Genomic DNA, 115,343 nt, shown 5'->3' on the forward strand with positions numbered 1-115,343 from the left:
CGAAGGCCCGTGCCTGCACGGACTGCACCGCATCGAGGTCGGTGCCCTCGAACGGCGAGAGCACCCGCACCAGCCACCCCGCATCCCGGTACGGCATCGCGTTCCCCGAGCCGCCCACAGGCTTCGCGAGCGCCCCGCCCAACTGGTTGATCTGGACGACGTGCATCGCATCGGCGGCCGGCCCTGTCAGTGTGAACAGCTCACTCGCCGCCGCGAGATCCAGCTCGCCCACCACCACGCTGTCCCCGTAGTAGGAGTGCGGGAAGTCAGGGTCGCTGTGGATCGTGTGGCTGTCGGTGTACGGCATCTCCCGCACCGAGTCCGACACCACGGGCCCGATCTCCCGCAGCGGCGCGACAAGCAGCTCGCCCGCCGCCTCCGAGCCCGTGTAGGCGACCCGGACCGTGACGAGATAGCGGCCCCGCAGATGCGGCGGCAGCTGAGGGATGTCCGGGTAGACGAGGGCCGCCACCGACGAGGTCACCTCGTCGGGCACCGTCCGCGTCCACTCCTCGTACGCCCGAAGGACCCGGCCGGGGTCGACCTCGTACCCGTCGAACTCGATCGCCCCGCCGTACAGCCGCGCCACCGGCACCAGGCCGATCTCCAGGGCCGTCACCACCCCCAGGTTCGCGCCCCCGCCGAGCAGCCCCCAGAACAGCTCGGGCTGGGTCCGCGCCGTCACGTGCCGCAGCTCGCCGTCCGCGGTGACCACGTCGAGCCACCGCACGTGGTCGGCCGCGTACCCGAACTCCCTGGCCAGGATGCCGAGGCCGCCGCCAAGTGTGTACGAGACGGCGCCCACGCCCGGCGCCGAACCGTTCAGCGGCGCGAGCCCGTGCGCCGCGGCGGCCTCGACGACCTGGGCCCAGCGGACACCCGCGCCCACGGTCACCGTGCGCGCGTCGGCGTCGATCCGGACGGAGTCCATCCGCCGCGTGCTGATCAGGACGCCGCCCTCCGAGGACCCCGGAAGCCCGTGCCCCGTGGCCTGCACGCCGATGGGAAGGCCCGCGTCAGCGGCGTACGACACGGCGGCGACGACGTCGTCCGCGCTCTCGGCCGCGAACACGATCGCGGGCCGCTGCGCGAAACCGGTCTGGAACCCGGCGGTCTCCTCGTCGTACCCGTCGTCGCCGGGCCGGAACACGAGTCGCTGATCGGTGAAGTCCACGGTGATCCTCCAGGAAGTCCTTGCTGACGCATCAGAGGTTCCCCGGAAAACCTGACATCCGCCGTCAAGTTTTCCGGGCTCTTTCCGGGCCATTCCAGGCCTTCGGCAAACCGCGTCGACTGTGCTGTCATGAGAGGAGGGTTGGGGGTGGACAGCCATGCCGGAGCTTCGCGTGGTCGCGGGCCGCTACCACCTGCTCGACGTCATCGGCCAGGGCGGCATGGGCCGCGTGTGGCGCGCGGCCGACGAGCTCCTCGACCGCACTGTCGCGGTCAAGGAGATGCGGATCGACGACGGTGGCTTCGAGGGGCCCGGTGCGCCCGGCACGGAGGACATCCGCGTCCGCAGAGAACGCGCGCTGCGCGAGGCGCGGGCCAGCGCGCGGATCGATCACCCCGGTGCCGTACGCGTCTATGACGTCGCCGAGGAGGACGGCCGGCTCTGGATCGTCATGGAACTGATCGTCGCGCGCTCTCTCGCCCGGTACGTCGACGAAGAGGGGCCGCTGGACGAGCACGAGGCGGCGCGCGTCGGCCTCGCCCTGGTGGTGGTGTTGCGCAGGGTGCACGCGGCGGGCGTCCTGCACCGCGACATCAAGCCGGAGAACGTCCTGCTGAGCCCGGGTGGACCTGCCGACCGGGTGGTCCTCACCGATTTCGGCATCGCCGCGCTTGAGGACACGGGCCGCCTCACGCAGGCGGGCACGCTGGTGGGCTCGCCCGAGTACATGGCGCCCGAGCGGATCTCCGGGGCGCCGCAAGGGCCGCCGTCGGACCTCTGGTCCCTGGGGGCGACGCTCTGCACCGCGGTGCGCGGCAGCTCGCCCTTCGCCCGCGATTCGACCCTGAACACACTGGTGGCGGTCCTGCACGAGGCACCTGAACTGCCGCCGGAACCAAGCCGGTTGCGTCCGGTGCTCGCCGCGCTCCTCATCAAGGAGCCGGAGCGGCGCCCGGGGCTCGACGAGACGGAGGCGGCCCTGCGGGCGGTGCTCGCGGCGCCACTGAGGCCAAGGGAATCACCGCGGACTCAGCCCGCCGCCGACCGGCGGACCCGGGTCCTGACCGCCCTTGTCCTGCTCGTCGCGGCCGCCGTGGCGGCCGTCATGTTCTTCACCGCGCGCGATCCGGGAGGCGGCGAGCCGCAGGGACCGAGCACGCGGCCGCCGACGGTGGCGGGTACGTCGACCGCGCCACCGTCGGACGGCACGGGCTAGGCGTCGACGCCGGTGTCGGCGGTCTTTGTGTCAGCGTCCGCGCGGGGCCGCACCTTGTCCCGTACGAGGGAGAACACCACCACGAAGGCCGCCGCGAGCAGCGAGAGCAGCACCTGCTTGCGTCCGGTCTCGTCGGTCAGCATGTAGACGAGCACGAACGAGATCATCGCGATCGTGACCCAGGTCAGGTACGGGAAGAGCCACATCTTCACGACCAGCTTCTCCGGCTCCTCGCGCAGGATGATGCCGCGCATCCGCAGCTGCGTGAACGCGATCATCAGCCAGACGAAGAGGGCCACCGCGCCCGAGGAGTTGAGCAGGAAGTCGAAGACGGTGTCCTGCCACTGGTAGTTGAACCAGACGGCGATGAAGCCGAACACGACGGACCCGAGGATCGCGGCCTGCGGCACACCGCGAGAGTTGGTGCGCGCGAAGGCCTTGGGCGCGTCACCGCGCGCCCCGAGCGAGAAGGCCATGCGGGAAGCGGTGTAGAGACCGGAGTTGAGACAGGAGAGTACGGCGGTGAGCACAATGACGTTCATGACCTGACCGGCGTGCGGAATGCCGATCGAGTTCAGCGCGGCGACGTACGAGCCGTCCTTGAGGATCGACTTGTCGTTCCAGGGGAGCAGCGTGATGACGACGAAGATCGAGCCCAGGTAGAAGACACCGATACGCCAGATGACGCTGTTCGTCGCCTTGGTGACGGCGCGCTGCGGGTCCTCGGACTCACCGGCGGCCAGCGTGACGATCTCGGAGCCCATGAACGAGAACACGACCATGAGTACGCCGGTGAGGATGGCGCCCGCGCCCTTGGGCATGAATCCGCCCGCGTCGGTGAGGTGCGCGAATCCCGCGCCGGGGTTGTCGGAGCCGGGCAGGACGCCGAAGACGGCGAGCAGGCCGATGATCACGAACCCGCCGATGGCGACGACCTTGATGCCGGCGAACCAGAACTCGAACTCACCGTAGGAGCCGACCGAGACGAGGTTCGTCGCGGTGAGCACCACCATCACGATGAGCGCCCAGCCCCACTGCGGGACGGACGGTATCCATCCGTTGAGGATGACGGCACCCGCGGTGGCCTCCACCGCGAGCACGACGACCCAGAAGAACCAGTAGAGCCAGCCGATCGAGAACCCGGCCCAGCGGCCGAGCGCCTGGTCGGCGTAGGTGGAGAAGGAGCCCGACGCGGGACGCGCGGCGGCCATCTCGCCGAGCATCCGCATGACGAGGACGACCATCGTGCCGACGAGGGCGTACGAGACGAGGATGGCGGGCCCGGCGGCGGCGATGCCGGAGCTCGATCCGACGAAAAGGCCCGCTCCGATGACGCCACCGATGGCGATCATGGAGAGGTGGCGGTTCTTCAGCCCGGCCTTGAGGCCGTCACCGGTGTCTCCAGACTGCGGATCCCCAGGTTCGTTGGGGCTGCGGTCTGCCTTCGCAAGGGAGGGTTGCGAGGTCATGGACGAATCCTTAAGTTCTCGGGTCACGAGCTCCCGCATTCAAACTCAGGGGTGTACGTGACGGAAGTCCCGACTCCGGATCGTGGTATTCGGGCCCAATGGCCCAGACCTTGGTGAACCGGCGAACAAGGGTGACCATGGTCTGGCCCCCGGTCGCCGCTACCCGCCCCGCGACGTGCCACACTCATTCGCATGCGCGTGTACCTCGGCTCGGATCATGCCGGCTACGAACTGAAGAACCACCTGGTCGAGTGGCTCAAGAGCCACGGCCACGAGCCCGTCGACTGCGGGCCCCACATCTATGACGCCCAGGACGACTACCCCCCCTTCTGCCTCCGCGCCGCGGAGAAGACGGCGGCGGACGCCTCGTCCCTCGGCATCGTGATCGGGGGCTCCGGCAACGGGGAGCAGATCGCCGCTAACAAAGTGAAGGGGGTGCGGGCCGCCCTCGCCTGGAGCGAGCAGACGGCCGCGCTCGGGCGTGAGCACAATGACGCCAACGTGATCTCGATCGGCGGCCGGATGCACACGCGGGAAGAGGCGACGAAGTTCGTCGAGATCTTCCTGTCGACGCCGTACTCGGGCGAGGAGCGTCATACGCGCCGCATCGAGATGCTGGCGGCTTACGAGAACACGGGCGAACTGCCCGAGATCCCGGCGCACCACCCGCAGCAGTAGCGTTCTGAACGCCGGACGGGCTGAATTTCAGCCCGTCCGGCGTTCGAGGACGAACTCGGCGAAGCCGGTGATCTTCCGGTGCGTCGAGGGGCGGCCACGATCAACCCGCATCTCCCGGGAGGGCTCCGTGCCGGAGGGGCACACGATTCACCGCCTCGCGGACGACCACCGCGCGCGCTTCGAAGGGCGCGGCCCCCTCCGCGTAACCAGCCCCCAGGGCAAGTTCTCCGACAGCGCGGCCCTGCTCGACCGGCAGGAGATGGACACCGCCGAGGCCCACGGCAAGCACCTCTTCCTCGGCTTCGCCGAGACCGGCTGGATCCACATCCACCTGGGTCTCTTCGGCAAGGTCAACTTCGGCGCCGCCGCCACCGCGAACCCGCCCACGGACACCGTCCGCCTCCGCCTTGCCACCAAGGACGCGTACGTGGACCTCCGGGGCCCCACCACCTGCGCCCTCATCACGGACGGGGAGAAGCAGGCGATACACGCCCGCCTCGGCCCGGACCCCCTGCGCGCGGAGGACGACCCGGCCGCCGCCTACGCCCGCATCGCCCGCAGCCGCACCACCATCGCCGCCCTCCTCATGGACCAGAAGGTCATCGCGGGCGTCGGCAACGTCTACCGCGCCGAAGTCCTCTTCCGGCACGGCATCGACCCGTACACCCAGGGCAAGGACATCGGGCCGGCCCAGTGGACGGCGATCTGGGACGACCTGGTCGCCCTGATGCGCGAGGGCGTGCGCCTCAACCGCATCGACACCGTCAGGCCCGAGCACACACCGGAGGCGATGGGCCGCCCGCCGCGTGTGGACGACCACGGCGGCGAGGTGTACGTGTACCGCAGGGCCGCGATGCCCTGCCTCATCTGTGGCGGCGAGATCCGCACCGCCGATCTCGCCGCCCGCAATCTCTTCTGGTGCCCCGGCTGCCAGCGCCCGGCGTCCTGAGCCCCCACGGGCGGCACCCCTAAGATCATTAACTGACCGCACCGTCAGTTCAATTTGGGGTACCCATGTTCAATTTCGACACCAGCTGGATAAACGGGCCGATCGCCATCGTGCTCATCGTCCTCTTCATCGCCGTCTTCCTGCTGCCGTCCCTCATCGCCTTCAACCGGGACGTCGAGCTCCGTTGGGTGATCCTCGTCATCAACCTCTTCCTCGGCGCCTCGTTCATCGGCTGGCTGGTCGCCCTCTACCTGGCGACCCGCAAGCCGAAGCCGTCGTTGGGAATGACGACCTAGAGACGCTCAGCGCTCAGAAACCGTGCGGCAGCCACGGCGCCATATCCGACCCGAAGGCCAGCGCCGCCTCGGCGAGCGCGCCCGGGCGCAGCTCGCGCACCCGGCCCGCCGCCGCCAGTGATGTCAGGGAGAAGCCGCCGAGGTAGGCCGAGCCCAAGTCCCTTACGGACAGGGCGAGATCGGCTTCATCCTCGGTGCGCTCGCAGATCGCGCCCTTCACGTCGCCCTTGAGCCGCCAACGTCCCTCGTTCCAGGGGCAGAAGGCGTCCTCGACGTCCAACACCAGGTTGACAGGGGCCCGGTACGCGCGCGCCTCGAGCGCGGCCCCCACCTCCACGAGCCGTACGTGGAGCGAGTCCCGCACCTGGATCCGGCAGCGCCGCATGTCCGAGACGAGGTGGAGCACCGCGTCGTCCATCGGGCGGCTGTGCGCCTCGACCGTCGACGTCAGGTCGATGCCGAAGAGGAAGCGCCACAGTGCCGCGTTCGCCGCCGGGTCGACGGCTTCGAGATCGCGGAGTTGGACCGTGCCCTTGGGGCCGCCCATGTCCCAGTCGGGCTTCACGCTGTAGCGCGCGTACCCGACCAGCTCCCCGTCGCGCTCGGCGACCACGCACTGCAGCGCAGACGCACCGTGCCGCTCGCTCTCGGGGTCGAGCAGACCGAGCCGCTCCCAGCCGGGCTGCCTGGCCAGCATCCCGGGGCGCTCGCTCACCCGTCGTGCGTACAGCGCCTCGCAGGCCTCGTGGACGTCGGCGGGCTTGGCGTACCGAAGGCGTACGTCATCGGTGCCGGCCGGGACTGTCAGCCGTACGCGTGAGGTGTCGATCTCGGCTTTCACCGTCTGCGTCGCCGCGCCGTACCCGAACCGTCCGTAGATGACGGGCTCGGAGGCGGTGAGCACGGCCAGACACTCGCCCTTCGCACGTACGTCGTCGAGCTGGCGCCGCATCATCGACGTCAGGATCCCCTGCCGTCGGTGCGTCGCCGCGACGCTGACCATCGTGACACCGGCCGCGTCGACCAGGGAGCCGCCCGGCACGGAGAGGCGGAAGCTGAACGCTCCGGTCGTGCCGACGCAGGCCTCGCCGTCCCAGGTGCCGAAGAAGCGGTCGAACTCGGTCAGCGAGTTCCAGAGCTCATGCTCCTCCTGTGCCTCGGCGACGCCGCCGAAGGCGACCTCCAGCGTGCCGTAGTACTCGTCCCAGTCCTGCTGGCGCAACTGTCGCAATTCCGTCGTCATATGCCATGCCTACCAGGGCGAAGCGGGCGGAGCGACAGGATTTCCGCCTGCCGGGACCTGCCACTGACGGGGGACAACCGGTACCTCCCGTGCGAAGTGCCTGGCCCGGTGGATAGGGTCCGGGAGCAATGGCAGGCAGCCGAGCGGAAGCCGAGACGTTCACAGCCCGGATGAAGAAGCGGATCCACCGGGCTCGCATAGGGCTGCGCAAATCCGGGGTCGACTACTTCCGAGGCGACGGTTCGGACTGGGTCGCGCTCGCGGGCCTGCTCGTCACCATCCCGGTGATCACCTTCTGCACCATCGTCAACAACGTCTGGTTCTCCCCCTCCGCACTCGTCCTGCCCATCGTGGCCGGTGGCCTGCTCCTGCGGCCCTCCAGCCTGCTCGGCCTGTACGCGACGGCCGCCGCCGCGCTCATCGTGGAGTCCGTCAAGCTCGGCCCGTACACGCAAGGGCCTTCGCGGGTCACGCCCGGAGTGGTCCTCGTCGTCGCGGCCTGCGGTTTCTTCGGCCTTGTCATCGCGCAGTTCCGCAGCCGGGTCGGCGTGCCGTGGCGCGGTGGCGGCACGATGCTCTTCGACCTGCGCGAACGTATCCGCGTACAGAGCAAGCTGCCGCAGCTGCCCGCGGGCTGGCACCGCGAGATGGCGCTGCGGCCCGCGGGCGGCCAGTCCTTCTCGGGCGACTTCGTGGTAGCGGCCCGCACGAACGGCGGTCGCACCCTGGAGGTCGTCCTCACGGACGTCTCGGGCAAGGGCATGGACGCGGGCTCCCGCGCCCTGCTCCTGTCCGGCGCCTTCGGCGGCCTGCTCGGCTCGCTGCCGCCGCACGCGTTCCTGACCGCCGCCAACGGCTACCTCCTGCGCCAGGACTGGGACGAGGGCTTCGCGACCTCGACCCATCTGGTCCTCGACCTGGAGACCGGCGACTACGAGCTCTTCACGGCGGGCCACCCGCCGGGCCTCCAGCTCAGCGCGGGCAGCGGCCGCTGGGAGGAGAAGGCCGCCGAGGGCCCCCTCCTCGGTGTCTACGACGGGGCGCAGTTCGACCCGGTGAAGGGCTCCCTGCGCCCCGGCGACGTACTGATGCTGTTCACCGACGGAATCGTAGAGACCTCCGACCGCGACATCAGCGAGGGCATCGACCGCCTCACCGGGGAAGCCGACCGCTATGTGGCGGGCGGCTTCCACGGCGCCGCGTGGCATCTGATCGAGGCTGTCGCGAAGGACGTCAACGACGACCGTGCGCTGCTTCTGATCTGCCGGGACCCCTCAGCGGGCGCCTGACAGTTCAGGCTCCGGCTCCGGTTCGGGGGCCGCGTCGCGTCCGCCCGGCAGTATCCGGGCCAGCCAGTGCGAGCGTCCCGCCGCGAGCGGGCCGAGCACGGCGAGCAGCAGCACGTACCCCGCGATGAAGGGGGACAGACGTTCGTCGAGTCCCGCGGTGGCCGCCATGGTCGCGAGGATCAGGGCGAACTCGCCGCGCGCGAGCAGGGTGGTGGAGATGTTCGCCGCGGGTCCTGCCCCGAAGCCGTAGATACGTGCCGCGCCGAGTCCGGCGAGGACGTTCATGAGCAGCGTCACGGCCACGGCGGCGAGCACCGGCCAGAGCACCACGGGCAGGTCGCCGGGGTCGATCGAGAGCCCGAAGGCGAAGAAGAAGATCGCCCCGAACGCGTCCCGCAAGGGGTGCACGAGGGTGCGGATGCGCTCACCGGACGCCGTACTGCCCAGCATCAGACCGACCATGAAGGCGCCGATCGCGTCCGCGACCCCGAACCACTCCGAGACCCCGGCGACGAAGACCGCGACCCCGAGGAAGGAGATGACGAGCAGTTCGTCGTCACGGGTGTCCATGAGGCGCCCGACGACCTTGGTGCCGAAGCGCGCCGCGAGGGCGAGAAGCAGCAGGAAGCCGAAGGCCTTGCCGCCGTCCATGACGGCCGCGCCGAGGCTGTCGGCACCGGACAGGATCGGCTGGAGAGCGGCGAGGTAGAGCGCGAGGAAGATGTCCTCGACGACGATGATGCCGAGGATCGGCTTCGTCTCCGGATTGCCGAGCCTGCCGGTGTCGACGAGCACCTTGGTGACGATCGCCGACGACGAGATGCCGAGCACCCCGGCGAGGACCAGAGCCTCGGAGGTGCCCCAGCCGAGGGCGAATCCGAAGCCGAGGCCCGCGCCGACGTTCAGCAGGAGATACGTCCCCCCGGCGAGGGCCATCTTGCGGCCGCCCGTCTTGAGGTCGTCCATGTGGAACTCGAGGCCCAGGTAGAAGAGCAGGAGCACCAGGCCGAGCGCCGAGAGCATCTCCAGGTCGTGGGGGTCGGAGAGCAGGACCACGCCGGGAGTGTGAGGGCCGAGAAGGATCCCGGCCAGGATGAAGAGCGGGATGGTGGGGAGGCCGATACGGCCGCCCAGTCTGGCGAGCACGGCGGCGGCGAGAAAGGCGCCGCCCATGGCTATCAGGGTGTCTGCGTGTCCGATGGGCCCGTTCCTCCTGGTAGTCGGCGACGCACCCACCGCGCACGTATGGCAAAGGGAGCGTCAAGAACGCGTCAATAGTTAGCTTACCAAACGATCTGCGTGGTACCCGGCCACCGCTTCCGGCCATGCGTTGCGGGGGCTGCCGGAGGCTCCCGGGGGCTAACCCCACCAACGATTCGCCGGGGGACCTCATGGTTCACGGCACCCCCGAATCCGTACGTTCGAGACATCGATCAGGGGCGTGAATACGGAAGGCGGGCGGGACGATGGGGCTGCGGCGCAAGAAGCGATCCGAAGCGGGCGAGGCGGGCGGACGGTTCGACGGGGGAGCGGTGCCCCCGATGCCCGCCGGTGCGCCGACCGGCGCCGCCTTGGCCGTCGAACTGCACGGCGTACGCCGCAGGTACGGCAGGGGCTCCGGCGCCGTGCACGCCCTGAGCGGCATCGACCTCGCCCTGGAGCGCGGCAGCTTCACCGCCGTCATGGGCCCGTCGGGCTCCGGCAAGTCCACCTTCCTGCAGTGTGCCGCCGGACTCGACCGGCCCAGCGAGGGCACGGTGCGCCTTGGCGGTACGGAGATCACCTCCATGAGCGAGAACAAGCTCACCGCGCTGCGCCGCACCCGCCTCGGCTTCGTCTTCCAGGCCTTCAACCTGCTGCCCTCGCTGACCGTCGAGCAGAACGTGGTCCTGCCGATGCGCCTCGCGGGCCGGCGCCCCGACCGCCGCAGGGCGGCCGACGTCCTCGCCCGCGTCGGACTCGGCAGCGACAAGCACAAGCGCCGACCCGGCGAGCTCTCCGGAGGCCAGCAGCAGCGCGTCGCGATCGCCCGCGCCCTGGTCACGAACCCGGACGTGATCTTCGCCGACGAGCCGACGGGCGCCCTGGACACCACGACGGCCGCCGAGATCCTCACCCTGCTCCGCTCGGCCGTCGACGGGATGGGCGCCACGGTCGTCATGGTCACCCACGACCCGGCCGCCGCTGCCTACGCGGACCGGGTGCTCTTCCTCGCGGACGGCGCGATCGTGGACCGCCTCGAACGCTCTTCGGCGGCACAGATCGCGGCACGGATGACGACACTCACGGCACCGGCGTACGCGACAGCGGCGGCCTAGCCCCCCAACCACCTCCACTCCGCCGCGCATCCTCCTTACCGACTCCGGAGAATCCCCGTGCAGTTCATGCCCAACGGCATCGCCCGCGCCGCCATCCGCTTCAAACCGGCCGCCTTCGTGGGCACGTTCGTCGCGTTGATGATGGCCGCGATGATCGTGTCCGCCTGCGGCATCCTCCTGGAGACGGGGGTACGGGCATCGGTGCCGCCCACTCGCTACGCCGACGCCCCCGTGGTGGCCGCGGCCCAGCAGACGGCCCACTTCGTCGCGGGCAGCGGAGACAGCAGGTCGGAGTCGGACACACCGCTGCCGGACAAGGCCCGTATCGACAACTCTCTGCTCCAGAAGGCCGGTTCGGTGCCCGGCGCCCGTACCGCCGTCGCGGACGTGACCTTCCCCGTGCAGTCGGGGGACAAGAGCGTCACCGCGCACGGCTGGGGCTCCACGGCCTTCACCGGCGAGAAGCTGACCGCGGGCCGCGCCCCGAAGGCCGGTGAGGTCGTCCTCGCGGCGCCCGGCGCGTCCGTCGGCGAACACACCACGCTCACCACGGCGGACGGCCCGCGCGACTTCCGCATCTCCGGCACCGTGAGCTCCCAACAGGGCGCACCCACAGCCTGGTTCACCGACTCGGACGCCGTACGCCTCTCCGGCCACCCCGACCGCGTCGACGCCATCGCGGTCCTGCCCAAGGACGGCGTCACGGACGACGCCCTCAAGTCCCAGGTGGCGGGGGCCATCAGCGGCAAGGCCGACGTCCTGACCGGCGACGACCGCAGCGCGGCCGAGGGCTCCGAACTCGCCTACGCCAAGGAGATGCTCACCGGGCTCGGCGGCTCCTTCGGCGGCATCGCCACCATGGTCGCCATGTTCACCGCCGCGGGCACCGTGGCGCTCTCCGTCGGCCAGCGGGCCCGCGAGTACGCACTCCTCCGGGCCATCGGTACGACGCCTCGCCAGATCCGCCGCACCATCGCCACGGAGGCCCTGCTCGTCGCACCCTTCGCGGGAGCGGTGGGCGTACTGCCCGGAATCGCCCTGGCCAGCTGGTGGTTCGGCCAACTGAAGGAGAAAGGGGCGATCCCCGAGGCCCTGGACCTCTCGGTCTCCTTCATCCCCCTGGTCTCGGCCGTCGGCGCAGCAGTGATCACCGCACTGCTCGCGGGCTACATGGCGGCCCGCCGCCCCTCCCGCATCAAACCGGGCCAGGCCCTTGCCGAGTCCTCGGTGGAACGCCTGCGCCCCGGCTGGATCCGTACGCCGCTTGGCATCGCGGCGGCCGTCGGCGGCTGCGTCCTCGCCAAGGTCGCCTCCTCCATGACGGGCGACGACGCGGCCAACATGGCGCTCGGCATCGTCATGCTGTTCATGCTGGCCGTGGCCCTGCTCGGCCCCTTGGTGGCCCGCGGCTGCGCGGCCCTGTTCGGACTTCCGCTGCGCGGAGCGTCCGCGTCCGCCTCGCTCGCGGCGGCCAACTCCCGTACGAACGCCCGCCGTCTCGCCTCGGCGATCACCCCGATCGTCCTCGCGATGGCCTTCTCGTCGACCCTCGTCTTCATGCACACCAGCGAGGACCGGGTCGCCGCCGACCAGCAGCGCGAGGGCATCACGGCGGACCACATCATTTCCGCCTCGGGAGCGGGAGCGACCGCCGACGGGGTCAGGAAGGCGGGGCGGGCCCAGGGCGTCACATCGGCCGTAGGCCTCCTGAAGACCTCGGTCCTCGTGCCGGTGGGCTCGGGCGGCGACCGCTGGCTGGAGTCGGCGTCGACGCAGGGCGTGACGGGTGCGTCCCGCGACCTGGCCAAGGTTCAGGACCTGGACGTCAGGACGGGCACGATGGCCTCGCTCGGCAGGGGCGAGATCGCCGTGGACGCGAAGCTCGCGGACTCCGCGCACGTGAAGACGGGCGAGCGCATGGCCCTGCGGCTGCCCGACGGCACGAAGGCGACACCGAAGGTGGTCGCCACGTACGGCAGAGGCCTGGGCCTCTCTCAAGTAACCCTCCCCTCAGCGGACTTGAAGAAGCACGTGACCTCGTCCTTCTCCTCGGAGATCTGGACGAAGGGCGACGCGCCGCGCTCCCTCACGGCCCTCGGCACGCTCCAGGACCGCGACGGCTACGCCACCGCGCAGTCCACGGACCGTGCGGTCAACGGCTGGGCGAACAAGATGATGGCGGCCGTACTCGGCGGCTTCGCGGCGGTCGCCGCGGCCAACACCCTGGTCATGACGGTCCTGGACCGCCGCCGCGAACTCGGCACGCTGCGTCTCATCGGCACCACGCGGCGCCAGGTGATGCGGATGGTGCGATGGGAGGCGCTGCTCGTCGCCTGCGCGGGCATCGTCATCGGCTCGGCGATCGCGCTGACGACCCTGGTCCCCATGATGAACGGCCTGACGGGGGAGTCGCCGTACATCCCCCCGCTCCTTTACGGCTCTTTCGCGGGCGGGGCGCTGGCGCTGGGCCTGGTGGCTACGGCGCTGCCGGCGAGGGCGGCGTTGCGGGAGAGGGGCTGAACCCCGGTCCTCAAACGCCGGACGGCTGAAAGATTCTCAGCCCGTCCGGCGATTGAGGACGAACTCGGCGAAGCCGGTGATGACGGCAAGTACAGGGCACAGGGCCCCCGCGCCGAGCGGGTTTTCGGGAAGGGGCGGGGTTGGGGAAAGATCCCCGCATGAACCGAAGCCCCCACCTCACCCTCACCCAAGTGGAAGCGGTAGCCCGCCAGGCCCACGCCACCCAGAAGGACAAAGCAGGCCGCCCCTACACAGAGCACCTGCAAGCCGTGGCAGAAGGAGTCAAGGCCAGAGGCGGCTCGCCAGAAGAAATCGCCGCCGCCTGGCTCCACGACGCCATAGAGGACAACGCCCTCACCGAGCAGTGGCTGCGGGACGCACATCTCACCCCACGTACGAAGGACATCGTGCGAGCCCTCACCAAGCGTGAGGGCGAATCCCCCGAGGCCTACGCGACCCGCATCCTCACCACCCCCGGCGCCCGCCTGGTGAAGCAGGCGGACCTGGCCCACAACGCACATCCGGCCCGCCTAGCAGAGCTAGACGGGCCGACCCGCACTCGCCTCACGGCGAAATACGCCAACATGCACGCCCTACTGGGCCTTGAACCACCGCGCTAGGAACGAGCTAGGAATAGGAAGAGGACTTCGCCCGCTCCCGAGCCAACGCCGCGGCATCCCGCTTGAACGCCCACTCCATCTTCGGCTCCATGGCGAAGCGGAACATCCGCTGGACAGGAGGCGTACAGAGGAGCGTCACCACCGTCCCGGCCACCAAGGACACACCCACCTGACCGACAGGCGTGTGTACCCAGTCGTGGTCGAACCAGCCCCAGAAGCGCGAGCCCTTGGCGAGGAAGCCGTGCAGCAGGTAGCCGTACAACGTGCCCGCACCCAGCACCGTGAACCACATCTTGCGACGCGGAACCCACGCGAAGAAGCACGCGGTGAGGACGACGGAGCAGCCGAACAGCGCCAGCGTCATCACGACACCGGCCCACCACGGAGCGCCCAACTCCTGCGCGCTGTCCCGGCGGTAGAACCACGCGGAGGTCATCCGCGGACCGGCCCAGTACGCGAGGAGCAGCGCGCTCGCGAAGATCGGGATGGAGAGCAGCCGCACCTCGCGGCGCCGCACCAGCTGGAAGTACTCGGGCTTCATGAACAGGCCGAGCACGAAGAAGGGCAGGAACTGCAGCACCCGCTGCAGATCGAGGTCGTCGCCGATGTCGGGCGAGACCGAGGCGAGCACGGCGATGGCGAGTGCGAGGGGCACCGGCCAGCGGACCAGCTTCCACAGCGGAGTCGTCAGACGCCAGACGAAGAGCGCGACCAGGAACCAGGTGAGGTACCAGGGGTCGAGCAGACTGATCGGCTGGGTCGGATCGTCGTCCGCGTAGCGCTTGAAGAAGGTGTACGCGACTTCGAAGATGACGTACGGCACAGCGATGCCGGTCACCAGGCGCTTGAGGCGGTCGGACCGCATGTCGAAGCTGCGCGAGAAGTAGCCGGAGATGAGGATGAACGCCGGCATGTGGAAGGTGTAGACGGTCATGTACAGCGCCTCAGCGGCGCGGCTGCCGTCCGTCAACGGCTCCCAGGCGTGCGCCATCGCGACCAGGACGATCGCCAGGTACTTGGCGTTGTCGAAGAAGGAATCGCGCTGTTTGGCGGACTGACCGGTGGAAACAGGTCTGTCTGAGGTGGAACCGGAGTGGCCCGTGGAGCTGGCGGGGCCGGTGGAGCCTGAGTGACCCGTGGAGCCGGGTCGAGCGGTGGTGCCGGCCGGGGCGTGGGGAACGGACGCGGCCATGGTGGACTGGGGGGCGCGGGGGCCAGGGACTCCCTCTGCCGGCACAAGTGCCGGGGGGAGCGGCGCCCGGTGGCGGCCGTGCGGTTGAACCGAGTTCGTCACAGGCCCTCCCACCAAGAACTAGGTGAGACGACCCGGGACCGCACTGCGCCTGCGGGGATGGTGGCAGCGTGGAACATCTGAGGCACCCTAGCGTCGCTTGCGTGTATTCGTAAAACCCTCAACTCGCCTGTCATACCAATCACAGGCGGTTCGGGACTATTGATGTCCGAGTACCCAGAAAACACGGAAGTCGACATGGAGATTCACCTCCTGTCACCCTCGATACAGGGGGCAAACACCGGACGTAATGTCCGTTACGTCACATCTAATACCCCTTAAACGGCGCATAACGCCCGCAGGCGACTCTGGCGAAATGTCCCCTTGATTGGCCCTTTGTGGCGCTGGTGGTGTGTGTCCGGCAACAATTCGAATTTCTGGCGAACGAGTTGTGTGGCAATGGAAACGATCAAGCCGAATTAGCGGTCACGCGCGGGCTTCGAATTGCCGTGCGGGGGTGCGATGATCAGACGCCCCAAGGGTGCCGCCGTGCGCGGGGGCCACGCGGGGCGCGTCAGGCCTTGGCCGACGATGTGTCACCGGCCGCATACGGGCGGCGCGTTGGTGGCACGATGGTCCTGGCGGGGGAGTGCGAGGTCGTGCCCCCCCGGGCCGGGGAGAGACCGACCTAGGGTGTGATCAGTGTGGCCATTTCACTGTCAGTGGTGTTGCTGTTGGCGGTCATCCTTGTGGTGCTGATCCGTGGGGGATCGATCAAAGCGGGACCCGCGATCGTCGCGATCCTGTTCGGGTTCTTCCTCGCCTCAACTGGAATGGCGCCTTCCATAAATCGCTTCCTCAATGAGGTGGCGGAGACCATCAACTCGATCAGCTTCTGAGCGGCGCGGCGGTCCGCCGCGATGCGAAACCGGCCAAGCTGCCCGCGCGGCCGGCGCTCTCGTCGGCGACCCCTGAGGCGCCCTCGATGGAGCCCGCGCGCCGCATGCCCCTCGGACGTGAACCTGAACGCAGACTCGAACGCGCGCTTGAACGCGGAAAAGCCTCCGGCCCGGTTCCGAGGAACCGGGCCGGAGGCCACAGAGCGGGTGACGGGAATCGAACCCGCGTAGCTAGTTTGGAAGACTAGGGCTCTACCATTGAGCTACACCCGCACAGCTCGCGCCGCAGACATCGCTGGTCAGCGACCGCCGCACGGCAAGCATCGTAGCGGGTCGGAGCCCCTCGCCGCACACCCCGTACGTACTCGCGATTTAGCGGGCGCCGCACAGCCTGCGGGCATGTACCCTACGTGTCGCACCGACGGGGTGTGGCGCAGCTTGGTAGCGCGTCCGCTTTGGGAGCGGAAGGCCGTGGGTTCAAATCCCGCCACCCCGACCAGCAAGATCTCCCTCACAAGATCGCATTGTGGGTCGGCTCCCGCTTGCCGTTACTATGCAAGCTGTGTGCCCGTGTGTCTCTGAGCCGGGCTCAATCCCAAGAAGTCAGCCCCAAGGAGACCGAACCGTGAAGAGCGCCGTGGAGACCCTGAACCCGACCCGGGTTCGGCTCACTGTTGAGGTGCCCTTCGAGGAGCTCAAGGAAAGCCTCGACGCGGCCTACAAGAAGATCAACCAGCAGGTCACGGTGAAGGGCTTCCGCAAGGGCAAGATCCCTGCCCGAGTCATCGACCAGCGGTTCGGCCGTGGCGCCGTCCTCGAAGAGGCCGTCAACGACGCGCTCCCGAAGTTCTACACCGAGGCCGTCAACGAGGCCGAGCTCAACGTCCTTGGCCAGCCCGAGGTGGACATCACCGAGCTGAAGGACAACGAGACCCTCAACTTCACCGCTGAGGTCGACATCCGTCCCGCGATCGAGATCCCGGACTACTCCGGCATCGAGGTCGAGGTCGACGCGGTCGAGGTCAGCGACGAGGACGTCGAGAAGGCCGTCGAGGAGCTCCGTGAGCGCTTCGCGTCCACCTCGCCGGTCGAGCGTGCCGCCGTGGACGGCGACGTCGTGACGATCGACCTGGAGGCCAAGGTCGACGGCGAGGTCCTGGAGGACGGCGTCGCGTCCGGCGTCTCCTACACGATCGGCTCCGGCGAGCTCCTCGACGGCATCGACGAAGCCGTGACGGGCCTGGAGGCCGGTGGCGAGGCCACCTTCACCTCCGAGCTCAAGGGCGGCTCGGCGACCGGCAAGGAGTCCGAGGTGACCGTCAAGGTCACCCAGGTCGCCGCCCGTGAACTGCCCGCCCTGGATGACGACTTCGCGCAGCTCGCGTCGGAGTTCGACACCCTGGACGAGGTCAAGGCGGACAGCCGCAAGCGCCTCGAGAACATGAAGCAGTACGACCAGGCGACCCAGGCGCAGGAGCGCGTCCTGGAGAAGCTGCTCGAGCTGGTCGAGGTCCCCGTCCCCGAGAAGCTCCTCGCGGACGAGATCGAGACCCGCAAGCACAACCTGGTGAACCACCAGCTCGGCCAGATGGGCCTCGACCTCGAGAAGTACCTGGAGATCCAGGGCAAGACCGAGGAAGAGTTCGACGCCGAGACCAAGGAGCAGGCCGAGAAGGGCATCAAGACGCAGTTCGTCCTTGACGAGCTCGTCAACAAGGAGAAGCTGAACGTGAACCAGGAGGAGCTCACCGAGCACCTCATGCGTCGCGCGCAGTCCTCCGGCATGTCCCCCGACCAGTTCGCCCAGGCCGTCGTCGAAGGCGGCCAGGTCCCGATGCTGGTCGGCGAGGTCGCCCGCGGCAAGGCCCTCGCGGTCGTCGTGGAGGCCGCGTCGGTCAAGGACACGAACGGCGAGGTCGTGGACCTCGACGACGAGGACGAGACGGCTGCCGCCGAGGGCGAGCAGACCGAGGCGTCCGACGCGTCCGACTCCGTCGAGGAGAAGGCCGAGAAGACCGAGGCCTGAGTCTCGCTCTGACGCTCGTACGACAGGGCCCCCGGGACTTCGGTCCCGGGGGCCCTGTCGTGCCCCGTAAGGGGCGCGGGGAACTGCGCGAGCAACCACGTACGAGCCGCACCCGCCGTACGGCGGCACAGGGCACACGCGCTTGCGGCCGTGTGGGGGCGGGCCGCGCAGTTCCCCGCGCCCCTTACGGGGCACAACCTGCGCTCACAGCGAACAGTTCCCTCTGCGGGATTCTCCGGAGGGGCCCGCGCGTTAGGGTCCATGAATACGAGGGCAGGGGAGTCCCCGAAGCCGTCCCGGAGCGGCGAGCACGCGGGGTCCCAAGCCTCAGAAGAAGACGTGAGACGGCCCGGCGCCGTCGTAAGACGAGCAGGTGGATACGTGACGAATCTGATGCCCTCCGCCGCCGGCGACCCCTCCATCGGTGGTGGCCTCGGCGACCAGGTCTACAACCGGCTGCTCGGCGAGCGGATCATCTTCCTCGGCCAGGCCGTGGACGACGACATCGCCAACAAGATCACCGCGCAGTTGCTGCTCCTTGCCGCAGAGCCGGACAAGGACATCTTCCTTTACATCAACAGCCCTGGTGGATCCATCACGGCCGGCATGGCGATCTACGACACCATGCAGTACATCCAGAACGACGTGGTGACGATCGCGATGGGCATGGCGGCCTCGATGGGCCAGTTCCTGCTCAGCGCCGGTACGCCCGGCAAGCGCTTCGCGCTGCCGAACGCCGAGATCCTCATCCACCAGCCCTCCGCAGGACTCGCGGGCTCCGCGTCGGACATCAAGATCCACGCCGAGCGTCTCCTTCTCACCAAGAAGAAGATGGCCGAGCTCACCGCGTTCCACACGGGTCAGACCGTCGAGCAGGTCACCCGCGACTCGGACCGCGACCGCTGGTTCGACCCGCTGGAGGCCAAGCAGTACGGCCTCATCGACGACATCATGCCCAACGCGGCCAGCATGCCGGGCGGCGGCGGCACCGGAGCCTGAGCCTCACCGCTCAGCCCTTCCCAAGCCGACCTCAGCCCACGCTCCTCAGGAGACCTACAGAGATGAAGAACTACCCCGGCAGCGGCCTCTACGAGCGCGCTCAGGCCGAATACACCGGCCCCACCGCCGAATCCCGCTACGTCATCCCGCGCTTCGTCGAGCGCACCTCGCAGGGCGTGCGTGAGTACGACCCGTACGCGAAGCTGTTCGAGGAGCGCGTGATCTTCCTCGGCGTGCAGATCGACGACGCGTCCGCCAACGACGTCATGGCGCAGCTCCTGTGCCTGGAGTCGATGGACCCCGACCGTGACATCTCGATCTACATCAACAGCCCCGGCGGCTCCTTCACGGCGCTCACGGCGATCTACGACACGATGCAGTTCGTGAAGCCCGACGTGTCGACCGTCTGCATGGGCCAGGCCGCCTCGGCCGCCGCCGTGCTCCTCTCGGCGGGTACGCCGGGCAAGCGCATGGCGCTCCCGAACGCGCGCGTCCTGATCCACCAGCCCTACAGCGAGACGGGCCGCGGTCAGGTCTCCGACCTGGAGATCGCCGCGAACGAGATCCTCCGGATGCGCGCGCAGCTGGAAGACATGCTGGCCAAGCACTCCACGACGCCGATCGAGAAGATCCGCGACGACATCGAGCGCGACAAGATCCTCACTGCCGAGGACGCGCTGGCGTACGGCCTGGTCGACCAGATCATCTCCACCCGGAAGATGAACAACGCCTCGGTCGTCTGACGCAGCGATGTAGCATCTGCCGTTCCTTGGCACGGTCCACGTCAAAGTGAACCGTGCCAAGGGGGGCCCGAACGGGGGGCCAGGCAAGGTACCGTCGGATATGAGGCACCAGGAGTCGCTGAACGTGGCGTCTCCCAGGCGAAGGGGAAGCACCTCGTGGCACGCATCGGTGACGGCGGCGATCTGCTCAAGTGCTCGTTCTGCGGGAAGAGTCAGAAGCAGGTCAAGAAGCTCATCGCAGGTCCCGGTGTGTACATCTGCGATGAGTGCATCGACCTCTGTAACGAGATCATCGAGGAAGAGCTCGCGGAGACGAGCGAGGTCCGGTGGGAGGAACTCCCCAAGCCTCGTGAGATCTACGAATTCCTCGAGGGGTATGTCGTGGGCCAGGAGCCCGCGAAGAAAGCCCTCTCGGTGGCGGTCTACAACCACTACAAGCGGGTCCAGGCCGGTGAGACCGGCGGCGCACAGGGCCGTGACGACGCGATCGAACTCGCCAAGTCCAACATCCTGCTGCTCGGCCCGACCGGCTCCGGCAAGACGCTGCTCGCGCAGACGCTCGCGCGCATGCTGAACGTCCCGTTCGCCATCGCGGACGCGACGGCGCTCACGGAGGCGGGCTATGTCGGCGAGGACGTCGAGAACATCCTCCTGAAGCTCATCCAGGCCGCTGACTACGACGTCAAGAAGGCCGAGACGGGCATCATCTACATCGACGAGATCGACAAGGTCGCTCGCAAGAGCGAGAACCCCTCGATCACGCGCGATGTATCGGGTGAAGGCGTCCAGCAGGCACTGCTCAAGATCCTGGAAGGCACGACGGCCTCAGTCCCCCCGCAGGGCGGCCGCAAGCATCCGCACCAGGAATTCATCCAGATCGACACGACGAACGTGCTCTTCATCGTGGGCGGCGCCTTCGCCGGCCTCGAGAAGATCATCGAGTCGCGGGCGGGCGCGAAGGGCATCGGCTTCGGCGCCACGATCCACTCCAAGCGCGAGCTTCAGGAGAAGGACCGGTTCGAGGACATCATGCCGGAGGACCTGGTGAAGTTCGGGATGATCCCCGAGTTCATCGGCCGCCTCCCCGTGATCACCTCGGTCCACAACCTGGACCGCGAGGCTCTGCTCCAGATCCTGGTGGAGCCGCGCAACGCGCTGGTCAAGCAGTACCAGCGCCTCTTCGAACTCGACGGTGTAGAGCTGGAGTTCGAGCGCGAGGCCCTTGAGGCAATCGCCGACCAGGCGATCCTGCGCCAGACCGGCGCGCGAGGCCTGCGCGCCATCATGGAGGAAGTCCTCCAGTCGGTGATGTACGAGGTCCCGTCCCGCAAGGACGTGGCCCGTGTCGTCATCACGGCGGACGTCGTCCACTCGAACGTGAACCCGACGCTGGTGCCGCGCGATGCGCGGGGTCCGGGGCCGGGCGAGCAGAAGTCCGCATAGGCGGCAGCCCGTCGCGTACGACGAAGGGGGCGCCCCGCGAGTGATCGCGGGGCGCCCCCTTCAACGTATCGCCGTGCGGAGCTACTTGGCCTCGACGCGGACGTCGGCGCGGAGCTTGGCGGTCAGGCCCGCGGCCGTGTCGAGCGAGATGTCCTTGCCGCTGGCGACGGCGCTCGCGTCGGAGTGCCCGACGGAGACGGCCGTGCTGTGGTCGCCCCAGACGCACATCGGCGTCTGGAAGGTGTTGGGGATGCCGTCCTCCTCCTCGGCCTTGTCGGGGGCACCGAGGCGGAACTCGGCCTTCTGGCACTTCATCACGCCGTTGTCGAAGCCGTCCGGGGTGAACTCCTCGGGGCTGCCGATGAGCTTCACGCTCCCGGGCTCATCCGTGGACTTCTTCTTCATCTCGGCGAACATGGCGTCCACGACCTTCTCGGGGTCGTCGATCTCGCCGTACACACCGGAGAAGTTGAGGCTCTTCATGCTCGCGCCCGAACCGGAGTTGTACGCGCCGTGGGCGTCCTTCGGGTTGTTGACGCCCTGCTTCTCCAGGTCCTTCAGGTCGCTCGGCGACATACCGCCACCACCGGCGCCCGAGTTGTCCTGCTTGTACTCGCCGCCGATGATGCTCGCGGGCGTCGTCAGCTTGTACGTCTTGCCGTCGTCGGCGACGGATCCGCCGTCCTTGCCCGCGGTGAACCACCACACACCGGCCCCGACCGCCGCGATCGCGACGACGGCACCGATGATGATCCCGACCTTCTTGCCGCCACCACCGCTCGGCGGGGCCTGTCCGTAGGGGGCCTGTCCGTACGGGGCTTGCCCGTACGGTCCCTGAGGCTGCTGGGGGTAGCCGTAGCCGGGCTGTGGCTGCGGGGGCTGCGGAGGCTGTTGAGGGGCACCGTAGGGCCCCTGCTGGCCGTAGGGTCCTGGCTGCTGGGGCTGCTGGGGCTGCTGGGGCTGCTGGGGCTGCTGGGGCTGCTGCGGCGGCTGGCCGCCGTACGGGCCAGGCTGGTTGTAACTCATGACGTGGATTCCCCTCCAGACGCGTTCGGTCGGATCAGAGCTTGACGCGGACTTCCTTGCGGAACTTGGCCGTCGTCTCCGAGGCCTCGTCGAGGTCGGCGCTCTTGCCTGCCATCGCGTTCGCCACGTCCGTGGTGATCGCTATGCCCAGCGTGCTGTTGTCGCCCCAGATGCAGGTCGCCATCGACATCTCGCTCGGGCCCTGGCTGCTGCCGGCGGTCGACGACGAACTGAGGTCGAGCTTCATCTCCTGGCACTTGAGGACCGCGCCGTCGAGCCCGGCGGGGCTGTACGACTTGGGGCTGCCGACCAGCGTCATCTTGCCGCCGGCGGTGGCGCCGCCGCCGCCCTCCTCGGCGTTCTTCGCCGCCTCGCCGAACATCGCGTCGACGACCTTCTCGGGGTCCGTGATGTCGCCGTAGACGCCGTTGAACTGCAGCAGCTTCTGCGACAGCGGGTTGTTCTCGTCCCCCGCCTGGTACTGGGCAGCGACGTCCTTGGCGTTCTTCACGCCCTGCTCCTCGGCCTTCTTGACGTCGTCGGAGCTCATGCCGCCTTCGCTGCCGGCTTCCTTGTTCTGCTTGTACTCGGAGAGGACCGTCGCCGGAGTGATCAGCTTGTGCGGGCCGTCGTCCTTGATGCCGGAGCCGCCGCCCGCCACGGACGAGGAGCCGCCCTTCTTGCCGCCGTTCTCGTCGTCACCGCCCGCGAGGACGAAGTAGCCGCCGACGGCCACCGCGACGACCGCGACCACGGCGGCGATGATGATGCCGGTCTTCTTGCCGCCGCCCTGCGGGGGCGGAGGCGGCGGGACCTGCCCGTAGGGGGCCTGCGGCTGTTGCCCGTACGGGGCCTGCTGCTGGGGCGCCTGCGGAGGGTAGCCGTAGCCGGGCTGCTGCGGGGGGACACCCTGCGGAGCCTGCGGGGGGTAGCCGTAGCCGGGCTGCGGGGCCTGCGGCGGCTGGCCGTAGGGGCCGGGCTGCGGAGGCTGCCCTCCTCCGTATGGACCGGGCTGCTGGGGCGGCTGACCACCGTATGGACCGGGCTGGTTGTAGCTCATGAGTGGGTTCCCCCGTGAGTGCGCTTATGTGTAGTCAACATCCTGACGGAAGCAGCCCCGGCCGAAGCGACCGGGGCTGCTGTGTGCGAGGTGACGCCGTCAGGACATCGGGCGAGAAATCAGGCCCTGTCCCAGGCCTTGGCTCAGGCCTTGACGCGGACTTCCTTGCGGAGCTTCGTCGCCGTGTCGGCGGCGTCCTCCAGCGAGGCGCCCTTGCCGGTCATGGCGCTCGCCATGTCGACCGGGATCACGATGCCGAGGGTGCTGTGATCGCCCCAGATGCAGACCGGCATGCGGATCTCCTTCGGGCCGGAGCCGCCGCCCTTGACCTTCGTCTCCTGGCACTTGACGACCGCGCCGTCCGCGTCGAAGCTCTTCGGGCTGCCGACCAGTTCGCCCGTGGAGGTGGAAGCGTCCTCCTTCTCGGACTCCGTCTTCATCTTGTCGAACATTCCGTCGACGACCTTGGACGGGTCGTCGATGTCGCCGTAGACGCCCATGAACTTGATCATCTTCTGCGCCAACGGGTTGCTCTTGTCGCCCGACTGGTAGTCGGCGGACACAGGCTCGCCGTTCTTGACGCCGTCCTTCTCGGCCCTCTTCATGTCGTCGTCGTTGAAGCCGCCCTCGCTGTTGGCCTGCTTCTTGTACTCCGAGAGAACCGTCTCCGGCGTGACGAGCTTGTGCTTCCCGTCGTCCGCCACGGCGGAGTTGCCTGCCGACGAGCTGCCGTCCTTGCCCGCCGTGAACCACCAGATGCCGCCGCCTATGGCGACGAGTGCGACGACCGCGCCGATGATGAGGCCGGTCTTCTTGCCGCTGCCGCCACCCGCGGGCGGGGGCGGCGGGACCTGCCCGTAAGGGCCCTGCTGCTGGCCGTGATCGTAGGGGCCCGGCTGCTGCGGCTGGCTGTAGCCGCCCTGCTGCGGAGGGACGCCCTGCGGGGGCTGCTGGGGGTAGCCGTAGCCGGGCTGGGGCGCCTGCGGCTGCTGTCCGTAAGGGCCGGGCTGCTGCGGCTGCTGTCCGTAGGGCCCAGGCTGGCCCGGCTGCTGCCCGTAAGGACCGGGCTGCTGGGGCTGCTGCCCGCCGTACGGGCCAGGCTGGTTGTAGCTCATCGCGTGAGTTCCCCCTGAGTGCGCTTATGTGATTCCGACATCCTGACCGACACCCGAGCCCTGTGGGGCGTCGGGCCGCAACCGTTACTCAAGAATCCAGTTTCGGGACGGGCCCGTGACACCTCTAAACTGGGCGCGTGACCGAGAATCCTCAGCAGCAGACTCCAGCGCCCATCACCGAACTGCCGACCCAGTACGCGCCGGCCGAGGTAGAGGGGACGCTGTACGAGCGCTGGGTAGAACGCGGCTACTTCTCCGCCGACGAGGCGAGCGAGAAGCCTCCGTACACGGTCGTCATCCCGCCGCCGAACGTCACGGGCTCCCTGCACCTGGGCCACGCCTTCGAGCACACGCTCATCGACGCTCTCACCCGCCGCAAGCGCATGCAGGGCTTCGAGACGCTGTGGCAGCCGGGCATGGACCACGCCGGTATCGCCACGCAGAACGTCGTGGAGCGCGAGCTCGCCAAGGAGGGCAAGTCCCGCCACGACCTGGGGCGCGAGGAGTTCATCGACCGCGTCTGGCAGTGGAAGGACGAGTCCGGCGGGCAGATCTCCGGGCAGATGCGCCGCCTCGGCGACGGCGTCGACTGGTCGCGTGAGCGGTTCACGATGGACGAGGGTCTGTCCCAGTCCGTCCAGACCATCTTCAAGAAGCTCTACGACGACGAGCTGATCTACCGCGCCGAGCGCATCATCAACTGGTGCCCGCGCTGTCTGACCGCGATCTCCGACATCGAGGTCGAGTACCAGGACGACGAAGGCGAGCTCGTCTCGCTGAAGTACGGGGACGGGGACGAGACCCTCGTCGTCGCCACCACCCGCGCCGAGACGATGCTCGGTGACACGGCCATCGCCGTCCACCCCGACGACGAGCGGTACAAGCACCTCGTCGGCAAGCTGATCAAGCTGCCGCTGACCGACCGCTCGATCCCGGTCGTCGCGGACGAGCACGTCGACCCCGAGTTCGGCACGGGCTGCGTCAAGGTGACCCCGGCGCACGACCCGAACGACTTCGAGATCGGCCAGCGCCACGACCTGCCGAACATCGCGGTCATGGACGAGCACGCCGTGATCACCGTCCCTGGCCCCTTCCAGGGCCTCGACCGGCTCGAAGCCCGCAGCGCCATCGTCGGCGCCCTGCGCGCCGAGGGCCGCATCGTCGCCGAGAAGCGTCCGTACACGCACTCGGTCGGCCACTGCTCGCGCTGCAAGACCACGATCGAGCCGCGTCTGTCGATGCAGTGGTGGGTCAAGGTCGGCCCGCTCGCGAAGGCCGCCGGTGACGCGGTCCGCGACGGCAAGGTCGCGATCCACCCGCAGGAGATGGAGAAGCGCTACTTCGACTGGGTCGACAACCTCCACGACTGGTGCATCTCGCGCCAGCTGTGGTGGGGCCACCGGATCCCGGTCTGGTACGGGCCGAACGGCGAGGTCGTCTGCGTCGGACCCGACGACGAGGCGCCCACCGGCGAGGGCTGGACCCAGGACCTCGACGTCCTGGACACCTGGTTCTCCTCCGGCCTGTGGCCGTTCTCCACGCTCGGCTGGCCCGAGCGGACCGACAGCCTGGCGAAGTTCTATCCGAACTCCGTCCTGGTCACCGGCTACGACATCCTCTTCTTCTGGGTCGCCCGGATGATGATGTTCGGCCTGTACGCGATGGACGGCACCCCGCCGTTCCACACGATCGTGCTGCACGGCATGGTCCGCGACCAGTTCGGCAAGAAGATGTCGAAGTCCTTCGGCAACGCGGTCAACCCGCTCGACTGGATGGACAAGTACGGCTCGGACGCCGTCCGCTTCACGCTGGCCCGCGGCGCCAACCCCGGCGTCGACGTGCCGATCGGCGAGGACTGGGTCCAGGGCTCGCGCAACTTCGCCAACAAGATCTGGAACGCCACGCGCTTCGCGCTGATGAACGGCGCCACGATCGAGGGCGAGCTCCCGCCCGTGGAGCAGCAGTCGGCGACGGACCGCTGGATCCTGTCCCGGCTGAACGCGACGGTCGCCGAGGTCGACGCGTTCTACGACGACTACCAGTTCGCCAAGTTGTCGGACGCCCTCTTCCACTTCGCGTGGGACGAGGTCTTCGACTGGTACGTCGAGCTGTCCAAGACCACGTTCATGGGCGGCGGCGAGGCGGCGAAGGTCTCGGGCCGTGTCCTGGGCGAGGTCCTCGACGTGACGCTGCGCCTGCTCCACCCGATCGTCCCGTTCGTCACGGAGACGCTCTGGACGACGCTCACCGGCCGCGAGTCCCTCGTGATCGCCGAGTGGCCGAAGGACAGTGGCTTCCGTGACAGCGGGGCCGAGCAGGAGATCGAGACGCTCCAGCAGGTCATCACCGAGGTCCGCCGCTTCCGCGCCGATCAGGGGCTTCAGCCGGGCCAGAAGGTCCCGGCCCGCCTGACCCTGGACGGCACGGCGCTCGCCCCGCACGAGGCGGCCATCCGTCAGCTCCTGCGCCTCCTGCCGGAGGGCGAGGGCTTCGCGGCCACCGCCACGCTGCCGGTCTCGGGCGCCACGGTCGCGCTGGACCTGTCCGGCACGATCGACGTCGGGGCGGAGCGCAAGCGCCTCGCCAAGGACCTCGCGGCGGCCGAGAAGGAGAAGGCGCAGGCCACGGCGAAGCTCGGCAACGAAGCGTTCCTGGCGAAGGCGCCGGACAACGTGGTCGACAAGATCCGCGGCCGCCTCACCAAGGCGCACGCCGACATCAGCAGGCTGCAGGCCCAGCTGGACGGCCTGCCGCAGGCCTAGTCAGGCCTGTTCAGGTCTGATCAGGCAGTGGAGACAGGGCCCATGGAACCGACCGGTTCCATGGGCCCTGTCCCGTTCTCCGGTCCCGTCTCCTGCCCGGGGATGTACACCTGCTCGGGGATGTGAAGGCCGAGGCGCACAAGCTCCGCCTCGGCGAGCGCGTCGATGATGTCGGGGTCGCCGCCGCGCCAGCCCTCGGCGAGGCTTCCCGCGGTGGCGTCGGGGAGTTCGTACGCCGTCCGCGCGACCTCGTCCAGGGGCCGAAGGAGGGCGCGCAGGGCGAGCAGCTCGCGGCCGTCGGCGCTCGCGGCGAGCTCCTGGGCGGCTGCCGCCTGCCGGGTCCAGCGCAGGCGGCGGGGGAGCCAGCTGCTCAGCACGAGACCGACGGGTACGAGGAAGACGACGACGGCGCCCACGATCACCGCCGCGCGGACGGTCACCGGGTCCCCGGCTCCGGCGATGTCGGCGGCGGCCCGCAGCGCGGAGTCGACACGATCACCGACCAGGGGGAGACGGGAGGGATCGCCGAGCGACGGGGCGTGGGTCCGAGGCGTGGGGCGCGTGAGCAGACAGGCGAGCCGGTAGGCGACGAACGCCGTGGCGATCCACAGCGCGGTCCAGAGCAGGACCGCGCCGTCGCCGAGCAGCTGGCGGGTCCGTCGGCCGGGGTTCTGGGCATACCACATGGTCTGATTTGAACCCCGGGGACAAGCTTTCGAGGTCCGCCACGCCGTCGCCCTACGCCTCACACGACAAAGGTCATATATACGACAATGCGGGCAGTGTTGCCCGCTCCCACTCGACCGCCGCACCCCCCCGCCCCGAGACTCCCCGCCCAACCGGCCGCAGGCCTACGCCGCCGACATCACCCGCTCCAGCGCGTCGAAGTCCTCCACGCACTTTCCGCAGCCCATCGCCACGCTGTCCAAGGGGTCGTCGGCCACGAAGACCGGGATGCCGGTGGCCGACGCCATGCGGAGGTCAAGGGCCGGGAGCAGAGCTCCGCCGCCCGTCAGGACGATGCCGTGTTCCATGATGTCGCCCGAGAGCTCCGGCGGGCACTCCTCCAGGGTCGTGCGCACCGCGGCGATGACCGCCTCCACCGGCTCGTCGAGCGCCGCCCGCACCTCGGGCACCGTAAGCTCCACCGTCTTCGGCAGGCCGCGCACCTTCTCCCGCCCCCGCACGGTGAACGTCCGCGACTCAAGCGCTTCGTCCCCGGGCACCGGCCACGCCGAGCCGATGGCGACCTTGATGTCCTCGGCGGTCCGCTCGCCGATGAGCAGCCCGTGCTCCTTGCGCACGAAGTTCGTGATCGCCTCGTCCAGACGGTCCCCGCCCACCCGCAGCGACTGCGACGTGACGATCCCGCCCAGGGAGATGACGGCGACCTCGGACGTCCCGCCGCCGATGTCGACCACCATCGACCCCCGAGGCTCCGCCACCGGAAGCCCCGCCCCGATCGCCGCGGCCATCGGCTCCTCCACCAGGTGCACGGCACGGGCCCCCGCCCGCTGCGCCGCGTGCACGATGGCACGGCGCTCGACCGGCGTGACGCCGCTCGGCACGCACACCACCATGCGCGTACGGGGACGGCGCCCCGGTACGGCCTTGCGCACGAAGTGCCGGATCATCTCCTCGGCGGCTTCGTAGTCACTGATCACGCCGCCCTTCAGGGGGCGGATCGCGGTGATGGACCCCGGCGTACGGCCGATCGTCTCCTTGGCCTCCGTGCCGACGGCCAGGGCTGTGCGCGCCCCCTCCTTGACGGCGACCACGGACGGTTCGTTGAGCACGATGCCCTGCCCGCGCACGTAAAGAAGGGTGTTCGCTGTACCGAGGTCGATGCCTATGTCCATGATCACCAAGTTTGCCCGGCGATTGACCGGATCGGCGGGACCAAAGTCCCGAATCGACCGGGACCAAAGTCCTGACAGGGGCGGTGACAGGTCCCGGCGGCGACTGTCGGACCCCGTCCGTAGACTGGCGTGCGTGAGTGACCTCCCCCCGCCTGACAGCGAGCACCCCGACCGCGACGACAACGCCGACCGTTTTGACGAGATCGTCGAAGCCGAGACCGACCGCGACCCCGACCTCGCCGTGATCGAGGCGGGCAGTCGCACCCTGCGCACCCAGGCGGGCCCGCCCCAGGCGGACATCCCCTCGCGCCCCACCGACCCGGAGATCGACAAGGCGCTCCGCGAGGTCGAGACGGAGCTCGCGGGCCGCTGGGGAGAGACCAAGCTGGAGCCCTCCGTCAGCCGGATCGCCGCGCTGATGGACCTCCTTGGCGAGCCCCAGCACGCGTACCCCTCGATCCACATCACCGGCACGAACGGCAAGACGTCCACGGCCCGCATGATCGAGGCCCTGTTCACCGCCTTCGAGCTGCGCACCGGGCGTTACACGTCGCCGCACGTCCAGTCGATCACCGAGCGGATCAGCCTGGACGGCGCCCCCATCGAGGCCGAGCGCTTCGTGGAGGCGTACAACGACATCAAGCCGTACGTCGACATGGTCGACGCCAAGGAGGAGTTCAGGCTCTCCTTCTTCGAGGTGCTCACGGGCATGGCGTACGCGGCCTTCGCGGACGCCCCCGTGGACGTCGCCGTCGTCGAGGTCGGCATGGGCGGCAGCTGGGACGCGACGAACGTGATCGACGGCTCGGTGGCCGTCGTCACGCCCATCGACCTGGACCACACCGACCGCCTCGGCAGCACGCCGGGCGAGATCGCCGGCGAGAAGGCCGGCATCGTCAAGCCGGACGCGACGGTGATCCTCGCCCAGCAGCCGGTGGACGCCGCTCAGGTGCTCCTGAAGAAGGCCGTCGAGGTCGACGCGACGGTGGCCCGCGAGGGCCTGGAGTTCGGCATCGTCTCCCGCTCGGTGGCGGTCGGCGGTCAGCTCCTGACCCTGCGCGGTCTCGGCGGGGAGTACGAGGAGGTCTTCCTGCCCCTCCACGGCGCCTATCAGGCGCACAACGCCGTCGTCGCGCTCGCCGCGGTGGAGGCGTTCTTCGGCATCGGCTCGCAGCACGCGAGCCCGCTGGACATCGACACCATCCGCAAGGCCTTCGCCTCGGTCTCGTCGCCGGGCCGCCTGGAGGTCGTGCGCACCTCGCCGACCGTCGTCCTGGACGCCGCGCACAATCCGGCGGGCGCCCGCGCCACCGCCGAGGCGATCAGTGAGGTCTTCGACTTCAGCAACCTGATCGGCGTCGTCGCCGCGAGCGAGGGCAAGGACATGAAGGGGCTGCTCGAAGCCTTCGAGCCGATCTTCGCCGAGGTCGTCATCACGCAGAACTCCAGCCACCGCGCGATGGACGCGGACACGCTGGCCGGGCTCGCCGTCGAGGTCTTCGGCGACGAGCGTGTCCAGGTCGAGCCGCGCCTGCCGGACGCCCTTGAGGCCGCGATCACCCTCGCCGAGGAAGAAGGCGAGTACGCGGGCGGTGGCGTCCTGGTCACCGGCTCCGTCATCACCGTCGGCGAGGCCCGACTGCTCCTGGGGAGGGGCTGACTCCTGTGCGTACGCTCTGTGCTTCGACGCTGATCGGCGAGTTCTTCGTCATCGGCTTCGCCGGTCTGGTCGCCATGAAGGACCCGGACCTGTCGACGGGCACGGTCTGGACGGTCAGCGGCATCGCGATGCTGCTCAGCGTCCTGCTGTGCGGAATGATCACCCGGCCCGGCGGGGTGCAGCTGGGCTGGGCGCTGCAGATCGCGCTCATCGTGAGCGGGTTCGTCGTGCCGACCATGTTCTTCATGGGGGCGCTGTTCGCCGTGCTGTGGTGGGCCTCGCTGCACTTCGGCCAGAAGATCGACGAGGCGAAGGCCAGGTTCGCGGCGCAGGCCGAGTCCGGGGCAGGGGCCGAGGCCTAGCCCTTGCCGCCCAGGACGCCGGCCCGGCCGGGCGGGTTCAGGGGCCGGAGGTAACGCGGTGTAGTGGGTGCCGGTATTCTGCCGGGCAACCCACACACTCGTAGAAAAAATGCTTGGAGCCGCACATGACCCAGCGCACTCTCGTCCTGCTCAAGCCCGACACCGTCCGTCGTGGCCTGATCGGCGAGATCATCGGCCGTATCGAGCGCAAGGCGGGCTGGACGATCTCCGCTCTCGAACTGCGCTCGCTCGACCAGGAGACGCTGGAGCAGCACTACGGCGAGCACAAGGGCAAGCCCTTCTACGAGCCTCTGGTCGCCTTCATGGCCTCCGGCCCGGTCGTCGCGCTCGTCGTCGAGGGTGAGCGCGTCATCGAGGGCGTGCGCGCCCTCGCCGGTCCGACCGACCCGATCGCCGCGGCGCCCGGCTCGATCAGGGGCGACTTCGGCAGCATCGTCCGGGAGAACCTGATCCACGCGTCGGACTCCGAGGAGTCCGCCGAGCGCGAGCTGAAGATCTTCTTCCCGGGCGTCTGACGGGGCCGTCCGCCGGTCGGACGCAAGGATCTGACAGGCGCACGTAAAGAGTTCCGTAAAGACTTCTGACGCCTGGTCAGCAGGGCACCGCCCTGACCAGGGGTGGCCGAGAAAACCGGCCGCCCCTTGGCATATGCGGCCCCGATCGGGGGAACCCGTGCCTCCGATGGCACGTCTCCAAGAGCGAGGCGGCGCATCATCTGCTGACAATGGCGAAGACCCTAGCGCCGTGTTCGTGCAGGCGAGACTACGATGTAAGCCTCCACGCCACACAGCACCCACCTCGCCTACCTAAAAAGCCATCAGAAGCTCCAGGGAAGGCCAGACGCATCCTCATGGGGAACAACATGTCGTTCATCGGCCGTGACATGGCTGTCGACCTCGGGACCGCCAACACGCTGGTGTACGTCAGGGGTCGGGGGATCGTTCTCAACGAACCGTCCGTCGTCGCGATCAACACCAACACCGGTGGCATCCTCGCTGTCGGCGCCGAAGCCAAGAAGATGATCGGTCGCACGCCGGGCAACATCGTTGCCGTGCGGCCGCTGAAGGACGGCGTCATCGCCGACTTCGAGATCACCGAGCGGATGCTCCGCTACTTCATCCTGAAGATCCACAAGCGGCGCTACCTCGCCCGCCCGCGTGTCGTCGTCTGTGTGCCCTCCGGCATCACCGGAGTCGAGCGCCGCGCCGTCATCGAGGCCTCCTCGCAGGCCGGCGCGCGCCAGGTGCACATCATCGAGGAGCCCATGGCCGCGGCCATCGGTTCCGGCCTGCCGGTCCACGAGGCCACGGGCAACATGGTGGTCGACATCGGCGGCGGCACCACCGAGGTCGCCGTGATCTCGCTCGGAGGAATCGTCACGGCACAGTCGATCCGTGTCGCGGGCGACGAGCTGGACAACGCGATCATCCAGCACATCAAGAAGGAGTACTCCCTCCTCCTCGGTGAGCGCACGGCCGAGCAGATCAAGATCACCATCGGTTCGGCGTACGACATGGACGCCGACGAGCACACCGAGATCCGCGGCCGTGACCTGGTCTCCGGTCTTCCCAAGACCGTCGTCATCTCCGCGGCCGAGGTGCGCAAGGCCATCGAGGAGCCGGTCAACGCGATCGTCGACGCGGTCAAGACGACCCTCGACAAGTGCCCGCCGGAGCTTTCCGGTGACGTGATGGACCGCGGCATCGTTCTCACCGGAGGCGGCGCCCTGCTGCGCGGCCTCGACGAGCGACTGCGCCGCGAGACGGGCATGCCGATCCACATCGCCGAGGACCCGCTGGACAGCGTGGCGCTCGGCTCCGGCAAGTGCGTCGAGGAGTTCGAGGCGCTTCAGCAGGTCCTTGACGCGTCGCCGCGCCGCTGAGAGTGGCGCGAACCCGCGACAAGGGTGTCCGCCGTACGAGTGCCTGTCACCTCGTGCGGCGGATCGTTGATATAGAGGCCTTTAGAAGGCACGCACAGTTGCTCAGAATTCCAGAGATTTCCAACTGAGGAAGGCACGGCCGCCGCACGTGAGGGACACACGAGAGAGCCGGCTGCTCCTGGTGCTGCTGATCGCCATCGCGTTCGCTTTGATCACGGTGGACATCCGCGGCGGCGAGGACTCGCCGGTCGACGGTGCCCGCCAGGCCGCCGCCACGGTCTTCGGCCCGGTCGAGGACGGAGTGTCGTCCGCGGTCGACCCGATCGGCAACGCCATCGGCGCGGTACGGGACTCCGGCGACCGGCATGACCGGATCGCCGAACTCACGCGGCAGAACGCCGCGTTGAAGGCGAAGCTCGGCAGCGACGACCGCAACCGCAGCAGGGTCAGACAGCTCGACAGCATGCTCAAGAGCGCAGGCGCGGGGCAGTACGGCATCAAGGGCGCCGAAGTCATCGGCATAGGAGCGGCCCAGGGCTTCTCCTGGACCGTGACCATCGACGCGGGCGCCAACGACGGACTCAAGCGCGACATGACCGTCCTGAACGGCGACGGCCTGGTCGGCCGCGTCACCACGGTCGGCCCCAGCACCGCGACCGTCCTGCTCGCCAACGACCCCGACTTCACCGTCGGCACCCGCATGGAGAAGACCGACGAGCTCGGCTTCGCCACCGGACAAGGCGACCGCCCGCTCTCGGTACAGATGCTCAACGGCAAGGCCAAGGTCAAGAAGGGCGACCGCCTGGTCACCTTCGGCTCGCAGGCCGACAAGCCGTTCGTGCCCGGTGTGCCGGTCGGCCAGGTCGTCCGGGTCGACCCGTCGGGCGGTGACCTGACGCGCAACATCTACATCAAGCCGTACGTCGGCTTCACCAAGCTGGACATCGTCGGTGTCGTCGTCGAAGCGCCCCGCGAGGACCCGCGCGACACGGTCCTGCCGAAGAAGCCCGCCAAGCCGAAGCCGACCCCGACGGTGACCGTGACGGCCACGCCGTCAGGACAGGCCCAGGCCGACGGCGCCGACAACGGCAACGAGCAGTAGGAGCACCGGACCCATGCGCTTCAACCGAATCCTGCTCTCCATCACCCTGGTGGTCGTCGCCCTGGTCGTCCAGGTCAGCGTCCTCGCCAGGCTGCAACTGCCCGGCGCGGTCCCGGACCTGGTGCTGCTCACGGTGCTCGGCCTCGCCCTGGTCTACGGCCATGTGGGCGGCGCCCTCGTCGGCTTCGGCGCCGGGCTCCTCGCCGACCTGGCCCCGCCCGCCGACCACGCGGCAGGGCGGTACGCCCTGGTGCTCTGCGTCGTCGGCTACCTCGCGGGCCTTGCCAAGCCCGAGACCGGACGGCTCAGGTCGGCCAGCGGACCGCTCGTCGTGGTCGTCGGCGCCGCCATCGGATCCACCCTGCTGTACGCGGGCGTGGGCGCCCTCGTCGGGGACACCGCGGCGCGTCACGTGGGCCTGGGCGGGCTCCTCTTCACGGCCGCCCTGTACGACCTGCTCCTCGCGCCGTTCACCGTGCCGCTGATCATCGCGCTCGCCCGGAAGGCCGAGAACGACCCGCTGGGGGAGACCTCTCCCGCAAGCAAGGCCGCGGACGTCTCCAACGGCTGGCTCTCCTCGGGCACCGGCCTGCGCATCGGCAACCAGCGCGGCGGCCTGCGGATGAAGGCGGCCAAGGCCCGCGTCGCACGCGCCGGACGCATCAAGGGGGTCAAGCGCCTGTGACTGAAGCGCAGTTGGCCCCGTACCCGACGGGCCGCGCACACAGGTCGGTCGTGTACACGTACTACTCGTACACACACTGAGAGGGGGAGGAAAAGCAGTGACCAACATCCCCGAGACCGGACGGACCCCAAGAGTCCAGATCCGCCTCATCGTCATCCAGATCCTTGTGCTCTCCCTCCTCCTCACCCTCGGCGGCCGACTCTGGTACCTCCAGATCCGCAACGGCGAGGAGTACAAAGAGGAAGCCTCCGGCAACCACGTCCAGCAGGTCGTCGACCCCGCCGTACGCGGCTCGATCCTCGACGCCCGCGGTGTGCCGATCGCCGACAACGAGACCCGGCTCGTCGTCTCCGCGTCCCGCACCGAGCTGATGAAGATGAAGGACGACGGCAAGGCGGCCCTCGCCAAGCTCGCCGACGTCCTTGGCATGAGCGCCAAAGAAGTCGGCGACAAGGTCCGCCTCTGCGACTCCAAGACCCCGCAGCCCTGCTGGAACGGCTCGCCCTACCAGCCGATCCCGATCACGGACGAGGCCTCGCCCAAGCAGGCCCTCCAGATCCGCGAGCGCGCCGAGGACTTCCCCGGCATCACCGCCGAGCCCACCGCCGTCCGCCGCTATGCCGCGCCCGGCAAGTCCAACACCGCCCAGGTGCTCGGCTACCTCTCGCCCGTCACCGACGACGAGATCAAGAAGGCCGAGAACACCGAATCGCCGTTCCTCCGTTCCGACCAGGTCGGCCGCTCCGGCCTCGAGCGGACGTACGACGCGCAGCTGCGCGGCAAGGCGGGCGTCACCCGCTACGAGGTCGACAACCTCGGCCGCGTCATCGGCAAGGCCAAGGACGACCCGGCGGAGCCCGGCGCGAACGTCGTCACCAGCATCGACGCGCGCGTGCAGGCCCTGTCCGAGTACTGGCTGGACGACGCGATGAAGAAGGCCCGCCAGGAGTTCGACAAGAACACCAACGAGAACTACAAGGCCGACGCGGGCGCCGTCGTCGTCATGGAGAACAAGACCGGACGCATCGTCTCCATGGCGTCCAACCCGACCTACGACCCCAACGCCTGGGTCGGCGGCATCTCCGGCAAGGACTACGCGCAGCTCACCGGCAAGAAGTCCAACTACCCGCTCCTGAACCGCGCCATCCAGGGCCAGGCGGCCCCCGGCTCGATCTTCAAGGTCATCCCGACGGCGGCGGCGGTCAACGCGGGCTACGACTTCAACGGGCGCTACCCCTGCCCCAGCTCGTACTCCATCGGCGGTCAGACCTTCAAGAACTTCGAGTCCCAGGGCCACGGCAGCATCACCCTCGGCCAGGCACTCGAGGTCTCCTGCGACACCGTCTTCTACAAGCTCTCGCACGACCAGTGGTCCAAGGACGGCGGCAACAAGCCGAAGAAGGACGCCAAGGACTGGTTCTACAAGACGGCCCACCAGTTCGGTCTCGGCAAGGAGACCGGCATCGACCTGCCGAACGAGGTCACAGGCCGCGTCCCGGACCGCCAGTGGAAGAAGGACTTCTGGAAGGCGAACAAGGACGGCTGGTGCAAGCAGGGCAAGAAGGGCGGCGACTACGTCCAGCAGATCGCGTACGAGAACTGCCTCGAAGGCATGAAGATGCGCGCCGGTGACTCCGTCAACTACTCCATCGGACAGGGCGACACCCTCGTCACGCCGATACAGATGGCGACGATCTACTCCGCGATCGCCAACGGCGGCACCCTGCACGACCCCACGGTCGGCAAGGCGATCATCAGCGCCGACGGCAAGCAGACGCAGGAGATCAAGCCGAAGTCGCACGGCAAGCTGCCCATGAGCCAGAAGACCCGGAGCGACATAGACGGTGCCCTCGCCGACGTCGCCACCAAGGGAACGGCCGCCTGGCGGTTCGGCGGCTGGCCGCAGGACAAGATCCCGATGCACGCCAAGACGGGTACGGCCGAGGTCCACGGCAAGCAGACCACCTCGTGGTTCGCGACGTACACCAAGGACTACTCGATCGTGATGACGATCTCCCAGGGTGGTACGGGTTCCGGGGCGTCGGGCCCCGCCGTCCGCAAGATCTACGACGGTATCTACGGCCTTGACGACAGCGGCAAGCAGAACCTCAAGAAGGCCCTGCTGCCCCAGCCGCAGAAGAACCTGCCGAAGATCGAGACCGACGGTTCGATCGACTCCCCGAAGCTCAAGCCGTACAAGCCGGAGGCCCCCAAGCCGCCGCAGGAGCAGCAGGAACTGGCGGGCGCGCCCGCGAACGGGAGGCGCGACTAGTGGCCGGGAACAATGGCTTCTCCGTCTCCGGATACGGGCCCGAGCGCTCATCGATGACGTCCCGCGCGCTCGCCCGCGACTCGCTGGTGCGCAGGCTCGACTGGCCGATACTGCTCTGCGCGATCGCGCTCTCCGCGATCGGCTCCGCGCTGGTCTTCTCGGCGACGCGCAACCGCACCGAGCTGGTCGGCGACGACCCGTACGCCTTCTTGTTCAAGCACGTCCTGAACACCGGCATCGGCATCGCCCTGATGGCGGGCACGATCTGGCTCGGCCACCGCACCCTGCGGACGGCCGTGCCGATCCTCTACGGCATCTCCGTCTTCCTCGTCCTGCTCGTCCTCACCCCGCTCGGCGCGACGATCAACGGCGCGCACGCGTGGATCGTGGTCGGCGGCGGCTTCTCGCTGCAGCCCTCCGAGTTCGTGAAGATCACGATCATCCTGGGCATGGCGATGCTGCTGGCGGCACGGGTGGACGCGGGCGACCGGGACCACCCCGACCACCGCACGGTGCTGCAGGCCCTTGGCCTGGCCGCCGTACCGATAATGATCGTGCTCCTCATGCCCGACCTCGGGTCGGTCATGGTGATGGCGATGATCGTCCTTGGCGTGCTTCTCGCGTCGGGCGCCTCCAACCGCTGGGTCTTCGGACTCCTCGGCACGGGCGCGGCGGGCGCGATCGCCGTCTGGCAGCTCGGCGTCCTCGACGACTACCAGATCGCCCGCTTCGCGGCCTTCGCCAACCCCGCGCTCGACCCGGCGGGCGTCGGCTACAACACCAACCAGGCGCGCATCGCGATCGGCTCCGGCGGTCTTTCGGGCACCGGCCTCTTCAAGGGCTCGCAGACCACGGGGCAGTTCGTGCCCGAGCAGCAGACGGACTTCGTCTTCACCGTCGCGGGCGAGGAGCTCGGCTTCGCGGGCGCGGGTCTCATCCTGGTCCTGCTCGGCATCCTGCTCTGGCGGGCCTGCCGCATCGCACGCGAGACGACCGAGCTGTACGGCACCATCGTCGCCGCCGGGATCATCGCCTGGTTCGCCTTCCAGGCCTTCGAGAACATCGGCATGACGCTCGGCATCATGCCGGTGGCGGGACTGCCACTGCCCTTTGTGTCCTACGGAGGATCATCGATGTTCGCGGTCTGGGTGGCGGTGGGGCTGCTTCAGTCCATCAAGGTGCAGCGGCCGATGTCGGCGTAGGCCTGTCGCAGGTCTGCCCTTGGCCTGCGATCGCGTCTAGATTCGGTTCATGGCGGAGACGAAGCGCGAGATCGAGCGTAAGTACGACGTCGGGGCGGACGCGGCGCTGCCCGACCTTTCCGGCGTGGCCGGAGTCGCGGACGTCGTCCACAAAGGCGTCGTCGAACTGGACGCCACCTACTGGGACACTCCAGATCAGCGCCTCGCCGCCTCCTCCGTCACCTTGCGCCACCGCACCGGCGGTGGCGACGCGGGCTGGCACCTCAAGCTGCCGGTCGCGCTCGCGGACGGGGTGCGGGACGAGATCCACGCGCCCCTCTCGCAGGGCGTGCCGCGCTCGCTGCTCGGCCTCGTGCGTTCGCGTGTGCGCGAGGCCGAACTGGTCCCCGTCGTCCGCCTGTTGTCCGCCCGGGAGCTCTGCCACCTCGTCGACGCGCAGGGCGCCCTCCTCGCCGAGGTCAGCATCGACGGAGTACGGGCCGAGCGGCTCACCGAGGGCGGTGGTACGGCCGGGTGGTCCGAGATCGAGGTGGAACTGGCGGACGACGGCGACCCCGCGCTGCTCGACAAGGTCGAGAAGAAGCTGAAGAAAGCGGGCGTGCGGCGGTCCGCGTCGACCTCGAAGCTGAGCAGGGCGCTCGCGGAGACGGCGCCGAAGGAAAGCCTGGAGCTCCCCAAAACCCTCAAGAGCGGCAAGAAGGCGGGCAAGAGCGAGGCGGTGGCCCAGGCCGTGAAGGAGGCCGTCGGCGAGGGGCCCGGGACCGTGGGCGACCACGTCCTCGCCTACCTCCGAGCCCAGCACGACGCACTCGTCGCCCTGGACCCCGACGTCCGCCGCGACCTGCCGGACTCCGTGCACCAGATGCGGGTCGCCACGCGCCGCATGCGCAGCGCGTTCCGCTCGTTCCGGAAGATCCTGGACCGCAGCGTCACCGACCCGGTCGGCGACGAGCTGAAGTGGCTCGCGGGCGAGCTCGGCGTCGACCGTGACCAGGAGGTCCTGACCGAGCGGCTCACGGCCCGCATCGCCGCCGTACCGAGGACCCTGCTCCTTGGCCCCGTCCGCGGACGCCTGCGCATCTGGAGCGTCTCCCGCCGCAGCGGCTCCCGGCGCAGGACGGTCGCGGTACTCGACGGGAAGCGGTACTTGATGCTCCTGGAGTCCGTGGAAGCCCTGCTCGCCGACCCCCCGCTGCTCCAGGCCGCCGCCGCTCCCGTGGGCAAGGCGCTCCCCAAGGCCGTACTCAAGGACTACCGTCGCCTCGCATCCCGCGTCGAGCACGCCCTTGAGCTGCCCCCGGGCGAGAAGCGGGACGTCGCCATGCACGAGGCCCGCAAGGCCGCCAAGCGCGCCCGGTACGCGGGCGAGGCGGCGACGCCCGCGCTCGGCAAGCCCGCCAAGCGGTTCGCCAAGCAGATGAAGGCCGTCCAGGGCGTCCTCGGCGACCACCAGGACAGCGTCGTCGCCCGAGACGCGCTGCGGACCCTGGCGATACAGGCCCACTCGGCGGGCGAGACCGCCTTCACCTGGGGACTCCTGTACGGCCAGGAGGAAGCGGCTGCGACGGACAGGGAGCGGGAGCTGCCTCAGGTGTGGGCCAAGGCCTCGAAGGCGAAACTGCGGGCGGATCTGGGCGGCTGACTGCCGGGGTACGCTTGATGGTCACCCCTGCCAGCTCATGAGAGACGCCGAGATGCCTGTCGAGTCCGTCTTCCCACGCCTGGAAGCGCTTCTCCCGCACGTCCAGAAGCCCATCCAGTATGTCGGTGGGGAGCTCAACTCCACCGTCAAGGACTGGGACGCTTGTGACGTCCGCTGGGCGCTGATGTACCCCGACGCGTACGAGGTCGGGCTGCCCAACCAGGGCGTCATGATCCTCTACGAGGTACTGAACGAGCGCGACGGCGTCCTCGCCGAGCGCACGTACAGCGTCTGGCCCGACCTCGAAGAGCTGATGCGGGAGCACAAGGTCCCGCAGTTCACCGTGGACAGCCACCGCCCCGTCGGCGCCTTCGACGTGTTCGGGCTCAGCTTCTCCACCGAGCTCGGCTACACGAACATGCTCACCGCCCTTGACCTCGCGGGCATCCCGCTCGAGTCCAAGGACCGCACGATCGACGACCCGATCGTCCTCGCCGGAGGCCACGCGGCCTTCAACCCCGAGCCGGTCGCGCAGTTCATCGACTGCGCGGTCATCGGCGACGGCGAGCAGGCCGTGCTCGACATGACGGCGATCATCCGCGAGTGGAAGTCCGAGGGCCGCCCCGGCGGCCGCGAGGAGGTCCTGTTCCGCCTCGCGAGGACCGGCAGCGTCTACGTCCCCGGGTTCTACGACGTCGAGTACCTCCCGGACGGGCGGATCGGCCGCGTCGTACCGAACAAGTCCGGTGTCCCGTGGCGCGTTTCCAAGCACACCGTCATGGACCTGGACGAGTGGCCCTACCCGAAGCAGCCCCTCGTGCCGCTCGCGGAGACCGTCCACGAGCGCATGTCCGTGGAGATCTTCCGCGGCTGCACCCGCGGCTGCCGCTTCTGCCAGGCCGGCATGATCACGCGCCCCGTGCGGGAGCGAAGCATCACCGGCATCGGCGACATGGTGGAGAAGGGCCTGAAGGCGACCGGCTTCGAAGAGGTCGGCCTGCTCTCCCTGTCCTCCGCGGACCACTCGGAGATCGGGGACGTCGCCAAGGGCCTCGCGGACCGGTACGAGGAAGACAAGATCGGCCTCTCCCTGCCCTCGACCCGCGTCGACGCCTTCAACATCGACCTCGCCAACGAGCTGACCAGGAACGGCCGCCGTTCCGGTCTGACGTTCGCCCCTGAGGGCGGCAGCGAGCGGATGCGGAAGGTCATCAACAAGATGGTCTCCGAAGAGGACCTGATCCGCACCGTCGCGACCGCGTACGGCAACGGCTGGCGCCAGGTCAAGCTGTACTTCATGGTCGGCCTGCCCACCGAGACCGACGAGGACGTCCTGCAGATCGCGGACATGGCGGCGAACGTCATCGCCAAGGGCCGCGAGGTCGCGGGCAACGACATCCGCTGCACGGTCTCCATCGGCGGCTTCGTGCCCAAGCCGCACACGCCCTTCCAGTGGGCCCCGCAGCTGTCGGCGCAGGAGACGGACTCCCGTCTCACGAAGTTGCGCGACAAGATCCGCGGCGACAAGAAGTACGGCCGCTCGATCGGCTTCCGCTACCACGACGGCAAGCCCGGCATCGTCGAGGGCCTGCTCTCGCGCGGTGACCGTCGTATCGGCTCCGTCATCCGCGCCGTGTACGAGGACGGCGGCCGCTTCGACGGCTGGCGCGAGCACTTCAGCTACGACCGCTGGATGGCCTGCGCCGAGAAGACGCTGCCCGACTTCGGCGTGGACGTCGACTGGTACACGACGCGTGAGCGCACGTACGAGGAGGTCCTGCCCTGGGACCACCTCGACTCCGGTCTCGACAAGGACTGGCTCTGGGACGACTGGCAGGACTCGCTCGACGAGACCGAGGTCGAGGACTGCCGCTGGACCCCGTGCTTCGACTGCGGCGTGTGCCCGCAGATGCAGACCGAGATCCAGATCGGCCCGACCGGCAAGAAGCTCCTTCCGCTGTCGGTGGTGAAGTAGGTGGAGCGGCCGGGGTCGGTGGACGGGGCGGGTGTTCCTCAACTCGCCCCGCCCTCCGGCCTCGTGCATCTCTCCTTCATCGCCGCCATGGAGGAGTTCCGCGCCGAGGGGCGCGGCGGCGATGACGACGACACGACGCTCGGCCGCACCCTGCGCGACTACGGCGACAAGTGGCACGACCCGGTGGTCTTCGAGCGCTACGTGGCCGAGGTGCGCGCCGCCGTGCACCCCGCAGAGCCGTTCTCCGTCCCCGTGACGACCCTCTGGTACGCGGACGGCGCCGACTACTTGGGCCGTCTCGCCGTCCGGCACAACGTCAACACGCGCTTCCTGCGCGAGTACGGCGGCCACATCGGCTACGACGTACGCCCCACCGCCCGCCGCCGCGGCCACGCCACGGCGATGCTGATCGGCAGCCTGCCGCACGCCCGCGCGCTCGGCCTCGCATCGGTCCTGGTCACCTGCGACACCGACAACACCGGTTCGCGCAAGGTGATCGAGGCCGCAGGCGGCGCGTTCGAGGACGAACGCGGCGGAAAGCTGCGTTACTGGATCCCGACCGGCGACTGACCGGCGACTGACCGGGGATTGACCGAACCAGCAGCCTCCACTGAAGCGTCTAGGACGGCATGGACCTGGAAAAGCGGCCCTCGCTGCACAAGCGTGAGCCGGAGCAGCAGCCGCTCGACACCCCTCAACCGCAGGCCGAGGGGTGTCTCGCCGTCGCGATCCGCATCCCGGTGCGGATCGTGGTGCTCGTGCTCGTCGTGCCGGTACGCCTGCTGTGGGACGCGCTCGCCGTGTGCGGCCGCTTTCTGTACTTCAGGGCGCTGCGGCCCGTGGGGCGCGCGTTCGCCTGGCTGGGCAGGACGCTGATCGTGACGCCGCTGGAGTGGCTGAACGAGTACGTCTTCACGCCGGTCGCGCGCGGTATCGGCATCGGTCTGGTGTGGCTGCTCAAGGCTGTGTTCGTGTGGCCGTGGGTGGGGCTTTGGCGGTATGTGGTCGTGCCCGTGGGCAAGGGGCTCGCGTGGCTCGGGCGCGTGCTCGTCGTGATCCCGGCCGTGTGGCTCTACGCGTCGGTCCTCACGCCCATAGGACATGGCATCGCCTGGCTGTGCAGGGGAGTTGGGCACGGCTTCGTGTGGCTGTACGCGTCCGTCCTCGCGCCGGTCGGGCGCGCGATCGCCTGGCTCGCGCGGGGCGTCGCTGCGGGGGCCTCGGTGGCCGGACGCGGTATCGGTTTCGGTCTGGTGTGGCTGCTCAAGGCTGTGTTCGTGTGGCCGTGGGTGGGGCTTTGGCGGTATGTGCTCGTGCCCATGGGCAAGGGGCTCGCGTGGCTCGGGCGCGTGCTCGTCGTGATCCCCGCCGTCTGGCTGTACGCGTCCGTCCTCACGCCGGTCGGGCACGCGATCGCCTGGCTCGCCAAGGGAATCGGGGCGGGCATCGCCTGGACGGCATGGGGGATCGGGGCCGGGGCCAGCTGGCTCCTCCGGGGGATCGGGACGGTGCTCGGCGCTCTGGGGCGCTGGATCTTCGTCGTGCCCGCCGTCGCCCTGTGGCGCTGGGTGCTCGCGCCCGTCGGGCGGGGCATCGCGGTCGTCGTACGCGAGATCGTCGGCGCGCTCGGACACGCCTGGCGGATCGCCGGGTACATCTCGCTCGCCGTGGGGCGCTTCCTCGGCCGGCTCCTGCGGTGGCTCTTCGTCGACCCGGTGCGCTGGGTGTACCGCTCGGTCCTCGCTCCCGTCGGGCACGTCCTGCGCGACGGGGTCTGGCGCCCTGCCGCCCAGGCGGTGAAGGACGCGGGCCGCGCCACCCGGCAGGCCCTTGCCGCAGCCCGCCAGAGCGTGCGGGACGCCCGTGCCGACGTACGGCGCATGCTGTTCGGGGCGCCGAAGGGACAGGTCCCTGTCGGGGCGGCCTCGGCGGAGCCCGCGCCGGTGCCCGTGGCCCGGCGGGAACCTGACACGCCCGGGGCACGTACTCTAGGTAGCAGTACGACCGCACTCACGAAGGACTAGAACACTGGGCAAGCGACAGCCCGAAGGCCCGCCGCCCGCTCCCGCGGTGCAGCGCATCCGACTGCGCTACACCAAGCGCGGCCGCCTCCGGTTCACCAGCCACCGTGACTTCCAGCGCGCCTTCGAGCGGGCGCTGCGCCGAGCCGATGTGCCCATGGCGTACTCGGCGGGGTTCACGCCGCACCCCAAGGTGTCGTACGCCAATGCCGCACCCACCGGCACGGGCAGTGAGGCCGAGTACCTGGAGATCGCGCTCACCGAGCCGCGTGACCCCGACAAGCTGCGCGAGCTGCTCGACGAGTCGATGCCGAACGGCCTCGACATCGTGGACGCCGTCGAGTCCCGTACGTCGGGGCTCGCCGACCGGCTCACCGGGTCCATCTGGGAGCTGCGCCTTAACGGCGTGGAGCCCGCGGACGCGGAGCGTGCCGCCGAGGCCTTCCGGGCCGCGGAGAGCGTCGAGGTCCAGCGCCGTGCGAAGAACGGTATGCGGACGTTCGATGCCCGTGCGGCCGTCGTGAGTCTTGAGGCAATCGCCTCTGACGAGGCACTCAGCCACGACGCTGATAGGCCGACCGACCAGCCCTGTGCGATACTGCGGCTGGTTGTTCGGCACGTGACACCTGCCGTACGACCCGACGACGTCTTGTCCGGTCTCAGAGCTGTAGCTGACCTGGCGCCGCCGGTCGCCGCAGCGGTGACCAGGCTGGCGCAGGGGCTTCTTGACGACGAGACCGGCACGGTGACCGACCCGCTCGCGCCCGACCGCGAGGCAGCCACGGCCCCACTTGAGAACCAAGGGGTCGCCGCAGCCGCCGCGAAGGTGCCGGCGACGGAAGGTCCCGCGTAGGGACGCGCGTCGAAGCGCCGCCCTCGTACTCGGGAGCCACCTGGGTCGGGCAGCGCACTGACCGAGACTTTCGCCAGGCCGTCCGCATTTGGGCGTACGGAACCGGTGAGACAGACACATAGAGCTCCCGTGCGGCGCCCACGCCCCCGGATGGCGGCCCCGCGTAGGTGAGCGAGAGCCGCGGACATCACCGGACCAGGCGCGGCGCCCGGGAGCGTGACGGGAGAACCGCCCGCATGCTTGAGCCGAACGAACCCACTGAGGGCTCGGACAACAACACACCCAGCGACACCCTTCCGCCGCGCCGCAGGCGCCGTGCGGCGTCGCGGCCCGCCGGGCCGCCCGTGGGTGGCACCGAGGGTGCCGGGGGCACAGCTCCGGCCATACCGGCCACCCCCGCCGCCGAAGAGCCCGCCAAGGCCGCCGCTCCGGAGCCGGAACCGGCCGAGGAAGCCGCTCCCGCCCCGCGTCGCCGCCGGGCCACCCGCCGCGCTTCGGCTCCCGCCGGTGCGCCGCAGGGCGCTGAGACGGCCGCCGAAGCGCCGGTCGCCGAGCCCGCAGCGGCCGAGGCCGAGCCTGAAGAGACCACTCCCGCCCCGCGCCGCCGCCGGGCCACCCGCCGCGCCTCCGCGCCCGCCGGTGCGCCGCAGGCCGCCGAGGCCGCCGCAGAGACGCCCGTAGTGGCCGAGCCCGCCGCCGAGGAGCCCGCCGCCGCGCCCGAGGCACAGCCGGAGTCCGGCGACGCCGCCCCGCGCCGTGCCCGCCGCCGCGCGACCCGCGGTTCGTCCGCGCCCGCCGCGGAGACGCAGGCCGAGCAGGCCCCCGCCGAGCCGAAGGCCGAAGCCGCGCCCGCCGCGGGCAAGCAGACCCCCGAAGCGGAACCCGCCGAAGCCGAAGATGACGCGCCCACCGGCCGCCGTCCCCGCCGTGCCACCCGCAAGGCCGCCGCCGGATTCTCGGCGCCCGCCCCGACGCGGGCCCGCAAGGCGCGCGGCGGTGACACCGAGGAGGGCTCCGGAAGGAAGCCGCGCCCCGCAGTCGCCGTCTTCCAGGCGCCGGTGTTCGCCGCGCCGATGTTCCAGACCCCCGAGAGCGCTGCCGCCGCTGCCGCCGCCGAAGCGGCCGACGAGCCCGCCGAAGAGGTCGAGGCCGAGCCCGTCGCCGCCGCACCCGTGGTGGAGGAGGAGACCGGAGGGCGCCGCCGCCGCAACCGCCGCCGGGCCGCCGAGGAGCAGCCCGCCGCCGAGCGCGAGCCCGCCAAGCCCGCCGCGAAGGCCGTCGAGGCCGAGTCCCCCGAGCCCGAAGAGGCCGAGGACACCGCCGAGGACAGCGACACCAACGACACCAACGACAACGACGAGTCCGACGACTCCGGTGAGCGCCACGGCCGCCGTCGCCGTCGTGGTGGCCGTCGCCGTCGCCGCGGTGAGTCCGCCGACGACTCCGACCAGCAGGACGCGGACGCCGATTCCGACACGGACGCCGCCGAGGACGTCAAGGACACCGAAGACGCCAAGCACGCGGCCGAGCAGGACGATGACGAGGCCGATGACAACGGCTCGGGCGCCGGCTCGAGCAGCAGCCGTCGCCGCCGTCGCCGCCGCCGTCGTGCCGGTGACTCCGGTGAGGCCGAGAGCACCGCGGACGGCGACCCGGAGCGTACGGTCGTCAAGGTCCGTGAGCCGCGCAAGAAGGAAGAGCGCGAGCTGGGCACCGGCGTCGACGAGGTCACGTCCATCAAGGGCTCGACCCGCCTGGAGGCCAAGAAGCAGCGCCGCCGCGAAGGCCGCGAGCAGGGCCGCCGTCGTGTGCCGATCATCACCGAGGCCGAGTTCCTGGCGCGCCGCGAGGCCGTCGAGCGCGTGATGGTCGTCCGCCAGAACGGCGAGCGCACCCAGATCGGCGTCCTTGAGGACAACGTGCTCGTCGAGCACTACGTCAACAAGGAGCAGGCCACCTCGTACGTGGGCAACGTCTACCTCGGCAAGGTGCAGAACGTCCTGCCGTCGATGGAGGCCGCCTTCATCGACATCGGCAAGGGCCGCAACGCCGTGCTCTACGCCGGTGAGGTCAACTTCGAGGCGCTCGGGATGGCCAACGGCCCGCGCCGCATCGAGTCGGCCCTCAAGTCGGGCCAGTCGGTCCTCGTGCAGGTCACGAAGGACCCGATCGGCCACAAGGGCGCCCGCCTCACCAGCCAGGTCTCGCTGCCCGGCCGCTACCTGGTCTACGTGCCCGAGGGCTCGATGACCGGCATCAGCCGCAAGCTGCCCGACACCGAGCGCGCGCGGCTGAAGACCATCCTCAAGAAGATCGTCCCCGAGGACGCGGGCGTCATCGTGCGCACCGCCGCCGAGGGCGCGAGCGAGGACGAGCTGCGCCGTGACGTCGAGCGTCTGCAGCAGCAGTGGGAAGAGATCCAGAAGAAGGCGAAGAACGGCGGCGCCGCGCCGACCCTTCTGTACGGCGAGCCGGACATGACCGTCCGTGTCGTCCGCGACATCTTCAACGAGGACTTCTCCAAGGTCATCGTCAGCGGTGACGAGGCCTGGGACACCATCCACGGATACGTCTCCCACGTCGCCCCCGACCTGGCCGACCGCCTCAACCGCTGGACCTCCGAGGTCGACGTCTTCGCGACGTACCGCATCGACGAGCAGCTGATGAAGGCCCTGGACCGCAAGGTCTGGCTGCCCAGCGGCGGCTCGCTGGTGATCGACAAGACCGAGGCGATGATCGTCGTCGACGTCAACACCGGCAAGTTCACCGGTCAGGGCGGCAACCTCGAAGAGACCGTGACGAGGAACAACCTCGAAGCGGCCGAGGAGATCGTGCGCCAGCTGCGCCTGCGTGACCTCGGTGGCATCGTCGTCATCGACTTCATCGACATGGTGCTCGAGTCCAACCGGGACCTGGTCCTGCGCCGTCTGCTCGAATGCCTGGGCCGTGACCGTACGAAGCACCAGGTGGCCGAGGTCACCTCGCTCGGTCTCGTGCAGATGACCCGTAAGCGGGTCGGCCAGGGCCTCCTGGAGTCCTTCTCCGAGACCTGCGTCCACTGCAACGGCCGCGGCGTGATCGTGCACATGGAGCAGCCGACGGCCGCCGGTGGCGGCGGCAAGCGCAAGAAGCGCGGGCGCGGCGGCTCCGAGCAGGGCCAGGAGCACACGCACGAGCACGAGACCCACGACAGTCACGACACAGCCGACGAGGTCGAGACCGAGTCCGAGGCCGAGGTCGCCGCTGAGGCCGCTGCTCCGATGGCGCTTCCCGAGCCGGAGTTCGTGCCGGACGAGGAGCTCTACAGCAGCGCGTCCGAGGCCGAGGCAGCCGCGTCCCGCGGTGGCCGTTCGCGCCGCAGGGCGACCCGTCGGGCCTCGGCTCCGGCCGGCGCCCCGAAGGCGGAGACCGGGCCCACGGAGAGCGCCCCGAAGTCGGAGAAGTCGGAGAAGTCGGAGAAGTCGGAGAAGAAGCGGTCCAGGTCCCGGCAGGCCGCCACGGCCGAGGCTCCGGCCGCCGAGGACCCGGTCGTCGAGGCTCCGGTCGCACCGGCCCAGGAGGAGGCTGCTCCGCAGCCTGCCGCCGCCGTCGTCGATGCCGCTCCTGAGGCGCCCGTGGACGATGCCGCTCCCAAGGGACGTACGCGCCGTCGTGCGACCCGCAAGGCGACGTCGCCCGCAGGTTCGCCGAAGAGCGCGCAGAGCGCCGAGCCTCAGGCCGCCGAGGTGATCGTCACCGAGGCGCCCAAGGCGGAGCCCGTCGCCGCGGAGCCGGTGGCCGCCGCCGAGGCAGCCCCTGCCGACGCCGCTCCGGCCCGTCCGCGCCGCCGTGCGGTCCGCAAGGCCACCGCGCCGACCACTTCATCCGATGAGGCGGCCGTCCTGGTCGTCCCGTCGGCCGAGAAGGTCACGGAGGCCCCGGAGAAGGTCACGGAGAAGCCCGAGGCGGACACCGCCGAGGAAGCCGCTCCGGCCAAGAAGACGGCGCGTAAGACCGCCGCCAAGAAGGCGCCCGCGAAGAAGACGGCCGCCAAGAAGACCGCGACCGCCGCCAAGAAGACGGCCGCAAAGAAGACGACGGCCAAGAAGGCGTCGAAGACGACGAAGAAGACCGCCGCGGCGGAGCAGGCGCCGGCCGGCGTCAAGGCCTCCGCGGCCGACGAGGGCTGACCCCCTCCTTCTTAGTCCGTATGTATGTCCGGGTGCCCCCGGCACGGTGATCTTGCCGTGCCGGGGGCATCTCGTTGTGGGAACTTGGAACAGAGTGAAGTACCTGTAAAACTCATGTGGTTGATGAGAGAGCACGCGGGCGTGGCGTCTGGGGAGACGTTCCGTTCGTGTCAGGGGAGGGGATGGACGATGGCGCACGGTCGCCTGAAGGGCACGGGACGTCACCGTGCCGTGAAGCAGATTAAGGGTGGACGCCAGGCCGTCGCGCTCGCCACGGTCCTGTCGGCGGCGGGGATCCAGACGGTGAGCGCCGTGGGGACGGCGGCCGCAGATGATCAGGCACCGCCACTGGCCGAGGCGCCGATCTTCAACGATCCGCTGGGCACCCCCGATCAGCAGTACGCGATACGCACCCGACTGATCGACCTGACGAACGCCGCGGTGCCGGGGTCGACCATCAAGGTCGCGGTCTACCACGTGTGGGAGGCCTCGGTCGTCGACGCGCTCGTGGCGGCCAAGAACCGCGGTGTGCACGTACAGATGCTGCTCGACGAGACCAGCAGGAGCGATCGCCCCACGAACACCTCGTACAGCACGCTCGCGGCGAATCTCGGCACGGACAAGAACAAGTCGTCCTTCGTGCGGCTCTGCCCGGCGGACAAGTCCTGCCTGGGCGATCCCCGGTACGGCAAGTCGATCATGCACAACAAGTTCTGGCTGTTCTCGCAGGTCGAGGGCGCCAGGGACGTCGTCGTACAGACCACGTCGAACTCGACGCCCTCCGCGCACACGCGGTTCTTCAACGACGCGCTGCAGCTCCCGAACAACCCGACGATGTACGACGCGTACGCCGACTACTTCACCGACATGGTCGGCAAGGACTGGCGTAACTGGGACTACCGCACGGTCAGCGACGGCCTCTACAAGGCGTACTTCTTCCCGCGCTCCGGCACGGTCAACGAGACCGACACAATGTACTCGGTCCTGAACAACGTGCAGTGCAACTACAAGGACGCGGCCGGCGTCGCCCGGCACACCAACGTCCGCGCCTCGATCTTCAAGATCACCCGGAAGCAGATAGCCGACAAGCTCGTCTCGCTCAAGAAGGCGGGCTGCACGGTGAGCATCGTCTACGCCGAGACCGACAGCGCCAAGAGCCAGGGCGGCACCCCCGGCACCTGGGAGACGCTGCACAAGTCCGGCGGGCCCGCGATCCGCTGTTTCAACGACGACCGTGACCCGCTGCACCCCGGCACCAAGCTGGTGACGCCCTTCATCATCCACTCGAAGTACCTGCTCATCGACGGCAAGTACGACGGCAAGCAGAACAAGATCTCCTTCACCGGCTCGCAGAACTACACGGCGCCCGCCCTGCGCGAGAACGACGAGGCGATCGTGAAGGTCGACGACGACTCGGTGCACGACGCGTACCGCGCCCACTTCGACCACGTACGGACCGTGGCCTGGCCCGGAACGGCCGACAAGACCGACTTGTGCAAGGGCGTCAAGCCGCTGCCGCCGGACGGTGAGAAGCCGGTTTGACCCTTCCGGCCCAGCCCCGTAATCTTGACCGTCGGCGTGTCAGTAGGTACGCCCTACCCCTGTAAACCTGATTTCCTTCCGGCGCCTGGCGTCCGGGAGAGGCCGACCGCGTCATGCGGACGGCTGGACTTCGGGGGTCCCGTTCCGAGCGAAAGAGAGATCCGTGTACGCCATCGTGCGCAGCGGTGGTCGCCAGCACAAGGTTGCTGTCGACGACATCGTTGAGGTTGACAAGCTTCCCACCGCCAAGGTTGGCGACACCGTAGAGCTCTCTACGCTGCTCGTTGTCGACGGCGATGCCGTGACGAGCGACCCGTGGGTGCTTGCCGGTATCAAGGTCACGGCCGAGGTCGTGGACCACCACAAGGGTGCCAAGATCGACATCCTTCGTTACAAGAACAAGACCGGCTACCGCCGTCGCCAGGGTCACCGCCAGCAGTACACGGCGATCAAGGTCACCGGTATCCCCACGGCTGCGAAGTAAGGGACTGAGACATGGCACACAAGAAGGGCGCATCGTCCACTCGGAACGGGCGCGATTCCAATGCTCAGCGGCTCGGCGTGAAGCGCTTCGGCGGTCAGACCGTCAACGCCGGTGAGATCCTGGTCCGCCAGCGTGGCACCCACTTCCACCCCGGCTCGAGCGTCGGCCGTGGCAAGGACGACACGCTGTTCGCGCTGGCCGCCGGTGCGGTCGAGTTCGGCACCCACCGTGGCCGTAAGGTCGTGAACATCGTTCCGGTCGCCTGAATCAGGCTTCCGTAGAACAGGTTCTTCGCGAGGGCGGACCTCACTTCCCTGCCGGGAAGCGGGTCCGCCCTTCGCGTGTTACACCTAGGGGCATTTCGCCCCTGACTTTCCGTACGTTTCTGGAGGCACATCCCATGACCACCTTCGTGGACCGCGTCGAGCTGCACGTCGCCGCGGGTAGCGGGGGCCACGGCTGTGCCTCCGTCCACCGTGAGAAGTTCAAGCCGCTCGGCGGCCCTGACGGTGGCAACGGCGGCCGTGGCGGTGACGTGATCCTGGTCGTCGACCAGTCGGTCACGACCCTGCTCGACTACCACCACTCCCCGCACCGCAAGGCCACCAACGGCGCCCCCGGTGCCGGTGACAACTGCTCCGGCAAGGACGGCCAGGACCTGATCCTGCCCGTGCCGGACGGCACCGTCATCCTCGACAAGGACGGCAACGTCCTCGCCGACCTGGTCGGCCAGGGCACGACGTACGTCGCCTCGCAGGGCGGCCGCGGCGGCCTGGGCAACCGGGCACTCGCCTCGGCCCGGCGCAAGGCGCCCGGCTTCGCCCTCCTCGGTGAGCCGGGACAGGACGGCGACGTCGTCCTGGAGCTCAAGACGGTCGCGGACGTCGCGCTCGTGGGCTACCCCAGCGCGGGCAAGTCCTCGCTGATCTCGGTCCTGAGCGCCGCCAAGCCGAAGATCGCGGACTACCCGTTCACGACGCTGGTCCCCAACCTCGGCGTGGTGACGGCCGGTTCGACCGTCTACACGATCGCCGACGTACCGGGCCTGATCCCGGGCGCGAGCCAGGGCAAGGGCCTCGGCCTCGAGTTCCTGCGGCACGTCGAGCGGTGCAGCGTCCTGGTGCACGTCCTGGACACGGCCACGCTCGAGTCCGACCGTGACCCCGCGTCCGACCTCGACATCATCGAGGAGGAGCTGCGGCAGTACGGCGCGGGCCTGGAGAACCGGCCGCGCGTCGTCGTCCTCAACAAGATCGACGTACCGGACGGCCAGGACCTCGCCGACCTGGTCCGGCCCGACCTGGAGGCCCGCGGCTACCGCGTCTTCGAGGTGTCGGCCATCGCGCACAAGGGGCTCAAGGAGCTCTCCTTCGCGCTCGCCGAGGTCGTGGGCGCCGCGCGTGCCGCGAAGCCGAAGGAGGAGGCGACCCGTGTCGTCATCCGTCCCAAGGCCGTGGACGACACGGGCTTCACCGTCAAGCTCGGCGACGACGGCATCTACCGCGTGCGCGGCGAGAAGCCGGAGCGCTGGGTGCGTCAGACCGACTTCAACAACGACGAGGCGGTCGGCTACCTCGCGGACCGGCTGAACCGGCTCGGCGTCGAGGAAGGTCTTATGAAGGCGGGCGCCCGCAGCGGCGACGGCGTCGCCATCGGCCCCGAGGAGAACTCGGTCGTCTTCGACTGGGAGCCGTCGGTGATGGCCGGTGCGGAGATGCTCGGCCGCCGCGGCGAGGACCACCGCCTGGAGGAGCCCCGCCCCGCGGCCCAGCGCCGCCGGGACCGCGACACCGAGCGGGACGACGCGGAGAAGGCGTACGACGACTTCGAGCCGTTCTAGGCGGGTTCTGGCGGGGGCGCCCTGGGCAGTGAGAAGGGCCCCCGGAGCTTTTGCTCCGGGGGCCCTTCTCTCGTTCGTGCACCGGTGCGGGTGCGTTGTGGCTGGTCGCGCAGTTCCTCGCGCCCCTTACGGGGCGCTCCCTGCGGCTATGCCGTGACGGAGTCTTCCGCGCCGCTCTGCTCGGTCGGGTCGGACTCCATTTCCTCCGCCGCGTCCTCCGCGGCCCGCTGCGCGGGGATCTCCGCGTCGATGCGGGTGGCCATGCGGACGCGGCGCTCGTCGGCCTTGGCCGAGAGCGCGAGGGCCGCCTCGTTGAAGCGGACGAGCGAGGGCGGGTCCGAGGGGCCAAGGAGGTGCTCCTTGAGGGCCGCACGGGCCTCGGCGTGGGTGTCCTTCTCCGGGGAGCGGACGGACTCCAGGAGAGCCGGGACGCCCTCTGCGGTGGGGGAGAGGATCGCCGCCGCGCTCACCGTCGGGAAGCCCGCGCGGAAGTCCGTCTCGGACATGCCGGACGTGTTGGCGACGGCGTACGGCTTCTCGCTCGTCAGCCAGTCGGAGACGACCGAGGAGACGTCGCTGATCAGCAGGTCCGCCTGGTTGAAGCAGGAGAAGATCGCCGGGCGCGCGGTGGTGATGATCTGGTGCTCCCACTCGGGGAACGACGCCCAGTACGCCGCCTCCCACTCCGCGGTCGCCTTGGCGACAGCGGCCTGCTGGTCGCCGTCGGGCGTGCCCTGGAGCATCATCCGCTCCATCTCGTCCACGCTCTTGCGGAACGCGGTCGAGGTGAGCCGGTCGAGCTCGGCGGTGCTGCGCGCCAGTTCGGCCAGGGCGTCCTGGCCGGGTCGCTCGCCGGAACGCTTGACGGCGGCCTCGCGGACCATCGCCTTGATGCGCTCGTTGGCGGCGCCGGCGAGAGGGTCCTGCGAGCCGGTCATCGGGTGCGGCTTGTAGACGAGCCGCACGCCGGGGTCGGCCAGGAGGTGCCTGACGATGTTCTCGCCCGCGAGGGTCACCGACGTATTGCCGGGGTTGCCGTCCCAGCCCTCCCAGGTGGGGGCGTACAGGACGGTCGTGAACGGGCTCGTGGGGGTGCCCGTCGACCGCAGGATCGGGGACAGCTGGGGGCGGCCGACCTCGACCACGTCCTTGTCGTCGACACCGACGTCGGCGGCCTGGTAGCGGTCGCGCGCGGCGGGGCCCGCCACCCACACCTCGTCGTACGCCTTCGCGTACGGGTTGCAGGAGGACAGCTTGTCGCTCTCGCCGTGGTTGATGAAGGCGTGCTTGATCGTGGGGATCCGAAGGACCTGCGAGGTCTTCGCGGCGTTCGCCGGGTGCAGCATCATCTTCAGCGTCGACGTCTCCAGGGAGAACATCGTCGCGACCTTCGGGAAGCAGATGATCGGGACGTCCGTCGCGTCGATCTTCTGCACCATGAACCGCTCACGCAGCACGATCAGCGGCTTGCCGTCGAGCTCAGAGAGCGTGGAGAGCCACATGTTCGCCTGGTACGCGGACGTGGCGCCGCCCGAGAAGTACATGGCGACGGACGGCTGGTACTCGGCCAGCCAGTTGTCCAGCCACTCCATGACCTTCTGGTCGTTCTTCGCGCGCTTCTTGGGAAGCAGCCACGTGGCGAGGTAGATCGCGCCGAGACCCATCAGGACGATGGAGATCCCGAGGCCGATGCCGCCCCAGTACGCGTCCGTGGTGCCCGCGGTGGCAAGGAGGCCTGCCGTGCCGGGGATCGCGAACGTGAGGAGGCGGTGGGCCTGGCGGCGGGAGAGGATCCGCGGCGGGGCCGCGGTCAGGTGCAGGTCGGACGCGTCGATGTTGCGCGTGACGATCGGCAGCTGGCGGGTGCGGCGGACCAGTATGGCGGTGGCCTGGCAGCCGAAGTGCAGGAAGTAGAAGGCAAGGACCGAGATGGTCAGCGGCGACTGCTCTGCGAGCGGCTCGATACCGTCGATGCGCAGCAGGCCGACCATGATCAGCATGTCGCGCAGGAGCTGCCTGACGGTGACGTCGAAACGGATCTTGCCAAGGAGGGAGAGGAGCCCCGGCTGCTTGTACTGCAGATAGACGTCGAGCGCGAGGTTCGCCGCCGACGCGGCGATGAACACCGGTACGTACGGGACCAGCGCGCTGACGAGCTGGGCCGTGAAGAGCGCGAACATCGCGAACAGCGTGGTGAGCTGCACGATGCGGCGGGATGCGAGTCCGGCAGAGGGCACGGGCTTGGGCTCCTGGCGGGGGATCGGATGGGGGGAATTCGAGGAAACGCGGGGAAAGCAGGAAGTCGACCACTGACCGTATGACGTGCGGTGGCCCGGTAGCAATCTTCCGTGACGACAATCACCGGATAAAGGGGCAAAGGTACTGAACCGTCGGGCCGGTTTTCGCATCAGGAGGGTCGTAGGTCCGCCCCTCGAAATGCAGGGGCACCCCACCGGGGCACTCGCGTAGATTGGCTGGTCCGGCAGGGAATGGGATCTTCAGGATCATTGGGGAAGTGCGTGGCTGGGGCAAGGCAGGGCGTCGCGGAGGCCCACAGGATCGTCGTCAAGGTCGGGTCCTCGTCCCTGACCACCGCGTCGGGAGGCCTGGACGCCGATCGCGTTGACGCCCTCGTTGACGTGCTCTCCAAGAGTCGCAGCGGCGGCGAGCGCGAGGTCGTGCTCGTCTCGTCCGGCGCCATCGCCGCCGGGCTCTCGCCCCTGGGCCTGCGCAGGCGCCCCAAGGACCTGGCGAGGCAGCAGGCGGCCGCCAGCGTCGGCCAGGGGCTTCTCGTGGCCCGCTACACGGCTTCCTTCGCCCGCTACGGCGTACGCGTCGGGCAGGTGCTCCTCACCTCCGACGACATGGCCCGCCGCGCCCACCACCGCAACGCGTCGCGCACCCTCGACCAGCTCCTGGCGATGGGCGCGCTGCCCGTCGTGAACGAGAACGACACCGTGGCGACGGACGAGATCCGCTTCGGCGACAACGACCGGCTCGCCGCCCTCGTCGCCCACCTCGTCCACGCCGACCTCCTCGTCCTGCTCTCCGACGTGGACGGCCTCTACGACGGCGACCCGGCCAAGCCCGGCAGCTCCCGGATCTCCGAGGTGACGGGCCCCGCCGACATAGAGCACGTCCAGATCGGCAGCGCGGGCAAGGCGGGCGTCGGCACCGGAGGCATGGTCACCAAGGTCGAGGCCGCGCGGATCGCGGCTGCCGCCGGGATCCCGGTCGTCCTGACCTCCGCGAGCCAGGCCGCCGACGCCCTCGCGGGCCGCGACACCGGGACGTACTTCCACCGCACGGGCCGCAGGACCGCCGACCGGCTCCTGTGGCTCCAGCACGCCTCCGAGCCGCAGGGCGCCCTGACGCTCGACGACGGTGCGGTGCGCGCGGTCGTCGAGGGGCGCAAATCACTCCTTCCGGCAGGCATCGCGGCGGTCGAGGGAGACTTCGCCGCGGGCGACCCGGTCGAGCTGCGGGACACCGCGGGGCGTGCCGTGGCACGCGGCCTGGTGAACTTCGACGCCAAGGAGCTTCCGCAGCTCCTCGGCCGTTCCACGCGGGAGCTCGCCCGGGAGCTCGGACCGGCGTACGAGCGGGAAGTGGTGCACCGCGACGACCTGGCTCTCCTGCACGACTAGTCGTTCCGCCGGTCCTTCCGCCCGCACGGCTGGTCCTTCGCAACACCTGTCACGGCTGCCTCATCAGCCTCCGGCCGAAAACAAGCGCGAACGCCGGGCGCCGACCGGCCCCTGCGAGGTGAAACTCCCCAAAACCGCCCCGCGGGGGCGCTTGGCCTGCTCAACTTTGTTCCAGACACTTCCGCACGACCATTGCGTATCCGCACCACCATTGCGTAGAGGAGGCCGTCGTGAGACGAGTGCGTTCGGGAACGTCGTCCCGCACGTCGGCTGAGCGTTCCCTGACCAGCGTCGCCGCGGGGGCGACCTACACCGGTGACATGCGGGCCGCGGGCGAGACGGACGAGAGCCAGGAGGGCGAGGCGGTGGACGTGCCCCGTCTGTGGCACGTCACCCTGAGCGTCTCGGGCGGCGAGGCCCCGCTGAAAGAGGTCAGGCGCGGCCTCGAACAGCTCGCCCACGACCACCCCTTTCTGCTGACCAGCAGGTACGCACCCGATCACGCGGAGATCCGGTACTGGGAAGAGGCCCGCGACCTGCACGACGCTGCCGCTGTCGCGCTCCGGCTCTGGGGCGAGCACCGGCAGAGCGCGCAGCTCCCGCCGTGGGAGATCGTGGGGCTCGAAGTCATCGATCGCGACACGTACCACCACCGGATCGCGGAAGGGTACGGTCCGCTTCCGGCGACCCCGGTGGGCGTGCACCCCTTTTGAGCCGTCGTGAGCACGGCGGTCCCGGGGGTCGGCGCTCCGGTCCCGGCTGCTTGCCCCGTGGTCTCGGCTGCTGAAACGGCGGGTGGACCCCGGCCGCTCCCCATTACGCTGCCGTCATGACGTCCCTCACGCCTTCGTTCTCCGGCTTGCCGTACGACAACCTCACGCCCGTCGCCCAGGCCGCCTACCGCGCCCGAGGCGCCGCGGCGACCCTCGCGCCGCTGCCGCGAGCCGCCAAGGACGACGCGCTCCTGGCGATCGCCGACGCCCTCGAGGTGCGCACAGCCGAGATCATCGAGGCCAACGGCAAGGACACCGCACGCGCCCGCGAGGCCGGGACGAGCGAGTCCATCGTCGACCGTCTGACGCTCACCCCGGAGCGGGTCCGCGCCATCGCCGCCGACGTGCGCGACGTGGCCGCCCTGCCCGACCCCGTCGGCGAGGTCGTCCGCGGCTCGACCCTGCCCAACGGCATCGACCTGCGCCAGGTCCGCGTACCGCTCGGCGTCGTCGGGATCATCTACGAGGCCCGCCCGAACGTCACCGTGGACGCCGCGGCGCTCTGCCTGAAGTCCGGCAACGTGGTCCTCCTGCGGGGCTCGTCATCGGCGTACGAATCGAACACGGCGCTCGTCCGCGTCCTTCGCGACGCCGTCCACGGAGCCGGCCTGCCCGCCGACGCCGTCCAGCTCGTCCCGGGCGAGAACCGCGATTCCGTGCGTGAGCTGATGCGGGCCCGCGGCCTGGTCGACGTCCTCATCCCGCGCGGCGGCGCCTCGCTGATCAAGACCGTCGTCGAGGAGTCCACCGTCCCGGTCATCGAGACCGGCACCGGCAACTGCCACGTGTACGTGGACGCCCACGCCGACCTGGACATGGCCGTCGACATCCTCATCAACTCCAAGGCCCAGCGGCCCAGCGTCTGCAACGCCGCCGAGACGCTCCTTGTGCACGCGGACATCGCCGACGCCTTCCTGCCGCGCGCCCTGGACGCCCTGGCCGAGGCCGGGGTGACGGTGCACGCCGACGAGCGCCTCATCGCGTATGCCGAGGGCTCGAAGGCCACCGTCGTGCCCGCGACCACGGAGGACTGGGAGACCGAGTACCTCTCGTACGACATCGCGGCGGGCATCGTCGACTCCCTGGAGCAGGCCGTCGAGCACATCCGCCTGTGGACCTCCGGTCACACCGAGGCGATCGTCACCACCTCGCAGCAGGCCGCGCGCCGCTTCACCCAGCTCGTGGACTCCACGACGGTCGCCGTGAACGCCTCCACGCGCTTCACGGACGGCAGCCAGTTCGGCTTCGGCGCCGAGATCGGCATCTCCACGCAGAAGCTGCACGCCCGGGGCCCGATGGGGCTGCCCGAGCTGACGTCGACGAAGTACATCGTCACCGGCGACGGCCACACGCGCTGAATTTCCGCAAGGGCCCAATTCCCTTACCGTCTGCCCAGATTGCCCCTTCCGGGCTACCCTGGAGAGGTGCCGGAGGACGTGGGGGGCACGCCGTCGTCCCCTGACGGCTGGGAGCCCGACGACGACCACGACCGCGGGGGTGCGGACGAAGAGTTCGCCTCCGTGGTCTTCGACGAGGACTTCATCAAGTCCGCCAAGGTCCATGAACCCACCGCGGTGGAGCGGCTGTTGGCCGCAGCCCAGGCGCGCGCCGAGGCCGGCGAGGCCGAGAACCGCCGGGCCCGCACCCGGGGCCCCGGCCGGGACTCGCCGGAGGACGACCTCTACGACGAAGGCTTCGGCCCCGACGGCAGCGAGTTCGGCCACGACCCCGACCTCGACGACGTGTACGAACGGGAGTTCACCGAGGACGGGTACGGCCGCCAGGGCCGCTATGGAAGCCACCACCGCTGGCACCGCCCCGTCGCCTGGATGCTCGCCATCCTGATGGGCGTCGGCATGGTCGCGCTCGCCTTCACCGCCGTATACCGAGGCGGGTCGACGAGCCGGCAGGACCCGATCCCGCCGCCCGTGTCCACGGAGCCCTCCGCCTCCGCGGAGTACGACCCGCCGCCGGTTTCCGCGTCGCCGCGCACCCCGTGAGAAGCCGCACACCCCGTGAGAAGTTGTCAGAACTTGTCGTGTACCAGGGCGTTTACCTGACCGCGCGGAGACCTACCCTGAAGGTATGGGCGGGCAAGGAGAACCACCCGAGGGGACACCCGAGGGCGCTCCCGCCGGTGGTGAGGACGAGTACCGATCCGTCGTGTTCGACGAGTCGTTCGTCCGCGCCGCGCGGCTCCAGGAGTACTCCGCGCAGGAACGTATGGGCGACCATGCGCACGCGGTGCGCCGCCGTGCCGTGCGCCACCGGCACCTCTCCAAACAGGCCGTGATCCTCGTCCTGCTCATAGCCGTCGCCTTCGGCACGGCGATCTACATGGGCGTACGCCATCCGTACCAGAACCCGGTCGTACAGCGCCCCGAGCCGCTGCGGATGACGGTCATACCGCTCGCCCCGCCCGGACCCGTGCCCGGTGCCGAGAAATCGGCCGAGCTGTACGCGCACAGTCCGGCCGCGCAGTTCCGGGTGGGCGCCAAGGGCATCAACCTCCCGTCCGCGCACCGCACCTCGCACTTCTCGGACGGCCAGGTGATGTCCGCGCTCACCACCGCCAAGGACTACCTGGTCGAGTCCTCGCTCGACCCGGACGTCCTCACCGGCGGCACCGTGCGCTCCGCGCGGATCCTGCTCGACCCGCAGCAGCTCGACCAGTTCGACGAGAGCTTCGCGCACCCGGCGGCGGACGGACGGCACGCGCCCACCGGCTGGCTGGTGCGCTTCGACCCGACGAAGACGGCCCTGGCCACGCCCGGCATCCGGGTCAACGGCACGCTGAGCGCCACCGAGACGGACAAGAACACCCTTGAGGTGACCACGGACCACACCTTCGTCTACGCGCTGCGTCCGGCCGCCAAGGACGCCAAGGGCGAGCACGCCAAGGCCTCGCTGTTCACCGTCCGCCGCGAGCTGCAGTTCCGCTTCGACCGCGACGACCTGCGGATGCACCAGGCCGAGCTGCTCGTGTCGTACACGCAGGCGGGCCCGCTCGCCTGCTCCGCCGACGCGGCGAACCAGCTGCGGCCGCTGCTCGCCGGACAGAAGGCGAAGGCGGGCGGCCCCGCGGGCACCGACCCGTACGCGACGGGGGCCGCCACGGCGCTGTGCGGCTCGCTGGCCGAGGGCGCCCAGCCTTCGCTCTGAGGACTTCGCTCCGAGGGCTACTTGTCCTCTGAGGGCGGGGTGCCGTTCTGTCCGGTTCCGGTTCCGGTTCCCGTGAACTTCCCGCGCAGCTTGCCGCCCAGGTCGCCCGCGCCGCCCGCCAGGTCGTTGACCAGCTTCATCAGCGGGTCCTTGCTCGTGCGTACGTCCTCGGCGTAGCTGGAGGCAGACTGGCGGAAGGAGTCCGACACCGAGGTGTCCTTGTCCTCGTCGCGGCGGGGGTAGTGGCCGTCCATGATCCGCTGGTAGTCGCGGGTCTCGGCCCACTTCTTCAGCTCGGCGGCGCGCACGGTGGTGAAGGGGTGCGTGCGCGGCAGCACGTTCAGGATCTTCAGGACCGAGTCACGCAGGTCGCCTCCGGCCTCGTACTCCTTGGCCTGGTCCAGGAACGCGTCCACGTTCATCTCGTGCAGGTGATTACCGCCCGCGATCTTCATCAGGCCGCGCATCGACGCCTGGAGGTCCTGGCCCACCAGGAGCCCGGCGCGGTCCGCCGAAAGCTCGGACTTGCGGAACCACTCGCGCAGGGCGGTCACGATGGTCATGATCGCCAGGTTGCCGAGCGGGATCCAGGCCACCTTGAGCGCAAGGCTGGTGAGGAAGAGCAGTATCGTCCGGTACACCGAGTGGCCGGAGAGCGCGTGGCCCACCTCGTGGCCGACGACCGCGCGCATCTCCTCCTCGTCGAGCAGCTCGACGAGCCCGGTGGTCACCACGATGATCGGCTCGTCGAGGCCGATGCACATCGCGTTCGGGTTCGGGTCCATGTTCACGTACATCGGCGGGACCTTCTCCAGGTCCAGGATGTAACAGGCGTCCCGCAGCATGGTGTTGAGGTGCGCGAACTGCGCGTCGGAGACCCGCACGGAGTCCGAGAGGAACAGAAGCCGCAGACTCCGCTCGGGGAGCAGCCCGCTGAGCGCCTTGAAGACGGTGTCGAACCCGCTGAGCTTGCGCAGGGCCACCAGGGCCGAACGGTCCGCCGGATGTTCGTACGCCCGTGACGAGATTCCGGGAAAGCGCCTGCGCTGCCTGCTCGGCACGTGCTCGTGGCCCTCGTCCCGCGGGCCCCCGCCGTGCTGGCCGTGGTCGTTGTCGTCGGTCATGCCCCATCCCCCATGCTCGTCCAGTCATGCCCCCGAGGTGGGGTCCAGCCTAGGCGGAGATACCGTGACAGGGCAGCACAGCGAATGGAGTCGCCCGTCATGGCCGTCATGGAGCACAGCGCCGCCGCCCACCACTGGGTCACGGAGGCGGCCGCCTCGGCCGCCAAGGAGCAGGGTGCGGGCAATCTGCTGCGCGTCGTGCTGATCGTCATGGTCGTCGGCTGCGTGCTCGTCGCGTGGTTCCTGTTGCGGGGCTACCGCCAGGGTGCCGACGCAGGGCGCGGGGCTGCCGAGAGCGGTGAGAACCGTCCGGGCGGTGCCGACGAGGACGACCGCGCCGACCGCAACGGCTGAGTCGGCGTGAGCTTGGCCGGTGCCCCCGCATACGATGGCCCGGAAGTCTTTGTCCCGCCCACCACCGGATAGGTCCTGCCGACGATGAGCCTCCACAGCACCGCCTCCCAGTTGGTCACTCTCGCCGCCGAAGGTGAGCACGCGGGCAACCACCAAAGCCTCAATCCTCTCTTCGTCGGCGGTGGCGCGTTCGTCGTGCTCCTGCTGCTCCTGTGGATCACCACGCGCTTCAACCGCGACCGCTGAGCGGTCTCACGGAACGGACGGCCGCAACAGAGCCCGTCGACCGGGCCGGTAGGGTCTGCACGCATGGGAGAGCAGGACATGCCTACCGGTCCCGGTACCGGCCCGGCCAGCAAGGGCAAACGCCGCCTCGGTGTCATGGGCGGAACGTTTGACCCGATCCACCACGGACACCTGGTGGCGGCCCAGGAGGTCGCCGCGCAGTTCCACCTCGACGAGGTGGTGTTCGTGCCGACCGGGCAGCCGTGGCAGAAGAGCGACAAGGTGGTGTCCCCGGCCGAGGACCGCTATCTGATGACGGTCATCGCGACGGCCGAGAACCCACAGTTCTCGGTGAGCCGCATCGACATCGACCGCGGCGGACCGACCTACACGACGGACACGCTGCGCGATCTGCGCACGCTCAATCCCGACACGGACCTCTTCTTCATCACGGGTGCCGACGCCCTCGGTCAGATCCTCACCTGGCGCTACACCGAAGAACTGTTCTCCCTTGCGCACTTCATCGGGGTCACACGACCCGGCCATACGCTGACCGACCCCGGACTCCCTGAAGGCGGCGTCTCCCTCGTGGAGGTCCCGGCCCTCGCCATCTCGTCCACGGACTGCCGTGCACGGGTCGCCAAGGGGGACCCCGTCTGGTACCTGGTGCCGGACGGTGTGGTGCGTTATATCGACAAGCGCGAGCTGTACCGCGGCGATTGAGCCGAGAGGGGCACCGGTGAACGACCGACAGTACGACCCGTATGCGGGCGAGTACCAGATCGTCGGGTACGACGAGTACGGGCAGCCGGTGTACCAGCAGGTACAGCCCTCGGCTTCGTACGACCAGTACGGGGCTCAGGCCCAGCAACAGCAGCAACCACATCAGCAGCAGCAACAACAGCAGCCGCAGGGTTACGGCTACGACCCGTACGCGACCGGGCAGCAGCCCCCTGTCCCGTCCTACGACGCCTCGCACGACTCTTCTTACGACTCCTCGTACGACTCCGGTTCCTACGGCACGTACGACCAGCAGCAGGTCCAGCACCAGCAGCAGGGTCTCCAGCAGACGCAGACCGGCTGGATCCCGCAGCAGTCGCGGCAGCCGGAGCCTGAGGCGGAGCCCGAGCCCCGGCGTGAGTCTGAGTTCGAGCCCGAGTCCGAGCGCCGCGATCCCGCGTACGAGACCCAGCAGTTCTCCTTCATCGAGGAGCCGGACGAAGAGTCCGAAGACGTCATCGACTGGCTGAAGTTCACCGAGAGCCGCACCGAACGGCGCGAGGAGGCCAAGCGGCGCGGGCGTTCCCGGGTCGTCGCCCTCGTCGTGGTGCTCACGCTCGTGATCGCGGGCGGCGTCGGCTACCTCTGGTACGCGGGCAAGCTGCCCGGCCTCTCTGACGACGCGTCCGGCGACGCGGCGGCGGCCGCCGGCCCGCAGAACCGCGACGTCATCGTCGTCCACCTGCACAACACCAAGGGCGGCGGCACCTCCACGGCGCTCCTGGTGAACAACACCACGACCAAGCGCGGCACCACCGTCCTGCTGCCCAACTCCCTCTCCGTGACGGACGACGACGGCGCCGGGACGACGCTCGGCAAATCGGTCGACGACGACGGCTCGACCGGTACCCGCGAGTCGATCGACACCCTGCTCGGTACGCAGGTCGAGGGCACGTGGCGGCTCGACACCCCGTACCTGAACAACCTCGTCGAGCTGGTCGGCAACATCGACGTCGACACGGACGCCGACGTGCCGGACCCCAAGGCCAAGAAGGGCCAGGGGCCCCTCGTGAAGAAGGGCGAGCAGCAGACCCTGAGCGGCCCGATGGCCGTCGCGTACGCCACCTACCGCGCGTCGGGAGAGACCGAGACCGCGCAGCTGAGCCGGTTCGGGCAGGTCATGCAGGCTGTCCTGCGGAAGCTGTCGTCCGACCCGCAGGCCGCGACGACCACGGTCCAGTCGCTCGCCCAGATCCTGGACCCGTCGCTCAAGGAGAAGGACCTCGGCGCCTTCCTCGCCAAGCTCGCCGACCGTGCGAAGGGCGGCGACTACTCCACACAGACGCTCCCGGTGCAGCAGGACGGGACGCTCTCGGAGAAGGCCGGCGAGAGCGTGGTCAAGAACGTCCTGGGCGGCGCGGTCAAGAACCCGGACAAGGGTGCGGCCGTGCGGGTCGGCGTCAAGAACGCCTCCGGTACCAAGGGCGCCGGGCAGGAGGCGCGGATCTCGCTGGTCAACGGCGGGTACACCTTCGTCGACAGCGGCGCGGGCTCTACGGCCCAGACGTCGTCGCAGGTCACGTACGCCGAGGCGGACAAGAAGACGCAGGCCACCGAGGTCGCCAAGACGCTCGGTCTGCCGGAGAGCGCGGTCCGCAAGGGCAAGACCGCGACGAACGCCGACGTGTCGGTCGTCCTCGGCCAGGACTACAAGGCGGGATGACGGCGCCGTGTCACCCGGCCGGGGGCTTTTCCGGCCGGGTGACGCAGCAGACAGGGTGATCGAGCGATCGCCGGGGATGCTGTCGGCGGTCCGTGAGACCCTTGGGGTGTCTTGACCACCTGAAGGAAAGCTCACCAGTGACCGCCACGGACCGCTCCATCGAGCTCATCAAGGCCGCCGCACAGTCGGCAGCCGACAAGCTCGCGCACGACATCATCGCGTACGACGTCAGCGACGTGCTGTCGATCACGGACGCCTTCCTGCTCGCCTCCGCGCCCAACGACCGCCAGGTCAAGTCGATCGTCGACGAGATCGAGGAGCGGCTCAGCAAGGAGCTCGGCGTCAAGCCGGTGCGCCGCGAGGGCGACCGCGAAGCCCGCTGGGTCCTCCTGGACTACGTGGACATCGTGGTGCACGTCCAGCACAGCGAGGAGCGTGTCTTCTACGCGCTCGAGCGTCTGTGGAAGGACTGCCCCGAGATCGAGCTGCCCGCCGACGCCGTCGCGACCCGCGGCAAGGCCGCCGAGCACGCCGAGCAGCGCGCCGAGGAGGAAGCAGCCGACCTGGACGGTGAGCTTCGGTGACCGCCCGCGGCTGCCGGATCATCCTGTGGCGGCACGGCCAGACGGCGTGGAACCTGGAGCGCCGCTTCCAGGGCTCCACGGACATCGAGCTGACCGACACCGGTGTCTCGCAGGCCAGGCGTGCCGCCCGGCTGCTCGCGTCGCTGAAGCCGGACGCCATCGTGGCGTCCGACCTCAGGCGGGCGGCGGCCACCGCGGCTGAGCTCGCCACTCTTACCGGCCTGGAGGTCACGCACGATGCGGGCCTCCAGGAGACGTACGCCGGTGAGTGGCAGGGTCTGACGCACGACGAGATCATCACGCGCTTCGGCGACCAGTACGCCGCGTGGAAGCGCGGCGAATCGGTGCGCCGCGGTGGCGGCGAGCTCGAGACCGAGGTCGCCGACAGGGCCGCGCCGATCGTGCTTCGCCATGCCGAGAAGCTGCCGGAGAACGGCACGCTCGTCGTGGTCAGCCACGGCGGCACGATCCGCACCACCATCGGCCGTCTCCTCGGCCTGGAGTCCCACCACTGGGAGGGCCTCGGCGGGCTCTCCAACTGCTGCTGGTCCGTGCTCGGACAGGGCGCGCGCGGCTGGCGCCTCCTCGAGCACAACGCCGGCACGCTGCCGGAGCCGGTGCTCGGCGACGACGATTAGCCCTGCGCCGGGCGGGTGTCGCAGCGGGTGCCGGGTCGGGCGTCAGAGCCGCTGGTCGGAGGGCCTGAGGGGGCCCGTCACCCGGATTTCACATTCCGGCTCGGCGCAGGCTAAAGTTCTTCTTGTTCACCCGCCGAGCGGGGGAAGAACACGCGGGGCTATAGCTCAGTTGGTAGAGCGCCTGCATGGCATGCAGGAGGTCAGGAGTTCAATTCTCCTTAGCTCCACACTTCGGATCCCGTCCTCATCAGAGGGCGGGATCCTTCCGTTTCCGGCGGCCTGAGCCGGCGCAGCTCCGCCGCCCGCAGTCGGCTCACCTCGTCGTCCGGTGTGTACGCGACGATCCGGCACTCCGGCATGCCGTTGATGGACAGCGAGACCGACGTCATCCGCAGCTCTCCGACCGCCGCGTGCCGGAACGTCTTCACACGCGGTCCTGGCGGCGCCACGTCCCCGCTCTCCCACAGCTCGGCGAAGTGCGCGCTCGCGGCGGACAGGCGGCGTATGAAGTCCTCCCAGGCGGGCTCGCCCACATGGCGTCCGTACGAACTGCGCAGCGTCGCCACCATCACCGGCAGCTCCGATTCGCGGAAGACCAGCGGGCAGACGGGGGCGGGCACGATGAACAGCGTCCACAGCACGTTCGGTACGCGCAGGACCGTCACCTGCGGGACGAAGAAGAGATCGCGGTAGGCGGGGTTGGTGGCGAGGATGTCGTACCGCGCGTTGTAGACCACGGCCGGATGCGGGTCGAGGGCGTCGATGATGCCCTGGATCTCGGGGCCGACGGACTCGGGGGACGCGGTCTCGCGGTCCGGCTCGAACGGAACCTCGGCCAGGTGGTACAGATGCTCGCGCTCCGGCTTGTCGAGGCGGAGCGTGCGCGCCACGGCGTCCAGGACCTGCGCCGACGCGTTGATCGGGCGGCCCTGCTCCAACCACGTGTACCAGGTGACGCCGACTCCGGAGAGCTGGGCGACCTCCTCGCGGCGCAGCCCCGGCGTGCGGCGGCGCAGGCCCGGCGGCATGCCCACGTCGGCCGGTGTCACCCTGGCTCTGCGGCTCCGCAGGAAGGTGGCGAGCTCGGGCCTTCGTCGCTGAGTCGTCCCCATCGTCGTCACGTCCCCCATCGTCGGTCCACGTCCCGGGCTTTGCCAGGTGCTGCCAGTACCAGCATCAGCGGGCTCTCGTTACCCGTACCAACTCGCCGTCACGCTCGGTCTCATGACAACGACCACTCCGTCCACCGCGGCGGATCCCGCTGATCCCTCGGATCCCGCTGATCCCTCGGATCCCGCTGATCCCTCGGATCCCGCTGGTTCAGCCGATTCCGTTGAATCAAGTCCCGCATTCAGTAAAGCCCCCGGCACTGACAATCGCCCCGGACGGCTCCTCGCGGTCGTCGTCGCCGCGCAGTTCATGGCACTGCTCGACGCCTTCATCGTCAATGTCGCCGCGCCCACCATCCGCGCCGAACTGGGCGCGTCGGGCGCCGGGTTGCAGCTGGTGATCGCCGGATACACCATCACGTACGCCGTGCTCCTGATCACCGGCGCGCGGCTCGGTGACCGCATCGGCCACCGTCGCGTCTACCTCGTGGGCCTCGCGGTCTTCACCGTCGCCTCGCTCGCCTGCGGACTCAGCCAGGGCACGGGCGAGTTGATCGCCTTCAGGCTGCTGCAGGGCGCGGGCTCGGCGCTGCTCATCCCGCAGGTCCTCAGCCTGATCCAGCGCAACTTCACCGGGGAGGCGCGGACGAAGGCGCTCGGCGCGTACTCGGCCGTGCTCGCCGTCGGGGCCGCGGCGGGGCAGGTGCTCGGCGGAATCCTGGTCAGCGCCGACCTGTTCGGCACGGGATGGCGCCCGGTGTTCCTGGTGAACGTGCCGGTCGGCGTGGTCCTGCTGATCATGGCCCGGCGTGTGCTGCCGCGTGACGCCTCCCCGAAGCCGGGGGAGGGGCAGCGGGCGGAGGGGCAGCCGGCGGAGGGGCAGCGGGCGCGTGGGCTCGATCTGCCGGGGCTCGTGCTGCTCGGCGCCACGGTCTCGCTGCTCACCGTGCCGCTGGTGCTCGGCCAGCAGGAGGGCTGGCCGCTGTGGTCCTGGCTCTCGATGGGCTCGGCGGTGGTCCTCTTCGCGCTCTTCTGCGGATACGAGTCCCGGCTCGCCCGCAGCGGCGGTACGCCGTTGATCGCGCCGCGGGTCCTGCGCATCCCCGGCATGGGCCTCGCGGTCTTCCGGATAGGCACCGCGATGGCTGTCAACGCGGGCTTCCTGTTCGTGCTCACGCTGCACGTCCAGGGCGGCCTCGGCTACAGCGCGCTGCGCGCCGGTCTGACGTTCGGTCCCACCGCCGTGGTCTTCGGCGCGGTCGGCCTGACCTGGCGGTACTGGCCGGCGGCAACCCAACGGGCACTGATCCCCTGTGGGTTCGCGCTCACCGCGGTGTCGACGGTCGCGGTGGGTCTGCTGCTGGGGGACGGCGGTCAGGGCGGACTGTGGCTGTATGCGGCCTTCATGGGCATCGGTGCGGGGCTCTCCCTGGGGTTCAGCCCGACACTCACCCGGGCACTCTCCACGGTGCGGCCGGAAGACGCCGCGGATGCCAGCGGACTGCTCGCGACGGTCACTCAGATCGGTCAATTGATCGGCGTCGCGGGTTTTGGCGCACTTTTCCTCAACCGGCTTGAGTCGCAAGGGGCTCCGGGGGCGTATTCATCCGCGGACGCCCTCCAGGTGTGCGCATATGCCCTGGCCGGAGCGGCGGCGCTGGGTGCCGTGTCCGGACTGGTACGACTGCGTCGCTGACCGGGTCGCTCAGGCCATGGCAGAATCGGACAACCGGAAGGGGACCGCGCCAGACCACCGAATGTGACCCGACGGGAGGGAGAGCGATGCCTGCGAGCATCCGCGATGAGGCCGCCGGCCCCATCGCAGTGGCCGCGCCACGCCGCGCTGCCGCTCCCTCCGCCGCGATCGCCCCCCATCTCACCTGTCCGTCCTGCGGTTCGTCCCATGTCGCCCAAGTGCTCGGCGACAACGGCGGTGTCTCGTACGTGTGCACGGCCTGCGGCCGCAGCTGGAGCTGATCGATGGGTGCACACAGGCGGAAGTGCGACTGGTGCGGCAGTGGTACGCCCATCGTCCGCGACATGGAACCGGTCAACCCGGACTACCAGTACTGGTGCGAGGAGTGCGCGCGGGCGCTGATCATAAAGGGCGACCCCATCGAGACGTACCGCGAGCTCGAAGGGGAGCCGATCTATGGACGGCTGCTCGACGAACACTGCACGCTCAAGCGCTTCTATTCCTTCGCCACGGCTTGATCCCTGATCGGATCCGGTCTCCGATTTCTCATAGCCCCTTGCAGCAGGAACGCGAGAGCGGTCCCTACGTAGAGGGCGGACAGCGTCATCTCGCCATAATTCTGGTCGAGTTCAAGCCGCCCCACGCCATGGGGAACCCACCACAGGGCGTACGAACAGAAGACGAGGACCACGGCGCCGGTGGCCGCCCACCGGGCCCGGCTGCCCCGGCGCACCGCATCCGTCCACAGGAGCAGCGCCATCGGCACGCACCACACCCAGTGGTGCGACCACGACACCGGGCTGACCAGGAGCGCCGTCGCCGCGCAGGCCACCGCCGCCCGGGCGCGCTCCCCGCGCAGCGCCGCGCGCACCGCCACCGCGAGACCGAGCGCGCAGGCCACCGCCGCGGCCACCGCCCACCAGGCGCCTGGCTCGTCGGTGTGCAGGAGGCGCGCCAGGGCCCCGCGCAGCGACTGGTTCGCGGTGTCCTCGGGGAGCCCGACCCGGCCCGCCTCGAAGACCATCCGGGTCCAGAAGCGCCAGGAGTCGTGCGGCAGGACGGCGGCCGCGAGCAGCGTCGCCCCGGCGAACGAGACGCCCGCCACGCACGCGTGGCGCACGGGCGGGCGCCAGTTTCCGCGCCGTACGGCCTCGGCGGCGCCGGTGAGCAGCAGGAAGACCACGAAGAGCGCGGGCGTGAGTTTGATCGCCGCCGCGATGCCGATGCCCAGGCCCGCCCAGCGGTGACCGGGGCGGCGTGACAGGTCCCACAGGACCAGGACGGCGAGCAGCAGATTGATCTGGCCGTACCGCAGGGTCGTCCACACCGGCTCCGCCCAGACGGCGAGCGCGGACACCCACAGGGCGGTCTCGGTGCTCTCGGTGCTCCGGGTGGGCCCGATGAGGCGCAGGGAGAGGTGGGCGAAGGCCACCAGGAGGAGCAGGTTCCCCAGGGTCGCCAGTGTGCGTATGTCCGCCGTGTCCAGGAGCGTCAGCGGGGTGAACAGCAGGGCGGCGAACGGCGGGTAGGTGGTGGGCAGGTGGGCCTCGGTGGTGCGCAGTGCGTAGAGGTCGCCGCCCGCGCGCGCGGTCTCGCCCTCGGCCCGGTAGACCATCAGGTCGATCATCGAGACGTCCGCGGCGCGCTGCGCGAGCCAGAAGGCCGTGAAGGAGAGCAGGCACACCCCGGCGGCGAGGGGCATGCGGCGGCGGGCGCCGGCAAGCGCGATCACGGTCACGAAGGCTGACAGTACCGGCCGTATCCGTACAGACCGGAAACGATTTGGTGGAGCACGGGGAGGACCGTGTAATGTTTACGAAGTCGCCGGGGGAACCGGGCGGACAAGCAAGGGGCTATAGCTCAGTTGGTAGAGCGCCTGCATGGCATGCAGGAGGTCAGGAGTTCAATTCTCCTTAGCTCCACAGCAAATGAGAGCGGGCCACCCGGATCGGGTGGCCCGCTTTCGTGTGTCTCCTAGAGGTGTCCCTTAGAGGTGTCTCCTAGGGGGTCATTGCCGTCCGCTGCCGAGCGCTCTGCGGCCACGGCCGCGGCCCGGCGGAAGCGCGAGCGGGAGTGCCGTGCGCGGCGAGGGCGCGGACGGGTCCTCCTCGATGCGCAGGGCGAGTGCGGGACAGCGGCGTACGGCGCGTGCGGCACGCGCTTCGGAGTAGCGCGGTACGGACGCTTCCGCCACCGAGGGGAAGCCGTCGGGGCCCAGCTGGATCAGCTCGGGGACGATGTCCGCGCACAGCCCGTGACCCTGGCAGAGCGTCCAGTCGACGGCGAGCCTGCGGCCGCTGGGGGCCTCGGCCTGCGGGACCTCTTCCTGGAGCGGCAGGACGCCCTCCACGGGGCGGCCGCAGCCGCCGCCCAGGACGTGCGCGGCGAGGTCGTCCGTGAACGCCGAGATGCTGGAGTCGATGAAGGCCGCCGTGCCGTCCGGGTGCTTGCAGGCGCCGCGCCGCTTCACGGCCCGTGTCACCTCGCGCAGCGCCTCCAGAGCGGTGGGACCGCCGCCGTCCAGGACGTCCGCGAGACCGCGGGCCGCCGCCGGGAGCCCCAGATAGCAGGGGCCGCACTGCCCCGCGCTCTCGCCGGCCAGCCAGTTCGCCACGTGCAGCGCTTCCCCGAGCGGACAGGTGCCCGGACCGATCGGCAGGATCGCGCCCGCGCCGAGCGCGCCGCCGCAGGCCTCCAGGGAGGCGCGTGAGACGACCGCGTCATGAGCGGTCACCGCGTCGAGCCACTTGCCGTGATAGCCGCCCGTCAGGACGCCCTGGGGGAGCGGCGGGGCGCCGGCGAGCTGCAGTACGTACCGCAGGGGCACTCCCGTGGGGACCTCGACCACCATGGGCCTCGCGACGGCTCCGGAGACGGTGAGCAGCACTGTGCCGGGCTCTTCCCGCAGGCCGGTGCGGCAGTAGCGGTCGGCGCCTATCCGGGCGGCGACCGCGAGCTGCGCGAAGGTCTCGGCGTTGGACAGGAGCGTGGGCGCGCCGCCCACTCCGGAGTCGGAGGTACGCACCTTGCGCCCCGGCGGCATCGGTGGCCCGCCGTCCGCCGAGCGCACCAGGGCGGAGGACTCTCCGGTCACCATGCGCACCGGATTGCGCTGCACGCGCGCGCGGATGGTCGATCCGCGCCGGTTGGTGAGGCCGCGCTCGGCGAGTGCCGCGAGCATCGAGGACTCGGTGGAGTCCCGGGTCACGCCCACCACGAGCGTGCGGGCGCCCAGGGCCTCGGCGGCAAGGAGGGCGCCGTCGAGGATGAGGTGCGGGGCGCGGTTGATCAGGACGGTGTCCTTGCGGCAGGCGGGTTCGTCCTCGCTGCCGTTGACGACGACCACGGGGCGCACTCCGCGACGTATCGCCGCGTCGGCGACCGCGCGCAGCTTCTTGGCGAAGGGGAAGCCCGCGCCGCCCCTGCCGCGCAGCGAGATGGCCTCGGAGAGGCCGGCGAGGGACTCGCCCGCCATGGGCTCGAGCGGGCCGTGCACCTTCAGGTGCATCGCCAGATCGAGGCGCTCGACCAGATCGAAGCCCGAGGTCAGGAGCGGAAGCCCGACGACGCGGACTTCGGGGACGTCGGGCAGCGACGCGTTCACTTGGGTCCTCCGGTGGCGGCGTTCCAGGGCTCGCCCGAACTCGGCGCCTGGAAGGTGTGGGGCAGCGGTTCGGTGGCGGGACCGCTGTCGTACGGGGCTTGGTACGGGGCCTCGTACGGAGGGCTGTACGGGGGGTTGTGGGCCGCGTCGTACTGCGGGTCGTACGCGGCGTCGTGGGAGCGGTAGGCGGCGTCAGGGGAGTCGTACGCCGTGGTGTGGGTGTCGTACGAGGTGTCGTACGGAATGTGCGGGGCCTCGGCCGGGGGAGGCGGGGACGGGGACGGCCAGCGGGGCGGGGGATCCATCGGGGGATCGGTGCGGGGGATGACCTGCGTGGGCTGGTTGGTGGAGGCGAGGACGCGGTAGGCCGCCGCGATGCCGACCACCGGGGGGTCGGGTACGGATTCGGGGGCGCGGCCGGGATCGGTGGCCGTACCGGGGAGCGGGGACTCGGTGGTGTCCCGGCGTACGGACTCCCTGCCGCCCGCCCTGCGCTCCGGTTCGAGGAGGGCCAGGATCCGGGCGGCCACTTTCCGCTTGACCGGGAGCGGGGCCGCGCGCAACGCGACCGCGCCCGCGACGGCGACCAGGCAGAGGCTGTACAGGGCGATCACCCACGGCTTGGGAGCGCGTCCCGCGTAAAGACCGTGGACGAGCGCCGAACACCAGGCGGGGTAGGCGAGCATGTGCAGCGCCCGCCAGCGCGACGCGACCTGGGCCGGCGACGCGAAGGCGCTGCGCAGGGCCCCGGTGACGCCGGTGACCACCATCAGGAGCCCGGCGAGCGAGCCGAGGCCGATGAGGCCGTCGCTGCCGGAGAAGCCGAGCCCGAAGGGGATGAGTGCGCCGACCGGCGACACGTGGTCGAGCGCGAGTTTGACGCTGACGTGCAGCAGGAGGAAGCCGATGGAGGCGACGGCGGTGGCCCGGTGCACGGCCTGGGCGAGCAGTCGCTGACGGGAGTGCAGGAAGAGCCGGTCGGTGGCGACCAGGCCCCAGACGACGGCGGCGGTCAGGGAGACCAGGGACAGGACGCCGGTGGTGAAGTCGAGTGCGGCGCGGAAGGCGTCGCTCCCGACTATGACGAGCAGGGGTATGAGCAGGAGTGCGGCGGTGGTCAGGACTCCGCGCGTGGTTCTGCTCGGTTCGGGGAAGGCTGCGAACGAACGGCTCTTGCGGCTCTTGCGGTTGGTGCGGTTGGTGCGGGTTTTGTGAGGAGGATTCAGAGAGTTCATGGGGGCGACTCCGAAATGGCTCGATCGCCGCATGCTAAGTGGCCGCATACCAGTGAGTACGGGGTTTGAGTTATTGCGTCGTTATCTAAACGCGATGCGATCTTGGTGTTGCCCCGATAGGGGTCGGTACGCGGGGTAACCTTTGGCCAAAGGTCGGGTTTCCGGGCCTCCGGCGGGTCAGTCCAGGCCTCCAGCGGGCCAAGGGATGGCGTGGAGCGGCGCGGTGGAACCTCGTCGCGAGCCGCGCGGGCGCTGCGGTACCCTGACGCCATGCGTGCCGTACGCCTTCTGCTTAGCGGGCCGCGCTGATCAGTCCCGACCGCCGGAAAATCGCGGTCGGCATCGGCGCGGCGTCCCCTCCTGTGTGAGGGGCTTTTTCATTTGGCCAGGACGGTCATTTCCGCAGGCAGAGACGATCGATGGAGCTTTGAGAATCATGAGCGAGACGAATTCCGCTGCCGCCGCCGAGGTGGCCGCGCCGCACCGCTACACGGCTGCCCTGGCCGCCGAGATCGAGGCACGCTGGCAGGACTTCTGGGACGCCGACGGCACGTACGAGGCGCCGAACCCGAGCGGCGACCTGGCGGCGGCCGCCGAGGGTTCTGCCGCGCAGGCCGCGCTGGTCGCCAAGCCCAAGAAGTTCATCATGGACATGTTCCCGTACCCCTCCGGAGCGGGCCTGCACGTCGGCCACCCGCTGGGATACATCGCCACGGACGTCTACGCGCGCTTCCAGCGCATGACGGGCCACAACGTCCTGCACACCCTGGGCTTCGACGCCTTCGGTCTGCCCGCCGAGCAGTACGCCGTGCAGACGGGCACGCACCCCCGGGTCTCCACCGAGGCCAACATCCAGAACATGAAGACGCAGCTGCGCGCTCTGGGCCTGGGCCACGACAAGCGCCGCTCCTTCGCGACGATCGACCCGGACTACTACAAGTGGACCCAGTGGATCTTCGTACAGATCTTCAACTCCTGGTACGACGGGGAGGCGAAGAGGGCCCGCCCGATCGCCGACCTGGTCGCGCAGTTCGACAGCGGTGAGCGTGCCGTACCGGGCACCACGCGCGCGTGGAGCGAGCTGACGGCCAACGAGCGCGCCGACCTGCTGAGCGAGTACCGCCTGGCGTACGCCTCCGACGCCCCCGTCAACTGGTGTCCCGGCCTGGGTACCGTCCTGGCCAACGAGGAAGTCACCGCCGACGGCCGCTCCGAGCGCGGCAACTTCCCCGTCTTCAAGGCCAAGCTGCGCCAGTGGAACATGCGCATCACGGCGTACGCGGACCGCCTGATCGACGACCTGGACGGCCTGGACTGGCCCGAGGCCATCAAGCTGCAGCAGCGCAACTGGATCGGCCGCTCCGAGGGCGCCCGCGTCGACTTCCCTGTCGGCTCCGGGGACGAGGCCATCACCGTCTTCACTACCCGCCAGGACACCCTGTTCGGCGCCACCTACATGGTCCTGGCGCCCGAGCACGAGCTGGTCGACAGGGTCGTCCCCGACGCCTGGCCCGAGGGCACCCACGAGACGTGGACCGGCGGGCACGCCACCCCGGCCGAGGCCGTCGCCAAGTACCGCGCGTTCGCCGCCTCCAAGTCCGACGTGGAGCGCCAGGCCGACGCCAAGGAGAAGACCGGCGTCTTCACCGGCGTCTACGCCACCAACCCGGTCAGCGGCGAGCAGGTCCCCGTCTTCATCGCCGACTACGTCCTGATGGGCTACGGCACCGGCGCGATCATGGCAGTCCCGGCGCACGACAGCCGTGACTTCGCCTTCGCGCGCGCCTTCCACCTGCCGATGCGCTGCGTGGTCGAGCCGTCCGACGACCGCGGCACCGACACGTCGACGTGGGACGAGGCCTTCTCCTCCTACGAGGCGAAGCTGATCAACTCCGCCAACCAGGAGATCTCGCTGGACGGCATGGACGTGACCGGCGCCAAGGCGCGCATCACCGGCTGGCTGGCCACCCGCGGCATCGGCGAGGGCACCGTCAACTTCCGCCTGCGCGACTGGCTGTTCAGCCGCCAGCGCTACTGGGGCGAGCCTTTCCCGATCGTCTACGACGAGGACGGCATCGCCCACTCGCTGCCCGAGTCGATGCTGCCCCTGGAGCTGCCGGAGGTCGACGACTACTCCCCGCGGACCTTCGAACCGGGCGACGCGGACACCTCTCCGGAGACTCCGCTGTCCCGCAACCAGGACTGGGTCAACGTCACCCTGGACCTGGGCGACGGACCCAAGAAGTACCGCCGCGAGACCAACACGATGCCCAACTGGGCCGGTTCGTGCTGGTACGAGCTGCGCTACCTGGACCCGCACAACGACCAGAAGCTGGTCGACCCGGCCATTGAGCAGTACTGGATGGGCCCGCGCGAGGGTCAGCCCACGGGCGGCGTCGACCTGTACGTGGGCGGCGCCGAGCACGCGGTGCTGCACCTGCTGTACGCCCGCTTCTGGTCGAAGGTGCTGTTCGACCTGGGACACATCTCGTCCTGCGAGCCGTTCCACAAGCTGTTCAACCAGGGCATGATCCAGGCCTACGTGTACCGCGACAGCCGTGGCTTCCCGGTCCAGGCCACCGAGGTCGAGGAGCGCGAAGGGCAGTACTTCTTCGAGGGCGAGCCGGTCAAGCGCGAGCTGGGCAAGATGGGCAAGTCCCTGAAGAACGCGGTCACCCCGGACGAGATCTGCGATGAGTACGGCGCGGACACCCTGCGTCTGTACGAGATGGCGATGGGCCCGCTGGACGTCTCGCGCCCGTGGGACACGCGCGCGGTGGTCGGCCAGTACCGCCTGCTGCAGCGCATGTGGCGTCTGATCGTCGACGAGTCGACCGGTGAGGCCACGGTCGCGGACGCCGCGGAGTCCGACGTCGCCGAGGGCACGCTGCGCGCCCTGCACAAGGCGATCGACGGCGTGCGCCAGGACCTGGAGGGCATGCGGTTCAACACCGCCATCGCCAAGATCACCGAGCTGAACAACTACCTGACCAAGGAGGGCGGGACGCTGCCGCGCCCGGTCGCCGAGCGTCTGGTGCTGCTGGTCGCTCCGCTGGCCCCGCACGTCGGCGAGGAGCTGTGGCGCAAGCTGGGCCACACCGACTCGGTCGTCCACCAGGACTTCCCCGTGGCCGATCCGGCGTACGTCGTGGACGAGACCGTGACCTGCGTCGTGCAGATCAAGGGCAAGGTCAGGGCGCGCCTGGAGGTCTCCCCGTCGATCTCGGACGAGGAGTTGGAGAAGGTGGCCCTGGGTGACGAGAGGGTTGTGGCGGCGCTGGACGGTGCCGGGATCCGCAAGGTCATCGTGCGGGCACCGAAGCTGGTGAACATCGTCCCGGCCTAGTCCTGGCCCAGTCCCGGCCCAGTCCCGTCCTAGAGGCACGCGGTAGGCGAGGGGCATGAGGGTAGTCCCCTACGGGCAGGTTGGGGGTTCCACTGGAACCCTCGGCCTGCCCTTTGCGTTTACCGTGGAAGGGTCGGTGCGGAACTCGCCGCAGGACCCGGGAGGAGCGTCATGGAGGCCGTGGGCGTGATCGTGGCGCTGCTCGTAGTGCTGTTTCTGGTCTTTGGTGTGTACATGACGGTGAAGGCGGTCGGCGCCGCCAAGCGCGGCGTGGACCGCACGATCTCGCAGGCGCGCCGGTCGGTGGAGGACACGACGCTGCGCGCGCGGAGCTTCGCGCAGGTGGGCCCGGCCGCCGAAGTGGCCCAGCTGAGGCTCTCGTTGCGTACGTCGATGCGGGCCACGCAGGACGCCCTGCAGGCGGGCGTCGTCGAGGACGTCTCGCTGAAGGAGTCCCTGGGGCTCTTCGAGCGGCTCAGCGCGCACGGCCACGAGCTGGACGAAGAGCTCAGGCGCCTTGAGCGGGACCCGGACAAGAAATCCCTGGCCCAGCGGCTCCCCGCGCTGCGCGAGCGTACGACGCAGATCACCAAGTCGGCGGACTCGCTGCGGTGGGCGGTGCGTGAAAGGGCCCACCGTTTCGCGGACGACGATCTGGAATCGCTGAGCTCGCAGATCGACCTGGAGACGGGCGCGCTGCGGCACTGGACGAAGGAGCCCGCGCCCGCACAGACCCCCGCCGCGTGGCCCGAGCCCGAGCAGGCGGCGGACGCGGACAAGAGTGCGGAGCAGACGTGGACGGAGCCGTCGCAGGAGCCGGGGTCGTCCGCGTCGGAGGAGCAGGCGCGGCCCGCCATCACGCCTCCGACGAAGCGACCCTCCTATCCCTGGGAGAAGCAGGCAAGGCCCGAGAGCACGACATGACCGCGAGGGTGATGCGGCAGGGCCGGGAGTACGAATGGCAGACTGGACCGCAAGGGGTCGGGCTGCCGCCGTCGGGCCCAGGCAGGTAATCTCCACCGCATGTCCCGTCATGTCGCGATCGTCACGGATTCAACGGCCTATCTGCCGCAGCGGACGATGGAGCGGCACGGCATCACGTCGGTACCCCTGACGGTGGTCCTCGGCGACCAGGCGCTCGAAGAGGGCACCGAGATCTCCGCCCGCTCCCTCGCCCTGGCGCTGCAGAAGCGGCGCTCTGTGACCACCTCGCGGCCGAGCCCGGAAGTCTTCGCCCAGACCTATCGCAAGGTCGCAGAGTCGGGCGCGACGGACATCGTCTCGCTGCATCTGTCCGCCGAGTTCTCGGGCACGTACGACGCGGCGGCCCTCGCGGCGAAGGACGCGCCGGTGCCGGTCCGGGTGGTGGACACCGGCATGGTCGCGATGGCCCTGGGCTTCTGCGCGCTGGCGGCGGCGGAGGCGGCCGAGTCCGGCGGCTCGGTGGACGAGGCGGTGACCGCGGCGGAGAAGCGGGCCGCGAACACGTCCGCGTACTTCTACGTCGACACCCTGGACTATCTCCGCCGGGGCGGCCGGATCGGCGCCGCGCAGGCGCTGTTGGGCTCGGCCCTTGCCGTGAAGCCGCTGCTTCAGCTGGACGGCGGGCGCATCGAGATGCTGGAGAAGGTGCGGACGGCGTCCAAGGCGATCGCCCGCCTCGAGGAGATCGTGATCGAGCGGGCCGGCGCGGACCGCGTCGACATCGCGGTGCATCATCTGGCGGCGCCCGAACGGGCCTCGACCCTCGCGGACCGGCTCAGGGACCGGGTGCCCGGCCTTGCGGAGCTGCATGTCAGCGAGGTCGGGGCGGTGATCGGGGCGCATACGGGGCCCGGGTTGTTGGGGGCTGTGGTTTCGCCCTGGTGAGCGATGGGCGGTGAGGTGAGGATGGCTCGTGGTCCTTCTCGCGGGTGATGGGGTTATCCACAACTGCCCGGTAATCCACGGGAATTGACCAAGATCAACAAGATTCCGCCGCGGTGTCTAGCGTCGTCGGCATGGCACTTCGATCACCTTCACGGACACCTGTCGCCACGAGCGGACCGGGGCGCGGCCCGGCATCCGACGGCCGCGTCCCCGCGTCCGGCGGCCCCGAGCGATACGGCCAGGCCCGCAGACGGGCGGCAAGGCGCAGACACGCTTCAGGGGAGGCACGGGCGCGTGCGCGTGCGCTGGCGTTACGGCAGCGCACGGAGTCACTCTTCAGCGAGCCTGAACGGGCGGGTGACGAAGAGGGCTTGGAGCCCGCGGGGCGGGTGCGGGGTGGGCCGGTGTCGCATCCAGAGCGGCAGGGCGCGCGATGGCGTCAGCCGGTGCTGGAGGAGGCGGGGCAGGCGCAGGCGCAGACCGGGTCCTTCTCGCGGGACGTGCGGCCGTGTCGGGCGGCGGTGCCGCAGTCGGGGACTGTTCCGCAGCCGCAGGCCGGGCTGCCCTCGCGTGCTGCGTCGTGGTCCGAGGCGGAGACGGTGGCGCCCTCTCCGGCACGGACCGTGCGGAGGCGTCGGGCTGTGCCGCGGGTGCAGGATGTCGCAGTGGCTCAGGCGCGGCAGCGGGCCGCGGTGCAACCCGAGGCTGCGACGATGCCGTCGGCGCAGTCGCAGGCCGTGCGGCCCGCCAAGATCGTGTCGCAACCTCGGTCGGTGTCGCAGCCCCGGGACCAGGCTCAGCAACAATCGGCGTCGCCCGCAGCCGGTGGTGAGTTCGTGGCGCCGTTGCGGGGGCGGGTGGGGCTTGCCGTGCGGGAGCGGTTGCCCTTGTGGCTGCAGCTGCGGTGCGGTCTTGAGCGGCGGAGCCTGGTCGCCCTCGCGGTGGTCCTCGCCCTTGCCGCGGTCTTCGCCGCCCAGCACTTCTGGTCAGGGCGTACGCAGCCGGTGCGGGCGCCGGACGTGGTCGGTGCGGCACCCGATCGGGGTGCGGAGCCGTCTCCGTCACCGGGAGCCCCAGCCTCCCCGGAAGAGGGCGGCGCAGGTGGCATTCCCGGCGCGGGCGGCGGCAGGGTCGTCGTGGACGTCAGCGGCAAGGTCCGCAGCCCCGGGATTCTGAGGCTCCCCGCGGGTTCCCGGGTCGCCGACGCGCTGAAGGCCGCGGGCGGGGTTCGCCCCGGTGCGGACACGGACGGACTCAACCGCGCCCGCCTGCTCATCGACGGCGAACAAGTGGCCGTGGGTGCCCCGGCGGCTCCGGCGGCTCCGGCAGTGCCTGGCGCGGAGGCGGGCGCCGGGCCGACGGGAGCGAGTCCCACCGCGCCGGTAGGCCTCAACACGGCCACAGCCGAGCAACTCGACGAACTGCCCGGCGTAGGCCCCGTGCTGGCCCAGCACATCATCGACTACCGCACGGAACACGGCGGTTTCCGCGCGGTGGACGAGCTGCGCGAGGTCGACGGAATCGGCGACAGGCGCTACGCGGACCTGCAGAACCTCGTGCGGCCATGAGGCCGAGGAGCAGGACTGCTGAGTCGAGGAGTCGGGCGGCCGCGATGTCCGGAGCCTCAACAGCCCCGGGCGACCCCACCGCTGACGCCCATGCCGGGCGCCGCCTCGGGGACGCTCACCCGCGCCAGGAGGGCCCGCCGGACCTGCGCCTCGTGCCACCCGCCCTCGCGTCTTGGGGAACGGCGGCCCTGGCGCTGGACGCACCGCCCCGATGGGTGATCGCAGCAGTGGCGGTCTGCGTGGGGGTGGCAGGCGCCCTGTTGGTGGCGTGGACGGTGCGGGGGCGGCCGGCGGGTGAGGGGCAGCACCCCTGGCGGCGGGTCTCGGCGGCGGCTGTCCTCCTCTGCGCTGCGGCGGGCGCTACCGCCGCGGCGCTGCACGGGGCCGACCTGCGCCGGGACCCGGTCCCGGCGCTGGCCCACCAATATGCCGAGGCGGAGGTGGATTTGGAGGTCACATCCGATCCCCGGCTCACCCGGCCCCGCGTCATGGGAGCCCAGGCCGCGCCGCCTTCCGTGATGCTGGACGCGGAGATCGTCCGGGTCACGACGCATGACGGCAAGACCTCGCTGACCCGCACCCCGGCCCTGGTCTTCGCGGAGGACCGAGAGGGGGACGGACGTGGCCGTAAGAGCGCGGCCGACAGCGGAGAATCCGCCGGCCCCTGGAGCAAGGCGCGTTGGCTCGCGCTCCTGCCTTCCACCAGGCTGCGCGTCCGGGCGAGCCTGTCGCCTCCCTTGCCGCAGAGTGACCGGGTCGCGGCGGTGGTCCGGGTGGCCGGAGAGCAGACGCCGCGGGTGATCGAGGACCCGTCAGGGCCGCAGCGCCTGGCGGGGCGGTTGCGGGGCGGGCTGCGGGAGGCCACCGATGGGCTGCCGCCCGATGCGCGGGCACTGTTGCCCGGTCTCGTCGTCGGGGACACCTCCCGCGTGCCGCCCGAGCTGGAAGAGGCCTTCAGGGCAACCGATCTGACGCACCTCCTCGCCGTGAGCGGGGCCAATCTCACGATCGTCCTCGCGCTGCTCATCGGCCCGCCGGGTCTTGCTCAGCGCGCCGAGCGGCGGGGTATCGCGCCACGCCTCGGGATCCCGCTGCGGGCGACCGCGCTGATCGGCGGCGCCCTCACGCTCGGCTTCGTCATCGTCTGCCGACCGGACCCGAGCGTGTTGCGGGCCGCGGCCTGCGGGGTGATCGCGCTGCTCGCCATCGGTACCGGACGGCGTCGGTCGCTGATCCCGGCCCTGGCCGCAGCCGTACTGCTGCTCGTCCTGTACGACCCGTGGCTGGCCCGCAGTCCCGGGTTCCTGCTCTCCGTCCTTGCCACCGGCGCCCTGCTCACCCTCGCCCCCAGGTGGAGTGCTGCCCTTCAAAGACGGCGGGTTCCCCCGCGCCTGGCCGAGGCGTTGGCCGCCGCGGGTGCGGCGCAGGCGGTGTGCGCGCCCGTCGTCGCCGTCATGGCGGCCCGGGTGAGCCTGGTGGCGATCCCCTGCAACCTCCTCGCGGAGGTGGCCGTCGCGCCCGCCACGGTTCTCGGCTTCGCCACGCTCGCGACGGCTCCATTGGCCATGCCGGTCGCCGAGTTCGTCGCCTGGTTCGCCAGTTGGCCCGCCGCGTGGATCGCGGACATCGCGCGCACGGGTGCGGCTCTGCCGGGGAGCGGAGTCGACTGGCCCGGCGGCTGGCGTGGTGGTCTGCTGCTCGCCCTGGCCACGGTCGGCGTGGTGCTGGTCGGCCGCAGGCTCATCAGGCACCCCTGGCTCAGCGCGGCCTGCGCTCTGCTGCTCCTCCTCGCGATCGTGCAACCCCCGCCCCTCGTCCGGGTGATCGCGGGCTGGCCGCCGCCCGGCTGGAGGTTCGCGATGTGCGATGTGGGCCAGGGTGATGCCACCGTGCTCGCCGCCGGTGACGGGGCGGGAGTGGTCGTCGACGCGGGTCCTGACCCGGTGCTCGTGGACCGCTGTCTGCGTCTGCTCGGCGTGACCCGTGTGCCGCTCGTCGTGTTGACCCACTTCCACGCGGACCACGTGGCGGGCCTGCCGGGCGTGCTGCGGGGGCGTTCGGTCGGGGCGATCCAGACGACGGGGTATCAAGAGCCACCCGAACAGGCGAAGTTCGTACGTGATCAGGCGGCCGCCCATCGGATTCCGGTGACCCGTGCCGTGGCGGGGGAGCGGCGCCGTGCGGGCGGCGGCGCACTCGACTGGCAGGTCCTCTGGCCCGCGGCGGAGGGCGCGGGCCCGGTGCCGACCCCCGATGGCCCGAACGACGCCAGCGTCACCCTGCTCGTCCGTGCCAAGGGAGTGACCCTGCTCCTGCTCGGCGATCTGGAGCCGCCCGCCCAGCGAGCCCTGTCACGCACCCCGGCCGTGGCGGCGCTGCCTCCCGTGGACGTGCTCAAAGTCGCCCATCACGGCTCGGCCTATCAGGACCCCGGACTCATGCGGCGGACCGCGCCGCGCCTCGCTCTCATTTCTTGTGGCAGGGACAACACGTACGGGCACCCGGCGCCCCGCACGGTCGCGGCGTTGCGGGCCGGGGGAGCGGAGGTGCTGCGGACGGATACGAACGGCTCGATCGCGGTCGTCGGGCCGACCGGCAGATCGGCGGCTCCGTCGGCGGGCGATGCGGCTCCCAGGCTGGAGGTGGCCACGCGAGCGCCCTAGCGATCCAGGCCGCTTGGTCCAGTCCGTCGGCCTCGACCGAATTGCAGCGAAGTGGGTTCGTGTTGCATCGAATGCCGCAACGGTGATCGAATGCCCCTTCGGGACAGGAGTTGTCAAGGTGCGCGGGGGTGTGTCGCATATGTTCGGCCGTTGGCTGGGAGACCGCAGGAACCGAGCCGGTCGGACCGATCGGGCCGGTGGAGCAGGAGGAGCCGGTGGCGCAGGGCTGACAGGCCGGGCAGGACGGGTCGGAGGGCCCTTGTCCGCCGTGGCGATTCCGCCCAACGCGGGCGTGCTCAGCTGCCGGGTGCTCGATCCCGTCAATGAGCCCGTGCGGCACGCGGAGTTCTCGGTCAGCGATGCCAAGGGGCGCAAGGTCGTCGGCGGCGGGCTCGACCCGTTCGGTTCGTTCGTCGCCACTGTTCCCGCCGGGGAGTACCGCTTGGCGGTCTCGGCGGAGGGGTTCACTCCGTACCGGGCGAACGCCACGGTCGGGGAGAGCGCGCACGCCTCCCTCGGTGACGTCATGCTCCAGATAGCTCAGCCCCCGGCGCTGCCCGAGCCCGGCGACTGGGAGATCGACCCCCAGCACACCTCGATCGCCTTCACCGCGCGGCACATCGGGCTTGCCCGTATCCACGGCCGGTTCAACAGCTTCGCGGGTGTCATACGGCTAGGGGAGCGCATGGAGGACTCCGCGATGCACGTCGTCATCGACGCCGCCTCCATCGACACCGCGGTGAAGATGCGGGACGACCACCTGCGCTCCGGTGACTTCCTCGACGTGGAGCGCTTCCCGACGATGGAGTTCTACAGCGACCGCTTCGTGCACAAGGGCGGCAGCCGCTGGGCGATCACGGGCGGCCTGACGCTGCACGGCGTCACGCGTACGGTCACGCTCGAGACGGAGTACCTCGGGGTGGGCCACGGCCTGGAGGGTGAGACCCGAGTCGCCTGCCGCGCCTCCACCGAGCTGCACCGCGACGACTTCACGATCAACTGGCAGACCATGCTCGCCCGCGGCATCGCGGCGGTCGGCCCCAGCATCACGATCGACCTCGACATCCAGGTCCTGCCCAAGAGCTGACGCCGGACCTCTGAGCGGGTCCCGTCAGGGAGCTTCGAGCCAGCCCTCGTGCTCCGCCGCCAGTTCGTCGAGCGCCGAGCGGTCGAGACGCCGCTCGGGGTCCTCGATCACGACGAGCCACTGGGCGTCCTCGGCGTCGTCCTCGCCGGCCAGGGCGTCGCGGACCAGTTGCGGCTGCTCGCGCACGCCGAAACGGTCGGGGAGTTCTTCCGCCACTTCTTCCGCGGCATCGCGGTCGGGCAGCACCAGGACATGTCGTACGTCGGTCACCGCCCCATTCTCCGGTACGGGGCGATCCTTCCGGGAACCGGCCGCACGGGACGGGCTGTCAGTGCCGCGTGGGATGCTTTACCGCGATGGCCAGGAAGACAGATACCGCCGACCCGCTTGCCCCTCTCACGCTCGCCGTGGGCCAGGAGGACCTCCTCCTCGACCGCGCCGTGCAGCAGGTGGTCGCGGCTGCCCGTGCTGCCGACGCGGACACGGACGTGCGCGACCTCACCTCCGACCAGTTGCAGCCCGGCACGCTCGACGAGCTGACGAGCCCCTCGCTCTTCGCCGAGCGCAAGGTCGTGATCGTCCGTAACGCGCAGGATCTGTCGGCCGACACGGTCAAGGACGTGAAGTCGTATCTCGGGTCCCCGGTCGAGGAGATCACCCTCGTCCTGCTGCACGCGGGCGGCGCCAAGGGCAAGGCGCTGCTCGACGCCGCCCGCAAGGCCGGGGCCCGCGAGGTCGCCTGCCCCAAGATGACCAAGGCCGCCGACCGGCTCTCGTTCGTACGGAGTGAGTTCCGTGCCCTGGGCCGTTCGGCGACGCCGGAGGCGTGCCAGGCCCTGGTCGACTCGATCGGCAGCGATCTGCGGGAGCTCGCGTCGGCGGTGTCCCAGCTGGTGTCGGACGTCGAGGGCACGATCGACGAGGCGATCGTCGGCCGCTATTACACGGGCCGCGCCGAGGCCTCCAGCTTCACCGTGGCCGACCGTGCCGTGGAGGGCAGGGCCGCCGAAGCGCTCGAAGCGTTGCGCTGGTCCCTGTCGACCGGCGTCGCCCCCGTCCTGATCACCAGCGCGCTCGCACAGGCCGTGCGGGCCATCGGGAAGCTCTCGTCCGCACGGGGTGGGCGGCCCGCCGACCTCGCCCGTGAGCTGGGCATGCCCCCCTGGAAGATCGACCGGGTCCGGCAGCAGATGCGGGGGTGGACGCCGGACGGGGTGGCGGTGGCTCTGCAGGCTTGCGCGGCTGCTGACGCGGGGGTCAAGGGCGGGGGCGATGATCCTGAGTACGCCCTGGAGAAGGCCGTCGTCACCATTGCCCGCGCTGCCCGGTCGCATCGCTGAGGCTTCCCCGCTGAGGCTGCCGGTTTCGAAGCCGCGGGCCCGCCGTAGCTGGTCGCGCAGTTCCCCGTGCCCCTTACGGGCCCCCTGCAAGGCACCCCGGACACAGCAATGCCCCCGGAGTGGGCCGGGGGCATCGTCGCAGCGTGGCGTACTGCGTGGTCTGTCCGCGATTCGAGGTAGAGGGCTCGAATTACCCTCGCGGGAGGATTGATCAGAGCCCCGGCGAGCCGGGGCAAGAGCTTCAGCCCTGGAGGGTCGCGACCTTCGAAGCAAGCGCCGACTTCTTGTTGGCGGCCTGGTTCTTGTGGATGACGCCCTTGGAGACGGCCTTGTCGAGCTCGCGCGAAGCTGCACGCGTCGCCTCGACGGCCTTCTGGGTGTCACCCGCGGCAACGGCCTCGCGGGCCTTGCGGATCGCGGTCTTCAGAGAAGACTTGACCGCCTTGTTGCGCTGACGCGCCTTCTCGTTGGTCTTGATCCGCTTGATCTGGGACTTGATGTTCGCCACGAAAGAGCCTTTTCAGGTTCAGGTACTGCAGAGGTACTGCAGATGAGTTTGTCTGACACGTGCCTCAGGGCCATCAGAACCGCGAGGGACCGAGAGGGTCAGGAGACACAGCTGCCCAGATTACCAGCCGCCCCACGACCGACCCAATCCGGGCTCGTCCCCCCGCCCTGACCTGCCCGATCCGGGCGCAGTGCCCCACCCATGGGACCATGGAATCTACGTATAGATCCGACCCGAGGCGACAGGCGCCTCAAGAGACAGGACCCTGCGTGCCCGCGACCCCTAAAAATGTGCCCGAGCCGAGCCGTACCGACCCGGCTCTGATCCGTAATTTCTGCATCATCGCGCACATCGACCACGGCAAGTCCACGCTCGCCGACCGCATGCTCCAGCTGACCGGTGTGGTCGACCAGCGGCAGATGCGCGCCCAGTACCTCGACCGCATGGACATCGAGCGTGAGCGCGGCATCACGATCAAGTCCCAGGCGGTGCGTCTGCCCTGGGCCCCCTTGGAGGGGCCCGAGCAGAGCAAGACCCACATTCTCAACATGATCGACACCCCGGGGCACGTGGACTTCACGTACGAGGTGTCGCGCTCGCTCGCGGCATGTGAGGGCACGGTCCTCCTCGTCGACGCGGCGCAGGGCATCGAGGCGCAGACTCTCGCCAACCTCTACCTGGCGATGGAGAACGACCTCAAGATCGTTCCCGTGCTCAACAAGATCGACCTGCCGGCCGCCCAGCCGGAGAAGTTCTCGGAGGAGCTCGCCAACCTCATCGGCTGCGACCCTGAGGACGTCCTCAAGGTCTCCGCGAAGACCGGCATGGGCGTCGAGGCGCTGCTCGACAAGGTCGTCGCCGAGGTTCCGCCTCCGGTCGGTGTGGCGGACGCGTCCGCGCGCGCGATGATCTTCGACTCGGTGTACGACTCCTACCGGGGCGTCGTGACGTACGTACGTGTCGTCGACGGCCAGCTCAACAAGCGTGAGCGGATCCGGATGATGTCCACCGGGGCCACGCACGAGCTGCTCGAGATCGGTGTGTCGTCCCCCGAGATGACCCCGTCCGACGGCATCGGCGTCGGCGAGGTGGGCTACATCATCACCGGCGTGAAGGACGTCCGTCAGTCCAAGGTCGGTGACACGATCACCTCCCTGCACAAGGGCGCGACCGAGGCCCTCGGCGGTTACAAGGACCCGAAGCCGATGGTCTTCTCGGGTCTCTATCCGCTGGACGGCTCGGAGTACCCGGACCTGCGCGAGGCCCTCGACAAGCTGCAGCTCAACGACGCAGCCCTGGTCTACGAGCCGGAGACCTCGGCCGCGCTCGGCTTCGGCTTCCGCGTCGGCTTCCTGGGTCTGCTGCACCTCGACGTGATCCGTGAGCGCCTCGAGCGCGAGTTCGGGCTCGACCTGATCGCCACCGCCCCCAACGTGGTCTACCGCGTGGACATGGAGGACGGCACCGAGCACACGGTCACCAACCCGAGCGAGTTCCCCGAGGGCAAGATCGACAAGGTCTACGAGCCTGTCGTACGCGCCACTCTCCTCGCGCCCAGCGAGTTCATCGGCTCGATCATGGAGCTCTGCCAGACCCGCCGCGGCACCCTCCTCGGCATGGACTACCTCTCCGAGGACCGGGTGGAGATCCGCTACACCCTCCCCCTCGCCGAGATCGTCTTCGACTTCTTCGACCAGCTGAAGTCCAAGACCCGGGGTTACGCGTCGCTTGACTACGAGCCCACCGGCGAGCAGTCCGCCGATCTGGTGAAGGTCGACATCCTGCTGCACGGCGACCGCGTCGACGCGTTCTCCGCCGTCACGCACAAGGACGCCGCGTACGCGTACGGCGTACGGCTCGTGGCCAAGCTGCGGGAGCTCATCCCGCGGCAGGCCTTCGAGATCCCCATTCAGGCCGCCATCGGCTCCCGGGTCATCTCCCGCGAGACCATCCGCGCCATCCGCAAGGACGTGCTCGCCAAGTGCTACGGCGGTGACATCTCCCGTAAGCGCAAGCTGCTCGAGAAGCAGAAGGAGGGCAAGAAGCGCATGAAGATGGTCGGCTCCGTCGAGGTGCCGCAGGAAGCCTTCATCGCGGTGCTCTCCAGCGACGACAGTGGTCCGGGCAAGGCGAAGAAGTAACTCTGGCCCCGTCCGGCACGGACGGCACAGAGGCATCTCAGTGGGTCCGTCGCGCTCTTGCGCGGCGGACCCGTTCTTGTATGAAGTGACAGGCAGAAGCCCCTTACGCGCTGGGCTTCAGCGCTCTACTCTGATCACTGCTCGTAGGTTACTCGCAAGTTAAACAAGACCAGCAGCCGCCAGCCAGTCGCCGCCATGTCGCGGGTCCGGAGGATGTCGTGAGCGACACACAGACCTTGATCGAGAACCGTCCGCCGTCCGTGGCGCATCTCTTCCTTGAGCGCGTGGCGGCCACGCCCGATGCAGAGGCCTACCGCTACCCAGTGCCGGCGGCCTCGGGCGACGGCCCCGACGAATGGAAGTCGCTGAGCTGGGCGCAGGCCGCCGAGCGCGTCTACGCCATCGCCGCGGGCCTGATCGAGCTCGGCCTCGCCCCCGAGGACCGGGTGGCGCTCGCCTCGTCCACGCGCGTCGAGTGGATCCTCGCCGACCTCGGCATCCTCTGCGCGGGCGCGGCCACCACCACGGTGTATCCGCAGACCAATGCCGAGGAGTCCACCTACATCCTGGCCGACTCCGGCAGCCGGGTCCTCATCGCCGAGAACGCCGCACAGCTCGCCAAGGCCCGCGAGAAGCGCGCCGAGCTGCCCGATCTCCGGCACGTCGTGGTGATCGACACAGAGGGCGCAGGACCCGCCGAGGGCGACCCCGAAGGCTGGGTGCTCACGCTCGCCGACCTGGAGGCGCGCGGCGCCGCCCATCTGGAGAAGAACCCCGAGGCCGTCAAGGAGCGGATCGCGGCGATCACCAAGGATCAGCTCGCCACGATCATCTACACCTCCGGCACCACGGGCCGCCCCAAGGGCGTGCGCCTGCCGCAGGACAACTGGTCGTACATGGCCAAGGCCATCGCGTCGACCGGTCTGCTCGGCCCGGACGACGTGCAGTACCTGTGGCTGCCGCTCGCGCACGTCTTCGGCAAGGTGCTGACCTCCGGGCAGATCGAGCTGGGTCACGTCACCGCGGTCGACGGCCGCGTCGACAAGATCATCGAGAACCTGCCGGTCGTGCAGCCGACGTACATGGCCGCCGTGCCGCGCATCTTCGAGAAGGTCTACAACGGGGTCGCGGCCAAGGCGCGGGCCGGTGGCGGCGCCAAGTACAAGATCTTCCTGTGGGCGGCCGACGTCTCCCGCGAGTACGCGAAGGTCAGCCAGGACAACTTCCGCAGGACCGGCAACGCGTCCGTGCCCTTCGCGCTCGGCGCCAAGCACAAGGTCGCCGACGCGCTCGTCTACTCCAAGCTGCGGGAGGCCTTCGGCGGACGCCTGCGCGCCGCCGTCTCCGGGTCGGCCGCGCTCGCACCCGACATCGGCTACTTCTTCGCCGGTGCGGGCATCCACATCCTGGAGGGCTACGGACTCACCGAGTCCTCCGCCGCCTCCTTCGTCAACCCCGGCGAGGCCTACCGGACCGGCACCGTCGGCAAGCCGCTGCCCGGCACCGAGGTCCGGATCGCGGACGACGGCGAGATCCTGCTGCGTGGCCCCGGCATCATGGAGGGCTACCACGGCCTCGACGAGAAGACGGCCGAGGTCCTCGAGTCCGACGGGTGGTTCCACACCGGGGACATCGGCGAGCTGTCCGAGGACGGCTACCTCCGGATCACCGACCGCAAGAAGGACCTGATCAAGACGTCCGGCGGCAAGTACATCGCGCCCGCCGAGGTCGAGGGCCAGTTCAAGGCCGTCTGCCCGTACGTCTCCAACATCCTGGTGCACGGCGCCGACCGGAACTTCTGCACCGCCCTGATCTCGCTCGACGAGCCGGCCATCCTGGCGTGGGCCAAGGACAACGGCCTGGACGGCAAGAGCTACGCCGACGTGGTCGCGGCCCCGGCGACGGTCGAGCTCATCGAGGGCTATGTGAAGCAGCTCAACGAAGGCCTCCAGCGCTGGCAGACCATCAAGAAGTTCAAGCTGCTGCCCCGCGACCTGGACATCGAGCACGGCGAACTGACGCCGAGCCTGAAGCTGAAGCGCCCTGTCGTCGAGCGGGAGTATCAGCACCTGATCGACGAGATGTACGCGGGATCGCGCGAGGCCTGAGCCTCAACTCCCGTACGCGGGCGGAGCGTCCGGAGTGTCCGGCCCATGGGTCAGATGGGTCAGACGCTCCGCCCGCGCCGCATCTCGTTCACCAGGTCCTCCATGTGCGTCACGTGGTGGCGCAGTTCGAGTACGTCGCCCAGGCTGCTCGCGGCCATGTGCGCCTCGATCGCCGAGAGGCGGGCCGCCAGCTCGGCGAACTGCTGCTGCTCGCGCGCCAGGATCTTCTCCAACTGCTGGTTCTTGCGGTGCAGTTCGAGGAAGACGGTGACCTTGGACCGCAGCACCCAGGGGTCGAACGGTTTGGTGAGGTAGTCCGCGGCGCCCGTCGCATAGCCCCGGAAGGCATAGCCCGCGTCGTTGTCGGTGCCCGTCAGGAAGATGATGGGCACGTCTTTGGTCTGGTCGAGCCGTTTGATGTTCGACGCGGTCTCGAAGCCGTCCATTCCCGGCATGCGTACGTCCAGGAGGATCACGGCGAATCGTTGCCGCAAGAGGGCCTTCATCGCCTCCTCGCCCGAACGCGCGCGCACCAGCGGCTCGTTGAGCGAACCCAGGACGGCTTCGAGCGCCATCAGGTTGTCCTCCATGTCGTCGACAAGGAGGATGCTCGCGCGGTTGTCGGTCATGACCTCAGTACTCATGGTGACGGTGCCTCATTCGGTCGTCGGCGGAACAGCAGCCTCCCCGAGAGCGTCTGCTGGTTCCGGAACAACGGGTTTCTCTTCTGCGGTGGGTGTGTCCAGCTCGTCCGTGTCGTTGCTCTCGGGGGCAAGGAGCGCACAGGCGACGGTGAGCAACTGGTCCACATCCACCGGTTTGGGTACGTAGTCGCTGGCGCCCTGTTCGATGGCCTTCTCGCGGTCGCCGGGCATTGCCTTGGCGGTCAGCGCGATGATGGGAAGGCCGGCCCAGCGGGGGGTGCGGCGGATCGCGGTGATGGTTTCGTACCCGTCCATCTCCGGCATCATGATGTCCATCAGGATCAGGTCTGTGTCGGGGTTGCGCTCCAGGGTCTCGATTCCTTCACGGCCGTTCTCCGCGTAGAGGACGGGCATGCCGACGCGGCTCAGTACATGGGTGAGCGCGAAGACGTTGCGGATGTCGTCGTCCACGATCAGGACGCGGCGCCCACGCAATATGCGACCGGCCGGGCCTTCCCTGTACTCCTCCAGTTTGGTGGGGGTCGGCCAGCTGTCGTTCTGTTCGTGGAAGGTGTGCGGGGACATGGTGACCCGCTCGTCGTGCGGCTCGGGCGTCGTCAGTTCCCTGGTCGCCGCGTACGCCACCGCTGCGGGCCCGTGTCCGGGGTGCACCACGGGGACGTACAGCGAGAAGGTGGAGCCCTGGCCCGGGCTGCTCTCCGCGGTGATGCGGCCGCCGAGGAGTCCGGCGATCTCGCGGCTGATGGAGAGGCCGAGGCCGGTGCCGCCGTACTTCCGGTTGGTGGTGCCGTCGGCCTGCTGGAACGCCTCGAAGATGGCAGGGAGCTGGTCGACCGGGATGCCGATGCCGGTGTCCTTGACGGCGAAGCAGAGCCGGTCGCCGTCGTGGAGCCGGTCACCGGTGTTCTTGACGCGGCTCACGCGCAGTTCGACGCGGCCGGTCGCGGTGAACTTGACCGCGTTCGACAGGAGGTTGCGCAGGATCTGCTGGAGCCGCTGCTCGTCCGAGAACATCTCGCGCGGTACGTCCTCGCCGACCGACACCTCGAAGGCGAGCCCTCGGTCGAGGGTGAGCGGGCGGAACGTCGCGTGGACGTAGTCGAGGACCTTGATCAGGGGGAGCTTCTTCGGGCGTACGTCCATCCGGCCCGCCTCGATCTTCGACAGGTCCAGGATGTCGTTGATGAGCTGGAGGAGGTCGGAGCCCGAGCGGTGGATCGTCGTCGCGAACTGCACTTCCTGGTCGGAGAGATGGCTGTCGGGATTGTCGGAGAGCAGCCGGGCCAGGATGAGCAGGGAGTTCAGCGGCGTGCGCAGCTCGTGCGACATGTTCGCCAGGAACTCCGACTTGTACTGCGAGGACGTGGCGAGGAGCGCCGCCTTCTCCTCCAGCTCGGCGTTCGAGCGCTGCAACTCCGCCTGCTGGAGCTGGAGTTCGTCCGAGCGGTCCTGGAGCTGCGTGGCGAGCCGCTGGGACTCGCTGAGCAGTGACTCCGTACGGGAGTTGGCGATGATCGTGTTGATCGCGACGCCGATGGTGCTCACGAACTGGTCGAAGAACGCGAGGTGCACGTCCGAGAAGCGGGAGAACGTGGCCAGCTCGATCACGCCGAGCAGCTTGTCCTCGAAGAGGATCGGGATGATCACCAGGCTGGCCGGCGTCGCGTCCCCGAGCCCCGAAATGATCTTGATGTAGTCGGGCGGCACCTCGTCGACGAGGATCCGCTTCTTCTCCAGGGCGGCCTGACGCACCAGGCCGTGCGCGGGCATCGCGCCCGTGTCGACGACCGAGCCCTGCCCCGATCCGTACCCGGCGATGAAGGCGAGTCCCTTGACGGGGGGAGCCTGCAGTGTCGTCGCGGTCTCTCCGGCGTCCGGGTCGGCCAGGAAGAAGGCGCCGTACTGCGCGTTCACCAGCGGGGTCAGCTCCCGCAGGATCAGGTCCGCGACCTCCATCAGGTCACGGTGGCCCTGCATCAGACCCGCGAGACGGGCGAGGTTCGACTCCAGCCAGTCCTTGGCACGGGTGGTCTCGCGCAGGTTGGAGACCATGACGTTGATGTTGTTCTTGAGCTCGGACACCTCGCCCCGGGTCTCGACGGTGATGGAGCGCGTCATGTCGCCCTGTGCCACGGCCGACGCGACCTCGGCGATCGCACGGACCTGCGTGGTGAGGTTCAGGGCGAGCTCGTTCACGTTCGTCGTCAGGCGCTTCCACGTGCCGTAGACGCCCTCGACCCTTGCCTGGCCGCCCAGTTGGCCCTCCGAACCGACCTCGCGGGCCACGCGGGTGACCTCAGAGGAGAAGGAGGACAGGGTGTCCACCATGGTGTTGATGGTGGTCTTCAGCTCCAGGATCTCGCCGCGCGCGTCCACGTCGATCTTCTTGGAGAGGTCGCCCTGGGCCACCGCCGTCGCGACCTGCGCGATGTTGCGGACCTGTCCCGTGAGGTTGTCGGCCATGTAGTTGACGTTGTCGGTGAGGTCCTTCCACACCCCCGACACACCGAGCACCTGGGCCCGCCCGCCGAGCCGGCCGTCGGTCCCGACCTCGCGGGCCACGCGGGTCACCTCGTCCGCGAAGGCACGCAGCTGCTCCACCATCGTGTTGACGGTGTCCTTCAGCTCCAGGATCTCGCCGCGCGCCGTCACCGTGATCATCTTGGACAGGTCGCCGTTGGCGACGGCCGTGGTGACCTGGGCGATGTTGCGCACCTGAGAGGTGAGGTTCAGCGCCATGAAGTTGACGTTGTCGGTGAGGTCCTTCCAGACCCCCGACACGCCGCGCACCTGGGCCTGGCCGCCGAGATTGCCTTCCGTGCCGACCTCGCGGGCGACGCGGGTGACCTCGTCGGCGAAGGCGGAGAGCTGGTCCACCATCGTGTTGATGGTCGACTTCAGTTCGAGGATCTCGCCCTTCGCCTCGACCGTGATCTTCTTGCCGAGGTCTCCCTGGGCGACGGCCGTCGACACGAGGGCGATGTTGCGCACCTGAGAGGTGAGGTTGTCCGCCATGAAGTTGACGTTGTCGGTGAGGTCCTTCCAGACCCCCGACACACCCCGCACCTGAGCACGGCCGCCGAGATTGCCTTCCGTGCCGACCTCGCGGGCCACGCGGGTGACCTCGTCCGCGAACGCGGAGAGCTGGTCCACCATCGTGTTCACCGTCGACTTCAGCTCCAGGATCTCGCCCCGGGCGTCGACGGTGATCTTCTGGCTCAGATCGCCGTTGGCGACGGCCGTGGTGACCTGGGCGATGTTGCGCACCTGAGAGGTGAGGTTCGACGCCATGAAGTTGACGTTGTCGGTGAGGTCCTTCCAGACCCCCGACACACCACGGGCCTGCGCCCGGCCGCCCAACTGGCCCTCGGTGCCGACCTCGCGGGCGACACGCGTCACCTCGGCCGCGAACGCGGAGAGCTGCTCGACCATCGTGTTGACGGTCAGCTTCAGTTCGAGCAGCTCGCCCGTCGCCTCGACGGTCACTGTCCGTGTCAGGTCACCCTGCGCGACCGCCGTCGTCACCAAGGCGATATCGCGCACCTGTGCGGTGAGCCGTGAGGCCATCGTGTTCACGGCCTCCGTCACGTCACGCCAACTGCCCGAGAGACCGCGCACCTTGGCGCGTCCGCCGAGCCGCCCCTCCGTGCCGACCTCGCGGGCGACGCGGGTGACCTCCCCCGTGAAGAGCGAGAGCTGGTCCACCATCGTGTTCACCGCGCGTCCCAGGCGCCGCAGATCGCCCCGCAGCTCGCGCGAACCGTCGTGCAGATCCACGCGCTGGGTGAGGTCGCCGCCCGCGACCGCGTTCAGGACGCGGGTGGCGTTGGCGGCGGGGGCGACAAGCGAGTTGAGCAGGGAGTTGATGTCCTGGACGCGCGTGGCCCAGCTGCCCTGCCCCGGGCTCGCGGAGAACCGTTCGTCGAGATGGCCGAGGCGGATGATCTCCCGCCGTACGCGGGCGAGTTCACCGTCGAAGTGGAGGGAGCGGTCCAGCATCTCGTTGAACACGGTGTGCAGCTCGGCCGTCAGGCCGTGGCCGCTCACCGCCACCTTGGTGAAGTCCCCGTCCCGTGCCGCCCGCATGGCGGCCAGGAGCGGGCGCAGGTCCGAGATCGCTTCCGGGGCGGGCTCCGGGGTTGATGGGGCCTTGTCCGGACCGTGTCCGGGAGTCGGCGAAGGTATCGCTTTCGGTGCCGGAATCCGACCGGAATCGAGCGCGGGCATAGCACTGTTCTCACTCATAGCGGCCCACTTCGGTAACTCGGTGCTTATGGGCATGGCCAGTCTGTCACTCTGTCGGTGTCGCCTGAGGCGTATTCGACCGAACTGCTCAGGAGCCGAAACGTGGGGTCCATTCCGATGCAACGGGAGACCACTTTCCGTGCGTCCACCCAGCCCGGGCACCAGCCCGGCCCGCCCGCTGTGGTGTGCACATCATTGCCCGGCAACCCGTTGGCGCCCGCAGCCGCACGCAAGTTCGTGCGCGCGGCGCTCGCCGACTGGACCGAGCTGTCAGTTCCCGCGGCGGCGGGGATAACGGAGCGTGTCACTGACGATGCCGTGCTGCTGGTCAGCGAACTCGTCACGAACGCCGTCGTACACGCGGGCACGACGGTCGAGCTGCTGTGCCGGCTCGACGAGGCGGGCCTCGGGGAGGAGACCGACACCCTGGTCATCGAGGTGTCCGACCACCACCCCGCCCGCGCGGTCCGCAGCGATCCCAAGCACCAGCCGCCGGGCACACCCGAGTACGGCAGGGGCCTCCAGCTCGTCGCGGCCCTCTCCGACTCCTGGGGCATCACCTACCGCACCGGCACCAAGGCCGTCTGGGCCCGTATCCCGGTCGGAGGCGCGCAGGCCATGCAGGAGATCGAGTCGTACGCGACCGAACAGGCCATACAGCGCGGCCTTCGCGGCACGGAGATCCTCGCGCCGCTGCCGAAGCGGATCACGCACGAGACGGAGTGGGTCAACCGCGGTGCGCTCACCTTCCTCGCCGAGGCGTCCGACTTGCTAGCCGGGCAGTTCGACGAGGAACTGGTGGCCGCTCTCGCCGGGCAGCTCCTCGTGCCACGGCTCGCCGACTGGTGCGCGGTGTGGCTCGACGACGAATCGGAGGCCGCACCGCGCGGCGCCGAGGGCGGCGGTACGTCGTCGCGGCTCGCCCGCGTCTGGCACGCCAGCGAGCAGCGCATGGAGGAACTGCGCCGCAGCCTGGAGAAGGACCCGCCCCGGCTGCCCGAATCGGCGGGATCCGGCGCCGTCCCCGTGCCGTGGCCCGGCGAGGCCGTTGCCGAGGAGGTACCCGCCGCCGAGGCGTCCGGCACGGCCCTGGCCTACCGGCTCATCGCGGGCGGCGGTTCGCTGGGCACGCTCGTCATCGGGCGGGCCGGGGAGATGCGCTTCGCCGACGAAGTCACCGGCCTCATCGAGGACTTCAGCCGCCGCGTCGCGCTCGCCATCAGCGCGGCGCGCCGCTATCAGCGGCAGGCCACCATCAGCCAGGTCCTGCAGCGCGGCCTGCTGCCGAGCTCCGTCGCGGACATCCCCGGCATGCACAGCGGCGTGGTCTACGAGCCGCGGGACAAGGGCGGCCCCGGCGGCGACTTCTACGACGTGTTCCAGGCGGGCAAGGGCCGCTGGTGCTTCGCGCTCGGCGACGTACAGGGCAAGGGCGTCGAGGCGGCCGTCGTGATCGGCCTCGCCCGGCCGTGGCTGCGGCTGCTCGCCCGCGAGGGGTACGAGGTCGCGGAGGTCCTCGACCGCCTCAACCAGCTCCTCCTCGACGACGCGACGGAGGCGGCGGACGCGGCGGCGGCGGTGGTCGCGGTCGCGGGCGGCCAGAGCGTGCCGACCGACGGGGCCACATCCCGCTTCCTCTCCCTGCTCTACGGCGAGCTGGTGCCCATGGACGGCGGCGGCGTCCGCTGCACGGTGGCGAGCGCGGGACATCCGCTGCCGCTCCTCCTCTCCCCGGACGGAACGGTCCAGTCCGCGGCCACGCCCCAGCTCCTTCTCGGGGTCGTCGACGACGCGAAGTACACGAGCGAAACGTTCGAGCTGTGGAAGGGCGACACCCTGCTCTGCGTCACGGACGGCGTGACGGAGCGCCGGGCCGGCCGAGAGATGTTCGACGACGGCGACGGCCTCGCCACGGCGTTCGCGAGCTGCGCGGGCCTGGACGCGGCGCTGGTGGCGGAACGGATCAGGAGACTGGTGCACGAGTTCTCGGAGAAGCCGCTGGACGACGACATGGCGGTGCTGGTGTTGCAGGCGCAGTGATCTCGCCGCTCGGCGTATCTGCGGGCGGCGTCGGGTTGCTCGGCGGTGCGGGACAATCGAAGGTATGCCTTCCGCACTGCCCGATGGTGAGCCCATGCCCGAGGACGGCGCGCTGCCCGCGTCCGCCCTACAGGGAGCGGGGGCCCGTCCGCTCGGCTTCTACCTCCACGTCCCGTACTGCGCCACGCGCTGCGGCTACTGCGACTTCAACACCTACACGGCGACCGAGCTGCGCGGCTCCGGCGGCGTGCTCGCCTCACGCGACAACTACGCGGACACCCTGATCGACGAGGTGCGGCTCGCGCGGAAGACCCTGGGCGACGACCCGCGCCCGGTGCGGACCGTCTTCGTCGGGGGCGGTACGCCGACGCTGCTCGCCGCATCCGACCTCGTCCGCATGCTGGGTGCGGTCCGGGAGGAGTTCGGGCTCGCGGACGACGCGGAGATCACCACCGAGGCGAACCCCGAGTCCGTCGACCCGGCATACCTGAGCGAGCTGCGGGCCGGGGGATTCAACCGCGTCTCCTTCGGGATGCAGAGCGCGAAACAGCACGTACTGAAGGTGCTCGACCGTACGCACACGCCCGGGCGCCCCGAGGCATGCGTGGCGGAGGCGCGGGCGGCGGGCTTCGACCACGTCAACCTGGACCTCATCTACGGCACGCCGGGCGAGACGGACGACGACTGGCGGGCCACCCTCGACGCCGCGATCGGCGCCGGACCCGACCACGTCAGCGCCTACGCCCTGATCGTCGAGGAGGGCACGCAGCTGGCGCGGCGTATCCGGCGCGGGGAGGTGCCGATGACGGACGACGACGTCCACGCGGACCGGTATCTGATCGCCGACGAGGTGCTCGGGGGCGCGGGCTTCTCCTGGTACGAGGTGTCCAACTGGGCCACCTCCGAGGCCGGGCGCTGCCTGCACAACGAGTTGTACTGGCGGGGGGCCGACTGGTGGGGGGCCGGGCCGGGGGCCCACAGCCATGTGGGGGGTGTGCGGTGGTGGAACGTGAAGCATCCCGGGGCTTATGCGGGGGCGCTTGCCGCTGGGCGCTCGCCCGGTGCCGGGCGGGAAATTCTCGCCGATGAGGACCGGCGGGTGGAGCGGATCCTTCTCGAGCTGCGGCTGCTCGAAGGGTGCCCGTTGACGCTGCTGCACCCTGCGGGTCTTGCTGCTGCGGGGCGTGCGCTCGCCGATGGGCTGCTTGAGGCGGGGCCCTATGGGGAAGGGCGTGCGGTGCTTACGTTGCGGGGGCGGTTGCTGGCGGATGCGGTGGTGCGGGATCTGGTGGACTGAGGTTAGGGCGATCCCTGCGGGGCTTTCCCCAATCCCGCCCCTTCCCGAACTGGGGCTCCGCCCCAGACCCCGGTCCTCAAACGCCGGACGGGCTGAAAAGAACGAACGCGCGGGCCGATGTTCAGGAGGCGACGCGGGGTAATCGGGTGGGCGGGCGGGAAAAATCCGCCGCGGAGCGGCGGCCTATGCCTCCGTCCCCGTGACGAAGTCGATCAGTTCCTCCACGCGGCCGAGGAGCGCCGGCTCAAGATCCCGGTAACTGTGCACCGAACCCAGGATCCGCTGCCACGCCGCCCCCGTGTTCAGGGGCCAGCCCAGCGCCTCGCAGACGCCCGTCTTCCAGTCCTGCCCGCGCGGGACGCGGGGCCATGCCTCGATCCCCACCGACGACGGCTTCACCGCCTCCCACACGTCGATATAGGGGTGCCCCACCACCAGCGCCGATGAAGAACTCACCTCCGCCGCGATCCTCGACTCCTTGGAGCCGGGTACCAAGTGGTCCACCAGGACGCCGAGGCGGGCGTCGGGGCCGGGGGAGAACTCCGTGACGATCGCGGGGAGGTCGTCGATGCCCTCCAGGTACTCGACGACCACGCCCTCGATGCGCAGGTCGTCACCCCACACCCGCTCGACGAGCTCCGCGTCGTGCCGCCCCTCGACGTAGATCCGACCGGCACGGGCGACCCGGGCCCGCGCTCCCGGTACGGCCACCGAACCGGACGCGGTACGTGTGGGACGTACAGGAGGAGCGGTCGCGGACGGGCGGACGAGGGTGACCGTCCTGCCCTCCAGGTCGAAGCCCGCGGGAGTCATCGGGAAGACCCGCTGCTTGCCGAAGCGGTCCTCCAGGGTCACCGTCGGACCCTCCGCCGTCTTCTCGCAGCGGATCACCGCTCCGCAGAAACCGGTGCTCAGCTCCTCCACCACGAGGTCCGCCTCCGCGGCGACCTCCGGCACGGGCTTCGGCTTCTTCCATGGCGGGGTGAGGTCTGCGGAGTACTGGCGCATTCGCATGACGATAAGAGAAAGGGCGTACGACCGGCTACGACACGCCGAAGCGGGCCGCCAGTGTGGCGCGTTGCGCGCGGACAAAAGCCGCATCGACCACCGCACCGTGCCCCGGCACGTACAGCGCGTCATCGCCGCCCAGGTCGAGGAGCCGGTCGAGCGCCGCCGGCCACCGCTGCGGTACCGCGTCGTCACCCGCCTGCGGTTCGCCCGACTCCTCGACCAGATCTCCGCAGAAGACGATCTCCGGAGAGCCGTCCGTGCCGGGGACCAGGACCGCCAGGTCGTGGCCCGTGTGACCCGGGCCGACGTTCGCGAGCAGGACCTGTACCCCGCCGCCCAGGTCGAGCGTCCACTCCCCGCACACCGAGTGGTGTGGCCGTACGAGCAGGTCGGCGGCCTCCGCGGCGGCGTCCGGGGTGACGCCGTGCCGGACCGCCGACGCACGCAGTTCGTCACGGCCCCCGGCGAGGACCGTGTCGATGCCGACCGCGCCGTACACCTCCACGCCCGCGAACGCCGCCGCGCCCAGGACGTGGTCGAAGTGCGGGTGCGTCAGGGCGAGATGGGTGACCCGGCGGCCCCCGCCGAGAATGCCGCGCGCCTGCGTGCGCAGCTCCGCTCCCTCGCGCAGGGTCGCCCCCGCCTCGATCATCAGCGCCGATTCGCCGCCGACCACCAGGCCCGCCGTGCAGTCCCAGACCGGGAGGCGCCGCCGCCCCACGTGCGGCGCGAGCCGCTCCCAGCCCGCCTCGTCCCATGCCAGTGCCACGTTCATAAGCCGACGCTAGCCCCGTACGGGCGCCTTGGCAGCCGCTGCCTTGCCGGTTGAACCGACATAGGGGGTCCGGCCCTTGCCGGGGTCGTACCTCGCGGCCGTACACTGGGCGCGGTAATGGCTGGCACTCACCCGAGGGGAGTGCCAGGCGGGTCGCAGGGCAGTAGAGGTTTCAGGGCAAAAAGGTGGAGGTGTGCGCGGATGCTCAATGAACGCAGGCTCGAAGTGCTGCGCGCCATCGTCCACGACTATGTCGGCACCGAGGAGCCCGTCGGCTCCAAGGCGCTCACCGAGCGGCACAGCCTCGGGGTCTCCCCGGCCACCGTCCGCAACGACATGGCGGCACTGGAGGAGGAAGGGTTCATCGCCCAGCCTCATACGAGTGCGGGGCGCATCCCGACCGACAAGGGGTACCGCCTCTTCGTCGACCGGCTCGCGGGCGTCAAGCCGATGGCGGCGCCGGAGCGCAGGGCCATCCAGAACTTCCTCGACGGCGCCGTCGACCTCGACGACGTCGTGGCGCGCACGGTGCGGCTGCTCGCGCAGCTGACCCGGCAGGTCGCGGTCGTGCAGTACCCGTCGCTCACGCGGTCGACGGTGCGGCACGTGGAGCTGCTCTCGCTGGCTCCCGCCCGTCTGATGCTCGTGCTGATCACGGACACGGGCCGGGTCGAGCAGCGCATGATCGACTGTCCCGCCCCGTTCGGTGAGACCTCGCTCGCGGATCTGCGGGCGCGGCTCAACAGCAGGGTCGCGGGCCGTCGCTTCGCGGACGTGCCGCAGCTGGTGCAGGACATGACGGAGTCCTTCGACGCGGAGGACAGGGGCACGGTGGCGACAGTGCTCTCCACGCTCCTCGAAACCCTCGTCGAGGAGACCGAGGAACGGTTGATGATCGGCGGAACGGCCAATCTCACCCGCTTCGGACATGACTTTCCCCTCACCATCAGGCCCGTACTCGAGGCCCTTGAGGAGCAGGTCGTTCTGCTCAAGTTGCTTGGCGAGGCCACAGATTCGGGCATGACCGTACGGATCGGTCATGAGAACGCCCATGAGGGACTCAGCTCTACGTCCGTGGTCTCCGTCGGCTACGGTTCGGGCAGCGAGGCAGTAGCCAAACTCGGCGTGGTCGGCCCGACCCGCATGGACTATCCGGGAACGATGGGAGCAGTACGCGCAGTGGCACGTTACGTCGGACAGATCCTGGCGGAGTCGTAAGTGGCCACGGACTACTACGCCGTACTAGGCGTGCGCCGCGACGCTTCCCAGGACGAAATCAAGAAGGCCTTCCGGAGGCTTGCGCGAGAGCTTCACCCGGATGTGAATCCGGATCCGAAGACTCAGGAGCGCTTCAAGGAGATCAACGCCGCGTACGAGGTGTTGTCGGACCCGCAGAAGAAGCAGGTCTACGACCTCGGCGGCGACCCGCTGTCCCAGGCGGGCGGCGGCGGTGCGGGCGGTTTCGGAGCCGGTGGCTTCGGCAACTTCTCGGACATCATGGACGCGTTCTTCGGGACGGCGTCGCAGCGTGGCCCCCGGTCGCGCACGCGCCGTGGCCAGGACGCCATGATCCGGCTCGAGATCGACCTGGACGAGGCGGCCTTCGGGACCACCAAGGACATACAGGTCGACACGGCGGTCGTCTGTACGACCTGCAGCGGTGAAGGTGCCGCGCCGGGAACGTCCGCTCAGACGTGTGACATGTGCCGCGGTCGCGGCGAGGTGTCGCAGGTCACGCGGTCGTTCCTCGGTCAGGTCATGACGTCGCGGCCGTGCCCGCAGTGTCAGGGCTTCGGCACGGTCGTGCCCACCCCGTGCCCGGAGTGCGCCGGCGACGGCCGCATCCGGTCGCGGCGGACGCTCACCGTGAAGATCCCCGCCGGTGTCGACAACGGCACGCGGATCCAGCTCGCGGGCGAGGGCGAGGTCGGCCCCGGTGGCGGCCCCGCCGGTGACCTGTACGTGGAGATCCACGAGCTGCCGCACGCTGTGTTCCAGCGGCGCGGGGACGACCTGCACTGCACGGTCACCATTCCGATGACGGCCGCGGCTCTGGGCACCAAGGTGCCCCTGGAGACGCTGGACGGCCTGGAAGAGGTCGACATCCGGCCGGGCACGCAGTCCGGCCAGTCGGTGCCGCTGCACGGCAGGGGCATCACGCACCTGCGGGGCGGCGGGCGAGGTGACCTCATCGTGCACGTCGAGGTCCTCACGCCGAGCAAGCTGGACGCGGAGCAGGAGCGGGTCCTTCGGGAGCTCGCCGTGCTGCGGGGCGAGGAGCGGCCCACGGGGCAGTTCCAGCCGGGGCAGCAGGGGTTGTTCTCGCGGTTGAAAGATGCGTTCAACGGGCGGTAGCGCCTAGAGCGGTGTCTCTTTGTGCCCCCGGTTGCGGATAGCCGCTCCGGGGGCACTTTGCTGTCTTCGGCCGCGGGCCGTACGTGGTTGCTCGCGCCCCGCGGCGGAGCCGCAATATGACACAGCCTCGCGCCCCTTGCGGGGCCCTCGCAAGGCGCGATTCGGACGGTTGCGCCGCGCATGGCACGATGCGTTCATGTCCTCCGCACTGACCGATCTCTGCCGCCTTCCGATCGTGCAGGCCCCTATGGCGGGCGGCGCCTCGTGCCCCCAGCTCGCCGCGGCCGTTTCCGAGGCCGGGGGGCTCGGTTATCTCGCCGCCGGGTACAAAACCGCCGACGGGATGTACCAGGAGATCAAACAGTTGCGCGGGCTCACGAGCAGGCCCTTCGGTGTGAATCTCTTCATGCCGCAGCCCGAGTACGCCGATGCCGCCGCCGTCGATGTCTACCGCAACCAGCTCGCCGGTGAGGCCACCTGGTACGAGACACAGCTCGGCGATCCGGACAGCGGCCGTGACGACGGCTACGACGCCAAGCTCGCGATCCTCATCGAGGACCCGGTGCCGCTGGTGTCGTTCACCTTCGGGTGCCCCACCCGCGACGTCTTCGACTCCTTCGCACGGGTCGGCACGATCACCGTCGCCACCGTCACCACGCCCGAAGAGGCACAGACCGCCCAGTGGTCCGGCGCCGACGCCGTGTGCGTGCAGGGCATCGAGGCGGGCGGCCACCAGGGCACGCACCGCGACAACCCCGAGACGGACGGCGCCGGGCTCGGCCTCCTCTCGCTCATCGCGCAGGTGCGCGACACCGTGCAGATCCCGATCGTCGCGGCCGGTGGCCTGATGCGCGGCTCGCAGATCGCCGCGGTGCTCGCGGCGGGCGCCGACGCGGCGCAGCTCGGCACGGCCTTCCTGGTCTGCCCCGAGTCGGGCGCGAACGTCCTGCACAAGCAGGCCATGACCAACCCGCTGTTCACCCGCACCGAACTGACCCGCGCCTTCTCCGGCCGTCCCGCACGGGGCCTGGTCAACCGCTTCATGCGCGAGCACGGCCGGTACGCCCCCGCCGCCTACCCCCAGATCCACCACCTCACCAGCGGCCTGCGCAAGGCCGCCGCCAAGGCCGGTGACGCGCAGGGCATGGCGCTGTGGGCGGGGCAGGGACACCGCATGGCGCGAGAGCTCGAGGCCGGGCAGCTCGTGGAGGTCCTCGCGGCCGAACTGGACGAGGCGAAGGCCGCGTTGGCGTCCGGAGGGCAGCAGGAAACCCAGCCCGGGGACCAGGCGTGACCGCGCCCGTCTTCGTCGTCGAGACCTTCGAGAACACTGCCTCGGGCGGCGAAGGGCGCTACGTACTCGATGGTCCCGAAGGGCGTCATGCCGTGTCGGTGAAGCGGCTGCACGCCGGTGAGGACGTCGTCCTGACCGACGGGGCCGGGCGCTGGGCCGACTGCGTGGTCGTCGACACCGAGGGCAAGGACCGGCTGATCCTGCGGATGGACTCCGTGCGGGAAGAGGCGGCCCAGGAGCCCCGGATCACCGTCGTACAGGCGCTGCCCAAGGGCGACCGGGGCGAAGTCGCCGTCGAGACCATGACGGAGACGGGCGTCGACCGGGTCGTGCCCTGGTCCGCGTCCCGCTGCATCACGCAGTGGAAGGGCGAGCGCGGGCTCAAGGCGCTCGGCAAGTGGCGCGCGACGGCACGCGAGGCGGGCAAGCAGTCCCGCCGGGTGCGCTTCCCCGAGGTCGCCGATGCCGCGTCGACCAAGCAGGTGGCGGCGCTGCTCGCCGCGGCCGACTTCGCCGCCGTCCTGCACGAGGAGGGCAGCGAGCCGCTCGCCACGGCGGATCTTCCGGCGGCCGGGCACATCGTCCTGGTGGTCGGCCCCGAAGGCGGCGTGTCCCCGGACGAGCTCGCCGCGTTCGCCGCGGCGGGCGCCAAGCCGTACCGCCTGGGGCGTAGCGTGTTGCGTACGTCGACCGCGGGGACGGCGGCGGCCGCACTGCTCCTGGGACGCACGGGCCGCTGGTCCTGAACCCCCGCGCCGAACAAGGGGGTTGTCGTGGAACTCGCCCAAGTGCGGCTGCTCGTAACGGACTTCAGTGCCTGCTACTGCTTTTACGCCGATGTCCTCGGCCTCAAGCCGCAGTCGGGGGCGGTGGAAGGGCCGTACGAGAAATTCAGCCCGGCGATCGGCTCCGCCGGGATCGCGCTCCAGGACCGCTCGATGATGGCCGAGATCCTCGACGAGGTGGAGGAGCCCGCGACCGGCCACCGCTCACTCGTGGTGCTGCGCGTCGACGACCTCGACGCGTACTGCGCGGGGATCGTCGAGCGCGGCGGGACCATCGCCCAGGGGCCCGCGCCGCTGACGGACCGCATGCGGGTGGCCCATCTCAAGGACCCGGAAGGGAACTTGGTGGAGTTGCAGGAGTGGCTGCTGCTGCGCGGTTGAGGCAGTCGTCGAACAGGACCCACCCGTCGAGATCCCGCGATGATCCGTCGGCCCCTCGCGGCAGCAGCCCGCGCGTTTCCGCCGCGTCGACGAGCAGGCGGACGGCTCCGGGCTCGTAAAGGTTGAGCCACTTCAGGTCGACGCCGTCCTCGGCCCTGTCCACGAGGGAGCCGTCCTCCTGGCAGCCCTCGGAGATGACGCGCCCGGACCCTTCCCTGAAGACGATCGCCGTACGGAAGCGGCTGCCCTCGCGGTACAGGGTCAGGACGTAACGGCAGTCCGCGCCGCCCTTGCCTGCGGCGCTGCCGTGGCGGTGCCGGAACGACCACAGGTAGGCGGTGCGGTCGTCGACGACAAGACGCCGGAGTCTGCGGTTGTTTCCCATGCGGGGAGGGTAGGGGCGAGGGCAGGTGTCCGGCGCGTTCTTTTCCGCGGGGGCACACGTTCCACCGCGTCCGGAGTGGACGCAAAGGCGACTATCGTCAGGCCGCTCGCGCTGGCACTCTGCCGCCTATGGGGGCATTGAGGCGCATACGTGATCGTGCGGCGGACGTCAGCGGACGGCGCCGACAGGTGCTGTTCGCCGTCGGGTTCGCGGGGGCGGCGGTGATCGGGGTCGCCGCGTGCGAGCCCGTCGACGAGGGCACGAACACCTCGGCCGTCGCGGTCACCACCGACGACTTGGCGACGAAGGAGCTGGAGCGGCAGAATCTCGACGTGCTCTGGATCAGCTGCACCGCCCGCTACAAGGACAGGGTCACACCGTCCAGCGGTGAGTCGGGGCAGAACACCGACGTCACCGTCGACTGCCAGGGGCAGGCCAGGACCGGGAAGGGTTCCGACGACACCAGCAACATCACCGTCAAGGGCACGGTGTGGTCCGTCGTCGACGGACACTGTGTGCGCGGGAACCTGACCGCCAAGGTCGAGGACAAGGTGTGGTTCCACGTCAACGTGCTCGGCGACTGCTCCGGAGGCGACAACGGGAGCGACAACGGGAACGACAACGGAAGCGACAACGGGAACGACAACGGGAACGACAACGGCGACAATGGAGGCGGTAACGGCGGTTGGGACAATGGCGGAGGCAACGGCGGCGATCAGTCGGATCAGCCGCCCACGGCGACCGTCACCGTGACCGAGACGCCCGCCCCGCCGTCGCAGGAGCCCAATCCGACGTGCTCGTGCTTCAAGGGCAAATGAACCGTGCCGGCTCGACCCCGCTCGACCGCGTGAACAGGCAAGTGATCCAAAACCCTGACCGGCTCCGCCGCGGCTGCCTAGGCTGGCTTTGTGACACTGACTGGGCACTCTGCGTATCTCCGGTTTCCCCATCTGCGCGGCGAGTTGGTCGCCTTCACGGCTGAGGACGACGTCTGGGTCGCGCCCCTCGACGGCGGTCGGGCGTGGCGCGTCAGCGCCGACAACATGCCCGTGCACCACCCCCGCATCTCCCCGGACGGGACGACCGTCGCCTGGACGTCCACCCGTGACGGCGCCCCCGAGGTGCATGTCGCGCCGGTCGACGGCGGCTCCTCCAGGCGTCTGACGTACTGGGGGAGTTCGCGTACGTCAGTGCGGGGCTGGACCCCGGACGGACAGGTCCTCGCGATCAGCACCTACGGCAAGGCCTCGCTGCGCCGCAGCTGGGCGCGGGCCGTACCGCTGGACGGCGGGCCCGCGGACACCCTGCCGTACGGCATCGTGGGCGATGTCGCGCACGGCCCCGAGGACGGCCAGGCCCTGCTGCTCTCCGCGCCGATGGGGCGCGAGGCCGCCTGGTGGAAGCGGTACCGGGGCGGTACGGCGGGCAAGCTGTGGATCCGGCGCGGGGCCGCGGACTTCGTACGCGTTCATGAAGAGCTCGACGGGAACATCGAGTACCCGCTGTGGGTGGGGGAGCGCATCGCCTTCCTCTCCGACCACGAAGGTGTCGGCGCCGTCTACTCTTCGCTGCCCGACGGGTCCGACCTGCGTCGGCACACCGGTATCGACGGCTTCTACGCCCGGCACGCCGCGACCGACGGCACGCGGGTCGTGTACGCGTCGGCGGGTGAGCTCTGGCTCCTCGACGACCTGGTGGACGCCGAGCCGCGCCGCGTCGGCATCCGCCTCGGCGGCCAGCGCACCGACCTCCAGCCGTTCCCCGTGAGCGCGGCGCGCTGGTTCGGAGCCGCCGCCCCCGACCACACCGGGCGGGGCAGCGCCGTCTCCGTGCGCGGCGGCGTGCACTGGGTGACCCACCGCGAGGGGCCCGCCCGCGCGCTCGCCGTCGAGCACGGGGTGCGTGCGCGGCTGCCGCGTACGTTCCGTGTCGACGGCGAGGAACACGTCGTCTGGGTGACGGACGCGGAGGGCGACGACGCACTCCAGTTCGCGCCCGCCACGGGGCTCTCGCCGGGGGCGACGCCGCGCAGGATCGCCGCCGGGCAGCTGGGCAGAGTGCTCGGGCTCGCCATGGCGCCCGACGGCAGCAGAGCCGCCGTCGCCTCGCACGACGGCCGTGTGCTGCTCGTGGAGCGGGAGAGCGGGGAGGTGCGCGAGGTCGATCGCGGGGAGCACGGCGATGCCACCGGGCTCGTCTTCTCGCCGGACTCGGCCTGGCTCGCGTGGTCGCATCCGGGGCCGCGCCCGCTGCGGCAGCTGAAGCTGGCGAACACCGCTGATCTGTCCGTTTCCGAGGCGACGCCGCTGCGCTTCCGCGACTACGCGCCCGCGTTCACCCTCGACGGCAAGCATCTGGCGTTCCTGTCCGCGCGGGCCTTCGACCCCGTCTACGACGAGCACGTATTCGACCTGGCCTTCGTCGGGGGATCGCGGCCGTATCTGATCACGCTGGCGGCGACTACGCCCTCCCCCTTCGGGCCGCAGCGGCACGGACGCCCCTTCGAGGCACCCGACAAGGACGAGACCCCGGACAGCGAGGGCTCGCCCGTCACGCGCATCGACCTGGACGGGCTCGCGGACCGCATCGTGCCGTTCCCGGTCGAGGCCGCGCGCTACTCCACCCTGCGGGCCGCCAAGGACGGTGTCCTGTGGCTGCGGCACCCCGTGCGGGGCGTCCTGGGCGCCTCCCGCGCGACCCCGTCGGACCCCGACCCGCAGACCGAGCTCGAACGCTACGACCTCGTCCAGCAGCGCATCGAGGAACTGTCGTCGGACGCCGACCACTTCGCCGTCAGTGGTGACGGCAAGCGGGTGCTGCTGTGGGCCGACGGGAAGCTGAAGGTCGTGCCGAGCGACCGGCGTGCGTCCGGTGACGAGAGCTCCGACTCGAACATCACCGTGGACCTCACGCGGGTCAGACAGACGGTCGATCCGGCTGCCGAGTGGCGCCAGATGTACGACGAGGCCGGGCGGCTGATGCGGGACAACTTCTGGCGGCCCGACCTGGGAGGGATCGACTGGGACGGCGTACTGGACCGCTACCGTCCGGTGCTCGACCGGGTGGCCACGCACGACGACCTCGTGGACTTGTTGTGGGAAGTCGCCGGAGAGCTGGGGACGTCGCACGCGTACGTGATCGGGGGCGGGGCCTGGGGAAGTTCGTCCGTACGGCAGGGGCTGCTCGGTGCGGACATCTCGCGGGGCGAGGACGGGGCGTGGCGGATCGACCGGGTCCTCCCGTCCGAGACGTCGGACCCGTCCGCCCGCTCGCCCCTCGCCGCGCCCGGGGTCGCCGTGCGGGCCGGGGACGCGTTGCTGGCGATCGCGGGGCGGCCGGTCGATCCGGTGACGGGGCCGGGGCCGTTGCTGGTGGGTACGGCGGGGAAGCCGGTGGAGCTTACGGTGTCGCCCGCGGGTGGGGGTGACCCGCGCCACGCGGTGGTCATCCCTGTCGATGACGAGGAGCCGTTGCGGTACCACGCGTGGGTGGTGGACCGGCGTGCGTACGTCCACGAGCGGTCCGGGGGGCGGCTGGGGTATCTGCACGTGCCGGACATGCAGGCGCCCGGGTGGGCGCAGATCCACCGGGACCTGCGGGTGGAGGTGGCGCGGGACGGGCTCGTGGTGGACGTGCGCGAGAACCGTGGCGGCCACACGTCGCAGCTGGTGGTGGAGAAACTCGCCCGGAAGATCGTGGGCTGGGACCTGCCGAGGGGCTCGCAGCCCTACAGCTACCCGGCGGACGCGCCCCGGGGCCCTGTCGTCGCTGTCGCCAACGAGTTCTCCGGTTCCGACGGGGACATCGTGAACGCGGCGATCAAGGCCCTTGGGATCGGGCCCGTGGTGGGGACGCGGACGTGGGGCGGGGTGATCGGGATCGACAGCCGGTACCGCTTGGTGGACGGGACGCTGGTGACGCAGCCGAAGTACGCGTTCTGGCTGGAGGGGTACGGGTGGGGCGTCGAGAACTACGGCGTGGACCCGGACGTGGAGGTGGTGACGACCCCGGAGGACTACGCGTCGGGCCGCGACCCCCAGCTGGACGAGGCGATCCGCCTGGCGCTCGCCGCCCTGGAGGAAACTCCGGCGAAGGTGGCTCCGGAGCTGCCGGGTAGCTGAGGCGGGGTGCGGTGTCGCTCCGTCTTGGGGGCGGGGCCGCGCCGGGATGTCCGTCCTCGCCATCCGCTGGTGTACGTCTGTCTGCTTCGGCTGGGGAGTGCCGCGAACCGTGCTCCGGGCGGAAATCCCGGCACACCCCCTCGCGTCTCGATGCCGACTGCGGGTGGGGTGGGGGCGTGCCCCGGCGGCTGGGGCTCGTCGCGCCCCCTACCGAGGTCCACCGCCCCACCTTCGCCTGCACGGATCGCCCACCCCGACCTGCTGTACGGGCGCCCCCCGGCCCCACCCGCCCCGGCTGCTGTACGCGCATCCCACCCCCACCCTCTGGCGTCGCGGGGCAATCGGGCGGGTGGGCGGGGAAGGTTTGTTCGTTCAGGGGTTGATGCGGGGTGATCGGGCGGGTGGGAGAGGTCTGTTCGGGAAGGATGGGGTGCCGGGGGCTGAGGGGAGGGGCTGGGCGTGGGCGCAGCCCGGATAGCATGCGGGGGCAAGTGAATCGGTGAGAAGCGGAGGCGCAGCAATGGCGGGAGAACCGCAGGCAGACTGCCTGTTCTGCAAGATCGTCGCAGGTGACGTACCCGCGACCCTCGTGAGGGAGACGGACACGACCGTCGCCTTCCGCGACATCAACCCGCAGGCCCCCACCCACGTACTGGTCATCCCCAAGGCCCACTACCCGGACGCCGCCACCCTCGCCGCCGCCGAACCCGCCATCGCCGCCGACGTCCTCCGCGAGGCCGGCGAGGTCGCCGCAGAGGAGAAGGCGGAGAGCTACCGCATCGTCTTCAACACCGGCGCCGGCGCGGGCCAGACCGTCTTCCACGCGCACGCCCACGTCCTCGGCGGACGCGGCCTGCAGTGGCCCCCGGGATAACGCACCTTGTCCGTACGTGAATTGGTGGTCCTGGGTACCGCCAGCCAGGTCCCCACCCGGCACCGCAACCACAACGGCTACGTCCTGCTCTGGGACGGCCAGGGCATCCTCTTCGACCCCGGCGAGGGCACGCAGCGGCAGATGCTGCGTGCCGGGGTCGCCGCGCACGACCTGCACCGGATCTGCGTCACGCACTTCCATGGTGATCACTCCCTGGGGCTGCCCGGCGTCATCCAGCGGATCAATCTGGACCGCGTCCCGCACGACGTGACCGTGCACTTCCCGCGCTCCGGTCAGCACTTCTTCGACCGGCTGCGGTACTCCACCGCCTATCGCGAGACTGTCCAGCTCGTCGTCGAACCGGTCGCGGGAGATGGGCAGTTGGCCCGTACTCCCTCCTATGCCCTCGATGCCGTCAAGCTCTCGCATCCCGTCGAGTCCTTCGGCTATCGGATCACCGAGCCCGACGGGCGGCGGATACTCCCCGAGCTGCTCGCCGAGCGCGGCATCGCGGGACCCGACGTGGGCCGCCTCCAGCGCGACGGCGTACTGCGGGGCGTCACGCTCGACGAGGTGAGCGTGGTCCGGCGCGGACAGCGGTTCGCCTTCGTGATGGACACCCGGCTCTGCGACGGCGTCCACGCCCTCGCCGACGGCTGCGACATGCTCGTCATCGAGTCCACCTTCCTGGACGAGGACGAGCAGCTCGCACTCGATCATGGGCATCTGACCGTGGGGCAGGCCGCCAGGGTCGCCGTGGACTCCGGTGTGCGGCACCTCGTACTGACCCACTTCAGCCAGCGCTACCCCGACCCCGGCGTTTTCGAGCAGCAGGCCCGGGACGCCGGATTCGACGGTGAACTCACCGTCGCACAAGACCTGTTGCGTGTACCTCTGCCCAAACGAACCACCTGAGTGAGCCGCCGTCATGCCCCTTCCCAAAGCCGAACTCCACCTCCACATCGAGGGGACGCTCGAACCCGAGCTCGCCTTCGCCCTCGCCGCCCGCAACGGCCTCACCCTCCCGTACGCGGACACCGAAGAGCTGCGCAAGGCCTATCTCTTCGACGATCTGCAGTCCTTCCTTGATCTGTACTACGGGCTGATGGCTGTGCTGCGGACCGAGGAAGACTTCGAGGAGCTCGCCGACGCCTATCTGGCGCGCGCCGCTCAGCAGGGCGTACGGCACGCTGAGATCTTCTTCGACCCGCAGGCGCACATGGTGCGCGGCGTCGCCATCGGCACCGTGATCGAGGGACTCGGGCGCGCCCTGGAGCGCAGCGAGGAGCGGCACGGGATCTCCACCCGGCTCATCATGTGTTTCCTGAGGGACCAGTCCGCCGAATCGGCTCTGGAGACCCTGGAGGCCGCCAAGCCGCACCTGGACCGGATCATCGGCGTCGGGCTCGACTCCGCCGAGGTCGGGCACCCGCCCGCCAAGTTCCGCGAGGTGTACGAGGCCGCCGCCGCGCTCGGCCTGCGCCGGGTCGCCCACGCGGGCGAGGAAGGCCCGCCCGCGTACATCACGGAAGCCCTGGACGTGCTCGGTGCCGAGCGCATCGACCATGGGCTGCGGTGCGTCGAGGACCCGGAGCTCGTGGAGCGCCTCGTGCGCGAGCGGATTCCGCTCACGCTCTGCCCGCTGTCCAACGTCCGGCTGCGCGCCATCGACGTACTCGAAGAGCATCCGTTGGCGCGGATGATGGACGCCGGGCTGCTGTGCACGGTCAACTCCGACGACCCGGCGTACTTCGGGGGCTATGTCGACGACACCTTCCACGCCGTACGGGAAGCCCTCGGGCTCGACCAGGAGCTGCTGCGGGAGCTCGCCCGCAACTCCTTCGAGGCGTCCTTCCTCGACGGAAGCGCGGAGGACGAGGCGCTGCGTGCCCGGTACCTCGCCGAGGTCGCGGCGTATTCGTTCGACTGATCGTTCGGGGCGGAGTCAACGCGTGCGTGCCGCGCGCGAACGCCGGACGGGCTTGAACTCAGCTCGTCCGGCATTCGAGCCCCGATGGGCTTCGTCCGTTACGTTGCCTGCATGGTCGTACCTCTCAAACCCAGCATCGACCCGCTCAAGGCAAGCCGCAGAGCAGGCGATCCGCCCTGTGACGTCTTCCTCACCGGGACGGTCTTCCTCGACATCATCTTCACCGGCCTCGACTCCGCGCCCGTACGCGGCACCGAGTCCTGGGCGCGCGGGATGGGGTCGAGCCCCGGCGGCGTGGCCAATATGGCGACCGCGCTCGCGCGGCTCGGCCTGCGCACCTCGCTCGCGGCGGCCTTCGGGGACGACCACTACGGCGAGTACTGCTGGGACGCGCTCGAACAGGGCGAGGGCATCGACCTCCAGACGTCGCGCACCGTGCCCGGCTGGCACTCCCCGGTGACCGTCTCCATGGCGTACGAGGGTGAGCGGACCATGGTCAGCCACGGCCACGAGCCGCCGCCCGACGCCGATTCCCCGGACGGCGGCGCCCCGGAGTGCCCGCCACGCGCGCGTGCCGCCGTGACCTCCCTGACGCCCGGCACGCGCGCGCCGTGGATCGCCGAGGCCGCCCGCACGGGCACGCGGATCTTCGCCGACGTCGGATGGGACGACACAGGGCGCTGGGATCTGGCGGGGCTCGCGGACCTGGAGCACTGCGAGGCGTTCCTGCCGAACGCGGAGGAGGCCATGCGGTACACCCGGACCCAGTGCCCCCGCGCCGCAGCCCGTGCGCTGACCGAGCACGTACCGCTCGCCGTGGTGACGCTGGGTGCGGAAGGGGCGTACGCGGTGGACGGCAGGACCGGCGAGACCGCCGAGGTTCCGGCCATCGCGGTGGAGGCCCTCGATCCCACGGGGGCCGGTGATGTCTTCGTGGCGGGCTTCGTGACCGGCACCCTCGCCGGGTGGCCCCTCGCGGACCGGCTCGCCTTCGCGGGGCTCACGGCGGCGCTCTCGGTGCAGGAGTTCGGGGGGTCCCTCTCGGCGCCGGGCTGGGCGGAGGTCGCCACGTGGTGGCGGACCGTGCGCGAGGTCGACGACCAGGACCCGGTGGCGCTGCGGCGGTACGGATTCCTGGAGGGCATGCTTCCGGAGGCCACTCGTCCCTGGCCGCTGCGGCGGGCCGTGCCCACGATCGGGTTCAGGTCGGCGTAACAGGTCGTACAGCTGTGCGTCACCGGAGTGGAAAAGCCCTACGGCGGTGACAGTGGGGCGTCGTACTCTTGGCAGTGCAAGGCTGTCGAGCGGCCACCAAGCCCCGCATGAGGAGGATGAGCAGGCCTAAGTGCCGGCCCATGACTCAGACACCCACAGCTCGTACCCCTGCCCAGGGCCAGTCGCGAGCACATTTCACCGTCCCGGCCAACCACCCGATGGTGACGGTGCTCGGTTCCGGAGACGCCCTGTTGCGCGTGATCGAGAAGGCCTTCCCGGCGGCCGACATCCATGTCCGGGGCAATGAGATCAGCGCTGTCGGTGACGCCCATGAAGTCACCCTCATCCAGCGTTTGTTCGACGAGATGATGCTGGTGCTCCGCACCGGTCAGCCGATGACGGAGGACGCAGTGGAACGCTCGATCGCCATGCTCAGGGCGGACGAGGCGGGGGAGGGCGACGGTCCGGAGACCCCGGCCGAGGTCCTCACGCAGAACATCCTCTCGTCCCGCGGCCGCACGATCCGCCCCAAGACGCTCAACCAGAAGCGGTACGTCGACGCCATCGACAAGAACACCATCGTCTTCGGCATCGGCCCCGCGGGCACCGGCAAGACGTACCTCGCCATGGCCAAGGCCGTGCAGGCGCTCCAGGCCAAGCAGGTCAACCGCATCATCCTGACCCGCCCCGCCGTCGAGGCCGGCGAGCGTCTCGGCTTCCTGCCGGGCACGCTCTACGAGAAGATCGACCCGTATCTGCGGCCGCTGTACGACGCGCTGCACGACATGCTCGACCCGGACTCCATTCCGCGGTTGATGGCGGCGGGGACCATTGAGGTCGCCCCGCTCGCGTACATGCGCGGTCGCACGCTCAATGACGCGTTCATCATCCTGGACGAGGCGCAGAACACCAGCGTCGAGCAGATGAAGATGTTCCTCACGCGCCTCGGCTTCGAGTCGAAGATCGTGATCACGGGCGACGTCACCCAGGTCGACCTGCCGAACGGCACCAAGTCGGGGCTGCGGCAGGTCCAGGACATCCTGGAGGGCATCGACGAGGTGCACTTCTCGCGGCTCACGTCCCACGATGTCGTACGGCACAAGCTGGTCGGCCGTATCGTCGACGCGTACGAGAAGTACGACGACAGTCAGCAGAACAAGAAAAACGGGAAGTAGCGGAAGCCGCACCATGTCGATCGACGTCAACAACGAATCCGGAACCGAGGTCGACGAGCAGGCGATCCTCGACATCGCCCGCTACGCCCTCGCGCGGATGCGCATCCACCCGCTCTCCGAGCTCTCGGTGATCGTCGTGGACACCGACGCCATGGAGCAGCTCCACATTCAGTGGATGGACCTGCCGGGACCGACAGATGTCATGTCGTTCCCGATGGACGAGCTGCGCCCGCCCGCCAAGGACGAGGAGGAGGCCCCGCAGGGCCTCCTCGGCGACATCGTGCTCTGCCCCGAGGTCGCCCTCAGGCAGGGCAAGGAAGCGCCCACCGAGCACTCCATGGACGAGGAGCTCCAGCTGCTCACCGTCCACGGAGTGCTTCACCTGCTCGGGTACGACCATGAGGAGCCGGACGAGAAGGCCGAGATGTTCGGCCTCCAGGCGGCCATTGTCGACGGCTGGCGCGGTGAGAACGGCCTGACCGGGCCCTCTCCGGCGCCCACCGTCTCGTAACCCCATGAGCTTCCAGCTGATCGCGGGCGCCGTCGCCCTTGTCGTCGTCGCCTGGCTCGCGGCCTGTGCCGAGGCGGGCATCGCCCGTACCTCCAGCTTCCGGGCGGAGGAGTCGGTCCGCTCCGGGCGGCGCGGCAGCGCGAAACTCGCGCAGGTCGCCGCCGACCCCACCCGCTATCTGAACGTGGCGCTGCTCGTGCGCGTCGCGTGCGAGATGGCGGCGGCGTCCCTGGTGACGTACGCCTGCCTGAAGGAGTTCGACGAGACCTGGCAGGCGCTCGCCGTCGCCATCGCGGTGATGGTCCTCGTGTCGTACGTGGCCGTGGGCGTCTCGCCGCGCACCATCGGGCGCCAGCATCCGCTCAACACGGCCACGGCCGCCGCGTACGTCCTGCTGCCGCTGGCCCGCATCA

At 69.8% G+C, this 115,343-nt stretch carries 94 protein-coding genes and 4 tRNA genes (2 of these 98 running past the window's edge); 74 read left to right on the top strand and 24 right to left on the bottom strand.

Annotated features, from left to right (window positions below; genetic code table 11):
• Window positions 1–1,174 carry the 5' portion of an FAD-binding oxidoreductase gene (locus ACWFRJ_RS08225; protein WP_453525693.1) on the bottom strand. Its footprint begins 173 nt before the window's first position, so the window shows 1,174 of its 1,347 coding nt (coding positions 1–1,174); the start codon lies at window positions 1,172–1,174; the stop codon falls past the left edge of the window.
• Between the two features lie 157 nt (window positions 1,175–1,331).
• On the opposite strand from ACWFRJ_RS08225, the gene ACWFRJ_RS08230 reads away from it, so the two are divergent.
• Window positions 1,332–2,390 (top strand): serine/threonine-protein kinase, encoded by a 1,059-nt coding sequence (locus ACWFRJ_RS08230; RefSeq protein WP_453525696.1) that lies wholly within the window; start codon window positions 1,332–1,334, stop codon window positions 2,388–2,390.
• Here the strand turns inward: ACWFRJ_RS08230 and ACWFRJ_RS08235 are convergent.
• On the bottom strand, window positions 2,387–3,859 hold the full coding sequence (locus ACWFRJ_RS08235; RefSeq protein WP_453525699.1) for an amino acid permease: 1,473 nt from the start codon (window positions 3,857–3,859) through the stop codon (window positions 2,387–2,389). The two genes, ACWFRJ_RS08230 and ACWFRJ_RS08235, sit on opposite strands and share 4 nt — an antisense overlap.
• A gap of 192 nt (window positions 3,860–4,051) precedes the next feature.
• Here ACWFRJ_RS08235 and ACWFRJ_RS08240 point away from each other — a divergent pair, with 192 nt between their 5' ends.
• From ACWFRJ_RS08240 to ACWFRJ_RS08250, 3 genes are all read left to right on the top strand, one after another.
• Window positions 4,052–4,537, top strand: a complete 486-nt coding sequence (locus tag ACWFRJ_RS08240) for a ribose-5-phosphate isomerase (RefSeq protein WP_453525702.1) — start codon at window positions 4,052–4,054, stop codon at window positions 4,535–4,537.
• A gap of 127 nt (window positions 4,538–4,664) precedes the next feature.
• Window positions 4,665–5,486, top strand: coding sequence for an Fpg/Nei family DNA glycosylase (locus ACWFRJ_RS08245; RefSeq protein ID WP_453525705.1), 822 nt, complete (start codon window positions 4,665–4,667; stop codon window positions 5,484–5,486).
• A 65-nt stretch (window positions 5,487–5,551) separates the two neighbouring features.
• Window positions 5,552–5,782: a superinfection immunity protein gene (locus ACWFRJ_RS08250; RefSeq protein ID WP_453525708.1), complete on the top strand. Its 231-nt coding sequence runs from the start codon at window positions 5,552–5,554 to the stop codon at window positions 5,780–5,782.
• Window positions 5,783–5,795: 13 nt separating this feature from the next.
• Here ACWFRJ_RS08250 and ACWFRJ_RS08255 read toward each other — a convergent pair whose 3' ends face one another.
• Window positions 5,796–7,025, bottom strand: a complete 1,230-nt coding sequence (locus ACWFRJ_RS08255; protein WP_453525711.1) for a GNAT family N-acetyltransferase — start codon at window positions 7,023–7,025, stop codon at window positions 5,796–5,798.
• Between the two features lie 128 nt (window positions 7,026–7,153).
• Between ACWFRJ_RS08255 and ACWFRJ_RS08260 the strand changes: the two genes are divergently transcribed.
• Window positions 7,154–8,314 (top strand): PP2C family protein-serine/threonine phosphatase, encoded by a 1,161-nt coding sequence (locus tag ACWFRJ_RS08260; protein WP_453525714.1) that lies wholly within the window; start codon window positions 7,154–7,156, stop codon window positions 8,312–8,314.
• Here ACWFRJ_RS08260 and ACWFRJ_RS08265 read toward each other — a convergent pair.
• The gene (locus ACWFRJ_RS08265) at window positions 8,300–9,487 is read right to left on the bottom strand and encodes a cation:proton antiporter (RefSeq protein ID WP_453525717.1); all 1,188 of its coding nucleotides are present in this window, start codon (window positions 9,485–9,487) and stop codon (window positions 8,300–8,302) included. The two genes, ACWFRJ_RS08260 and ACWFRJ_RS08265, sit on opposite strands and share 15 nt — an antisense overlap.
• A gap of 293 nt (window positions 9,488–9,780) precedes the next feature.
• Here ACWFRJ_RS08265 and ACWFRJ_RS08270 point away from each other — a divergent pair, with 293 nt between their 5' ends.
• From ACWFRJ_RS08270 to ACWFRJ_RS08280, 3 genes are all read left to right on the top strand, one after another.
• Window positions 9,781–10,632, top strand: coding sequence for an ABC transporter ATP-binding protein (locus ACWFRJ_RS08270; protein ID WP_453525720.1), 852 nt, complete (start codon window positions 9,781–9,783; stop codon window positions 10,630–10,632).
• 66 nt (window positions 10,633–10,698) lie between these two features.
• Complete coding sequence (locus ACWFRJ_RS08275) at window positions 10,699–13,152, top strand: FtsX-like permease family protein (RefSeq protein WP_453527119.1); 2,454 nt, start codon at window positions 10,699–10,701, stop codon at window positions 13,150–13,152.
• A 158-nt stretch (window positions 13,153–13,310) separates the two neighbouring features.
• The gene (locus ACWFRJ_RS08280; RefSeq protein ID WP_453525723.1) at window positions 13,311–13,772 is read left to right on the top strand and encodes an HD domain-containing protein; all 462 of its coding nucleotides are present in this window, start codon (window positions 13,311–13,313) and stop codon (window positions 13,770–13,772) included.
• 7 nt (window positions 13,773–13,779) lie between these two features.
• On the opposite strand, the gene ACWFRJ_RS08285 is transcribed toward ACWFRJ_RS08280, so the two are convergent.
• Window positions 13,780–15,066: an acyltransferase family protein gene (locus tag ACWFRJ_RS08285; protein ID WP_453525725.1), complete on the bottom strand. Its 1,287-nt coding sequence runs from the start codon at window positions 15,064–15,066 to the stop codon at window positions 13,780–13,782.
• Between the two features lie 641 nt (window positions 15,067–15,707).
• On the opposite strand from ACWFRJ_RS08285, the gene ACWFRJ_RS08290 reads away from it, so the two are divergent.
• Window positions 15,708–15,902: a hypothetical protein gene (locus ACWFRJ_RS08290; RefSeq protein WP_453525728.1), complete on the top strand. Its 195-nt coding sequence runs from the start codon at window positions 15,708–15,710 to the stop codon at window positions 15,900–15,902.
• 202 nt (window positions 15,903–16,104) lie between these two features.
• Here the strand turns inward: ACWFRJ_RS08290 and ACWFRJ_RS08295 are convergent.
• Window positions 16,105–16,175: transfer RNA gene (locus ACWFRJ_RS08295), tRNA-Gly, on the bottom strand.
• 149 nt (window positions 16,176–16,324) lie between these two features.
• On the opposite strand from ACWFRJ_RS08295, the gene ACWFRJ_RS08300 reads away from it, so the two are divergent.
• The 5 genes from ACWFRJ_RS08300 (at window position 16,325) to clpX (ending at window position 21,113) form a co-directional block, all read left to right on the top strand.
• Window positions 16,325–16,401, top strand: a tRNA-Pro gene (locus ACWFRJ_RS08300).
• 126 nt (window positions 16,402–16,527) lie between these two features.
• Window positions 16,528–17,928: a trigger factor gene (gene tig, locus ACWFRJ_RS08305; RefSeq protein WP_453525731.1), complete on the top strand. Its 1,401-nt coding sequence runs from the start codon at window positions 16,528–16,530 to the stop codon at window positions 17,926–17,928.
• 393 nt (window positions 17,929–18,321) lie between these two features.
• Window positions 18,322–18,927, top strand: coding sequence for an ATP-dependent Clp protease proteolytic subunit (locus ACWFRJ_RS08310; RefSeq protein ID WP_389907465.1), 606 nt, complete (start codon window positions 18,322–18,324; stop codon window positions 18,925–18,927).
• Window positions 18,928–18,989: 62 nt separating this feature from the next.
• Entirely contained in the window at window positions 18,990–19,670 is a 681-nt protein-coding gene (locus ACWFRJ_RS08315; protein WP_453525734.1) for an ATP-dependent Clp protease proteolytic subunit, read from the top strand.
• 156 nt (window positions 19,671–19,826) lie between these two features.
• Complete coding sequence (clpX, locus tag ACWFRJ_RS08320; RefSeq protein ID WP_389907149.1) at window positions 19,827–21,113, top strand: ATP-dependent Clp protease ATP-binding subunit ClpX; 1,287 nt, start codon at window positions 19,827–19,829, stop codon at window positions 21,111–21,113.
• 81 nt (window positions 21,114–21,194) lie between these two features.
• Here clpX and ACWFRJ_RS08325 read toward each other — a convergent pair whose 3' ends face one another.
• From ACWFRJ_RS08325 to ACWFRJ_RS08335, 3 genes are all read right to left on the bottom strand, one after another.
• On the bottom strand, window positions 21,195–22,139 hold the full coding sequence (locus ACWFRJ_RS08325) for a hypothetical protein (protein WP_453525737.1): 945 nt from the start codon (window positions 22,137–22,139) through the stop codon (window positions 21,195–21,197).
• Window positions 22,140–22,173: 34 nt separating this feature from the next.
• Window positions 22,174–23,199 carry a hypothetical protein gene (locus ACWFRJ_RS08330; RefSeq protein ID WP_453525740.1) on the bottom strand — a complete coding sequence of 342 codons (1,026 nt, stop codon included), beginning with the start codon at window positions 23,197–23,199 and terminating at the stop codon, window positions 22,174–22,176.
• Window positions 23,200–23,342: 143 nt separating this feature from the next.
• A complete protein-coding gene (locus ACWFRJ_RS08335; protein WP_453525743.1) occupies window positions 23,343–24,314 on the bottom strand; it encodes a hypothetical protein in 972 nt (323 codons plus the stop codon).
• Window positions 24,315–24,451: 137 nt separating this feature from the next.
• On the opposite strand from ACWFRJ_RS08335, the gene ACWFRJ_RS08340 reads away from it, so the two are divergent.
• Window positions 24,452–27,076, top strand: a complete 2,625-nt coding sequence (locus ACWFRJ_RS08340) for a valine--tRNA ligase (RefSeq protein ID WP_453525745.1) — start codon at window positions 24,452–24,454, stop codon at window positions 27,074–27,076.
• A gap of 20 nt (window positions 27,077–27,096) precedes the next feature.
• Here the strand turns inward: ACWFRJ_RS08340 and ACWFRJ_RS08345 are convergent, their stop codons facing one another.
• Both ACWFRJ_RS08345 and ACWFRJ_RS08350 read right to left on the bottom strand, forming a co-directional pair.
• A complete protein-coding gene (locus ACWFRJ_RS08345; RefSeq protein WP_453525748.1) occupies window positions 27,097–27,762 on the bottom strand; it encodes a hypothetical protein in 666 nt (221 codons plus the stop codon).
• A 165-nt stretch (window positions 27,763–27,927) separates the two neighbouring features.
• Window positions 27,928–28,935, bottom strand: a complete 1,008-nt coding sequence (locus ACWFRJ_RS08350; RefSeq protein ID WP_453525751.1) for a rod shape-determining protein — start codon at window positions 28,933–28,935, stop codon at window positions 27,928–27,930.
• A gap of 133 nt (window positions 28,936–29,068) precedes the next feature.
• On the opposite strand from ACWFRJ_RS08350, the gene folC reads away from it, so the two are divergent.
• The 18 genes from folC to obgE all read left to right on the top strand — a co-directional run bounded on the left by folC (window position 29,069) and on the right by obgE (window position 52,647).
• A complete protein-coding gene (gene folC, locus ACWFRJ_RS08355) occupies window positions 29,069–30,595 on the top strand; it encodes a bifunctional tetrahydrofolate synthase/dihydrofolate synthase (RefSeq protein WP_453525754.1) in 1,527 nt (508 codons plus the stop codon).
• A gap of 5 nt (window positions 30,596–30,600) precedes the next feature.
• Window positions 30,601–30,957, top strand: coding sequence for a DUF4233 domain-containing protein (locus ACWFRJ_RS08360; RefSeq protein WP_453525758.1), 357 nt, complete (start codon window positions 30,601–30,603; stop codon window positions 30,955–30,957).
• Between the two features lie 125 nt (window positions 30,958–31,082).
• Complete coding sequence (ndk, locus tag ACWFRJ_RS08365; protein WP_453525761.1) at window positions 31,083–31,493, top strand: nucleoside-diphosphate kinase; 411 nt, start codon at window positions 31,083–31,085, stop codon at window positions 31,491–31,493.
• A gap of 347 nt (window positions 31,494–31,840) precedes the next feature.
• Window positions 31,841–32,860 carry a rod shape-determining protein gene (locus ACWFRJ_RS08370; protein ID WP_160505014.1) on the top strand — a complete coding sequence of 340 codons (1,020 nt, stop codon included), beginning with the start codon at window positions 31,841–31,843 and terminating at the stop codon, window positions 32,858–32,860.
• Window positions 32,861–33,008: 148 nt separating this feature from the next.
• Window positions 33,009–33,962, top strand: a complete 954-nt coding sequence (gene mreC / locus ACWFRJ_RS08375) for a rod shape-determining protein MreC (RefSeq protein ID WP_453525764.1) — start codon at window positions 33,009–33,011, stop codon at window positions 33,960–33,962.
• A gap of 13 nt (window positions 33,963–33,975) precedes the next feature.
• Window positions 33,976–34,647, top strand: a complete 672-nt coding sequence (mreD, locus tag ACWFRJ_RS08380; protein ID WP_453525767.1) for a rod shape-determining protein MreD — start codon at window positions 33,976–33,978, stop codon at window positions 34,645–34,647.
• 97 nt (window positions 34,648–34,744) lie between these two features.
• The gene (gene mrdA / locus ACWFRJ_RS08385; protein ID WP_453525770.1) at window positions 34,745–36,919 is read left to right on the top strand and encodes a penicillin-binding protein 2; all 2,175 of its coding nucleotides are present in this window, start codon (window positions 34,745–34,747) and stop codon (window positions 36,917–36,919) included.
• Window positions 36,919–38,121: a rod shape-determining protein RodA gene (rodA, locus tag ACWFRJ_RS08390; protein WP_453525773.1), complete on the top strand. Its 1,203-nt coding sequence runs from the start codon at window positions 36,919–36,921 to the stop codon at window positions 38,119–38,121. Before mrdA ends, rodA begins: the two co-directional genes overlap by 1 nt.
• 49 nt (window positions 38,122–38,170) lie before the next feature.
• Complete coding sequence (locus ACWFRJ_RS08395) at window positions 38,171–39,763, top strand: CYTH and CHAD domain-containing protein (RefSeq protein ID WP_453525776.1); 1,593 nt, start codon at window positions 38,171–38,173, stop codon at window positions 39,761–39,763.
• Window positions 39,764–39,815: 52 nt separating this feature from the next.
• The gene (locus ACWFRJ_RS08400) at window positions 39,816–41,738 is read left to right on the top strand and encodes a TIGR03960 family B12-binding radical SAM protein (RefSeq protein WP_453525779.1); all 1,923 of its coding nucleotides are present in this window, start codon (window positions 39,816–39,818) and stop codon (window positions 41,736–41,738) included.
• Entirely contained in the window at window positions 41,739–42,308 is a 570-nt protein-coding gene (locus ACWFRJ_RS08405; protein ID WP_453525782.1) for a GNAT family N-acetyltransferase, read from the top strand.
• A 59-nt stretch (window positions 42,309–42,367) separates the two neighbouring features.
• Window positions 42,368–43,762 carry a hypothetical protein gene (locus tag ACWFRJ_RS08410; RefSeq protein WP_453525785.1) on the top strand — a complete coding sequence of 465 codons (1,395 nt, stop codon included), beginning with the start codon at window positions 42,368–42,370 and terminating at the stop codon, window positions 43,760–43,762.
• Window positions 43,763–43,808: 46 nt separating this feature from the next.
• Window positions 43,809–44,612 (top strand): TIGR03936 family radical SAM-associated protein, encoded by an 804-nt coding sequence (locus ACWFRJ_RS08415; RefSeq protein ID WP_453525788.1) that lies wholly within the window; start codon window positions 43,809–43,811, stop codon window positions 44,610–44,612.
• A 236-nt stretch (window positions 44,613–44,848) separates the two neighbouring features.
• Window positions 44,849–48,781: an Rne/Rng family ribonuclease gene (locus ACWFRJ_RS08420; protein ID WP_453525791.1), complete on the top strand. Its 3,933-nt coding sequence runs from the start codon at window positions 44,849–44,851 to the stop codon at window positions 48,779–48,781.
• A gap of 189 nt (window positions 48,782–48,970) precedes the next feature.
• A complete protein-coding gene (locus ACWFRJ_RS08425) occupies window positions 48,971–50,323 on the top strand; it encodes a phospholipase D-like domain-containing protein (RefSeq protein ID WP_453525795.1) in 1,353 nt (450 codons plus the stop codon).
• Window positions 50,324–50,486: 163 nt separating this feature from the next.
• A complete protein-coding gene (rplU, locus tag ACWFRJ_RS08430) occupies window positions 50,487–50,807 on the top strand; it encodes a 50S ribosomal protein L21 (protein ID WP_160505004.1) in 321 nt (106 codons plus the stop codon).
• Window positions 50,808–50,818: 11 nt separating this feature from the next.
• Window positions 50,819–51,073 carry a 50S ribosomal protein L27 gene (gene rpmA, locus ACWFRJ_RS08435; RefSeq protein WP_160505003.1) on the top strand — a complete coding sequence of 85 codons (255 nt, stop codon included), beginning with the start codon at window positions 50,819–50,821 and terminating at the stop codon, window positions 51,071–51,073.
• A 134-nt stretch (window positions 51,074–51,207) separates the two neighbouring features.
• Entirely contained in the window at window positions 51,208–52,647 is a 1,440-nt protein-coding gene (obgE, locus tag ACWFRJ_RS08440) for a GTPase ObgE (protein ID WP_453525799.1), read from the top strand.
• A gap of 146 nt (window positions 52,648–52,793) precedes the next feature.
• Here obgE and ACWFRJ_RS08445 read toward each other — a convergent pair whose 3' ends face one another.
• Entirely contained in the window at window positions 52,794–54,884 is a 2,091-nt protein-coding gene (locus ACWFRJ_RS08445; RefSeq protein ID WP_453525802.1) for a hypothetical protein, read from the bottom strand.
• A gap of 282 nt (window positions 54,885–55,166) precedes the next feature.
• Here ACWFRJ_RS08445 and proB point away from each other — a divergent pair, with 282 nt between their 5' ends.
• From proB to ACWFRJ_RS08470, 5 genes are all read left to right on the top strand, one after another.
• Window positions 55,167–56,294 (top strand): glutamate 5-kinase, encoded by a 1,128-nt coding sequence (proB, locus tag ACWFRJ_RS08450; RefSeq protein WP_453525805.1) that lies wholly within the window; start codon window positions 55,167–55,169, stop codon window positions 56,292–56,294.
• Window positions 56,295–56,524: 230 nt separating this feature from the next.
• Window positions 56,525–57,007 (top strand): hypothetical protein, encoded by a 483-nt coding sequence (locus ACWFRJ_RS08455; RefSeq protein WP_453525808.1) that lies wholly within the window; start codon window positions 56,525–56,527, stop codon window positions 57,005–57,007.
• Between the two features lie 116 nt (window positions 57,008–57,123).
• Window positions 57,124–58,425, top strand: coding sequence for a glutamate-5-semialdehyde dehydrogenase (locus ACWFRJ_RS08460; RefSeq protein WP_453525811.1), 1,302 nt, complete (start codon window positions 57,124–57,126; stop codon window positions 58,423–58,425).
• Window positions 58,426–58,491: 66 nt separating this feature from the next.
• Complete coding sequence (locus tag ACWFRJ_RS08465) at window positions 58,492–59,067, top strand: SCO2584 family spore wall biosynthesis protein (RefSeq protein WP_453525814.1); 576 nt, start codon at window positions 58,492–58,494, stop codon at window positions 59,065–59,067.
• Window positions 59,068–59,152: 85 nt separating this feature from the next.
• Window positions 59,153–60,229, top strand: a complete 1,077-nt coding sequence (locus ACWFRJ_RS08470) for an SCO2583 family membrane protein (RefSeq protein ID WP_453525816.1) — start codon at window positions 59,153–59,155, stop codon at window positions 60,227–60,229.
• 17 nt (window positions 60,230–60,246) lie between these two features.
• On the opposite strand, the gene ACWFRJ_RS08475 is transcribed toward ACWFRJ_RS08470, so the two are convergent.
• Window positions 60,247–61,353 carry a M48 family metallopeptidase gene (locus tag ACWFRJ_RS08475; RefSeq protein ID WP_453525819.1) on the bottom strand — a complete coding sequence of 369 codons (1,107 nt, stop codon included), beginning with the start codon at window positions 61,351–61,353 and terminating at the stop codon, window positions 60,247–60,249.
• A 99-nt stretch (window positions 61,354–61,452) separates the two neighbouring features.
• Here ACWFRJ_RS08475 and ACWFRJ_RS08480 point away from each other — a divergent pair, with 99 nt between their 5' ends.
• The 7 genes from ACWFRJ_RS08480 to ACWFRJ_RS08510 all read left to right on the top strand — a co-directional run bounded on the left by ACWFRJ_RS08480 (window position 61,453) and on the right by ACWFRJ_RS08510 (window position 65,824).
• Window positions 61,453–61,707 carry a hypothetical protein gene (locus tag ACWFRJ_RS08480; RefSeq protein ID WP_453527240.1) on the top strand — a complete coding sequence of 85 codons (255 nt, stop codon included), beginning with the start codon at window positions 61,453–61,455 and terminating at the stop codon, window positions 61,705–61,707.
• 84 nt (window positions 61,708–61,791) lie between these two features.
• Entirely contained in the window at window positions 61,792–61,953 is a 162-nt protein-coding gene (locus ACWFRJ_RS08485) for a hypothetical protein (protein WP_453525822.1), read from the top strand.
• A gap of 63 nt (window positions 61,954–62,016) precedes the next feature.
• Entirely contained in the window at window positions 62,017–62,655 is a 639-nt protein-coding gene (gene nadD / locus ACWFRJ_RS08490; RefSeq protein WP_383281987.1) for a nicotinate-nucleotide adenylyltransferase, read from the top strand.
• Between the two features lie 16 nt (window positions 62,656–62,671).
• Window positions 62,672–64,375, top strand: a complete 1,704-nt coding sequence (locus ACWFRJ_RS08495) for an LCP family protein (protein ID WP_453525826.1) — start codon at window positions 62,672–62,674, stop codon at window positions 64,373–64,375.
• 137 nt (window positions 64,376–64,512) lie between these two features.
• Window positions 64,513–64,959, top strand: coding sequence for a ribosome silencing factor (rsfS, locus tag ACWFRJ_RS08500; RefSeq protein WP_453525829.1), 447 nt, complete (start codon window positions 64,513–64,515; stop codon window positions 64,957–64,959).
• Complete coding sequence (locus tag ACWFRJ_RS08505) at window positions 64,956–65,597, top strand: histidine phosphatase family protein (protein ID WP_453525832.1); 642 nt, start codon at window positions 64,956–64,958, stop codon at window positions 65,595–65,597. The genes rsfS and ACWFRJ_RS08505 overlap by 4 nt, the downstream gene beginning before the upstream one ends.
• A gap of 154 nt (window positions 65,598–65,751) precedes the next feature.
• Window positions 65,752–65,824 (top strand) — tRNA-Ala (locus ACWFRJ_RS08510).
• Here ACWFRJ_RS08510 and ACWFRJ_RS08515 read toward each other — a convergent pair.
• The gene (locus tag ACWFRJ_RS08515) at window positions 65,816–66,727 is read right to left on the bottom strand and encodes a helix-turn-helix transcriptional regulator (RefSeq protein WP_453525835.1); all 912 of its coding nucleotides are present in this window, start codon (window positions 66,725–66,727) and stop codon (window positions 65,816–65,818) included. The genes ACWFRJ_RS08510 and ACWFRJ_RS08515 overlap by 9 nt on opposite strands.
• A 289-nt stretch (window positions 66,728–67,016) precedes the next feature.
• Here ACWFRJ_RS08515 and ACWFRJ_RS08520 point away from each other — a divergent pair, with 289 nt between their 5' ends.
• From ACWFRJ_RS08520 to ACWFRJ_RS08530, 3 genes are all read left to right on the top strand, one after another.
• Entirely contained in the window at window positions 67,017–68,402 is a 1,386-nt protein-coding gene (locus ACWFRJ_RS08520) for an MFS transporter (RefSeq protein ID WP_453525838.1), read from the top strand.
• An 86-nt stretch (window positions 68,403–68,488) separates the two neighbouring features.
• Complete coding sequence (locus tag ACWFRJ_RS08525; RefSeq protein WP_453525841.1) at window positions 68,489–68,683, top strand: hypothetical protein; 195 nt, start codon at window positions 68,489–68,491, stop codon at window positions 68,681–68,683.
• Between the two features lie 3 nt (window positions 68,684–68,686).
• On the top strand, window positions 68,687–68,920 hold the full coding sequence (locus ACWFRJ_RS08530) for a hypothetical protein (protein WP_016643127.1): 234 nt from the start codon (window positions 68,687–68,689) through the stop codon (window positions 68,918–68,920).
• Here the strand turns inward: ACWFRJ_RS08530 and ACWFRJ_RS08535 are convergent.
• Window positions 68,899–70,140, bottom strand: coding sequence for a glycosyltransferase 87 family protein (locus ACWFRJ_RS08535; protein WP_453525845.1), 1,242 nt, complete (start codon window positions 70,138–70,140; stop codon window positions 68,899–68,901). The genes ACWFRJ_RS08530 and ACWFRJ_RS08535 overlap by 22 nt on opposite strands.
• Before the next feature lie 111 nt (window positions 70,141–70,251).
• On the opposite strand from ACWFRJ_RS08535, the gene ACWFRJ_RS08540 reads away from it, so the two are divergent.
• Window positions 70,252–70,324: transfer RNA gene (locus ACWFRJ_RS08540), tRNA-Ala, on the top strand.
• An 86-nt stretch (window positions 70,325–70,410) separates the two neighbouring features.
• Here ACWFRJ_RS08540 and ACWFRJ_RS08545 read toward each other — a convergent pair.
• Window positions 70,411–72,006, bottom strand: coding sequence for a ferredoxin (locus ACWFRJ_RS08545; protein ID WP_453525848.1), 1,596 nt, complete (start codon window positions 72,004–72,006; stop codon window positions 70,411–70,413).
• Window positions 72,003–73,241 (bottom strand): cytochrome b/b6 domain-containing protein, encoded by a 1,239-nt coding sequence (locus ACWFRJ_RS08550; RefSeq protein WP_453525851.1) that lies wholly within the window; start codon window positions 73,239–73,241, stop codon window positions 72,003–72,005. The genes ACWFRJ_RS08545 and ACWFRJ_RS08550 overlap by 4 nt, the downstream gene beginning before the upstream one ends.
• A 436-nt stretch (window positions 73,242–73,677) precedes the next feature.
• Between ACWFRJ_RS08550 and leuS the strand changes: the two genes are divergently transcribed.
• From leuS to ACWFRJ_RS08580, 6 genes are all read left to right on the top strand, one after another.
• On the top strand, window positions 73,678–76,587 hold the full coding sequence (gene leuS, locus ACWFRJ_RS08555; RefSeq protein ID WP_453525854.1) for a leucine--tRNA ligase: 2,910 nt from the start codon (window positions 73,678–73,680) through the stop codon (window positions 76,585–76,587).
• 171 nt (window positions 76,588–76,758) lie between these two features.
• Window positions 76,759–77,511 (top strand): hypothetical protein, encoded by a 753-nt coding sequence (locus ACWFRJ_RS08560; RefSeq protein WP_453525856.1) that lies wholly within the window; start codon window positions 76,759–76,761, stop codon window positions 77,509–77,511.
• A gap of 99 nt (window positions 77,512–77,610) precedes the next feature.
• Window positions 77,611–78,456, top strand: coding sequence for a DegV family protein (locus ACWFRJ_RS08565; RefSeq protein ID WP_453525859.1), 846 nt, complete (start codon window positions 77,611–77,613; stop codon window positions 78,454–78,456).
• 773 nt (window positions 78,457–79,229) lie between these two features.
• On the top strand, window positions 79,230–80,024 hold the full coding sequence (locus tag ACWFRJ_RS08570) for a helix-hairpin-helix domain-containing protein (RefSeq protein ID WP_453525862.1): 795 nt from the start codon (window positions 79,230–79,232) through the stop codon (window positions 80,022–80,024).
• Window positions 80,025–80,068: 44 nt separating this feature from the next.
• Window positions 80,069–82,687, top strand: a complete 2,619-nt coding sequence (locus tag ACWFRJ_RS08575; RefSeq protein ID WP_453525865.1) for a ComEC/Rec2 family competence protein — start codon at window positions 80,069–80,071, stop codon at window positions 82,685–82,687.
• Window positions 82,688–82,826: 139 nt separating this feature from the next.
• Window positions 82,827–83,774 carry a YceI family protein gene (locus ACWFRJ_RS08580; protein ID WP_453527124.1) on the top strand — a complete coding sequence of 316 codons (948 nt, stop codon included), beginning with the start codon at window positions 82,827–82,829 and terminating at the stop codon, window positions 83,772–83,774.
• Window positions 83,775–83,798: 24 nt separating this feature from the next.
• On the opposite strand, the gene ACWFRJ_RS08585 is transcribed toward ACWFRJ_RS08580, so the two are convergent.
• Complete coding sequence (locus ACWFRJ_RS08585; RefSeq protein ID WP_453525868.1) at window positions 83,799–84,044, bottom strand: hypothetical protein; 246 nt, start codon at window positions 84,042–84,044, stop codon at window positions 83,799–83,801.
• A gap of 86 nt (window positions 84,045–84,130) precedes the next feature.
• Between ACWFRJ_RS08585 and holA the strand changes: the two genes are divergently transcribed.
• Complete coding sequence (gene holA / locus ACWFRJ_RS08590; protein ID WP_453525871.1) at window positions 84,131–85,114, top strand: DNA polymerase III subunit delta; 984 nt, start codon at window positions 84,131–84,133, stop codon at window positions 85,112–85,114.
• Window positions 85,115–85,355: 241 nt separating this feature from the next.
• On the opposite strand, the gene rpsT is transcribed toward holA, so the two are convergent.
• The gene (gene rpsT / locus ACWFRJ_RS08595; protein ID WP_361189105.1) at window positions 85,356–85,622 is read right to left on the bottom strand and encodes a 30S ribosomal protein S20; all 267 of its coding nucleotides are present in this window, start codon (window positions 85,620–85,622) and stop codon (window positions 85,356–85,358) included.
• Window positions 85,623–85,891: 269 nt separating this feature from the next.
• Between rpsT and lepA the strand changes: the two genes are divergently transcribed.
• Both lepA and ACWFRJ_RS08605 read left to right on the top strand, forming a co-directional pair.
• Entirely contained in the window at window positions 85,892–87,763 is a 1,872-nt protein-coding gene (lepA, locus tag ACWFRJ_RS08600; protein WP_453525874.1) for a translation elongation factor 4, read from the top strand.
• Between the two features lie 218 nt (window positions 87,764–87,981).
• The gene (locus ACWFRJ_RS08605; RefSeq protein ID WP_453525877.1) at window positions 87,982–89,871 is read left to right on the top strand and encodes an AMP-dependent synthetase/ligase; all 1,890 of its coding nucleotides are present in this window, start codon (window positions 87,982–87,984) and stop codon (window positions 89,869–89,871) included.
• Between the two features lie 59 nt (window positions 89,872–89,930).
• On the opposite strand, the gene ACWFRJ_RS08610 is transcribed toward ACWFRJ_RS08605, so the two are convergent.
• Both ACWFRJ_RS08610 and ACWFRJ_RS08615 read right to left on the bottom strand, forming a co-directional pair.
• Window positions 89,931–90,515 (bottom strand): response regulator, encoded by a 585-nt coding sequence (locus ACWFRJ_RS08610; protein ID WP_453525880.1) that lies wholly within the window; start codon window positions 90,513–90,515, stop codon window positions 89,931–89,933.
• Between the two features lie 12 nt (window positions 90,516–90,527).
• Window positions 90,528–94,622 (bottom strand): HAMP domain-containing protein, encoded by a 4,095-nt coding sequence (locus ACWFRJ_RS08615; RefSeq protein ID WP_453525883.1) that lies wholly within the window; start codon window positions 94,620–94,622, stop codon window positions 90,528–90,530.
• A 261-nt stretch (window positions 94,623–94,883) separates the two neighbouring features.
• Between ACWFRJ_RS08615 and ACWFRJ_RS08620 the strand changes: the two genes are divergently transcribed.
• Together ACWFRJ_RS08620 and hemW are read left to right on the top strand one after the other, a co-directional pair.
• The gene (locus ACWFRJ_RS08620) at window positions 94,884–96,821 is read left to right on the top strand and encodes a SpoIIE family protein phosphatase (RefSeq protein WP_453525886.1); all 1,938 of its coding nucleotides are present in this window, start codon (window positions 94,884–94,886) and stop codon (window positions 96,819–96,821) included.
• Window positions 96,822–96,885: 64 nt separating this feature from the next.
• Complete coding sequence (gene hemW / locus ACWFRJ_RS08625) at window positions 96,886–98,118, top strand: radical SAM family heme chaperone HemW (protein ID WP_453525889.1); 1,233 nt, start codon at window positions 96,886–96,888, stop codon at window positions 98,116–98,118.
• Between the two features lie 183 nt (window positions 98,119–98,301).
• On the opposite strand, the gene ACWFRJ_RS08630 is transcribed toward hemW, so the two are convergent.
• Together ACWFRJ_RS08630 and ACWFRJ_RS08635 are read right to left on the bottom strand one after the other, a co-directional pair.
• Window positions 98,302–99,126, bottom strand: a complete 825-nt coding sequence (locus ACWFRJ_RS08630; RefSeq protein ID WP_453525892.1) for a DUF3097 domain-containing protein — start codon at window positions 99,124–99,126, stop codon at window positions 98,302–98,304.
• Window positions 99,127–99,160: 34 nt separating this feature from the next.
• Entirely contained in the window at window positions 99,161–99,904 is a 744-nt protein-coding gene (locus ACWFRJ_RS08635; protein WP_453525895.1) for an MBL fold metallo-hydrolase, read from the bottom strand.
• A 201-nt stretch (window positions 99,905–100,105) separates the two neighbouring features.
• Between ACWFRJ_RS08635 and hrcA the strand changes: the two genes are divergently transcribed.
• The 5 genes from hrcA to ACWFRJ_RS08660 all read left to right on the top strand — a co-directional run bounded on the left by hrcA (window position 100,106) and on the right by ACWFRJ_RS08660 (window position 104,719).
• On the top strand, window positions 100,106–101,122 hold the full coding sequence (gene hrcA, locus ACWFRJ_RS08640) for a heat-inducible transcriptional repressor HrcA (RefSeq protein WP_249589973.1): 1,017 nt from the start codon (window positions 100,106–100,108) through the stop codon (window positions 101,120–101,122).
• Window positions 101,123–102,259: a molecular chaperone DnaJ gene (gene dnaJ / locus ACWFRJ_RS08645; protein ID WP_361828118.1), complete on the top strand. Its 1,137-nt coding sequence runs from the start codon at window positions 101,123–101,125 to the stop codon at window positions 102,257–102,259.
• A gap of 196 nt (window positions 102,260–102,455) precedes the next feature.
• A complete protein-coding gene (locus ACWFRJ_RS08650) occupies window positions 102,456–103,553 on the top strand; it encodes a nitronate monooxygenase (protein WP_453525898.1) in 1,098 nt (365 codons plus the stop codon).
• A complete protein-coding gene (locus ACWFRJ_RS08655) occupies window positions 103,550–104,299 on the top strand; it encodes a 16S rRNA (uracil(1498)-N(3))-methyltransferase (RefSeq protein WP_453525901.1) in 750 nt (249 codons plus the stop codon). The genes ACWFRJ_RS08650 and ACWFRJ_RS08655 overlap by 4 nt, the downstream gene beginning before the upstream one ends.
• 27 nt (window positions 104,300–104,326) lie before the next feature.
• On the top strand, window positions 104,327–104,719 hold the full coding sequence (locus ACWFRJ_RS08660; protein ID WP_453525904.1) for a VOC family protein: 393 nt from the start codon (window positions 104,327–104,329) through the stop codon (window positions 104,717–104,719).
• Here ACWFRJ_RS08660 and ACWFRJ_RS08665 read toward each other — a convergent pair.
• On the bottom strand, window positions 104,661–105,104 hold the full coding sequence (locus ACWFRJ_RS08665; protein WP_453525907.1) for a hypothetical protein: 444 nt from the start codon (window positions 105,102–105,104) through the stop codon (window positions 104,661–104,663). The genes ACWFRJ_RS08660 and ACWFRJ_RS08665 overlap by 59 nt on opposite strands.
• 128 nt (window positions 105,105–105,232) lie before the next feature.
• Here ACWFRJ_RS08665 and ACWFRJ_RS08670 point away from each other — a divergent pair, with 128 nt between their 5' ends.
• The 9 genes from ACWFRJ_RS08670 to ACWFRJ_RS08710 form a co-directional block, all read left to right on the top strand.
• On the top strand, window positions 105,233–105,922 hold the full coding sequence (locus tag ACWFRJ_RS08670; RefSeq protein ID WP_453525909.1) for a hypothetical protein: 690 nt from the start codon (window positions 105,233–105,235) through the stop codon (window positions 105,920–105,922).
• A 96-nt stretch (window positions 105,923–106,018) separates the two neighbouring features.
• On the top strand, window positions 106,019–109,225 hold the full coding sequence (locus tag ACWFRJ_RS08675) for a S41 family peptidase (RefSeq protein ID WP_453527127.1): 3,207 nt from the start codon (window positions 106,019–106,021) through the stop codon (window positions 109,223–109,225).
• A gap of 520 nt (window positions 109,226–109,745) precedes the next feature.
• On the top strand, window positions 109,746–110,099 hold the full coding sequence (locus ACWFRJ_RS08680; RefSeq protein ID WP_389907273.1) for a histidine triad nucleotide-binding protein: 354 nt from the start codon (window positions 109,746–109,748) through the stop codon (window positions 110,097–110,099).
• A gap of 6 nt (window positions 110,100–110,105) precedes the next feature.
• Complete coding sequence (locus ACWFRJ_RS08685) at window positions 110,106–111,014, top strand: ribonuclease Z (RefSeq protein WP_453525912.1); 909 nt, start codon at window positions 110,106–110,108, stop codon at window positions 111,012–111,014.
• Window positions 111,015–111,027: 13 nt separating this feature from the next.
• A complete protein-coding gene (locus tag ACWFRJ_RS08690) occupies window positions 111,028–112,029 on the top strand; it encodes an adenosine deaminase (RefSeq protein ID WP_453525915.1) in 1,002 nt (333 codons plus the stop codon).
• 111 nt (window positions 112,030–112,140) lie between these two features.
• Window positions 112,141–113,244, top strand: a complete 1,104-nt coding sequence (locus tag ACWFRJ_RS08695; protein ID WP_453525918.1) for a carbohydrate kinase family protein — start codon at window positions 112,141–112,143, stop codon at window positions 113,242–113,244.
• A 140-nt stretch (window positions 113,245–113,384) separates the two neighbouring features.
• Window positions 113,385–114,419 carry a PhoH family protein gene (locus ACWFRJ_RS08700; protein WP_453525921.1) on the top strand — a complete coding sequence of 345 codons (1,035 nt, stop codon included), beginning with the start codon at window positions 113,385–113,387 and terminating at the stop codon, window positions 114,417–114,419.
• A 13-nt stretch (window positions 114,420–114,432) separates the two neighbouring features.
• Entirely contained in the window at window positions 114,433–114,930 is a 498-nt protein-coding gene (ybeY, locus tag ACWFRJ_RS08705) for an rRNA maturation RNase YbeY (RefSeq protein WP_453525924.1), read from the top strand.
• A 4-nt stretch (window positions 114,931–114,934) separates the two neighbouring features.
• Window positions 114,935–115,343 carry the beginning of a hemolysin family protein gene (locus ACWFRJ_RS08710; protein ID WP_453525927.1) on the top strand. 893 nt of this gene lie beyond the right edge of the window, so the window shows 409 of its 1,302 coding nt (coding positions 1–409); its start codon is at window positions 114,935–114,937; its stop codon lies beyond the right edge, outside the window.

Source organism: Streptomyces sp. NPDC055239 (assembly GCF_053606205.1).

Bases quoted from the DNA above. Each gene is read 5' to 3' on its own strand.
- holA (WP_453525871.1), top strand. From the start codon at position 84,131: ATGGCCAGGAAGACAGATACCGCCGACCCGCTTGCCCCTCTCACGCTC.
- ACWFRJ_RS08325 (WP_453525737.1), bottom strand. From the start codon at position 22,139: ATGAGTTACAACCAGCCTGGCCCGTACGGCGGCCAGCCGCCGCAGCAG.
- ACWFRJ_RS08235 (WP_453525699.1), bottom strand. From the start codon at position 3,859: ATGACCTCGCAACCCTCCCTTGCGAAGGCAGACCGCAGCCCCAACGAA.
- ACWFRJ_RS08265 (WP_453525717.1), bottom strand. From the start codon at position 9,487: ATGGGCGGCGCCTTTCTCGCCGCCGCCGTGCTCGCCAGACTGGGCGGC.
- ndk (WP_453525761.1), top strand. From the start codon at position 31,083: ATGACCCAGCGCACTCTCGTCCTGCTCAAGCCCGACACCGTCCGTCGT.
- ACWFRJ_RS08680 (WP_389907273.1), top strand. From the start codon at position 109,746: ATGGCGGGAGAACCGCAGGCAGACTGCCTGTTCTGCAAGATCGTCGCA.
- ACWFRJ_RS08395 (WP_453525776.1), top strand. From the start codon at position 38,171: ATGGCGGAGACGAAGCGCGAGATCGAGCGTAAGTACGACGTCGGGGCG.
- nadD (WP_383281987.1), top strand. From the start codon at position 62,017: ATGGGAGAGCAGGACATGCCTACCGGTCCCGGTACCGGCCCGGCCAGC.
- ACWFRJ_RS08580 (WP_453527124.1), top strand. From the start codon at position 82,827: ATGTTCGGCCGTTGGCTGGGAGACCGCAGGAACCGAGCCGGTCGGACC.
- ACWFRJ_RS08665 (WP_453525907.1), bottom strand. From the start codon at position 105,104: ATGGGAAACAACCGCAGACTCCGGCGTCTTGTCGTCGACGACCGCACC.
- ACWFRJ_RS08525 (WP_453525841.1), top strand. From the start codon at position 68,489: ATGCCTGCGAGCATCCGCGATGAGGCCGCCGGCCCCATCGCAGTGGCC.
- obgE (WP_453525799.1), top strand. From the start codon at position 51,208: ATGACCACCTTCGTGGACCGCGTCGAGCTGCACGTCGCCGCGGGTAGC.
- ACWFRJ_RS08630 (WP_453525892.1), bottom strand. From the start codon at position 99,126: ATGCGCCAGTACTCCGCAGACCTCACCCCGCCATGGAAGAAGCCGAAG.
- rpmA (WP_160505003.1), top strand. From the start codon at position 50,819: ATGGCACACAAGAAGGGCGCATCGTCCACTCGGAACGGGCGCGATTCC.
- ACWFRJ_RS08485 (WP_453525822.1), top strand. From the start codon at position 61,792: ATGAGCCTCCACAGCACCGCCTCCCAGTTGGTCACTCTCGCCGCCGAA.
- ACWFRJ_RS08240 (WP_453525702.1), top strand. From the start codon at position 4,052: ATGCGCGTGTACCTCGGCTCGGATCATGCCGGCTACGAACTGAAGAAC.
- leuS (WP_453525854.1), top strand. From the start codon at position 73,678: ATGAGCGAGACGAATTCCGCTGCCGCCGCCGAGGTGGCCGCGCCGCAC.
- ACWFRJ_RS08470 (WP_453525816.1), top strand. From the start codon at position 59,153: ATGGGCGGGCAAGGAGAACCACCCGAGGGGACACCCGAGGGCGCTCCC.
- ACWFRJ_RS08575 (WP_453525865.1), top strand. From the start codon at position 80,069: ATGTCCGGAGCCTCAACAGCCCCGGGCGACCCCACCGCTGACGCCCAT.
- ACWFRJ_RS08565 (WP_453525859.1), top strand. From the start codon at position 77,611: ATGTCCCGTCATGTCGCGATCGTCACGGATTCAACGGCCTATCTGCCG.
- ACWFRJ_RS08350 (WP_453525751.1), bottom strand. From the start codon at position 28,935: ATGGACATAGGCATCGACCTCGGTACAGCGAACACCCTTCTTTACGTG.
- ACWFRJ_RS08275 (WP_453527119.1), top strand. From the start codon at position 10,699: ATGCCCAACGGCATCGCCCGCGCCGCCATCCGCTTCAAACCGGCCGCC.
- ACWFRJ_RS08335 (WP_453525743.1), bottom strand. From the start codon at position 24,314: ATGAGCTACAACCAGCCTGGCCCGTACGGCGGGCAGCAGCCCCAGCAG.
- ACWFRJ_RS08515 (WP_453525835.1), bottom strand. From the start codon at position 66,727: ATGGGGGACGTGACGACGATGGGGACGACTCAGCGACGAAGGCCCGAG.
- ACWFRJ_RS08310 (WP_389907465.1), top strand. From the start codon at position 18,322: ATGCCCTCCGCCGCCGGCGACCCCTCCATCGGTGGTGGCCTCGGCGAC.
- ACWFRJ_RS08530 (WP_016643127.1), top strand. From the start codon at position 68,687: ATGGGTGCACACAGGCGGAAGTGCGACTGGTGCGGCAGTGGTACGCCC.
- ACWFRJ_RS08480 (WP_453527240.1), top strand. From the start codon at position 61,453: ATGGCCGTCATGGAGCACAGCGCCGCCGCCCACCACTGGGTCACGGAG.
- ACWFRJ_RS08695 (WP_453525918.1), top strand. From the start codon at position 112,141: ATGGTCGTACCTCTCAAACCCAGCATCGACCCGCTCAAGGCAAGCCGC.
- ACWFRJ_RS08400 (WP_453525779.1), top strand. From the start codon at position 39,816: ATGCCTGTCGAGTCCGTCTTCCCACGCCTGGAAGCGCTTCTCCCGCAC.
- ACWFRJ_RS08370 (WP_160505014.1), top strand. From the start codon at position 31,841: ATGTCGTTCATCGGCCGTGACATGGCTGTCGACCTCGGGACCGCCAAC.
- ybeY (WP_453525924.1), top strand. From the start codon at position 114,433: ATGTCGATCGACGTCAACAACGAATCCGGAACCGAGGTCGACGAGCAG.
- ACWFRJ_RS08670 (WP_453525909.1), top strand. From the start codon at position 105,233: ATGGGGGCATTGAGGCGCATACGTGATCGTGCGGCGGACGTCAGCGGA.
- ACWFRJ_RS08690 (WP_453525915.1), top strand. From the start codon at position 111,028: ATGCCCCTTCCCAAAGCCGAACTCCACCTCCACATCGAGGGGACGCTC.
- ACWFRJ_RS08250 (WP_453525708.1), top strand. From the start codon at position 5,552: ATGTTCAATTTCGACACCAGCTGGATAAACGGGCCGATCGCCATCGTG.
- ACWFRJ_RS08650 (WP_453525898.1), top strand. From the start codon at position 102,456: ATGTCCTCCGCACTGACCGATCTCTGCCGCCTTCCGATCGTGCAGGCC.
- ACWFRJ_RS08560 (WP_453525856.1), top strand. From the start codon at position 76,759: ATGGAGGCCGTGGGCGTGATCGTGGCGCTGCTCGTAGTGCTGTTTCTG.
- ACWFRJ_RS08700 (WP_453525921.1), top strand. From the start codon at position 113,385: ATGACTCAGACACCCACAGCTCGTACCCCTGCCCAGGGCCAGTCGCGA.
- ACWFRJ_RS08520 (WP_453525838.1), top strand. From the start codon at position 67,017: ATGGCACTGCTCGACGCCTTCATCGTCAATGTCGCCGCGCCCACCATC.
- ACWFRJ_RS08255 (WP_453525711.1), bottom strand. From the start codon at position 7,025: ATGACGACGGAATTGCGACAGTTGCGCCAGCAGGACTGGGACGAGTAC.
- ACWFRJ_RS08635 (WP_453525895.1), bottom strand. From the start codon at position 99,904: ATGAACGTGGCACTGGCATGGGACGAGGCGGGCTGGGAGCGGCTCGCG.
- ACWFRJ_RS08615 (WP_453525883.1), bottom strand. From the start codon at position 94,622: ATGCGGGCGGCACGGGACGGGGACTTCACCAAGGTGGCGGTGAGCGGC.
- ACWFRJ_RS08460 (WP_453525811.1), top strand. From the start codon at position 57,124: ATGACGTCCCTCACGCCTTCGTTCTCCGGCTTGCCGTACGACAACCTC.
- ACWFRJ_RS08315 (WP_453525734.1), top strand. From the start codon at position 18,990: ATGAAGAACTACCCCGGCAGCGGCCTCTACGAGCGCGCTCAGGCCGAA.
- hrcA (WP_249589973.1), top strand. From the start codon at position 100,106: ATGCTCAATGAACGCAGGCTCGAAGTGCTGCGCGCCATCGTCCACGAC.
- mreD (WP_453525767.1), top strand. From the start codon at position 33,976: ATGCGCTTCAACCGAATCCTGCTCTCCATCACCCTGGTGGTCGTCGCC.
- ACWFRJ_RS08330 (WP_453525740.1), bottom strand. From the start codon at position 23,199: ATGAGCTACAACCAGCCCGGTCCATACGGTGGTCAGCCGCCCCAGCAG.
- ACWFRJ_RS08270 (WP_453525720.1), top strand. From the start codon at position 9,781: ATGGGGCTGCGGCGCAAGAAGCGATCCGAAGCGGGCGAGGCGGGCGGA.
- ACWFRJ_RS08550 (WP_453525851.1), bottom strand. From the start codon at position 73,241: ATGAACTCTCTGAATCCTCCTCACAAAACCCGCACCAACCGCACCAAC.
- ACWFRJ_RS08410 (WP_453525785.1), top strand. From the start codon at position 42,368: ATGGACCTGGAAAAGCGGCCCTCGCTGCACAAGCGTGAGCCGGAGCAG.
- ACWFRJ_RS08345 (WP_453525748.1), bottom strand. From the start codon at position 27,762: ATGTGGTATGCCCAGAACCCCGGCCGACGGACCCGCCAGCTGCTCGGC.
- ACWFRJ_RS08280 (WP_453525723.1), top strand. From the start codon at position 13,311: ATGAACCGAAGCCCCCACCTCACCCTCACCCAAGTGGAAGCGGTAGCC.
- ACWFRJ_RS08475 (WP_453525819.1), bottom strand. From the start codon at position 61,353: ATGACCGACGACAACGACCACGGCCAGCACGGCGGGGGCCCGCGGGAC.
- ACWFRJ_RS08610 (WP_453525880.1), bottom strand. From the start codon at position 90,515: ATGAGTACTGAGGTCATGACCGACAACCGCGCGAGCATCCTCCTTGTC.
- ACWFRJ_RS08425 (WP_453525795.1), top strand. From the start codon at position 48,971: ATGGCGCACGGTCGCCTGAAGGGCACGGGACGTCACCGTGCCGTGAAG.
- ACWFRJ_RS08260 (WP_453525714.1), top strand. From the start codon at position 7,154: ATGGCAGGCAGCCGAGCGGAAGCCGAGACGTTCACAGCCCGGATGAAG.
- ACWFRJ_RS08420 (WP_453525791.1), top strand. From the start codon at position 44,849: ATGCTTGAGCCGAACGAACCCACTGAGGGCTCGGACAACAACACACCC.
- hemW (WP_453525889.1), top strand. From the start codon at position 96,886: ATGCCTTCCGCACTGCCCGATGGTGAGCCCATGCCCGAGGACGGCGCG.
- ACWFRJ_RS08230 (WP_453525696.1), top strand. From the start codon at position 1,332: ATGCCGGAGCTTCGCGTGGTCGCGGGCCGCTACCACCTGCTCGACGTC.